The sequence below is a fragment of the Enterobacter dykesii genome, assembly GCF_008364625.2.
Taxonomy (GTDB): Bacteria; Pseudomonadota; Gammaproteobacteria; order Enterobacterales; family Enterobacteriaceae; genus Enterobacter; species Enterobacter dykesii.
Genome location: NZ_CP126604.1, coordinates 2,001,419 through 2,112,890 on the forward strand (window position 1 = coordinate 2,001,419; position 111,472 = coordinate 2,112,890).

Annotated in this window: 114 protein-coding genes and 4 pseudogenes (2 of these 118 cut by a window edge); 54 read left to right on the forward strand and 64 right to left on the reverse strand. The window is 56.8% G+C overall.

From position 1 onward, the window contains the following. The 3 genes from F0320_RS09670 to F0320_RS09680 all read right to left on the reverse strand — a co-directional run. On the reverse strand, positions 1–857 hold the 5' portion of the coding sequence (locus F0320_RS09670; protein WP_126328396.1) for an efflux RND transporter periplasmic adaptor subunit. Its footprint begins 292 nt before the window's first position; 857 of the gene's 1,149 nt are visible here — the first part of the coding sequence; its start codon is at positions 855–857; its stop codon lies off the left edge, out of view. Positions 858–935: 78 nt separating this feature from the next. Then, positions 936–2,132 (reverse strand): sensor histidine kinase, encoded by a 1,197-nt coding sequence (locus F0320_RS09675; RefSeq protein WP_126328397.1) that lies wholly within the window; start codon positions 2,130–2,132, stop codon positions 936–938. After that, positions 2,129–2,824: a response regulator gene (locus F0320_RS09680; protein WP_029739347.1), complete on the reverse strand. Its 696-nt coding sequence runs from the start codon at positions 2,822–2,824 to the stop codon at positions 2,129–2,131. Before F0320_RS09680 ends, F0320_RS09675 begins: the two co-directional genes overlap by 4 nt. A 124-nt stretch (positions 2,825–2,948) precedes the next feature. Here F0320_RS09680 and F0320_RS09685 point away from each other — a divergent pair, with 124 nt between their 5' ends. Further along, the gene (locus tag F0320_RS09685; RefSeq protein WP_126328399.1) at positions 2,949–3,734 is read left to right on the forward strand and encodes a MipA/OmpV family protein; all 786 of its coding nucleotides are present in this window, start codon (positions 2,949–2,951) and stop codon (positions 3,732–3,734) included. Between the two features lie 28 nt (positions 3,735–3,762). Here F0320_RS09685 and yajD read toward each other — a convergent pair whose 3' ends face one another. Beyond that, a complete protein-coding gene (gene yajD / locus F0320_RS09690) occupies positions 3,763–4,110 on the reverse strand; it encodes an HNH nuclease YajD (RefSeq protein ID WP_003857471.1) in 348 nt (115 codons plus the stop codon). Between the two features lie 178 nt (positions 4,111–4,288). Here yajD and F0320_RS09695 point away from each other — a divergent pair, with 178 nt between their 5' ends. Then, complete coding sequence (locus F0320_RS09695) at positions 4,289–5,314, forward strand: LLM class flavin-dependent oxidoreductase (RefSeq protein WP_126328400.1); 1,026 nt, start codon at positions 4,289–4,291, stop codon at positions 5,312–5,314. A 28-nt stretch (positions 5,315–5,342) separates the two neighbouring features. Here F0320_RS09695 and F0320_RS09700 read toward each other — a convergent pair whose 3' ends face one another. Further along, positions 5,343–6,377, reverse strand: a complete 1,035-nt coding sequence (locus F0320_RS09700) for an AI-2E family transporter (protein WP_047651326.1) — start codon at positions 6,375–6,377, stop codon at positions 5,343–5,345. Between the two features lie 133 nt (positions 6,378–6,510). Here F0320_RS09700 and F0320_RS21790 point away from each other — a divergent pair, with 133 nt between their 5' ends. The 4 genes from F0320_RS21790 to F0320_RS09715 all read left to right on the forward strand — a co-directional run bounded on the left by F0320_RS21790 (position 6,511) and on the right by F0320_RS09715 (position 9,723). Continuing rightward, on the forward strand, positions 6,511–6,681 hold the full coding sequence (locus F0320_RS21790) for a hypothetical protein (protein WP_085930315.1): 171 nt from the start codon (positions 6,511–6,513) through the stop codon (positions 6,679–6,681). A 117-nt stretch (positions 6,682–6,798) separates the two neighbouring features. Then, the gene (gene mdtJ / locus F0320_RS09705; protein WP_126328401.1) at positions 6,799–7,161 is read left to right on the forward strand and encodes a multidrug/spermidine efflux SMR transporter subunit MdtJ; all 363 of its coding nucleotides are present in this window, start codon (positions 6,799–6,801) and stop codon (positions 7,159–7,161) included. Next, positions 7,148–7,477: a multidrug/spermidine efflux SMR transporter subunit MdtI gene (gene mdtI, locus F0320_RS09710; protein WP_126328402.1), complete on the forward strand. Its 330-nt coding sequence runs from the start codon at positions 7,148–7,150 to the stop codon at positions 7,475–7,477. The genes mdtJ and mdtI overlap by 14 nt, the downstream gene beginning before the upstream one ends. An 83-nt stretch (positions 7,478–7,560) precedes the next feature. After that, on the forward strand, positions 7,561–9,723 hold the full coding sequence (locus F0320_RS09715) for a bifunctional diguanylate cyclase/phosphodiesterase (RefSeq protein WP_126328403.1): 2,163 nt from the start codon (positions 7,561–7,563) through the stop codon (positions 9,721–9,723). 1 nt (position 9,724) lies between these two features. Here F0320_RS09715 and F0320_RS09720 read toward each other — a convergent pair whose 3' ends face one another. From F0320_RS09720 to F0320_RS09750, 7 genes are all read right to left on the reverse strand, one after another. Then, on the reverse strand, positions 9,725–10,546 hold the full coding sequence (locus F0320_RS09720) for a trypsin-like serine peptidase (protein WP_126328404.1): 822 nt from the start codon (positions 10,544–10,546) through the stop codon (positions 9,725–9,727). 280 nt (positions 10,547–10,826) lie between these two features. Continuing rightward, positions 10,827–11,144, reverse strand: coding sequence for an acid resistance repetitive basic protein Asr (asr, locus tag F0320_RS09725; protein WP_048961376.1), 318 nt, complete (start codon positions 11,142–11,144; stop codon positions 10,827–10,829). Positions 11,145–11,372: 228 nt separating this feature from the next. Continuing rightward, positions 11,373–12,860, reverse strand: a complete 1,488-nt coding sequence (locus tag F0320_RS09730; RefSeq protein ID WP_126328405.1) for a carboxypeptidase M32 — start codon at positions 12,858–12,860, stop codon at positions 11,373–11,375. 101 nt (positions 12,861–12,961) lie between these two features. Further along, positions 12,962–13,291, reverse strand: coding sequence for a DUF1493 family protein (locus F0320_RS09735; protein ID WP_126328406.1), 330 nt, complete (start codon positions 13,289–13,291; stop codon positions 12,962–12,964). Continuing rightward, the gene (locus tag F0320_RS09740; protein WP_126328407.1) at positions 13,291–13,740 is read right to left on the reverse strand and encodes an STM2901 family protein; all 450 of its coding nucleotides are present in this window, start codon (positions 13,738–13,740) and stop codon (positions 13,291–13,293) included. Before F0320_RS09740 ends, F0320_RS09735 begins: the two co-directional genes overlap by 1 nt. A 13-nt stretch (positions 13,741–13,753) precedes the next feature. Then, the gene (locus tag F0320_RS09745) at positions 13,754–14,236 is read right to left on the reverse strand and encodes an Hcp family type VI secretion system effector (RefSeq protein WP_047742055.1); all 483 of its coding nucleotides are present in this window, start codon (positions 14,234–14,236) and stop codon (positions 13,754–13,756) included. Between the two features lie 173 nt (positions 14,237–14,409). Then, positions 14,410–15,663, reverse strand: coding sequence for an MFS transporter (locus F0320_RS09750; protein ID WP_126328408.1), 1,254 nt, complete (start codon positions 15,661–15,663; stop codon positions 14,410–14,412). A gap of 121 nt (positions 15,664–15,784) precedes the next feature. Between F0320_RS09750 and F0320_RS09755 the strand changes: the two genes are divergently transcribed. The 3 genes from F0320_RS09755 (at position 15,785) to bioD (ending at position 18,858) form a co-directional block, all read left to right on the forward strand. Next, complete coding sequence (locus tag F0320_RS09755; RefSeq protein ID WP_047651333.1) at positions 15,785–16,693, forward strand: LysR family transcriptional regulator; 909 nt, start codon at positions 15,785–15,787, stop codon at positions 16,691–16,693. A gap of 118 nt (positions 16,694–16,811) precedes the next feature. Further along, positions 16,812–18,032 (forward strand): sugar metabolism global transcriptional regulator Mlc, encoded by a 1,221-nt coding sequence (gene mlc / locus F0320_RS09760; protein WP_024909131.1) that lies wholly within the window; start codon positions 16,812–16,814, stop codon positions 18,030–18,032. A 130-nt stretch (positions 18,033–18,162) separates the two neighbouring features. Further along, positions 18,163–18,858, forward strand: a complete 696-nt coding sequence (gene bioD, locus F0320_RS09765; protein WP_149323832.1) for a dethiobiotin synthase — start codon at positions 18,163–18,165, stop codon at positions 18,856–18,858. On the opposite strand, the pseudogene F0320_RS09770 reads toward bioD, so the two are convergent. The 11 genes and pseudogenes from F0320_RS09770 to F0320_RS09820 form a co-directional block, all read right to left on the reverse strand. Beyond that, positions 18,793–19,257: pseudogene (locus tag F0320_RS09770) on the reverse strand (chloride channel protein); the annotation flags it as partial. The gene bioD and the pseudogene F0320_RS09770 overlap by 66 nt on opposite strands. A 46-nt stretch (positions 19,258–19,303) precedes the next feature. After that, positions 19,304–20,446, reverse strand: a complete 1,143-nt coding sequence (locus tag F0320_RS09775) for an IS481 family transposase (RefSeq protein ID WP_431605437.1) — start codon at positions 20,444–20,446, stop codon at positions 19,304–19,306. Between the two features lie 89 nt (positions 20,447–20,535). Then, a pseudogene (gene clcB, locus F0320_RS09780) lies at positions 20,536–21,393 on the reverse strand (voltage-gated ClC-type chloride channel ClcB); the annotation flags it as partial. Between the two features lie 102 nt (positions 21,394–21,495). Then, positions 21,496–22,644, reverse strand: a complete 1,149-nt coding sequence (gene osmV, locus F0320_RS09785) for an osmoprotectant ABC transporter ATP-binding protein OsmV (RefSeq protein ID WP_047651336.1) — start codon at positions 22,642–22,644, stop codon at positions 21,496–21,498. Next, a complete protein-coding gene (osmW, locus tag F0320_RS09790; RefSeq protein WP_047651337.1) occupies positions 22,644–23,291 on the reverse strand; it encodes an osmoprotectant ABC transporter permease OsmW in 648 nt (215 codons plus the stop codon). The genes osmV and osmW overlap by 1 nt, the downstream gene beginning before the upstream one ends. 8 nt (positions 23,292–23,299) lie before the next feature. After that, a complete protein-coding gene (osmX, locus tag F0320_RS09795) occupies positions 23,300–24,199 on the reverse strand; it encodes an osmoprotectant ABC transporter substrate-binding protein OsmX (RefSeq protein ID WP_126328411.1) in 900 nt (299 codons plus the stop codon). A gap of 18 nt (positions 24,200–24,217) precedes the next feature. Further along, positions 24,218–24,928: an osmoprotectant ABC transporter permease OsmY gene (gene osmY / locus F0320_RS09800; protein WP_023335513.1), complete on the reverse strand. Its 711-nt coding sequence runs from the start codon at positions 24,926–24,928 to the stop codon at positions 24,218–24,220. A 277-nt stretch (positions 24,929–25,205) separates the two neighbouring features. Then, positions 25,206–25,943: a YoaK family protein gene (locus F0320_RS09805; protein WP_149323758.1), complete on the reverse strand. Its 738-nt coding sequence runs from the start codon at positions 25,941–25,943 to the stop codon at positions 25,206–25,208. Between the two features lie 154 nt (positions 25,944–26,097). Further along, entirely contained in the window at positions 26,098–26,721 is a 624-nt protein-coding gene (locus F0320_RS09810; RefSeq protein WP_126328413.1) for a glutathione S-transferase family protein, read from the reverse strand. Positions 26,722–27,008: 287 nt separating this feature from the next. Then, positions 27,009–27,410, reverse strand: coding sequence for a YybH family protein (locus F0320_RS09815; protein ID WP_126328414.1), 402 nt, complete (start codon positions 27,408–27,410; stop codon positions 27,009–27,011). 156 nt (positions 27,411–27,566) lie between these two features. Beyond that, a complete protein-coding gene (locus F0320_RS09820; RefSeq protein WP_126328415.1) occupies positions 27,567–27,923 on the reverse strand; it encodes a DUF4440 domain-containing protein in 357 nt (118 codons plus the stop codon). 162 nt (positions 27,924–28,085) lie between these two features. Between F0320_RS09820 and F0320_RS09825 the strand changes: the two genes are divergently transcribed. Beyond that, positions 28,086–28,526: a GNAT family N-acetyltransferase gene (locus tag F0320_RS09825; RefSeq protein ID WP_126328793.1), complete on the forward strand. Its 441-nt coding sequence runs from the start codon at positions 28,086–28,088 to the stop codon at positions 28,524–28,526. A gap of 227 nt (positions 28,527–28,753) precedes the next feature. Here F0320_RS09825 and F0320_RS09830 read toward each other — a convergent pair whose 3' ends face one another. From F0320_RS09830 to F0320_RS09840, 3 genes are all read right to left on the reverse strand, one after another. Further along, positions 28,754–28,969, reverse strand: coding sequence for a DUF6500 family protein (locus F0320_RS09830; protein ID WP_126328416.1), 216 nt, complete (start codon positions 28,967–28,969; stop codon positions 28,754–28,756). 96 nt (positions 28,970–29,065) lie between these two features. After that, entirely contained in the window at positions 29,066–29,383 is a 318-nt protein-coding gene (locus F0320_RS09835; RefSeq protein WP_047174883.1) for a YebG family protein, read from the reverse strand. Between the two features lie 70 nt (positions 29,384–29,453). After that, positions 29,454–29,807, reverse strand: coding sequence for a helix-turn-helix domain-containing protein (locus tag F0320_RS09840; RefSeq protein ID WP_126328417.1), 354 nt, complete (start codon positions 29,805–29,807; stop codon positions 29,454–29,456). Positions 29,808–30,144: 337 nt separating this feature from the next. Between F0320_RS09840 and F0320_RS09845 the strand changes: the two genes are divergently transcribed. Together F0320_RS09845 and oqxB are read left to right on the forward strand one after the other, a co-directional pair. Then, entirely contained in the window at positions 30,145–31,320 is a 1,176-nt protein-coding gene (locus F0320_RS09845) for an efflux RND transporter periplasmic adaptor subunit (RefSeq protein ID WP_126328418.1), read from the forward strand. A 24-nt stretch (positions 31,321–31,344) separates the two neighbouring features. After that, a complete protein-coding gene (oqxB, locus tag F0320_RS09850) occupies positions 31,345–34,500 on the forward strand; it encodes a multidrug efflux RND transporter permease subunit OqxB (protein WP_126328419.1) in 3,156 nt (1,051 codons plus the stop codon). Positions 34,501–34,567: 67 nt separating this feature from the next. Here oqxB and F0320_RS09855 read toward each other — a convergent pair whose 3' ends face one another. The 3 genes from F0320_RS09855 to F0320_RS09865 all read right to left on the reverse strand — a co-directional run bounded on the left by F0320_RS09855 (position 34,568) and on the right by F0320_RS09865 (position 37,250). Next, on the reverse strand, positions 34,568–35,047 hold the full coding sequence (locus tag F0320_RS09855) for an RrF2 family transcriptional regulator (RefSeq protein WP_029739386.1): 480 nt from the start codon (positions 35,045–35,047) through the stop codon (positions 34,568–34,570). Positions 35,048–35,184: 137 nt separating this feature from the next. Beyond that, positions 35,185–36,573 carry a sensor histidine kinase gene (locus F0320_RS09860; protein WP_126328420.1) on the reverse strand — a complete coding sequence of 463 codons (1,389 nt, stop codon included), beginning with the start codon at positions 36,571–36,573 and terminating at the stop codon, positions 35,185–35,187. Further along, positions 36,573–37,250, reverse strand: coding sequence for a response regulator (locus tag F0320_RS09865; protein ID WP_126328421.1), 678 nt, complete (start codon positions 37,248–37,250; stop codon positions 36,573–36,575). The genes F0320_RS09860 and F0320_RS09865 overlap by 1 nt, the downstream gene beginning before the upstream one ends. Positions 37,251–37,453: 203 nt before the next feature. Here F0320_RS09865 and F0320_RS09870 point away from each other — a divergent pair, with 203 nt between their 5' ends. After that, positions 37,454–38,290 (forward strand): MipA/OmpV family protein, encoded by an 837-nt coding sequence (locus F0320_RS09870; protein ID WP_126328422.1) that lies wholly within the window; start codon positions 37,454–37,456, stop codon positions 38,288–38,290. A gap of 153 nt (positions 38,291–38,443) precedes the next feature. Further along, positions 38,444–38,730, forward strand: a pseudogene (locus F0320_RS09875) (nucleotidyltransferase family protein). Between the two features lie 153 nt (positions 38,731–38,883). Here F0320_RS09875 and F0320_RS09880 read toward each other — a convergent pair. Then, entirely contained in the window at positions 38,884–39,096 is a 213-nt protein-coding gene (locus F0320_RS09880) for a hypothetical protein (protein ID WP_126328423.1), read from the reverse strand. Between the two features lie 501 nt (positions 39,097–39,597). On the opposite strand from F0320_RS09880, the gene F0320_RS09885 reads away from it, so the two are divergent. After that, positions 39,598–41,313, forward strand: a complete 1,716-nt coding sequence (locus F0320_RS09885; RefSeq protein WP_047651349.1) for a SulP family inorganic anion transporter — start codon at positions 39,598–39,600, stop codon at positions 41,311–41,313. 40 nt (positions 41,314–41,353) lie between these two features. Here the strand turns inward: F0320_RS09885 and dmsD are convergent, their stop codons facing one another. From dmsD to F0320_RS09900, 3 genes are all read right to left on the reverse strand, one after another. Next, entirely contained in the window at positions 41,354–41,968 is a 615-nt protein-coding gene (gene dmsD, locus F0320_RS09890) for a Tat proofreading chaperone DmsD (protein ID WP_047651350.1), read from the reverse strand. 92 nt (positions 41,969–42,060) lie between these two features. Next, positions 42,061–44,499 (reverse strand): selenate/tellurate reductase subunit YnfE, encoded by a 2,439-nt coding sequence (gene ynfE / locus F0320_RS09895; protein ID WP_126328424.1) that lies wholly within the window; start codon positions 44,497–44,499, stop codon positions 42,061–42,063. Between the two features lie 130 nt (positions 44,500–44,629). Beyond that, complete coding sequence (locus F0320_RS09900; protein ID WP_029739394.1) at positions 44,630–44,896, reverse strand: DUF1161 domain-containing protein; 267 nt, start codon at positions 44,894–44,896, stop codon at positions 44,630–44,632. Positions 44,897–45,000: 104 nt separating this feature from the next. Here F0320_RS09900 and F0320_RS09905 point away from each other — a divergent pair, with 104 nt between their 5' ends. Continuing rightward, entirely contained in the window at positions 45,001–45,711 is a 711-nt protein-coding gene (locus F0320_RS09905) for a YnfC family lipoprotein (protein WP_047651352.1), read from the forward strand. A 17-nt stretch (positions 45,712–45,728) separates the two neighbouring features. On the opposite strand, the gene speG is transcribed toward F0320_RS09905, so the two are convergent. Continuing rightward, positions 45,729–46,289, reverse strand: a complete 561-nt coding sequence (gene speG, locus F0320_RS09910; RefSeq protein WP_023311549.1) for a spermidine N1-acetyltransferase — start codon at positions 46,287–46,289, stop codon at positions 45,729–45,731. After that, positions 46,289–46,627 carry a DUF1283 family protein gene (locus tag F0320_RS09915; RefSeq protein ID WP_023311550.1) on the reverse strand — a complete coding sequence of 113 codons (339 nt, stop codon included), beginning with the start codon at positions 46,625–46,627 and terminating at the stop codon, positions 46,289–46,291. Before F0320_RS09915 ends, speG begins: the two co-directional genes overlap by 1 nt. A 152-nt stretch (positions 46,628–46,779) precedes the next feature. On the opposite strand from F0320_RS09915, the pseudogene F0320_RS09920 reads away from it, so the two are divergent. The 5 genes and pseudogenes from F0320_RS09920 to F0320_RS09940 form a co-directional block, all read left to right on the forward strand. Continuing rightward, a pseudogene (locus F0320_RS09920) lies at positions 46,780–46,904 on the forward strand (YnfA family protein); the annotation flags it as partial. A gap of 111 nt (positions 46,905–47,015) precedes the next feature. Continuing rightward, positions 47,016–48,230 carry a D-mannonate dehydratase ManD gene (manD, locus tag F0320_RS09925; protein WP_032657497.1) on the forward strand — a complete coding sequence of 405 codons (1,215 nt, stop codon included), beginning with the start codon at positions 47,016–47,018 and terminating at the stop codon, positions 48,228–48,230. A 14-nt stretch (positions 48,231–48,244) separates the two neighbouring features. Then, positions 48,245–49,264: a Zn-dependent oxidoreductase gene (locus F0320_RS09930; RefSeq protein WP_126328425.1), complete on the forward strand. Its 1,020-nt coding sequence runs from the start codon at positions 48,245–48,247 to the stop codon at positions 49,262–49,264. Positions 49,265–49,337: 73 nt separating this feature from the next. Beyond that, on the forward strand, positions 49,338–50,705 hold the full coding sequence (locus F0320_RS09935; protein WP_149323759.1) for an MFS transporter: 1,368 nt from the start codon (positions 49,338–49,340) through the stop codon (positions 50,703–50,705). Positions 50,706–50,924: 219 nt separating this feature from the next. Next, a complete protein-coding gene (locus tag F0320_RS09940; RefSeq protein ID WP_126328427.1) occupies positions 50,925–52,388 on the forward strand; it encodes a mannitol dehydrogenase family protein in 1,464 nt (487 codons plus the stop codon). A 43-nt stretch (positions 52,389–52,431) separates the two neighbouring features. Here F0320_RS09940 and ydfZ read toward each other — a convergent pair whose 3' ends face one another. After that, complete coding sequence (ydfZ, locus tag F0320_RS09945; RefSeq protein WP_014883679.1) at positions 52,432–52,635, reverse strand: putative selenium delivery protein YdfZ; 204 nt, start codon at positions 52,633–52,635, stop codon at positions 52,432–52,434. A 288-nt stretch (positions 52,636–52,923) separates the two neighbouring features. Between ydfZ and F0320_RS09950 the strand changes: the two genes are divergently transcribed. Continuing rightward, on the forward strand, positions 52,924–53,355 hold the full coding sequence (locus F0320_RS09950; protein WP_033145406.1) for a universal stress protein: 432 nt from the start codon (positions 52,924–52,926) through the stop codon (positions 53,353–53,355). Between the two features lie 33 nt (positions 53,356–53,388). Here the strand turns inward: F0320_RS09950 and F0320_RS09955 are convergent, their stop codons facing one another. Next, positions 53,389–54,075 carry a GntR family transcriptional regulator gene (locus F0320_RS09955; RefSeq protein ID WP_047651360.1) on the reverse strand — a complete coding sequence of 229 codons (687 nt, stop codon included), beginning with the start codon at positions 54,073–54,075 and terminating at the stop codon, positions 53,389–53,391. A 91-nt stretch (positions 54,076–54,166) separates the two neighbouring features. After that, entirely contained in the window at positions 54,167–54,913 is a 747-nt protein-coding gene (gene ydfG / locus F0320_RS09960) for a bifunctional NADP-dependent 3-hydroxy acid dehydrogenase/3-hydroxypropionate dehydrogenase YdfG (protein ID WP_047651361.1), read from the reverse strand. Positions 54,914–55,055: 142 nt separating this feature from the next. Between ydfG and dcp the strand changes: the two genes are divergently transcribed. After that, complete coding sequence (gene dcp, locus F0320_RS09965; RefSeq protein WP_126328428.1) at positions 55,056–57,089, forward strand: peptidyl-dipeptidase Dcp; 2,034 nt, start codon at positions 55,056–55,058, stop codon at positions 57,087–57,089. Positions 57,090–57,135: 46 nt separating this feature from the next. Here the strand turns inward: dcp and uspF are convergent, their stop codons facing one another. Together uspF and F0320_RS09975 are read right to left on the reverse strand one after the other, a co-directional pair. Then, positions 57,136–57,570 (reverse strand): universal stress protein UspF, encoded by a 435-nt coding sequence (gene uspF, locus F0320_RS09970; RefSeq protein ID WP_126328429.1) that lies wholly within the window; start codon positions 57,568–57,570, stop codon positions 57,136–57,138. Positions 57,571–57,814: 244 nt separating this feature from the next. Beyond that, positions 57,815–58,486: an MgtC family protein gene (locus F0320_RS09975; protein WP_033145409.1), complete on the reverse strand. Its 672-nt coding sequence runs from the start codon at positions 58,484–58,486 to the stop codon at positions 57,815–57,817. Positions 58,487–58,941: 455 nt separating this feature from the next. On the opposite strand from F0320_RS09975, the gene F0320_RS09980 reads away from it, so the two are divergent. Continuing rightward, positions 58,942–60,150 carry an MFS transporter gene (locus F0320_RS09980; RefSeq protein WP_047651364.1) on the forward strand — a complete coding sequence of 403 codons (1,209 nt, stop codon included), beginning with the start codon at positions 58,942–58,944 and terminating at the stop codon, positions 60,148–60,150. A gap of 19 nt (positions 60,151–60,169) precedes the next feature. On the opposite strand, the gene F0320_RS09985 is transcribed toward F0320_RS09980, so the two are convergent. Beyond that, positions 60,170–61,159: a 2-hydroxyacid dehydrogenase gene (locus tag F0320_RS09985; protein ID WP_047651365.1), complete on the reverse strand. Its 990-nt coding sequence runs from the start codon at positions 61,157–61,159 to the stop codon at positions 60,170–60,172. A gap of 210 nt (positions 61,160–61,369) precedes the next feature. Between F0320_RS09985 and F0320_RS09990 the strand changes: the two genes are divergently transcribed. The 3 genes from F0320_RS09990 to F0320_RS10000 are packed head-to-tail and all read left to right on the forward strand — an operon-like array spanning position 61,370 to position 64,522. Continuing rightward, entirely contained in the window at positions 61,370–64,009 is a 2,640-nt protein-coding gene (locus F0320_RS09990; RefSeq protein WP_126328430.1) for a YdbH family protein, read from the forward strand. Beyond that, positions 64,006–64,197: a YnbE family lipoprotein gene (locus tag F0320_RS09995; protein ID WP_014169918.1), complete on the forward strand. Its 192-nt coding sequence runs from the start codon at positions 64,006–64,008 to the stop codon at positions 64,195–64,197. Before F0320_RS09990 ends, F0320_RS09995 begins: the two co-directional genes overlap by 4 nt. A 7-nt stretch (positions 64,198–64,204) precedes the next feature. Beyond that, the gene (locus F0320_RS10000; RefSeq protein ID WP_028017556.1) at positions 64,205–64,522 is read left to right on the forward strand and encodes a YdbL family protein; all 318 of its coding nucleotides are present in this window, start codon (positions 64,205–64,207) and stop codon (positions 64,520–64,522) included. On the opposite strand, the gene feaR is transcribed toward F0320_RS10000, so the two are convergent. After that, positions 64,523–65,431, reverse strand: coding sequence for a transcriptional regulator FeaR (gene feaR / locus F0320_RS10005; RefSeq protein ID WP_033145415.1), 909 nt, complete (start codon positions 65,429–65,431; stop codon positions 64,523–64,525). Positions 65,432–65,672: 241 nt separating this feature from the next. On the opposite strand from feaR, the gene F0320_RS10010 reads away from it, so the two are divergent. Then, the gene (locus F0320_RS10010) at positions 65,673–67,172 is read left to right on the forward strand and encodes an aldehyde dehydrogenase family protein (RefSeq protein ID WP_126328431.1); all 1,500 of its coding nucleotides are present in this window, start codon (positions 65,673–65,675) and stop codon (positions 67,170–67,172) included. Between the two features lie 37 nt (positions 67,173–67,209). Here F0320_RS10010 and F0320_RS10015 read toward each other — a convergent pair whose 3' ends face one another. From F0320_RS10015 to paaZ, 4 genes are all read right to left on the reverse strand, one after another. Next, positions 67,210–68,319: a GGDEF domain-containing protein gene (locus F0320_RS10015; protein WP_126328432.1), complete on the reverse strand. Its 1,110-nt coding sequence runs from the start codon at positions 68,317–68,319 to the stop codon at positions 67,210–67,212. Positions 68,320–68,391: 72 nt separating this feature from the next. Beyond that, entirely contained in the window at positions 68,392–70,365 is a 1,974-nt protein-coding gene (locus F0320_RS10020; RefSeq protein WP_126328433.1) for an alkyl/aryl-sulfatase, read from the reverse strand. A 168-nt stretch (positions 70,366–70,533) separates the two neighbouring features. Further along, the gene (tynA, locus tag F0320_RS10025) at positions 70,534–72,810 is read right to left on the reverse strand and encodes a primary-amine oxidase (RefSeq protein WP_126328434.1); all 2,277 of its coding nucleotides are present in this window, start codon (positions 72,808–72,810) and stop codon (positions 70,534–70,536) included. Between the two features lie 345 nt (positions 72,811–73,155). Continuing rightward, positions 73,156–75,198 carry a phenylacetic acid degradation bifunctional protein PaaZ gene (paaZ, locus tag F0320_RS10030; protein ID WP_126328435.1) on the reverse strand — a complete coding sequence of 681 codons (2,043 nt, stop codon included), beginning with the start codon at positions 75,196–75,198 and terminating at the stop codon, positions 73,156–73,158. Positions 75,199–75,483: 285 nt separating this feature from the next. Between paaZ and paaA the strand changes: the two genes are divergently transcribed. The 13 genes from paaA to paaY all read left to right on the forward strand — a co-directional run bounded on the left by paaA (position 75,484) and on the right by paaY (position 86,637). Then, on the forward strand, positions 75,484–76,413 hold the full coding sequence (paaA, locus tag F0320_RS10035; RefSeq protein WP_233443214.1) for a 1,2-phenylacetyl-CoA epoxidase subunit PaaA: 930 nt from the start codon (positions 75,484–75,486) through the stop codon (positions 76,411–76,413). Positions 76,414–76,426: 13 nt separating this feature from the next. Beyond that, on the forward strand, positions 76,427–76,714 hold the full coding sequence (gene paaB, locus F0320_RS10040; protein ID WP_050736745.1) for a 1,2-phenylacetyl-CoA epoxidase subunit PaaB: 288 nt from the start codon (positions 76,427–76,429) through the stop codon (positions 76,712–76,714). Positions 76,715–76,722: 8 nt separating this feature from the next. Next, positions 76,723–77,469 (forward strand): 1,2-phenylacetyl-CoA epoxidase subunit PaaC, encoded by a 747-nt coding sequence (gene paaC / locus F0320_RS10045; RefSeq protein WP_126328436.1) that lies wholly within the window; start codon positions 76,723–76,725, stop codon positions 77,467–77,469. Between the two features lie 11 nt (positions 77,470–77,480). Beyond that, positions 77,481–77,978, forward strand: coding sequence for a 1,2-phenylacetyl-CoA epoxidase subunit PaaD (paaD, locus tag F0320_RS10050; RefSeq protein WP_126328437.1), 498 nt, complete (start codon positions 77,481–77,483; stop codon positions 77,976–77,978). A gap of 7 nt (positions 77,979–77,985) precedes the next feature. Continuing rightward, entirely contained in the window at positions 77,986–79,056 is a 1,071-nt protein-coding gene (gene paaE / locus F0320_RS10055) for a 1,2-phenylacetyl-CoA epoxidase subunit PaaE (protein ID WP_126328438.1), read from the forward strand. After that, positions 79,053–79,820, forward strand: coding sequence for a 2,3-dehydroadipyl-CoA hydratase PaaF (gene paaF / locus F0320_RS10060; RefSeq protein ID WP_149323760.1), 768 nt, complete (start codon positions 79,053–79,055; stop codon positions 79,818–79,820). The genes paaE and paaF overlap by 4 nt, the downstream gene beginning before the upstream one ends. After that, on the forward strand, positions 79,820–80,608 hold the full coding sequence (paaG, locus tag F0320_RS10065; protein ID WP_126328439.1) for a 2-(1,2-epoxy-1,2-dihydrophenyl)acetyl-CoA isomerase PaaG: 789 nt from the start codon (positions 79,820–79,822) through the stop codon (positions 80,606–80,608). Before paaF ends, paaG begins: the two co-directional genes overlap by 1 nt. Before the next feature lies 1 nt (position 80,609). Next, positions 80,610–82,034 (forward strand): 3-hydroxyacyl-CoA dehydrogenase PaaH, encoded by a 1,425-nt coding sequence (paaH, locus tag F0320_RS10070; RefSeq protein WP_126328440.1) that lies wholly within the window; start codon positions 80,610–80,612, stop codon positions 82,032–82,034. Beyond that, positions 82,024–82,452, forward strand: a complete 429-nt coding sequence (gene paaI / locus F0320_RS10075) for a hydroxyphenylacetyl-CoA thioesterase PaaI (protein WP_126328441.1) — start codon at positions 82,024–82,026, stop codon at positions 82,450–82,452. Before paaH ends, paaI begins: the two co-directional genes overlap by 11 nt. Next, positions 82,445–83,650: a 3-oxoadipyl-CoA thiolase gene (gene pcaF, locus F0320_RS10080; RefSeq protein ID WP_126328442.1), complete on the forward strand. Its 1,206-nt coding sequence runs from the start codon at positions 82,445–82,447 to the stop codon at positions 83,648–83,650. Before paaI ends, pcaF begins: the two co-directional genes overlap by 8 nt. Positions 83,651–83,677: 27 nt before the next feature. Then, positions 83,678–84,994, forward strand: coding sequence for a phenylacetate--CoA ligase PaaK (paaK, locus tag F0320_RS10085; protein ID WP_126328443.1), 1,317 nt, complete (start codon positions 83,678–83,680; stop codon positions 84,992–84,994). Between the two features lie 104 nt (positions 84,995–85,098). Continuing rightward, the gene (gene paaX / locus F0320_RS10090) at positions 85,099–86,031 is read left to right on the forward strand and encodes a phenylacetic acid degradation operon negative regulatory protein PaaX (RefSeq protein ID WP_047651386.1); all 933 of its coding nucleotides are present in this window, start codon (positions 85,099–85,101) and stop codon (positions 86,029–86,031) included. Between the two features lie 9 nt (positions 86,032–86,040). Then, a complete protein-coding gene (gene paaY, locus F0320_RS10095) occupies positions 86,041–86,637 on the forward strand; it encodes a phenylacetic acid degradation protein PaaY (RefSeq protein ID WP_106105952.1) in 597 nt (198 codons plus the stop codon). On the opposite strand, the gene F0320_RS10100 is transcribed toward paaY, so the two are convergent. Continuing rightward, positions 86,546–87,817, reverse strand: coding sequence for a serine hydrolase domain-containing protein (locus F0320_RS10100; protein WP_126328444.1), 1,272 nt, complete (start codon positions 87,815–87,817; stop codon positions 86,546–86,548). The genes paaY and F0320_RS10100 overlap by 92 nt on opposite strands. Positions 87,818–87,954: 137 nt before the next feature. On the opposite strand from F0320_RS10100, the gene F0320_RS10105 reads away from it, so the two are divergent. Then, positions 87,955–88,437 (forward strand): glutathione peroxidase, encoded by a 483-nt coding sequence (locus tag F0320_RS10105; RefSeq protein ID WP_126328445.1) that lies wholly within the window; start codon positions 87,955–87,957, stop codon positions 88,435–88,437. A 157-nt stretch (positions 88,438–88,594) separates the two neighbouring features. On the opposite strand, the gene F0320_RS10110 is transcribed toward F0320_RS10105, so the two are convergent. The 4 genes from F0320_RS10110 to F0320_RS10125 form a co-directional block, all read right to left on the reverse strand. Further along, positions 88,595–88,996: an Imm63 family immunity protein gene (locus F0320_RS10110; RefSeq protein WP_126328446.1), complete on the reverse strand. Its 402-nt coding sequence runs from the start codon at positions 88,994–88,996 to the stop codon at positions 88,595–88,597. A 100-nt stretch (positions 88,997–89,096) separates the two neighbouring features. Next, positions 89,097–89,396, reverse strand: a complete 300-nt coding sequence (locus F0320_RS10115) for a hypothetical protein (RefSeq protein ID WP_126328447.1) — start codon at positions 89,394–89,396, stop codon at positions 89,097–89,099. 134 nt (positions 89,397–89,530) lie between these two features. Continuing rightward, entirely contained in the window at positions 89,531–89,968 is a 438-nt protein-coding gene (locus tag F0320_RS10120; RefSeq protein ID WP_126328448.1) for a VOC family protein, read from the reverse strand. An 82-nt stretch (positions 89,969–90,050) separates the two neighbouring features. Beyond that, positions 90,051–91,208 (reverse strand): MFS transporter, encoded by a 1,158-nt coding sequence (locus F0320_RS10125; protein WP_126328449.1) that lies wholly within the window; start codon positions 91,206–91,208, stop codon positions 90,051–90,053. A 133-nt stretch (positions 91,209–91,341) separates the two neighbouring features. On the opposite strand from F0320_RS10125, the gene F0320_RS10130 reads away from it, so the two are divergent. Together F0320_RS10130 and F0320_RS10135 are read left to right on the forward strand one after the other, a co-directional pair. After that, positions 91,342–91,878 carry a MarR family winged helix-turn-helix transcriptional regulator gene (locus F0320_RS10130; protein WP_126328450.1) on the forward strand — a complete coding sequence of 179 codons (537 nt, stop codon included), beginning with the start codon at positions 91,342–91,344 and terminating at the stop codon, positions 91,876–91,878. Between the two features lie 24 nt (positions 91,879–91,902). Beyond that, complete coding sequence (locus F0320_RS10135; RefSeq protein WP_126328451.1) at positions 91,903–92,826, forward strand: LysR substrate-binding domain-containing protein; 924 nt, start codon at positions 91,903–91,905, stop codon at positions 92,824–92,826. 47 nt (positions 92,827–92,873) lie between these two features. On the opposite strand, the gene F0320_RS10140 is transcribed toward F0320_RS10135, so the two are convergent. Then, positions 92,874–93,344 (reverse strand): hypothetical protein, encoded by a 471-nt coding sequence (locus F0320_RS10140; protein WP_126328452.1) that lies wholly within the window; start codon positions 93,342–93,344, stop codon positions 92,874–92,876. Positions 93,345–93,612: 268 nt separating this feature from the next. Here F0320_RS10140 and F0320_RS10145 point away from each other — a divergent pair, with 268 nt between their 5' ends. After that, on the forward strand, positions 93,613–94,089 hold the full coding sequence (locus F0320_RS10145) for a WbuC family cupin fold metalloprotein (RefSeq protein ID WP_126328453.1): 477 nt from the start codon (positions 93,613–93,615) through the stop codon (positions 94,087–94,089). A gap of 64 nt (positions 94,090–94,153) precedes the next feature. Here F0320_RS10145 and F0320_RS10150 read toward each other — a convergent pair whose 3' ends face one another. The 8 genes from F0320_RS10150 to F0320_RS10185 all read right to left on the reverse strand — a co-directional run bounded on the left by F0320_RS10150 (position 94,154) and on the right by F0320_RS10185 (position 102,727). Next, on the reverse strand, positions 94,154–94,696 hold the full coding sequence (locus F0320_RS10150; protein WP_126328454.1) for a cysteine hydrolase family protein: 543 nt from the start codon (positions 94,694–94,696) through the stop codon (positions 94,154–94,156). Positions 94,697–94,995: 299 nt separating this feature from the next. Further along, the gene (locus F0320_RS10155) at positions 94,996–95,595 is read right to left on the reverse strand and encodes an NAD(P)H-dependent oxidoreductase (RefSeq protein WP_126328455.1); all 600 of its coding nucleotides are present in this window, start codon (positions 95,593–95,595) and stop codon (positions 94,996–94,998) included. A gap of 73 nt (positions 95,596–95,668) precedes the next feature. Beyond that, on the reverse strand, positions 95,669–96,262 hold the full coding sequence (locus F0320_RS10160) for a TetR/AcrR family transcriptional regulator (RefSeq protein ID WP_023335591.1): 594 nt from the start codon (positions 96,260–96,262) through the stop codon (positions 95,669–95,671). A 34-nt stretch (positions 96,263–96,296) separates the two neighbouring features. Further along, entirely contained in the window at positions 96,297–99,386 is a 3,090-nt protein-coding gene (locus tag F0320_RS10165; protein ID WP_149323761.1) for an efflux RND transporter permease subunit, read from the reverse strand. After that, positions 99,383–100,492 carry an efflux RND transporter periplasmic adaptor subunit gene (locus F0320_RS10170; RefSeq protein ID WP_149323762.1) on the reverse strand — a complete coding sequence of 370 codons (1,110 nt, stop codon included), beginning with the start codon at positions 100,490–100,492 and terminating at the stop codon, positions 99,383–99,385. The genes F0320_RS10165 and F0320_RS10170 overlap by 4 nt, the downstream gene beginning before the upstream one ends. A gap of 74 nt (positions 100,493–100,566) precedes the next feature. Further along, positions 100,567–101,181 carry a TetR/AcrR family transcriptional regulator gene (locus F0320_RS10175; RefSeq protein ID WP_126328458.1) on the reverse strand — a complete coding sequence of 205 codons (615 nt, stop codon included), beginning with the start codon at positions 101,179–101,181 and terminating at the stop codon, positions 100,567–100,569. Between the two features lie 236 nt (positions 101,182–101,417). After that, complete coding sequence (locus F0320_RS10180; protein ID WP_047651206.1) at positions 101,418–101,732, reverse strand: PTS sugar transporter subunit IIB; 315 nt, start codon at positions 101,730–101,732, stop codon at positions 101,418–101,420. Between the two features lie 83 nt (positions 101,733–101,815). After that, positions 101,816–102,727, reverse strand: coding sequence for a LysR family transcriptional regulator (locus F0320_RS10185; protein ID WP_149323763.1), 912 nt, complete (start codon positions 102,725–102,727; stop codon positions 101,816–101,818). 99 nt (positions 102,728–102,826) lie between these two features. On the opposite strand from F0320_RS10185, the gene F0320_RS10190 reads away from it, so the two are divergent. After that, positions 102,827–103,939, forward strand: a complete 1,113-nt coding sequence (locus F0320_RS10190; RefSeq protein ID WP_126328460.1) for an alkene reductase — start codon at positions 102,827–102,829, stop codon at positions 103,937–103,939. A gap of 38 nt (positions 103,940–103,977) precedes the next feature. Next, positions 103,978–104,514, forward strand: coding sequence for an ester cyclase (locus F0320_RS10195; RefSeq protein WP_126328795.1), 537 nt, complete (start codon positions 103,978–103,980; stop codon positions 104,512–104,514). A gap of 39 nt (positions 104,515–104,553) precedes the next feature. Here the strand turns inward: F0320_RS10195 and F0320_RS10200 are convergent, their stop codons facing one another. Further along, complete coding sequence (locus F0320_RS10200) at positions 104,554–105,021, reverse strand: DUF1348 family protein (RefSeq protein WP_047651208.1); 468 nt, start codon at positions 105,019–105,021, stop codon at positions 104,554–104,556. Positions 105,022–105,124: 103 nt separating this feature from the next. Here F0320_RS10200 and F0320_RS10205 point away from each other — a divergent pair, with 103 nt between their 5' ends. After that, positions 105,125–105,703: a TetR/AcrR family transcriptional regulator gene (locus tag F0320_RS10205; RefSeq protein ID WP_126328461.1), complete on the forward strand. Its 579-nt coding sequence runs from the start codon at positions 105,125–105,127 to the stop codon at positions 105,701–105,703. Between the two features lie 51 nt (positions 105,704–105,754). Here the strand turns inward: F0320_RS10205 and F0320_RS10210 are convergent, their stop codons facing one another. Beyond that, positions 105,755–106,534, reverse strand: coding sequence for an SDR family oxidoreductase (locus F0320_RS10210; RefSeq protein ID WP_149323764.1), 780 nt, complete (start codon positions 106,532–106,534; stop codon positions 105,755–105,757). 90 nt (positions 106,535–106,624) lie between these two features. On the opposite strand from F0320_RS10210, the gene F0320_RS10215 reads away from it, so the two are divergent. Then, on the forward strand, positions 106,625–107,002 hold the full coding sequence (locus tag F0320_RS10215) for a winged helix-turn-helix transcriptional regulator (protein WP_126328462.1): 378 nt from the start codon (positions 106,625–106,627) through the stop codon (positions 107,000–107,002). A gap of 90 nt (positions 107,003–107,092) precedes the next feature. Here the strand turns inward: F0320_RS10215 and F0320_RS10220 are convergent, their stop codons facing one another. Both F0320_RS10220 and F0320_RS10225 read right to left on the reverse strand, forming a co-directional pair. Then, positions 107,093–107,881 (reverse strand): hypothetical protein, encoded by a 789-nt coding sequence (locus F0320_RS10220; RefSeq protein ID WP_126328463.1) that lies wholly within the window; start codon positions 107,879–107,881, stop codon positions 107,093–107,095. A 1-nt stretch (position 107,882) separates the two neighbouring features. Next, positions 107,883–108,080 carry a hypothetical protein gene (locus tag F0320_RS10225; protein ID WP_023311615.1) on the reverse strand — a complete coding sequence of 66 codons (198 nt, stop codon included), beginning with the start codon at positions 108,078–108,080 and terminating at the stop codon, positions 107,883–107,885. 257 nt (positions 108,081–108,337) lie between these two features. On the opposite strand from F0320_RS10225, the gene F0320_RS10230 reads away from it, so the two are divergent. The 5 genes in view from F0320_RS10230 to F0320_RS10250 are tightly spaced (at most 1 nt apart) and all read left to right on the forward strand, a layout consistent with a single transcriptional unit that may run on beyond the window. Beyond that, positions 108,338–108,772, forward strand: coding sequence for a nuclear transport factor 2 family protein (locus tag F0320_RS10230; RefSeq protein ID WP_126328464.1), 435 nt, complete (start codon positions 108,338–108,340; stop codon positions 108,770–108,772). Then, a complete protein-coding gene (locus tag F0320_RS10235) occupies positions 108,769–109,488 on the forward strand; it encodes an SDR family NAD(P)-dependent oxidoreductase (protein WP_047651213.1) in 720 nt (239 codons plus the stop codon). Before F0320_RS10230 ends, F0320_RS10235 begins: the two co-directional genes overlap by 4 nt. Next, the gene (locus F0320_RS10240; protein ID WP_126328465.1) at positions 109,485–110,744 is read left to right on the forward strand and encodes an NAD(P)/FAD-dependent oxidoreductase; all 1,260 of its coding nucleotides are present in this window, start codon (positions 109,485–109,487) and stop codon (positions 110,742–110,744) included. The genes F0320_RS10235 and F0320_RS10240 overlap by 4 nt, the downstream gene beginning before the upstream one ends. Before the next feature lies 1 nt (position 110,745). After that, on the forward strand, positions 110,746–111,468 hold the full coding sequence (locus F0320_RS10245) for a DUF1365 domain-containing protein (RefSeq protein ID WP_126328466.1): 723 nt from the start codon (positions 110,746–110,748) through the stop codon (positions 111,466–111,468). After that, on the forward strand, positions 111,465–111,472 hold the 5' portion of the coding sequence (locus F0320_RS10250; RefSeq protein ID WP_126328467.1) for an SAM-dependent methyltransferase. Its footprint extends 1,213 nt past the window's final position; 8 of the gene's 1,221 nt are visible here — the first part of the coding sequence; the start codon lies at positions 111,465–111,467; its stop codon lies off the right edge, out of view. The genes F0320_RS10245 and F0320_RS10250 overlap by 4 nt, the downstream gene beginning before the upstream one ends.

Here is a 111,472-nt window from a genome sequence, read left to right on the forward strand (position 1 = left end):
TTTTGCAGGGTGGCCCTGACGCGCCAGGTGCGGGTCTGAGGATCGGCCTGTGGGGTGATATCCCGCAGCGCGGCAGACGCCTGTACCGACGGGTCGCTGAGCAGGGAAACCCGCAACTCCGCCCTATCCAGAGGCGGGATCGCATCCGGAGTGGCAATATCGAACGCCACGTCGCGACCTTCTCCGGTCGCCAGCGTCAGCACGGACAGACCGTCGCTGACAACCTGTCCCGCAGAGGCGTTCACGGCCGTGATGACGCCCGCCTGCGGCGCGATCAGGCGCGTCCAGCCGAGGCTTTCGCGGGCATTTCGCCAGGCGGCCTCGCTGCTTTTTAAGCGCGCGCGGGCGACAAGCCAGTCCGCACGGGCGCTGTCGAGCTGCGTGCGGGCTATCGCGCCCGTTGGCATAAGCTTTTGCATTCGACTGACGTTAAGCGCGGCGACCTGCGCAGAGGCTTTGGCACCCTCAAAGTCGGCCTCAGCGCTGTCGAGCTGGTTTTGCCCGGTCGTATTGTCAAGCGTGGCCAGCAGCTGTCCGGCAGTGACCCGGTCGCCAATATCAACGCTGCGCGTCAGTATCCGGCCCCCGGTTCGAAAGCTCAGGGTCGTTTCATCGTGGGCATGGATCTCACCGGTTCTTTCCAGCGCGGGAAGGGTTTGGGCGGTGCCAACGACGACGTAGCGTACCGCTCGCGCGGGGTCGGGCTTATTTTCGTGTTTATCACCGCAGCCGGTCAGCGGAAAAATCGCCAGCGCAAGCAGGGCCAGGGGAAGAAAATGCAGCCAGGAAAAGGTGCGCGCCACGCCGTACAAATGATGCAGGCAGTGGCGCAGAGAGAGAAAAAATTCGTCTGACATAACGCCGCTCCATAAAGGGAATGGCGTTATTAAATGCGGGCTACGTCGAGAAAGATTCGACGTTCTGTCAAGGCTTTATCAAGAGTGAAGATTTTCATTACCGGACGGATGCCAGGGCAATAAAATGCGCACGGCGAGGCCGCCGGTTTCCGGCAATGACGCGCTAATCTCACCCCCATGCGCCTGACAAATCGCCCGGGCGATGGACAAACCGAGGCCGCTGCCGCCGGAATGCCGGGCGCGGGACTGCTCCTCGCGGCTAAAGCGTTTAAACATTTCCGGTAAGAACTGGGGCGACACGCCCGGCCCGTCATCGGTAAATTCGAGGATGTAGTGCCCGCTGGCGTAGTGCAGCGCCACCTCAAGGTGGCCGCCATCACGCCCGTAACGAAGCGCATTTTCCATGAGGATGGTAACGACCTGTCCAAGACGGAACGCATCGCCTCTGAAGGGGCTGGTACGCGGGTTGCGAAGCGTTATCCGAAAATGATGCGCGTCAGCCTCGGGCATGATCCAGGCAGCCCGCTCCTGAATCAGCTCATCCAGACTAAACGCCTGGTCCTCCAGCACGAGGTTACCCGCGTCGGCAAGCGACAGAAGGTGAAGCTCATCGGTGAGGCGGTTGAGGTGCTGGAGCTGTTTCATCACCATGCCGAGCTGCGCCGGGCTGGCGTCAAACACGCCGTCTAACATGCCCTGCAGACGCCCGATGGCGGCCGTCAGGGGCGAGCGCAGCTCGTGCGCCATCGCGACGTGCGAGGCGCGAAGCTCTTTTTCATAGCGGGCGAGTTGCCCCGTCATGGAGTTAAAGTCGGTCGCAAAGCTGACCATTTCCGCCGGCGCATCCTTGATAAGTTCCGCCTGGCGGCCAAACTGCCCGTCGGCGACGTCCTTTGCCGCATCGCGAAGGCGGCTGAACTGCAGCGCCAGCGGCCGGGCGTGTTTGAGCCCCATCACCACGATAAACGGGATCATCACCAGCACCAGCAGGGCCACCGTGGCCCAGTCGGCTGAGGCGATAGACGGCGTGGAATAGCTCAGGCCCCACCAGGTGTCCACAATCGAGTGGAAGCGGGCCGGATTGGCCTGCGGGTTCTGGCTGAGCGTCAGAAACTCCTGCCGGACCGCCGCTGGCATTTTGCCCATTATCCAGTAGTTCTGAACCGCATAGCGCAGCCACATGCAGGTGGCAATGACGATCACGCTGCCGATAGCCAGCGCCAGGATGCGCGCGCAAATCCAGCGCCACAGAGAGGAGTGCTGATTTTTAATCATGGCTGTCTGAACCTGTAACCCACGCCGCGAACGTTGATCAGCACGCCGGAGATCCCCGCCGCTTCGAGTTTTTTACGCAGGTTATAAATATGGGTGTCCACCACGCGCTCCAGCGCTTCGCTTTCCGGCAAACAGTGCTCCAGTAAATACTGACGGGAGAACGGGTGCGCCGGAGAACGCAGCAGCGTTGCCAGAAGCGAGAATTCCGTTGGCGTAAGATCGAGCATCACGGGCGCGTCGCCGCCGTTATCCACGCTCGCCACAATGGCGGCCACGTCCACCTCAAGCGTTTGCCAGCGAAGGATCGCCTCGTCCGTCTCTTTTTTACTGCTGCGCCGCAGCACCGCCTGCACCCGAGCCACCACTTCGCCCGGATGATAAGGCTTCACAACGTAATCATCGGCACCGTACCGCAGGGCGCCAATGCGGTCGGGGGTATCCCCCATGGCCGTGACCATGATCACCGGCACATCGCTTTTACGACGCAGGCCAGCCAGTACCTCGGTGCCGTTAAGCCCCGGCAGCATCACGTCCAGCAGGATGAGGTCGGGCTTCCACCGCTGCGCCATATCCAGCCCGGAATGACCGTCTCCGGTTATGGTCACGTCGTAATTTTCCCGCCGTAAATAGGCTTCGAGCACGCCGGCCGCATCGGCGTCATCTTCAATAATCAGCACTCTTCTGGATAACATCCGTTCACCTTGACCATTTCTTAACACTATCCCGACGATTCATTGATTCAGCCAAATCATACTGCGCCCACATTGTGTGGCCGCCCCCGTATCAGGAGGCGCCAGCGTCCGTATGGAGAGCAGTATGATAGCGATAAAAAAAGTCCTGTATATGTCCGTCCCGCTTCTGATGGCCGTGAACTCTGGCGCGCAGGCGGATGATGGCGCCGCGTCCGATTTCTTAACCGTCGGGCTGGGGGGACAGTATGCCCCACGTTACTCAGGCTCAGACAAGCAGGTGTGGCAGGTGGTTCCGGTGCTGCAGGGTCGTAAAGGCGCTTTCTTTATTGATGCGCAAAAAGGGGTGGGATATGACCTGCAAAACGACAGCGGCTGGTATTTCGAACACACGCTGGGCTACGACTTCGGAAGGGCTGATAAAAATTCTGGCTGGCGTGAGGGCGCAAACAATCTGAAAGGGATGGGGGACATTGATGCCACCCTGAATACCGGCCTTGCCGTCGGCTGGCAGGCCGCGCCATGGCTGAGTATGGAAGGCAAAGCGACGCTGCCGTTAACGGACAGCCAGGGGGGAAGCTATCAGGCTTCCGTTACGCTCATCCCGGTACAAAATAATCAGGACACGGTTGCCTTTCAGTCTGCGGCCCTGTTTGGCGACAGCCGTTATCTGAATACCTGGTATGGGGTCAGCGAGCAGCAGAGCCGCCGCACCGGCTATCGCCGCTATGCTGCGCCGGGAGGATTCTATGGCGTCGACACCAGCCTGACCTGGAGCCATCAGTTCGATGCCCACTGGGGAACGGTTCTGAGCGCGGACTATACCTGGCTTGGCGATCGTGCGAATAACAGCCCGATCGTGATGCGGCGCAATGAGGGGGCTGCAACCGCCGCTATCACCTGGACATTTTAAAATCGAGGAGCACGAGGGGACGAGAGGATTATTTCTTCTTATCCATCATCGCTTTTAAATCGGCAAACGGGTTAAACGTGGCGACGCCCACGTCTTTTTGCGCGTCTTCCCCGGCCACCACGGTGGTGCCGTACTGATCCGCTTCGGTGTATTTCGAGTGTTCATGATCGTGGCAAAACAGGCACAGCAGCTCCCAGTTGCTGCCGTCTTCCGGGTTGTTGGTATGGTCGTGATCGATATGGTGAACCGTGAGCTCACGCAGGTTGGAATAGACAAACTCGCGCGAGCAGCGTCCACACACCCATGGATAGATTTTTAATGCTTTTTCGCGATAGCCGCTTTCCAGCCGCGCGTAGTTTTTGGGGATCAAAGCCATTGCCGGTTTTACCTGCCATGAAAAGAGAGGGGGAGATTATATCGCATTATGGGGCGGAATGACGAACCACGCTACTCAGTCAATTTATTTGATGCTTTCCGTTAAATAAACGGCATTTATTCTTACCGGGTAATGCGTAAAGTGGACAGAACGCAATGCATTATCAGGACACATGGTTATGAAAAAGATCGGGTTTTTATCCTTTGGTCACTGGACGCCTTCACCGCAGTCCGGCACGCGCTCGGCGGCAGACACGCTGCTGCAGTCCATTGATTTAGCCGTGGCGGCTGAAGAGCTGGGGGCAGACGGCGCCTATTTCCGCGTGCACCACTTTGCCCGACAGCTGAGCTCGCCGTTCCCTCTGCTGGCGGCAATAGGCGCAAAAACGAAAACCATCGAAATCGGCACGGGCGTGATTGACATGCGCTATGAAAATCCGATGTACATGGCCGAGGATGCGGGCGCGGCGGATTTGATTTCCGGCGGTCGCCTGCAGCTTGGCATCAGCCGCGGCTCGCCGGAGCAGGTCATTGATGGCTGGCGCCATTTCGGCTATGTCCCACAGGAAGGGGAAAACGAATCGGATATGGCGCGACGTCATACCGAGGTGCTGCTTGAGGTGCTGCGCGGTGAAGGGTTTGCTAAACCGAATCCGCAGCCTATGTTCCCGAATCCGCCTGGGCTGCTGCGCCTGGAGCCGTATTCTGAAGGGCTGCGCGAGCGCATCTGGTGGGGCGCCGGTTCCAATGCGACGGCCGTATGGGCCGCAACGCTGGGAATGAACCTGCAAAGCTCAACCCTGAAGGACGATGAGACCGGCGAGCCGTTCCATATTCAGCAGGCAAAACAGATCCGCGCGTACCGTCAGGCCTGGAAAGAAGCGGGACATGTGCGTCAGCCGCGGGTGTCGGTCAGCCGCAGCATTTTTGCGCTAATGGACGACCGCGACCGGATGTATTTCGGTGCCAGCCGCAACGACAGCGATAGCGTGGGCTACCTTGATGAGAAAACGCGCGCGATCTTCGGGCGCAGCTATGCGGCGGAGCCGGACAAGCTGATCGAACAGCTGAAAAAGGACGAGGCGATTGCCGAAGCCGATACGCTCTTGCTGACCGTGCCGAACCAGCTTGGCGTGGATTACAACGCGCATGTTATTGAGTCGATCCTCAAGCATGTGGCGCCAGCAATGGGCTGGCGCGATTAACTGAACAGTGGGGTTGCTCAGCCTCTTGCTACTTATGGCTCATATCGCTCAGCAGCACGGCGATGGTTTGCCCGCCCGCCGTCTGTTCCAGGCCAATCTTGACGATAATGGTCAGCGGAACGGAAAGTAGCATGCCAACGGGGCCGAGCAGCCAACCCCAGAATATCAGGGATAAAAAGACCACCAGTGTGGAAAGGCCCAGCCCTCGTCCCATCATGCGTGGCTCAAGAATGTTACCGAACACCAGGTTGATGACCAAGTATCCGGCCAGCAGGATCAGCGCGTCATAAAGCCCGCTGAAAACCAGCACCTGAAGGATAGGGGGGATTGCCGCCAGCACGGAGCCGATGTTGGGAATGTAGTTAAGCGCAAACGCCAGTAACCCCCAGACAAACGCAAAGCGAACGTCCAGCGCCAGAAGCATCGCCCAGACGACACCGCCCGTGACCAGGCTAATCGCCGTTTTCAGCACCAGATAGCGGGAGACGCTGTCCAGCGCGCGTTGAATCGCTCCCATTCCTTCAACCGGACGGACCATCATCTGCTGCAGCTTTGCCGGCAGCTGCGGCACCTCCAGCAGCATAAACACCACCGTTAAAAACAGCAGGAAAATGGAGGTCATGGCATTGGAAAGCTGAGCCAGCAGGCTGGTGACGATCGTCATGGCCGCGTTGGGGTCGATATATTTCAGGAGTTCCTCAACCGAGACTTCGATACCCGCGCGCTGCAGCCAGGGTTCCAGCTGCAGCAGCGGTATCGCCAGCGAAGAACGGTATTTCGGCAGCGTTCGCGCCAGTTCGTTGAGCGAGGTCCCCAGATACGCCACCAGCAAGACCATCGCCACAATAATGATGCTGATAAGCAGCGTAATCGCCAGCACGCGCGGGATGCGTAGCCGCGTCATGCGCTGTACCAGCGGGTTGAGGATCACTGCAACAAACAGGGCCAGAATAAAGGGCACAATAATGTCGGCGGCAAAACGAACGCCCGTCAGTATGATCACCAGCATGCCCAGCATGATGACAATTTTTAACCCGTTCAGGGTAATAATGGGTTTAGCCATGGTGACTCCGAATTTTTCTTTATATTTATAATAAAGGTGAAAGGCGTTGCAATAAACTAACCAAAATCAAACGGTATGGGTAAAGAATTGCAAAGACTTTGAGTAAAATCCTGGCTTATGGTACAAATCTGGTGTGTTTAACTACCGAGGACAATTTTCATCCGCAAAGACGAGAAGCAACAACGCGGATAATTGTAATTTTATGGACAATATGTTCAGGACGTACTCTTCAAACAATACCGCTGTCTACTCCACTTCTTTCTGCCTGCTTTCTGGTGAGCAACACTGGCGCACCGCACTATAGTCACTTCTTCTGCCTGAGCTGGCGCTAAGCGCTTAGCTGTCTGATTTCAATTTGTATTTTTGGGTTTGCTGTTCGCAGCGGGCCACGATGGATTATATTCTCAAGCAGGAGAAAAACATGTTTTACTGGATCCTATTAGCGCTGGCTATCATCGCTGAAATTACCGGCACGCTGTCTATGAAATGGGCAAGCATCAGCGATGGCAACACCGGTTTTATTTTGATGCTGGTGATGATTTCGCTTTCTTATATTTTCCTCTCGTTTGCGGTGAAAAAAATTGCGCTGGGCGTCGCGTATGCACTGTGGGAAGGGATCGGTATTTTGTTGATTACGCTGTTCAGCGTGCTGATATTTGACGAAACATTAACAACAATGAAGATCGCCGGGTTAACGACGCTGGTCGCGGGTATTGTGCTGATTAAATCGGGTACCCGTAAACCGGGTAAACAGCAGAAGGAGCAGAACCATGCAACAGTTTGAGTGGGTTCATGCGGCCTGGCTTGGCTTCGCCATCGTGCTGGAGATCGTGGCGAACGTTCTGCTGAAATTCTCCGATGGTTTTCGCCGTAAACTCTATGGCCTGATGTCGATTGCCGCGGTGCTGGGAGCGTTCAGCGCGCTGTCTCAGGCGGTAAAAGGGATCGATCTGTCGGTGGCCTATGCGCTGTGGGGCGGTTTTGGTATCGCCGCTACCCTGGCCGCAGGCTGGGTACTCTTCGGCCAGCGCTTAAACAACAAGGGCTGGATGGGACTCATCTTGCTGCTTGCCGGCATGATCATGATAAAACTCGCCTGACAGACCTCTCGCCATGATTTACAGGCAGCGAAATTCGCTGCCTGTATTACGCTTAGAAAAGCAAAACATGAAGAGGGTGGCTGATGTATCGCACATTAAGCTGGCGCAATATTCCCAATGCGAGAACGTTGTTTGCCATGGTCTTCATGGCGGGGATCGGCTTAATCATCTCCATCGTCGCACTGCTCTATCTTTCCCTGCATCTTATCAGCACGAAAACCAATGAAATTGATGAACACCGCACGGTGCTTTCCGTGCAGGGGGCCATTCAGACATCGGTTAACCGCGTCTCCTCTCTGGTGCTGGATAACGCCGTCTGGGACGATGCGGTGCGGGAGGTCTACCGTCCTGCGCTCGATACCGACTGGCTGTACAACACCTGGGGTGCCGGTTTTAAAATCAACAACCTCTACGACGGCACCTTCGTGCTGGATGAACATTTCAACGTCCTCTGGGGCTCCTTTCAAAGCCGTCCCTTTAACGAAAAAAACCTCGACTTCTTTGGCAAGGGGCTCAAAGCGCTTATCGACCGGCACGGGCGAGCGCTCGTGGGTGAAAAAAATATCTATGCCGGGATCAGCAAAACGCGAAGCGGCGTCGCCTTTGTGGGTATTGGGTTGATTCGCCCGATGGTCGGAAGATTACAGGTTACCGACGGAACGCGCCGCTATCTGGTGATTACCCGCCATCTGAACGCCAGAATATTATCCGACCTGGGGGCGACCTTTCAGATCGATCGCCTCAACTATACCCCCGAAAAAATCAACGATCGCAGCATGCCGCTGCACAGCGCGGCGGGGGAGTTAGTCGGATATCTGAACTGGCAGGCGCGGCTTCCAGGCGCACAGGCCGCCCGGGCGGCATCGTCTGATATCAGGCAGATTGTGGTGCTGGCCTCGGGGCTGATCCTGCTTTTCATTCTGGTGAGCAGCGTTGGGCTGTACAAACTCGCGCGCGGTGAAAGCCAGGCGCGTCTGGTCGCAAGAACGGACTGGCTAAGCCATCTGCCAAACCGGCGTGCGCTCATCGAAGCGCTGGACCACGTGAGTTTACGCGGTGATATTGACGTCAAAAGCGTGGTGTTTATCGATCTGGACGGTTTTAAAGATGTGAATGACATCTACGGCCACAGCGTGGGAGACGATCTCATCGTGGCGATAGCGAAAACGCTGAGTGAACGCGTGCCGACGGGTGGAATGCTCGCGCGCATGGGCGGGGATGAGTTTGCCATGACCATCGGCGGAGATGATGCAGAGGCGCAGGCCACCGCCTTTGCCGCTTCGGTGCTGGATTTTTTCACCACCCCGGTTCAACTGGGGGAACGCACCATCCATATCGGGGCCAGCATCGGTATCGCCAGCGGAACTCTGATTGAATGCACCAGCTCAGAACTGTTTCGCCGCGCTGATATTGCCATGTATCACGCCAAATTGAGCGGGAAAGGGCGTATCAGCCACTATGACGCGGAGCTCAACAGCGTCCGGGAACGCAAGCTGGCGATTGAAAATCAGATTCGTGACGGTCTGGAACGCGATGAGTTTGATGTCTGGTATCAGCCGATTATTGACGCCCACAGCCAGACAATGAGCAGCGTCGAGGCGCTAGTCCGCTGGCCGCGTCGCCCGGAGGGGCCGCTTGGGCCGGATATTTTTATCACCATTGCGGAGACCAGCGGTCTGATTTACAAGCTGGGCCAGTTTGTGTTGCAGCGGGCCTGCCAGGATCTGCAGCCTTACGGCGACTTAAAGCTCTCCGTGAATATCTCCCCCGCGCAATTTCGCGATCCTGCATTCGAAGAAAAAGTGGCCAGCGTGCTGGAAAACACCCGTTTCCCGGCCCACCGACTGCAGCTTGAGGTTACGGAGTCGTATGTACTGGAAAACCCGGAGCGTGCCCGCATGGCGATAGCCAATCTTAAAGCGCTGGGTACCGCGGTGGCGCTGGATGACTTTGGCACCGGCTATTCCAGCATTGGCTATTTGCGGCGTTTCAACTTCGACACCATCAAGATCGATAAATCCCTGGCCGGGCTGGTGGACCACGATGAGCAGGCGGCTGCGCTGGTAAGCGGCACGGTGCGGATCGCCAATGCGCTGGGTATGGCGGTGGTGGCAGAAGGGGTGGAAACCGAGAAGCAGATGAAACTGCTGCGGCTGGCTGGCTGCGATCAACTGCAGGGTTTTTGGTTCAGCCAGCCGATGCCGATTGAGTCAATAAGAGCGTTACGTAAGGTCAGACGCTGCTGATTTACTGCTGCGCCAGCGCTTCCAGCTTGTCGCGAAAGCCGGTCACGGACAAGGCCCTGTTATCTGCGCGCCAGCGATCTTTCGCCGCCGGTGCAGAGCTCTGCACACCGATCAACTGCCAGCCGTTATCTGTTTTCAGCATCAGCGGTGAACCACTGTCGCCCGGCAACGTATCGCACTGGTGCGAGAGTACGCTGGTTTGCGCCCAGCCCGTCACAATACAGTCGGTATGCGTATAAAGCGTATCCAGATGATCGACAGGATAGCCTGACTGCGTCACCTTTCGGTCGGCGGCCTTCAGCGCGGCGGTGAGTGCGGCCTTGTCGCCGTCAAATAACGGCAGCGGCGTAATGCCCGAAGGCGGGTAGCGTAAAACGATCAGGCCAAAATCCCATGAGGCGGCCGCCGGCGGCACGATCCAGCCGTCGCCATCCGGCTTCAGGCGTTTGCCGAGAGACGGATCAACCCGTCCCTCAATGCCGTGGATTTCATAGCGCCAGGTCCCTTTTTGCGACACAAACCGCAAGGCAACCGCTTTATCCGGCTTGCCGTTTGGCGGCGTTAACAAACAGTGGCCTGCCGTCAGGGCAAGCTGTGGGGTGATCAGCGTCGCGGTGCACAAGTTACCGCTGGCGGTTTCCAGTTGACCTATAGCATCCCAGGGCGCCTGGGTGGGATCGGCGACGCGCGTACGATCGTCATGACCGAAAAAAAGCGTCTTTAGCTCTTTTGCGCTAATGGTGTCATCACCGCCATCATCCGCATGTGAGAATCCAGAAAAAAGACCAAACGTTCCCAGTAACAACACAACAGATTTACGCATATCACACTCTGGTGGGGGTAATTATGATTATTAAAAGTGAACCCTATGAAAATACTATAGACGGGACAGCGCTAAAGTGGGAGTAAAATCAGCGTGCTACAATCAGGAAAGATAAAAATGGCTGGCGATGAGCGCGCATAAAATAAGCAGGATAAGAATCAGCTCAAACCGATAGCGTCGCAGCATACGCCCTCCGGAAATAAAAAAACGGCGCGGAACCTGTTCCGGTTCAGCGCCGGTTTACCAACGTGCCCCGAAGGGCACGGTTAAGCTTGTACTCTTACGCAGCTGGCTGTGCAGCTGGTTTAGCAGCTTCGTGTTTTACTGCTTTTTTGTGATGCTTTTTAGCAGCCTGAGCTTTCTGTTCTACAGCCGGTTTAGCGGCTTTTTTGTGGTGCTTTTTAGCAGCCTGCGCTTTTTGCTCTGCAGCCGGTTTAGCCGCTTTATGGTGTTTCTTGTGATGTACAGTTTTTGCTGGCGCAGCGGTGGTCGTTGCAGCAGGTGCCGCAGCAGCCGGTGCAGCAGTGGTTTCAGCAGCAAACGCAGCAGAAGACAGACCCATAGCAGCGGCAACAACCAGAGCTAATACTTTTTTCATGTTCATACCCTCGAATTTGGTTTTTCATTTAACCCCACTGCGGGGCCGTTGAAAGAACTATATCCCTGTAAATTCGAGGTTTCCGTGAGTGATTGGTATCGGCTTGTAACCATATGTACATTGCCGGGGTCCTGCACAGACGGCCCCCTCTCCCTTGAGGGAGAGGGGTGGGATGAGGGGGAATATACGGCTTCTTTACCTGAGGTCCCTCACCCCTGGCCAAACAGATTACAAATAGCGCGAGGTCAGATGTTCGCGGAAGTAACGGATATTCAGATCTTCACCCGTCGCCTGGGTGATTAATTGCGACGTGCTGAAGCGGCTGCCGTGCTGCCAGATGTTCTGACGCAGCCACTCAAAGAGTGCGGAAAAATCGCCCTCAGCGATGGAGGCCTGCAGACCCGGCAGTGCGGTTCTGGCGGCATGGAACAGCTGCGCGGCGTACATGGCGCCAAGCGTGTATGACGGGAAGTATCCAAAACCGCCGTCGGTCCAGTGGATGTCCTGCATACAGCCGTTGCGGTAGTTATCTTTGGTGGATAACCCGAGCCAGGCCTGCATTTTCTCATCCCACAGGGCGGGAATATCGTCCACCTCGATCTCGCCGTTAATCAGCGCCCGTTCAATTTCATAGCGCAGCACCACGTGTGCCGGGTAGCTCACTTCGTCCGCATCGACGCGGATATAGCCAGGTTTGACGCGCTGGTTCCAGGCAATAAAGTTCTCTTCGCTAAACGCCGCCTGGCTGCCAAAGCGGGCATGTACCGCAGGCAGGAGATGCCTGAGGAAGGCTTCACTGCGCCCCAGCTGCATTTCAAAGAACAGGCTCTGCGACTCATGGATTGCGGTTGAGCGCGCCAGGGCAATCGGCTGTCCTGACCACGCGCGCGGCAGGTTTTGTTCGTAGCGGGCGTGTCCTGTTTCGTGGATCACGCCAAACAGCGCGCTGAGCAGCTCATCCTCGTCATAGCGCGTGGTGATACGCACGTCTTCCGGGACGCCGCCGCAGAACGGGTGCGCGCTCACGTCCAGGCGACCGCCGTTAAAATCGAAGCCAAGCATCTTCATGGCTTCCAGGCCCAGCTCACGCTGTGTTGCCGTCGGGAAGGGGCCTTGCGGAGGAATAAACGACCGTTGAGCCTGTTTTTCGACCACGTTTGCCAGCAGATCCGGGAGCCAGGACTTCATATCGCCGAACAGAACGTCCAGACGCGCGCTGGTCATGTCGGGTTCAAAAATGTCCAGCAGCGCGTCGTACGGCGTACAGCCTTTGGCTTCGGCCCGCAGGCAAGCCTCTTCGCGGCTGAGTTTGACCACCTCTTTCAGGTTGGCGGAAAAACCCTGCCAGTCGTTGGCGGGTCGCTGAGTACGCCAGGCGTGTTCACACTTGCTGCCTGCCAGGGATTTCGCTTCCACCAGCGATTCCGGCAGCAGGGTAGCCTGCTGGTAGTGGCGCGTCATTTCGCGCAGGTTGGCCTGTTCGACATCATTCAGATCCTCACCTGCCGCCGCCGCTAACAGGTCGCCGACTTTTTTATCGGTCAGGATCTGATGTTGCAGGACGCTCATCTCCGCCAGCGCCTCGCCGCGCGCGGCGCTGCCGCCCGGCGGCATCATCGTGAACATATCCCAGCTGGCGATAGAGGAGAGGTGAGAGAAGCGGGAGAGACGCTGGAAGGTGCGGGTGAGTGCCTGATAAGCCGATGATTTTTCCATTCTTGTTCTTCCTTATCGTTTTGGGAGTATTGAGGGAGTGTATCGTGAATTATGGAGGATTAGTGCACTTTTGATGCAAGGGGCGCGAAGCCCCTTATTAGTCAGTCGTAGAGCCACTTTCCTGCTTTTGCCGACTCTGCAAACATTCTTACGGTCAACGGTATGCGGGTTGATTCAATTTCTTCCCGCTTCAGTCTGAACCAGCGCTTTAACAAGGGCGTATTCTGCCAGGGAAAATAGCGAGACCAATCCACACCAGACAAATCGACGTTGAACTCTTTCTCGTATCGGGTTAATGCATCGTGTAGGTCATCGCCCGGTGAATCGAATAAATCAGAATCCAGTTCCAGAGGAACTTCTTGCCAGTCGTTATCCAGATAACCAGGAATTTCATCCCGAAACATAAATAACACGTCGTCTACGATGCTCATTAGAAAGATGTCCACGCTATGCGGTCTTTTGGTCGTGCAATCAAATTGTATTTCTCTCGTGTGCGCGTTGAAACTCGATGAAGAGTCAGTGCAAGTGAGGCCCATCCAAGCCAGGGGATATAGCGACCGATTACCGCTGCGAGTTTGTTAGTTGGCTGCATCCTGACTCCCACGGGAGTGGGAATTTTAATCCCGAAAGGAAGACGAGCGTCCCGTAAAATTATTCGCGCGTACTTTGAAACAACGCTTGTCCCCAGGGTGGCGCCTTCAGGTTTTGCCCGAGTACGTAGCCACGGTTGTCCGCCCAAAATAGCCGCCCCTGAAACGGCATCTATCCTCAACTCCATACAAAACTCCTCAAGAAAAATGATCTCAAGTAACTCGCCCGGAGTGACGTTTGAATGACCTCTGTAGAAGTAGGTTCCGTTAATCTCTTCCGTAGTATCCATACCAGTACCCCAGTTACGCTGTCGCCCGTTCATTCCATGCGTCAGAGAAAATGATATTGCCGTCGTTATGTTTCCACGTAATTTTCTCATAGCGCAATTCAACCGTTTCGAGGTGGTTGTTATTATTGTCGCCCGGCGCAGCCATTGCAGGTGATACTGAAACAATCCGCACGCCTTCCAGAAGAATATTGAAATACTCCGCTTCAAGACCTGCGTCATTAATCTTGTAGAATTTAAGTTCGGCTTTTTGCAGAGCCTGGCCTGTCGCGACCGCTTTATAGAGATAGGGTGATGAGTAATCAAATTCCTTTACGATCATCATTGGGGAGTGGATGCGTTTACCCGTAGGTTTACCCGTCAGGTTATCGGTCGGCGTCGAAAGATTGTGGTGAAATCCTTTGAACTCAATGCTGTATTCCCTGTGCTGCACATCACAACCGCCTTTGATAAGCGCACCACCGTCATCGAACAACCACATATTGCCTGGAATGGCCATTTTAAAATCCCTCTTTTCATACGATGAAGTCGATGAGCTTACAGAGAGAGGGAAGAGAGCTGAATGCACAAAGTGGTTATAATGAATTCGTTTTACTTAATACTGAATTAAGTTTAGCTAACATGAGAAACGCTCCCCCGTACATTAGCTGATATGCGGGGGATAGCGTTTGTTTATTTCAAACGCTGATGCAGGCTTCTCCCCACCATCAGCGCCGCGCACAGCATCAGCGCGATAAACCCGCCCACGCCGTTCCAGCCGTAGTGATGCCAGAACACGCCGCCGAGCGTCCCGGCGATGCTGGAACCCAGGTAATAGCTAAACAGATACAGCGACGATGCCTGTCCTTTGGCGCGACGCGCGCGCGGGCCAATCCAGCTGCTGGCGACCGAGTGCGCGGCAAAGAACCCCGCAGAGAAGAGCAGCATGCCGGCAAAGATGAACCACAGCGAGGAAAAGAGCGTCAGCAGCAGGCCGAGTAACATCACGCCCGTGAAGACCAGCAGGACGGGCCCGCGTCCATAGCGTGCGGTCATCGCCCCGGCTTTCGGCGAACTCCAGGTGCCGGTGAGATAGGCCACAGAAAGCAAGCCGACAACGGCCTGATTCAGATGCCACGGGGAGAGCATCAGGCGATAGCCAATATAGTTAAACAGCGTGACGAAGGCACCCATCAGCAGAAAGCCGATCAGAAACAGGCGCGGAAGCCCTTTGTCGCGCCAGTGCAGGCGGAAGTTGATAAACAGCGTTTTCGGGCGCAGCGATGTCGGGCGGAAATGACGCGATTCCGGCAGAATTTTCCAGAACATCAGGGCGGATGCCAGCGCAAAACATCCGATGACCGCCAACGCAATACGCCAGTTAAAGAAGTCCGTAAAGACCCCGCTCAGCAGGCGGCCGCTCATTCCGCCAATCGAGTTCCCGCTGATGTAAAGCCCCATAGAGAAAGCAACAAAGCTCGGGTGGATCTCCTCGCTGAGGTAGGTCATTCCGACCGCCGCCACGCCGCTGAGCGAGAGCCCAATCAGCGCGCGCATCACCAGAATACCGTGCCAGCTGGTCATCATGGTCGAGAGTAACGTACAGACCGAGGCCAGCATCAGCGCGGTCACCATCACCGGCTTACGGCCAATGGCGTCGGACAGCGGTCCGGTAAAGAGCAGGCCAATCGCCAGCATGCCGGTAGATATAGAGAGCGAAACGCTGCTGCTGGCAGGCGATACGCCAAACTCATGAGAGAGAACGGGCAGGATCGGCTGAACGCAATAGAGCAGGGCGAAGGTGGCAAGTCCGGCGGAAAAGAGCGCCAGCGTGACGCGCATAAATTGGGGGGTACCACGTTTAATGAACTGGACCGGCTGCAGTGCTGCGGGTAAATCATTGATATCTTTTGCCGGATCGATATCAATAGTCGTTGTACGGCTCACACAGTTTCCTTGCTTAAACATTCCCGTGATTTCTGGTGACGGGTATGACCACCTGTTCAGGGTAGGAAAATGTAAATATTCTGTCTAATATATTAATAATCTCAAATGATACTTTAAAAATATGAATATCGAGCTGCGCCATCTTCGCTACTTTGTCGCCGTCGCCGAGGAGCTGCATTTTGGCCGCGCGGCGGCACGCCTGAATATCTCTCAGCCACCGTTAAGCCAGCAGATTCAGATCCTTGAGCAGCAGGTCGGGGCGCGCCTTCTGGCCCGCACCAACCGCAGCGTGAGCCTGACGGCGGCGGGCAAGCAATTTCTCATCGACAGCCGACAAATTCTGAGCATGGTCGATGACGCCGCCGCCCGTGCAGAACGGCTCTATCTCGGCGAAGCCGGAGAGCTGCGCATCGGGTTTACCTCTTCCGCGCCGTTTATCAGCGCCGTCTCGGAAACCCTGTCGTCATTCCGTCGTCACTTTCCGGATGTTCACATTCAGACGCGCGAAATCAACACCCGCGAGCAGATTGCGCCGCTGAATGAAGGTTCGCTGGATTTGGGCCTGATGCGTAACACCCAACTGCCGGACACGCTGGCGTGGGAGGTGATCCTGCGCGAGCCGCTGATGGCTATGATCCCGCACGATCACCCGCTGGCGTCGCGTCCGGCGGTTTCGCTGGCAGAGCTGGCAAAAGAGCCGTTTGTCTTTTTTGACCCGCAGGTCGGGACGGGCCTGTATGACGATATCCTGGGGCTGATGCGCCGATACGATCTTGCCCCGGTCATCACTCAGGAGGTAGGGGAAGCGATGACCATTATTGGCCTGGTCGCGGCCGGGCTGGGCGTGTCTATTCTTCCGGCCTCCTTTAAACGGGTACAACTGCGCGAAATGCGCTGGGTGACCATTGCCGAAGAGGATGCCGTTTCCGAAATGTGGCTGGTCTGGTCAAAACACCGTGAACAGAGCCATGCCGCACAGCGCTTCAAACAGCAGCTAATGAGCGCCTCTGCCGGGCGGCATTTTCAGTGAAAATAGGGCAAAAATGTGCGGTAAATCACATGGCTAAGTAAATATTTGACGGCAGCCATACAAGTGCTTCACCATAGCCAACAGTTTATTTCGAAGCTCGAAAATAAGGGAGTACGAGGTGGTTGCTGATAGTCAGCCAGGGCATATCGATCAGATTAAGCAGACCAACGCTGGCGCGGTATATCGCCTGATTGATCAGCTTGGTCCGGTTTCGCGTATCGATCTTTCGCGCCTGGCACAACTGGCACCTGCCAGTATCACCAAGATTGTCCGCGAGATGCTGGAAGCGCACCTGGTTCAGGAGACGGAAATTCAGGAGCCGGGCAGCCGTGGACGTCCGGCAGTCGGGCTGGTGGTGGAGACGGAAGCGTGGCACTACCTGTCGCTGCGCATCAGCCGGGGTGAGATCTTCCTTGCGCTGCGCGACCTCAGCAGCAAGCTGGTGGTAGAGGACCGGCTTGAACTGCCGCTCAACGCGGAGGAACCGCTCCTCGACGCGATTGTCTCACATATCGATCGCTTCTTTATCCGCCATCAGCAGCGGCTGGAACGCTTAACGGCGATTGCCATCACCATGCCGGGCATTATTGATACCGAAAATGGCATCGTCCACCGCATGCCGTTTTACGACGATGTCAAAGAGATGCCGCTGGGCGAGGTGCTGAAAAACCATACCGGCGTGCCGGTCTATATTCAGCATGACATCAGCGCCTGGACAATGGCGGAAGCGCTGTTTGGCGCGTCGCGCGGTGCGCGGGACGTGATTCAGGTGGTTATCGACCATAACGTCGGGGCGGGCGTGATTACCGACGGTCGTCTTCTCCACGCCGGAAGCAGCAGTCTGGTGGAAATCGGTCATACCCAGGTCGACCCGTACGGTAAGCGCTGCTACTGCGGAAACCACGGCTGTCTGGAGACCATTGCCAGCGTGGAAAGCGTGCTGGAGCTGGCGCAGGTTCGGCTCAGCCAGTCCATGAGCTCCTCGCTGCACGGACAACCCCTAACGGTGGATTCGCTCTGCGCCGCCGCGCGCCAGGGCGATCTGCTGGCGAAGGACATTATTACCGGGGTGGGGAATAACGTTGGCCGCATTCTGGCCATTATGGTGAATCTCTTCAACCCGCAAAAAATCCTCATTGGCTCACCGCTGAGCCAGGCGGCGGAGATCCTTTTCCCGGCGATTACGGCCTGTATTCAGCAGCAGTCGCTTCCCGCCTACAGCCGGAATATTGCGGTAGAAAGCACCCAGTTTTCCAACCAGGGAACCATGGCCGGCGCGGCGCTGGTCAAAGATGCCATGTATAACGGCTCGCTGTTGATCCGCCTGTTACAGGGTTAACTCTTTTCCGCAGATGTAAGAAAAATTGCGCTATCTCAAGCCGGGTAGGGCACGCATCCCGTAGACTTCCTCCACTGAATTATTTACCTGGTTTATATTTTCGAAGCATACCCAAGAGGTGGAGTGAGTCATGCTTAAGCGTTTCTTTGTTACTGGTACAGATACCTCTGTCGGCAAGACCGTCGTATCCCGCGCATTGCTGCAGGCGCTGGCAGCAAGCGGTAAACGCGTGGCAGGGTACAAACCGGTCGCAAAAGGCAGTAAAGAGACGCAAGAGGGATTGCGTAATAAAGACGCCCTGGTGCTGCAAAGCGTCTCGTCGCTGGAACTGCCTTATCACGCGGTCAATCCCATTGCCTTAAGCGAAGAGGAGAGCAGCGTAGCGCACAGCGGTCTGATTAATTATCCCCTGTTGTCCGACGGCCTGGCGAACCTGAGCGAACAGGTGGACCACGTGGTGGTAGAAGGGACGGGCGGCTGGCGCAGCCTGATGAACGACCTGCGCCCGCTGTCTGAATGGGTTGTGCAGGAGCAGCTTCCGGTGGTAATGGTGGTGGGTATCCAGGAAGGGTGCATCAACCATGCGCTGTTGACGGCGCAGGCGATTGCTAATGACGGCCTGCCGCTGGTTGGCTGGGTGGCAAACCGCATCAACCCGGGCCTGGCGCACTACGCGGAGATTATCGACGTGCTGAGCACCAAACTCCCCGGACCGCTGGTGGGTGAACTGCCTTATCTGCCACGCGCCGAGCAGCGCGAGCTAGCGCAGTACATCGATCTCTCTGCCCTCGGTGGCGTGCTGGCCGTAGATCGAGTCGTGGCGTAACGTCCGCGACAATACGGACGCCACCACGCAGGCGACCAGCAGGCCGGGCAGTAAAAAATACTGCCCGGTCATTTCACAGACCATCAGCGCCGACATAATGGGCGCGTGCGTGGTCGCGGCAAGTAGCGTTGCCATCCCCGCCAGCCCCAGCAAAATTGCCGTCTCAGAGCCCGGCAGCCACAGTGCAAAAAGCTGCGCGAACAGCATTCCCGTCGCCATACCGACAAACAGCGTAGGCGTAAAAACCCCTCCGGGCGCGCCCGATCCGCTGCTCGCCAGTACCGCCAGCAGTTTACAGATGAACACCCCGGCAATCACCGAAAGCAGCGGCGGGGCGAGCAGAAAAGCCTGAACCACGCTGTAGCCATTCCCCCACACCTTCGGCGTGAGGATGTACAGTCCGGGGACATGGTAGACAGGTGTTCGGGGACATGGTGAACACTTTTTAACATCCTTTACCCATGGTGATCGACTTTTTCTTCAGGTCGATCACCCCCACTTTCGTGCTGTACCACCACACCTCATAGCTGCCGTCTTCCTGCATTTCCTTCAGCCCGACCCGTTCTCCCCTGAACGCCTTGCCTGCGCTCAGACTTACCCCTTTCACGCTCAGCTTTCCGCTGATATCCACTTTCCTTACCATCACGCCCTCGTCGTATTCCGGGGGCGTTGTGTTGCCGCTGTACTGCCGCGCTGACGGCTGATACCGCGAGCCCGGTACCGCCATATCCAGCGCCTCGTGCGGGCGTTCAAGGTTGTACACCGTCCGCCAGTGGTCGAAGGCACGCTGCAGTTCGCCCTCGTTCGCGAACCACTTCCCCTGCAGCACTTCCGCCTTCAGGCTGCGGTGAAAACGCTCCAGCTTGCCCTGCGTCTGCGGATGATAAGGCCGGGAATGGCCCACCCGGATACCGTGGCGCATCAGCCACAGCTCCAGCGCCGTCCAGGTACCGGTGGTGTCGCCCCACGGTGAGCCGTTGTCCATTGTCATCCGGTCCGGCAGGCCGTAACGTTCAAACACGCTGACCAGCTGCTGCTGCACGGTCTCGCGCCGTTCATCGGTACAGGGCGCCAGGCACAGGGAAAAACGGGAGTGGTCGTCCAGCAGGGTGAGCGGATGGCAGCGGCCGCCGCCAAAGGGAAAGTGGCCCTTAAAATCCATCTGCCAGAGGCGGTTCGGCGCGTCGTGTTCGAACCGTCCCGTGGCGGGTATGCCCGGTGAAGCGCCCGGCAGCAGACCATGGCGGGCCATCAGGCTATGGACGGTGCTGAAGGCGGGCATGCGGTGCCCCTGGTCTTCGAGCCAGCGCTTAATCTTGCGGGCTCCCCAGCGTTCATGGCGGTCATGGGCCATGCGCAGCAGGGCAGTGATGTCGTCAGATGAGCGGTTCGGGGAATGGTGGGGTATGCGGGGCCGGTCCTGAAGGCCGGACGGGCCTTCCTGAGCCCAGCGCTGAAGCCACTTGTAGCCGGTGGCAGGTGAAATGCCGAAGCGACGGCAGAGGGAACGGATGTTCGCCCCGTCCTGCGAGGCGAACAAAACAAACTCAGTACGTAATGACATGGTATCTCTCGCATCCCAGGGCATAAGCGACTCCATAAACGGGTTCTTATGCCTTAGTTGTAAGTGTCTACCATGTTCCCGAACAAGTGTTCACTATGTCCCCGGACCGTACAGAGGAGAGACAGCAGCCCGACGATCGCACCGCCCAGCGCCAGCTGCCACGGCGGCGAAAGCTTGAGGCGCAGGAAAAGCCCGTGGCTGACGTCCATCAGCCACATCAGCAGCGGTCCGCAGAGGCCCGCCACCAGCCCCATCGCGACGAGAAGAGCATAATCGGCCGCGGTAAGGATGCCGCTCAGATGGACCGCGTAGAGCGTACCCGCGCCCGGAGCCAGGAGCTGCGTCGTAAGCAGCGCCACCACCGCCGCAATCACCACGGGGCCGAGCGAGGCCAGCATCAGCGTGCCAAACAGAATTTCCGCGATGAACAGGCTTCCGGCAAGGGGGGCGTGATAGGCGCTGGCCATCCCGGCGGAGGCACCGCAGGCTATCCATAATTTCCATTCGGATTTGGGCGTAAAGCGCCGGGCGAAAAGGGAGGCGGCGAGGGCGGCAAGCAGGATCATCGCCCCTTCACGCCCGATGGCGCTTCCGCTGGCCACGACCAGCAGCGAGGCAAGGGATTTCACAAGGCTGGCGCCGTAGTCAAACTGGCCTTCTCCGGTCTCCAGCGCCTCCATGTAATCGGTAGGGGCATGAGGCCGCTGCGCGGTCAGACGCTGCCATCCCCAGAGCAGCAGCCCGGCAGCCAGCCCGCCCAGCGCGGGCGTCAGCGCGCGCCGCCAGGGCGAGAGCGACGCGGCGGCATTCACCAGGCTGCCGCTATCGTTGCTGAGAAGCAGCCACTCCAGCAGGTACATGCTGTGGCGGAATACCGCCACGGCGAGCGCGGCCAGCACGCCGGTGACGGTGGCAATCAGCAGGCGACGAAACATCGCGCGGATGTCGGGGTAGGTATGAAGACGTTGCATGGGTCGCGTTTTAACGGGGACGATACGATATTGTGGCGGGAAATCGCGGGGTTAGCAAAAGGTCTGCGTGCGAAAAAGCCGGGCGATGCCCGGCCAGAAAGGTTAGCTGTCGCTATGAATATTCAACGCCCGGCGCGTACGCCCGGAGCTCAGGTACTCAGCAATATAGTCCTGCGAAATCTCGCCGTTGTAGCGCCCGTCCTCATCCACGATCGGCATCCAGCTGGTGTTGCTCTCATACAGACGTGAAAGCACCACGCGCAGGTTGTCTTCCGCCTTGCCGGTCATGCGGAACGTATGCAGGATGTCGGCGCAGGTACCGCTGGCGTTACGCGCTTCGCGACGCTTCACAAAGCCCAGCGGCTTGCCGTGCTCGTCAACCACGGTAATCGCGCGAATATCGTTATCATCCATGGTCGCAAAGGCTTCAGGGAGGGGAGTAGAGCCCCGCACCGTAATGGTCGGCTGCTGGTCTGTGACGTCGCCCGCCGATACCAGCAGCAGACGCTTCAGGGTGCGGTCCTGACCGACAAACGAGCCGACAAACTCGTTCGCTGGTTTCGCCAGCAGCTCATCCGGGCTGGCGCACTGCACGATTTTCCCCTGACGGAATACCGCAATACGGTCGCCGAGCTTCAGGGCTTCGTCGATATCGTGGCTGACCAGCATGACGGTTTTTTTCAGCTTGCGCTGCATCTCCAGGAACTGGTTCTGGATCACCTCGCGGTTGATCGGATCCACCGCGCCGAAGGGTTCATCCATCAGCAGTACCGGAGGATCTGCCGCAAGGGCGCGGATCACGCCGATACGCTGCTGCTGGCCGCCGGACATCTCGCGCGGGTAGCGGTTGAGGAACTTATGCGGATCCATCGCCACCATATCCATCAGCTCTTCGGCGCGGGTTTTGCAGCGCGCTTTATCCCAGCCCAGCATGCGCGGCACGACGGTGATGTTCTCTTCGATGGTCATGTTCGGGAACAGGCCAATCTGCTGGATCACGTAACCGATGTTGCGGCGCAGGGTGACGGTGTCCATCCCGCTGGTGTCCTCGCCGTTGATCAGGATCGTCCCGCTGCTTGGGGTAATGAGGCGGTTAATCATCTTCAGGGTGGTGGTCTTCCCGCAGCCGGACGGGCCGAGCAGGACGCACATTTCCCCTTCGGGCACGGTCAGGTTGACGTTGTCGACGGCCTTAAAGGTCTGGCCGTGCTTCTGTGAAAATTGTTTGGTGAGGTTTTCCAGTTTTATCATTATCGAATCCCCTTTGGAGTCAGAACCACCTGCAGACGGTGCAGCAGCCAGTCAAGCACAATTGCTAAAAGACAAATCATCAGCGCGCCCGCAATCAACATGCGAATATCGCTTCCGCCGATGCCGTTGAGCAGCAGCAGGCCCAGGCCGCCCGCGCCAATCACCGCGGCAATCGCCATCACGCCGATATTCATCACCACGGCGGTGCGGATCCCGCCGAAAATCACCGGCAGCGCCATCGGGATCTCGACCCAGCGCAGACGCTGCCAGAAGGTCATGCCGATGCCGCGTCCGGCTTCGCGTAGGCCCGGCGGCAGGCTGTCGAGCGCCGTATGGGTGTTACGCACAATCGGCAGCAGCGAGTAGAGAAACACTGCCGTAATCGCGGGCAGGGCGCCAATCCCCTGACCGATCAGCGAAAACAGCGGGATCATCAGGCCAAACAGCGCAATGGACGGAATGGTCAGCACAATGGTGGCAATGCCCAGCACCGGCGTTGCCAGCCACCTGTGGCGGACAATCAGAATGCCCAGCGGTACGCCGATGATGATGGCTAAACCTACGGCCAGTGCCACCAGCCACAGGTGCTGAAGGGTGAGGGTTAAGAGGTAATCCCAGTTGTCCAGAATGTAGTGAATCGTATCCATAGCGCCTCCTACAGCAGCTGTTTGCTACGCAGGAAATCGCGGGCGACCTGCTGCGGTGACTGATGGTCGATATCCACCTTTTTGTTCAGCTCGGTGATAACGTCGTTGTTGAGCTGGGCTGAGAGGGTGTTGAGTGCCTCTTCCAGACCGGGGTTGGCCTCCAGCGTGTCCTTACGCACCACCGGCGTCACCGCGTAGCTCGGGAAGAAGCCTTTATCGTCTTCCAGCACCTTGAGATCGAAGCCTTTTACGCGCCCGTCGGTGGTGTAAATCAGGCCGGCGTCAACGAAGCCGTCGCGTACCGCGTTATAGACCAGACCAGGGTCCATCTGACGGATTTGCGGACGGTCCAGATCCATCTGGTAGGCCGCCTGAAGCGGCTTCATGCCGTCGCTGCGCCCGGCAAATTCCAGGTCCAGGCCCAGCAGCCAGTTTTTGTCCGGGTTGGTTTTACGGATCTGCTCAATTTTCGCCACCATCTCCGACATGGTGTTGATATGTTCCGCCTCGGCGCGCTTGCGCTGCATGGCAAAAGCATAGGTGTTGTTCATATCGGCGGGCTTGAGCCAGACCAGACCGTGCTTCGCGTCCAGGCGTTTCACCGTCTCGTACGACTCCTCTGGCGACATGCGCTTGTTGATGTGGTTAAAGATGATCAGCGACGTGCCGGTGTACTCCCAGGTCATATCAATCTGCTTGTTGATCATCGCGTTACGGGAAATCACCGTGGCGATATTGGTTTGCGGCTGAACCTGAAATCCTTTGTTCTGCAGGTACTGCACGGTCATCGCCGAGAGAATGTGCTGTTCGGTAAAACTCTTGGTCGCCAGAATCAGCGGAGCCGCCATCGCCTGGCTGGTGAACAGCGCCGCGGCACACATCGCCGTCAGGCCGGATATCAGTCTCATAAAAGCTCCTTGTTATTGTTATCGAGCGAGATGGGGACTCATCACGCGACCCAGCGCCGCCAGCAGGGTATCGAGGATCAGGGCGAACAGGGCGGTGGCCGCCGCGCCGAGGATCAGGGTCGGGAAATCGTTCAGGTAAATGCCGGGGAAAATCAGCTCGCCGTAGCTGCTGGCGCCAATCAGGAACGCCAGCGGTGCGGTACCGACGTTAATGGCGGTGGCGATGCGGATCCCCGAGAGCATGACCGGCCAGGCGGCAGGCAGCTCAACCTGACGCAGACGCTGCCATTTGGTCATCCCGATGCCGTTTGCCGCTTCCAGCAGCGACGGCGGGACCGAGCACAGCCCGGCGTAGGTATTGCGCACGATCGGCAGCAGCGAGGCGAGGAACAGGGCGATGATGGCGGGCGTATCGCCAATGCCAATCACCACCATCGCCAGCGCCAGAACGGCCAACGGCGGCAGCGTATTGCCGACGTTGAAGATTTGCATCACATATTCGGCGATACCCCGCGCGGCCGGGCGGCTCAGCAGAATACCGGCTGGAATACCCACCAGCAGGGCAAAAAACATCGATGAGAAAACCAGAATCATGTGCTGTTGCCCGAGATAGACCAGGTCAACCTGGCGCGCCCTGATCGTTTCCAGCCCAATGCCCCAGACGAGGAGGGCGAGAACCACGATAATGGCGCCGACAAACAGCAGCGAACGTTTGAGTAATGGGTGCATTGCGGTGTGTCTCCCTGTGCGCATGCGTTATAGCAACCACCGGTTGCCTGTTGTTATGCCATGTTTCGGCAGGGGTATTTCACCTATAGCAAGCGTTTGGGAAGGGTTCCAGCGAAGGGGTAAAATCAGTAACCCTATGAAAATAGTGACAACCTTGTGTTAGGCCTTATGGCATAAGGGCTGATTGAGGGTCAGGCAGAATAGTCCTAAAGCGAATTTTTAGATGTGACGGTGTCACATCTAAAGGGCTATTACGATCGAATATCGAACATTATCTTCACAGAGAGGCACGAACCCGTCGAACCCGCGTCGAGACGGTGATAATGGAAACGATAGCGACCACGGCGAGCATCAACCCGAGCGCCAGCATGGCGTTAAACCCAATCCACCTGAACAGCAGCAGCCCCGCGATACCGCCCGTAATAAACGAAAACAGGGTGGTTAAGTGGGTTTTCAGCTGACTTTTTTGTGCCGCCGTATCTTTGGAGTAATCCCTGCGCAGCATCGCCACCATTACGGAGGCGAGGGAAATTCCCGCGTCCGTCAGCGTGCCGGTAATGTGCGTCGATCTCACCCGCCCGCCGGAAAGCTGCGTGGAGGTGGAGTTATGAATACCCATCAGAAAACAGAGAAAAAGAATAATCTCGCGGTTGCTGGTGAGCGCATGAAAATACATTTCGTAGAAGGAAACGCCGGTCAGTAATATCCCCTCTACAAAAAGGATCTGACAAAAAACCAACCTGACGTTATGGATAATGCCCCATATCACTATCGTGCGGGCAAGAATGGCGCCTGCGACAAAGGAGAGAATAATCGAGCCGAAGAAAATAATATCGCTGAGGTCGGTGGAAGAGACTTCGCTGGATAACTGTGAGGTGTTGCCGGTCATGTGTGAGGGGAAAAAACCAAATGCCCCGAGAGCGATGGCATTCAGCAAACCTGCCGAAGTCGCCAGCCAGAGAGCAAGCCGGCGATCCTCCTTATGCGTTCGTTCTTTCTTGAGTCTAATCAGCAAGAATACCTCCGGGTTGAGCTTTGCCTGAATAGTCAGGCTAGCAAAGCGGTGCAACGGGCTGTCCAGGATATGGCTTAATTATTATTCCCTCTGACGCGTTTAAGGGTTTAGTAATTAAATAAAATATCCTTGCTCAACATGGGGCGTAAATACTTTATATCATGCCGTTATTGCCGTGGCGCAAAAACGCTGGTCGCTGGTTAAGACGTTCAAACCAGGCCTCAATCGCCGGCACGTCAGGCTTATCAAACGGCGTCATTTTCCAGCGATTCACCGACAGCCCAAGCACCACGTCCGCGAGGGTAAAGGTTTCGCCCGCCGCAAAAGCCCCGGTGCGCTGCAGCTGGTTTTCCAGAATGGTGATGCAGTGGTTCCACTCCTTGATTCCTGCCGCAATGCGCTCAGGGTCGTTAAAGTCCGGATTTTTACGCCCCAGGGCCGGGAAGACATAGCGCCATGCGTTGTTAAATTCAGTGGCCTGCCAGTCCATCCAGCGCTCAACGTTGGCGCAGGCCTGTGGTTCTGCGGGCAGCAGATCGTGACGCTCGGCCTTGCGCGCCAGATAGCGGCAGATGGAATTGGACTCCCACAGCACGAAATCGCCATCCATCAGCACCGGCACCATGGCGTTGGGGTTCAGGGCGCGGAAGGCGTCCGTTTCCGTCGAGGCGAAACCGCTGCCGTAATCTTCCTGTTGATACTCGATGCCTGCTTCTTCGCAGGTCCAGAGTACTTTACGCACGTTGATGGAGGTGGTTTTGCCGAGGATGGTGATCATTGCGCAGGTGTCCCTTAGAGGAATGAGTTGTTTAGGAACAATACACCAGTTGCACGGAGGAGGTTGGAGCAAAATTTAGTGGGGCGTGCTCTGTCTGGCCCCGGTGAACGTTTCTGGAAGGCGCCTCGCAAACCGCAAAGTAACCTTATGAAAAAAGAGCTGACAGGTCTGCTGCACGATATGGTGTGGCTGCTGGCTGAGTTTGTGAAGGAGCCGCGCATCACTACACATTAAGGGCGCAGGCGTGGAGGGGCGGCAGCGCCCCTTTGTAACCGTGATTAACGCGCTCAGTTCCCGGTATCAAGCAGCGACGTACCGTAGGAGTTGTCGATGGTACAAAGCCAGCGTCCGTCGCTTTCCAGCCGAAAAACATAGGTAGCGCGGCGCGACATTTCCGTTATTCCACCCTGACCATCAGGAAAACGGAGAACGGTTTCCATGATAACGAGGGCATTGCCGCCACCTTCGATCACCTGCATCTCTCCTTGTTCCACAATCAATTGGTTCTGGAAATAATCCGAAATGGCAATAAACGCGCTGCGAATGTTCTCTTTGCCTTTAACCGTCATGCCGGGCTTGACCACCAGAGCCGCGTCTTCGGCGTAGTACTCCATCAGCGCGTCATAGTTTTTGGTGGTGATGGCGTGGTCACAGGATTCGATGATCTGGTGCAGCGGGTGTGGGGTCATGCAAGATTCCTCGTTAAGGGGTAAAGAGGTATTAACGTAACAGCCTGGCGCGTTTGTATAGCTACCAGGTTTTATGGCGGGGGAGTTGGGGGGAAGTTGAGAGGGGAGATAACGTTAGGTCTGGAAAGAGCGAGCAGCGGACGTTGAATTTGACGACTACATGCTCTCTGCCTCAGGTGTTCCCTGATGGAACACTAATTTCCATTGCCCATCCTCAGAGATTTCCCAGCATGAAGAACGAAGGGATGCATTACTGCCATCTGGATTGACAGTTCTGTAGTGCAAAATTGCGAAATTATCTCCAACGATGGTAAGCCGGAAATCACTACTAAGACTAGCTGGAACGCTATCTTCCCCCGAAAGGGCTTCAATAGTCTGTGCACGATTAACAAATACTCCTGAGCGCGTTATTTCGCTAAATCTCTCATGGAGTATTTGTTCAAGCCATATCCGATCTTTCCGCCTACTGCCATGAAGAAAACATTCGAGTCTTTTTAACGTATCCAGTAGCATAGTATTTGCCCTTATCACAATCGAACATTAACTATTAAGGTGATAATCGCTGGAATGCAACGTCCGTCCCCGGCACAGATCTAATGTGAAATGCAGCGCTGTGGATCTGCTATGAGCGGGTTAATCATCAAAATAACACTGTATCATGACTGGAATAATACGATGAATATAAGGACAAGATTAGCTCTATCCTCTGATATAGAGGGTATTTATGACGTCAGGACTTCGGTTAAAGAAAATCATCTCAGTCGAGAAGAAATGGAGCGGATGGGAATTACCGAGAGCGTTGTCACCGATATGATTGAAAAAAGTCGTTGCGCATGGGTTGCTGAGGATGATGGGAAAGTGATTGGTTTTTCAATGATTTTGCCTGATGAAGCATGCCTTTTTGCGGCATTTGTTCTACCTAAATATGAAGGCCGAGGTTTAGGTCGCAGACTTGTTAGACTCGCAGAACAGGAATTATTCAAACATCATGAGGTTGCATGGCTTGAAACCGACAAAAACAGTCGTGCGGCAGAATTTTATAGGCGGCAGGGCTGGATTGAGAAAGAAAATGTAAGCGAATCCGATATTATATTAGAGAAACGTCGCTGCATTTGAGCAAAGACCTCTTTCGTAAACGTCCGCTCCTGGCACAAAACTGACTGCACTAGGAACAAAAATTACCCTGTTAGCGCCAACGTCAAAGAAACACGGATGCTGCACAACACGCGATAAGAAGCATGCTTACGTGTGCAGAGACGATTGGCAGAATGGTCTCAGAGGAGTTATGCGACAGTCAGAGCGATGAAATCCCGCAATGCTACCGGCCATCCCGCTTTAGCGTGTTACAGGGCTGAAACGAGGTTCCTGATCTTTTCAGCCTTTTCAAAATGGTCCAGTTTCATCTCCATAATCCACCAGTGCGCCACTTCCATAAGCAGTTCCGGATCGTCGTTTTTATTAGCAATAAAAGCATAAAACGAAAGCCCAACATCGCTTCCCTTAGAGGCGATTTTTGAATCACAGATCCTGATGATCTTTTCCATCATTCCTTGCCGCACGCCATCTCCTTTACTCTTTTCATCTTCGGGCTAAAAAAAAGCCGCAAGCAGAAGTCTGCTTACGGCTACAGGATCGTTAATATTGTTTTCTGGCAATCAGGCCGCCTTCACAGCCCTGATTTTTTTCGTGTCAGCCGCATCGGATTCTGTTTTATCCGCTGCAGCTGGGGCAGTGAGATCGGGAAGCTTGCTGGTACGCAGAATATGCTGCACGGTCTCTTTCTGCTCGGCGAGATACAGGCCAAGATTTTCAGCCTGCGTTTCATCCATTTGCATTCCGCTTTGCAACAGCCAGTCGGTGAACGCGTCTGCCATATCGAGCAGCTTGTCGTGAGCGTCAGCCTCTTTCTTACTGGCAAATGTCATTTTCTCTTCACCTTTTCTTACGACAACAAATTTTGTTTCAACAGCCATCGTGCACCTCGCTATACTGTGTTTATGTACAGTATATCAGCAACAGATCGATGTTGCAGCAAAATATGCATTACTGGCGAAGCTGCTGCGTTTCCGGGCCACCTATACTGCGCCGCCATGCCCCAGGCGCCTGACCATACTGACGCTTAAAGCTGCGGTTGAAGGACTGCTGGGAGTCAAAGCCCAGCGCGATCGCCACGTTCAGAATCGGCTCGTCGCTGTGGGTTAACCGCTCAACCGATTTTTGCAGCTTTTGCGCGCGAATATACCCGGCGAGGGGATAGCCCGTATGTTCTTTGAACAGGCGCTGGAGGTGCCATTTCGAGTAGCCGGAACGCCTGGCGACGGACTCAATGTCCAGACGGCTGTCCAGGTTGTTGTCGATCCAGTCGAGTAAATCATGCATAAATGCGCCAGTGTTCATCTGGTTACCCCCACGCAGCGGATGAAAAAGTATCTTTGTCTGTTGCATTTAAAGGTGGCGCGTTTTTGTATTAATTGCAAGTTTTATTGTTGCATTTAAATCCCTGAGCGAAACGGGTCTTTTCACATCCGCTCAAATAGCACATAAAGTGCAACAATTATTCTTGCACTTAGTTAAGCGCCTTCCTACAATCGCCGCGAATAGTGTATTCGCAACTGTTACAGTTTTGTGGCGATGAACGACACAAATGGCCTTAAGACAGCCCCCGGACAAAGGAAGTGGCGCGGTGCCTCCTGCTGCGTCTTGCCCGGCGGCGACAATTATCGGAATAAAAATAATGAGCCTGCAAAAAACCTGGGGTAATTCTCATCTGAGCGCGCTGGGAGCAATGTTGCTCTCCGTGCTGCTCGTCGGATGCGACAACAGCGTCGCGCAAAACGCCGCGCCGCCTGCGCCCGCCGTCAGCGCTGCTGACGTGGTGGTGAAATCCATTAGCCAGTGGGATAGTTTTAACGGCCGGATTGAAGCGGTGGAGAGCGTTCAGCTGCGCCCGCGCGTGTCCGGCTACATTGATAAGGTGAATTACACCGACGGCCAGGAAGTGAAGAAGGGTGAGGTGCTGTTCACGATTGATGACCGAACCTATCGCGCGGCGCTGGAACAGGCGCAGGCGAACCTGGCAAGAGCCAAAACGCAGGCCAGCCTCGCGCAAAGTGAAGCTAACCGTACCGATAAGCTGGTCAATACCAACGTTGTCTCCCGTGAAGAGTGGGAGCAGCGTCGTTCGGCCGCCACTCAGGCGCAGGCCGATATTCGTGCCGCGCAGGCGGCGGTTGACGCTGCCCAGCTCAACCTGGACTTCACCAAAGTCACCGCGCCTATCGACGGTCGCGCCAGCCGGGCGCTGATCACCAGCGGCAACCTGGTGACAGCGGGCGACACCGCCAGCGTTCTCACCACGCTGGTCTCGCAGAAGACGGTTTACGTCTACTTTGACGTGGACGAGTCAACCTACCTTCACTATCAAAACCTGGCCCGCAGCGGGCAGGGGGCGTCCAGCAACCACACGGCGCTTCCGGTAGAGATTGGCCTGACGGGCGAGGAGGGCTATCCCCATCAGGGCAAAGTGGACTTCCTTGATAACCAGCTCACGCCGAGTACCGGCACCATCCGCATGCGCGCGCTGCTGGATAACGCGCAGCGTCAGTTCACGCCGGGACTTTTTGCCCGCGTACGCCTGCCGGGCAGCGCCGAGTTTAAAGCCACGCTTATCGACGACAAGGCGGTGCTGACCGATCAGGATCGTAAGTACGTCTATATCGTCGATAAAGAGGGGAAAGCGCAGCGCCGCGACATTACGCCGGGTCGTCTGGCAGATGGTTTACGCATCGTGCGGCAGGGGCTGAATCCTGGCGATAAAGTCATCGTCGAGGGTTTACAAAAAGTGTTTATGCCGGGTATGCCGGTTAACGCCAAAACCGTTGCCATGACCGCCACCAGCGCCCTCAACTGATCCCTTGACCTGAGAATCCTACCCATGGACTTTTCCCGCTTTTTCATCGACAGGCCGATTTTTGCCGCGGTGCTGTCGATTCTGATTTTTATCACAGGGTTAATCGCCATCCCGCTGCTGCCGGTGAGCGAATATCCTGACGTCGTGCCGCCAAGCGTGCAGGTGCGCGCGGAGTACCCGGGGGCCAACCCGAAAGTGATTGCCGAGACGGTGGCGACGCCGCTGGAAGAGGCGATCAACGGCGTTGAGAACATGATGTACATGAAGTCCGTTGCGGGCTCCGATGGCGTGCTGGTCACCACCGTCACCTTCCGTCCGGGTACCGATCCGGACCAGGCGCAGGTGCAGGTGCAAAACCGCGTCGCGCAGGCCGAAGCGCGTCTGCCGGAAGACGTGCGGCGCCTGGGCATTACCACCCAGAAACAGTCCCCGACGCTGACGCTGGTGGTGCATCTGTTTTCGCCCAACGGTAAGTACGACTCCCTGTATATGCGTAACTACGCCACGCTGAAGGTGAAGGACGAGCTGGCGCGTCTGCCCGGCGTCGGCCAGATCCAGATTTTCGGCTCGGGTGAGTACGCGATGCGCGTCTGGCTGGATCCAAATAAAGTGGCGGCTCGCGGACTGACCGCTTCGGACGTGGTCACGGCAATGCAGGAACAAAACGTACAGGTTTCCGCCGGGCAGCTTGGCGCCGAGCCGCTGCCGAAAGAGAGCGATTTCCTGATCTCCATTAACGCTCAGGGCCGCCTGCATACCGAAGAAGAGTTTGGCAATATTGTCCTGAAAACAACGCAGGACGGTACGGTCGTCCGCCTGCGCGACGTGGCGCGTATCGAAATGGGGTCCGGCAGCTATGCGCTGCGTTCCCAGCTGAACAATAAAGACGCGGTCGGGATTGGTATCTTCCAGTCGCCGGGGGCGAACGCCATTGATTTGTCTAACGCGGTGCGCGCAAAAATGGACGAACTGTCCACGCGCTTCCCGGCGGACATGAAGTGGGCGGCACCTTACGATCCGACCGTTTTCGTGCGCGACTCCATCCGTGCGGTCGTGCAAACGCTGCTGGAAGCGGTGGTGCTGGTCGTGCTGGTGGTGATCCTGTTCCTGCAAACCTGGCGCGCGTCGATCATTCCGCTGATCGCGGTGCCGGTTTCGGTGGTGGGTACCTTCAGCATTCTCTACCTGCTCGGCTTCTCGCTCAATACCCTGAGTTTGTTCGGGCTGGTGCTGGCCATCGGTATCGTGGTGGACGACGCCATCGTGGTGGTGGAAAACGTCGAGCGAAACATAGAAGAGGGGCTTGCGCCGCTTGCGGCGGCGCATCAGGCGATGCGCGAAGTGTCCGGGCCGATCATCGCGATTGCGCTGGTGCTGTGCGCGGTGTTTGTGCCAATGGCGTTCCTCTCAGGCGTGACCGGGCAGTTCTACAAGCAGTTTGCGGTGACGATCGCGATTTCCACGGTCATCTCCGCCATTAACTCGCTGACGCTCTCTCCGGCGCTGGCGGCACTGCTGTTAAAACCCCACGGCGCGCCGAAAGATTTCCCGACCCGGCTTATCGATCGTCTGTTCGGCTGGATTTTCCGTCCGTTTAACCGCTTTTTCCACCGCAGCTCGAACGGCTATCAGGGGCTGGTGGGCAAAACGCTGGGAAGACGCGGCTCGGTATTTGTGGTGTATCTGCTGCTGCTCTGTGCCGCAGGCGTCATGTTTAAAGCGGTGCCCGGCGGGTTTATTCCGACGCAGGACAAGCTGTACCTGATTGGCGGCGTGAAAATGCCGGAAGGTTCGTCGCTGGCGCGCACCGACGCGGTGATCCGCAAAATGAGCGAAATCGGGATGAATACCGAAGGCGTGGACTACGCGGTGGCGTTCCCGGGGCTGAATGCGCTGCAGTTCACCAACACGCCGAACACCGGGACGGTCTTCTTCGGCCTGAAACCGTTCGACCAGCGTAAGCATACTGCGGCGGAAATAAACGCTGAGATCAACGCGAAAATCGCGCAAATTCAGGAAGGCTTTGGCTTCTCCATTCTGCCGCCGCCGATTTTAGGGCTGGGGCAGGGGTCGGGCTATTCTCTGTATATTCAGGATCGCGGCGGTCTGGGGTATGGCGCGCTGCAAAACGCGGTGAACACCATGTCCGGTGCGATTATGCAGACGCCGGGAATGCACTTCCCGATCTCAACCTACCAGGCTAACGTGCCGCAGCTGGACGTGCAGGTTGACCGCGATAAGGCGAAAGCGCAGGGCGTGTCGCTAACCGATCTTTTCGGGACGCTGCAAACCTATCTGGGCTCGTCGTACGTCAATGACTTCAACCAGTTCGGACGTACCTGGCGCGTGATGGCGCAGGCCGACGGGCCGTTCCGCGACAGCGTGGAAGATATTGCGAATCTGCGCACCCGCAACAGCCAGGGCGAAATGGTGCCGATTGGCAGTATGGTGAAAATCACGACCACCTACGGGCCGGATCCGGTGATCCGTTACAACGGCTACCCGGCGGCGGACCTGATTGGCGATGCCGATCCGCGCGTGCTTTCGTCCGCACAGGCGATGACGCAGCTGGACGCGATGTCTAAGCAGATCCTGCCTAACGGGATGAACATTGAATGGACGGATCTGAGCTTCCAGCAGGCCACCCAGGGCAACACGGCGCTGATCGTCTTCCCGGTCGCGGTGCTGCTGGCGTTCCTGGTCCTGGCGGCACTGTATGAAAGCTGGACGCTGCCGCTGGCGGTGATCCTCATCGTGCCGATGACCATGCTGTCCGCACTGTTTGGCGTCTGGCTGACCGGGGGCGATAACAACGTCTTCGTGCAGGTGGGGCTGGTGGTACTGATGGGGCTGGCGTGTAAAAACGCGATTCTTATCGTGGAGTTTGCCCGCGAGCTGGAAATTCAGGGCAAAGGCATTATGGAAGCCGCGCTGGAGGCCTGCCGCCTGCGTTTACGTCCGATTGTGATGACCTCCATCGCCTTTATTGCCGGGACTATTCCGCTGATCCTCGGCCACGGGGCAGGCGCAGAAGTGCGCGGCGTCACCGGGATCACGGTGTTCTCCGGGATGCTGGGCGTGACGCTGTTTGGTCTGTTCCTGACGCCGGTGTTTTACGTGACGCTGCGTAAGTTCGTGACGCGCGGGAAAAAAGAGGAAAGGGACGTTCTGCCCGCGTAGGAAAGCTGCAGATAATAAAAAACCGCCTTTATTGTGAAGGCGGTTTTTTTTCGCATCAGATAAAACGTTACGACGTTTTTTGATACTGGGCAATAAGGTCCGGGAGGGGATCCCATCCGCTGCTGTCGGCGTTTTTCACCGCTTCCAGGGCGCTTGCCACGGTATGGCGGGCCAGTACCGCTAACGAAGCCTCTTCTGCCTCTTCGGAAATCGATTTGAAGTACCAGCAGGCGTTAGCGCTGACCACGCAGCGGGCCGGCACGTCAGGGCGCGACGCCCACAGCTTTTTATCTTCGATGACCGAAAGGTAGATGTCGCGCAGGGTGATCTCTTCCGGCGGGCGACCAAGGTGAATTGAGCCGTTACGGCCAAGCGTTGAGACGATAATGCCGTCACGCGTGAGCGGAACCATCAATTTTCTGATGAAGCTCGGGTTCGCTTCCAGGCCGTAGGCCAGAATCGCACTCGTGGAACGTTCACCCAATTGCTCCGCCATCGCTACGCTGAGAACCATCTGCAAAGCTGTCGGGAAGCGGTAATCTAACATTTCTCTGTCCTGGGTTGCGGTGAATCTTGTTCTTTTTGGCACCGCAGAGGTGAATAAGCAATAAACAACAATATAACAAATACGGTAATTATTTTGAAGCAATCTGCGGCATTTGCGATCGAACTCCCTGTTCTGATTTAGCAAAACGTGCGGTTCGGGAAGTCAACCGTCACCATCAGGCCACCTTCAGCGGAAGTACTCAGGTTTACGCTGCTGTTGTGTTGCTGCGCCACCGCTTTGACGATGGCAAGCCCCAGCCCGCTCCCGCTTTGCACCTGATTGGGGTCGCGGAAAAACCGGTCAAACACGCGCTCGCGCAGTTCAACCGGAATACCGGGCCCTGCATCTGAAACGCGAAGCCGCGCGAAGCCATCCGCTATGCTGACATCGACCTGAATCCGCCCGCCCTCGGGACTGTACTTCACGGCGTTCTCAATGAGGTTGTCAATAAGCGATACCAGGCGTTCCCTGACGCCGGGGATCCAGATGTCATCCTCGGCGAAGAATTCCAGCTCAATTCTGCGCGCGGACGCCAGCGGTTCCAGTTCGGCCATTCGTTCCTGAATGAGCGTGGTCAGCGGAACGGTTTCCATGTCCGTATCAATGCGCGCTTCGCTGTGCATCATCAGCAGCAGCTGGTTGACGAGACGCGCTGCCCGGCTGTTGCTGCGAATCACCCCTGCAAGCAGCTCCTGCTGGCTCTCGCTAAAGACCCAGGACTGCAGCGCTTCCACGTTGATGCGCATCGCCGCGAGGGGCGTACGCAGTTCGTGCGCCGCATCCGCAATGAAAACCCGCTCCCTTTCCGCGCTTTCGCGCACCCTGGCAAGGAAGTCGTTGATCGCGTCCACCATCTGGCGAAGCTCCCGGTGCTTCGGTACGGCTTTTAACGGGGAAAGATCGTCCGGCGTGCGTAGCGAAATTTCATTGACCACCTTGTTCCAGGGGCGCATCGCAATGCGGATTGAGAGCCACGCGGGAAACAGCAGAAAAGGGAAGCAAACCAGCAGCGGCAGGATGTAGTACCCGCGCGAGTTCAAATAGATAAAGAAGTTCCAGCCGCTGGCTGGGGTGAAAAGGGTAACCTCCACGTCGGAATGAGGGGATTTGAGGGTGCGGCTAGTCCAGACGCGACCTTCACTCTGTACGTGCTCCATTTGCCCCGGTCGGGTGTTTTTCACCCCCGCGGGTGCTCCTTGTGACGAAAATATCACGGCATTATTCTCGCGAACGATGAGGTTAATCGACAGCGCGGGATCGTCACCGCCGCCATAGCCCTCACGCAGCGCCTTGCTGAAGGCTTCCAGCACGGCGGTGCGATCCTGCGGGCGTCCGTCCATCCTTTCAACCAGGGTAAAAAGGGTTTCATACGTCTTATTGCCCGTGAGGATGGGAGGGCTGCGCAGGTCATCCCACAGAATGAAGGTTAAAAAAAGACTCCACAGCAGGGTAAGCAGCACGATCTGGGCGATGATAATTCGCCGTACCAGCGTCGGTCGTCTCAGGTGATACCAGACGTTTCGCATTAACCGGTCACCTTCTGGACTGAGACGGTATCAATGACATACCCGACGCCCCGCACCGTTCGCACATAGCCGTCGCCGATTTTTCGCCGCAAATTTCCCATATGCACGTCGAGCGCATTGCTGAGGTTCTCTTTGTTGCCGAATATCCGCTCTTCCAGAAACCGTCGCGTTATCACGCGGTCAGCGCGCAGCATCAATGTTTCCAGCAGCGCATATTCACTGGCGGTCAGGTCTATGTGGCGCGCGCTTACCTTCACGCGACGCGTCGGAACATGAAGCGATAAGCCTCGAATTTCTATCGCTGCATTCTCAAAACCGTAGCTGCGTCGCGCAAGGGCTCGTACTCGCGCCAGCAGTTCGGCGAGAACAAAGGGTTTGACGAGATAGTCGTCCGCGCCGGCATCCAGCCCGCACAGCCGGTCCTGCAGCGTGCCGCGCGCCGTCAGGATGATGACCGGGATCCCCTTAAGCTGCTGACGCAAACGCGTCATCAGGCTCATGCCGTCACCGTCGGGCAGCCCCAGGTCGAGCAAAATAAGTTCAGGCACGCAGACGTCCAGCTGATGCAGCGCATCCTCTTTGCGGCGTACCCATATGACGTCAAATCCCTGATCGGAGAGGGCGATACGTACGCCGTTGCCGAGATCCAGGTCGTCTTCGATTAGTAGAATTTTCACACTGGTAACTGTATCAACCGTGAATGAAGAACATCTTAAGAAAAAAACGGTATCAGGAAACCTGCACGGTTTACAGCACCGGCTCGCGCTTCAGTGTTTCTTCATGTTGGGCTCATAAGAACCTTAGGGTCGGTATTCAAAATGGGCGTTCAGGCGGTTAACCGCATGCATCGTCATCATTTGAATCCAAAAGGGCTTCTTTAATGAGAAACATCGAACTGCGTCATACGTTCCCCCATTTACTTCCGGGCCGCAGCCTGAAAAACCTCGTGCCGGGCGTCGTTCTGGCGTTGCTGGTCACGCCTGTTGTGGCGGCCGAACAGAGCCAGGGTAACGTCTTAACCCTGGGAGGCGGCGTGGACGTCGCGCCGCGCTACTCAGGTTCCGATAAAACCCGCGTCAGTGCGGCTCAGGTGGTGGATTACGCCATGGCAAACGGCTTCTTTATCGGCACCACGCGAGGGATCGGTTACGGCAATAACATCGGCAACCTGGATTACAGCGCGGCGCTGAGCTATCGGGTTGGTCGTAAAGATAAAGACGTGAGCAGCGATTCGATCAGCTCCGGCAGCGACGAGCTGCGGGGAATGGGCGAGATAAAAGGCTCGGCAATCGTTGTGCCTGGGCTGGAGTACAGGGTGACCGACTGGCTTCACCTGCAGCTGCAGGCTGAGGTACCGGTTTCTGAAAGAGACAACGGTGAAGCGGTCCATTTCGGCATTTCCAGCCCGTTTTATACCTCACAAAAAAATGAGGTGGCGCTGGCGCTGACCGGCAGCTGGGGATCCGACAAGTACATGCAGACCTACTACGGGGTCAGTGCCGCACAGTCGAGCACATCGGGATTTGCCCGACATGACGCCGGGGCCGGGATTTATGCCTGGTCGATGAATCTTGACTGGACCCACAGGCTCACCTCGCGCTGGAGCGTCCTTGCCTCAGCGGGTGTGACGCAGCTGACGGGGGATGCGGGCGATAGCCCGATTGTGCATCGTAAAACGTCGCCGACGGGGAGTTTGAAGGTGACATACAGTTTTTAATTGTTGGCTGCGACAGCTTGCGGTTTTGAGCGCACACTAACGATGTAGATAAGCCGCTCCGGTTAATATGCGGGGCGGTGCTGTTTGATAACGGGAATAATGGTGGACTATCTAAATTCATTGCAGAGAATATTGTCGGTTGATCCTTCACGAATGCGGGTGCTTTACGCGGTCCGCGATTTGCAACTTCGTGATTGCTGGATTGGCGCGGGTATTGTCAGGAATGCCGTATGGGATCATCTGCATGTTGATTGGCATCGTTCCTTATCTGGCGATGTTGACGTGGTCTGGTTCGATCGCGAATGTTGTACTCCGACGACGAACGTCATCTGGAAGAAAAACTTAAACAACAGATGCCCGCTTTTGACTGGTCTGTAAAGAATCAAGCCAGAATGCATCTGCGTAATGGTGATTGTACTTACCCCATTATCTTCTTATAATATTTTGGATAAGAAATTTGACAAGCAAGAAATATCTTTTTTGATTATTTTGATTTCTTAGGTGATTATATTCCGCGTAAGGATATTTGACTGGAATATGATTCCTCTTCTGTCTGTAAAGATAAGAAGAGGAATGTATAAATTATTGATGCATCAGTAACCTGCAGCCTTATTAGCCGATTTTATACGCTGATTCCTTGCGTCTTTTTCTTGTTGGTCTTTAGCTTGCATTATCCCACTTGCAGCATCCACCCAATCATTTGCGGTACAGCCTGACAATACCATACTCAATGTTAGTACAAATACATATTTCAATTTAGTTCCACAATCTAATCGTTGTACAAATAACGCCAGCATAATACTCATTGTATTTGCCACTTATGTGGTTAATGTAACAAAAAATAACATTACGGGCAAGGGGTTATTTCTAGCCTCGTTTAGGCAACTGGTGAGTCATAATCATTAGCTTAAAAAATTGAGTTGCAGGGTTGCAAATAGAACAGCAGCTAATAAAACGATATATCATATTAAATGAACCATTTTCCTTGTGTACTTCAACCACACATGGCTGATTTAAAAGGCTGTTCGTTACACCGCCAATATCGATGGTGCGATGGTCTGCTCTTGGCATTATGACTGTCGGCCATCCATCCCTCACCAGCGTGCAGCGCTGCAGCATCCAGCAAGGCCTACTCCGGCTAAGCGGTAGTTTTTGCACTATGTTTAACACCAGTCAGAATAATAAAATGGTTAACGTTTTATTAGGTTCCGAGCAGTGGCGGCCTCAGTCCGGAGCATTTCAAAGCCAGAACCTCACTGAGAAGTGTGCCAGCATGACGTGGCTAATATCCCTATCCGGAGAACAACGTGTTCGGAAAACTATTGTTAAACTACATGCCAGGTTTACAAAATTTGTTAGCCTACGATAAAAGCTGGCTAAAACAGGATGTTAAAGCTGGGTTATCCGTTGCGGCTGTCGCGCTACCGGTGGCTATTGCTTATGCTGAATTGGCTGGTGTTGGGGCAATAGTGGGGCTGTATTCCTGCGTTTTACCGATGATAGCGTATGCACTCTTTGGATCTTCACGTCAGCTTATTGTGGGCCCTGATGCCACGACCTGCGCGGTGATTGCGGCCGTCGTGTTTCCTCTTTCTGCAGGTAATCCCGAACTGCACTGGCAGCTGACCATCATCATGACGTTGATGATGGGCGGGTGGTGCCTGCTTGCCAGTAAATTTCGCCTGGGCGCGCTTGCCGATTTGCTTTCTCATCCCATTCTCACGGGTTTGCTTAATGGCGTAGCCGTGACGATTATTGTCGGGCAATTAGGCAAGGTGCTGGGGATAAAACTCGATGAAGCGCAGGTTATTGAGAAAATAATGGCCTTGCCAGGCCGACTTTCCGACAGTCATTTATTAACCATTGGGATATCGTTTTTAACGTTAATTATTTTAATGGCGATCAAAACGTATCGCAGCCACTGGCCAGCTCCGTTGATTGCCATTGTGATGACAACGCTACTGGTATGGGCGACATCTGCGCAACAGTATGGTATTGCCACTATTGGAGGGGAAGGCTTCCAGCCTGGTTTACCCGTGGTCAACTGGGGCGCGTTTCAGCCCGGTCCGATGCGTGATTTAGTGATCCCGGCGCTGAACCTGGCGTTGGTCAGTTTTGTCAGCCTGATGCTGACCGCCCGCAGTTTCGCTGCGAAAAATGGCTATGAAATTAATGCTGATGCAGAGTTCCGGGCGCTGGGTATTGCGAACATTATGTCGGGGTTATCTCAGGGGTTTGCAATCAGTGGAGCCGATTCCCGGACCGCAGTTAATGATTCAGTGGGTGGGAAAAGTCAGCTGGTTTCCATCGTCGCAGCCTTACTCATCGGTATTGTAGTAGTGTTTTTCACTCAGCCATTACAATTTATTCCGGTATCTGCGTTAGGTATTGTTTTAATGTATGCATCATGGTCATTAATTGATTTACGTGGACTATGGAACCTGAGACGCAGAAATAAACAGGCATTTCGCCTGGCCTTTTTCACGTTTGGCTGTGTGTTAATTATCGGCGTTATCCAGGGGATCGGCCTTGCGGTGTTGCTTGGCCTGTTACAGTTCCTGCGTACGGTGTTTCGTCCCTCTGAGCACTTACTGGGCACTGACGAAAATGGAATGATTCACTCATTAGGTAATACAACCGATATTAAAATGGTCCCGGGCGTGCTGATGTATCGATTTAACTCCCCGTTGACCTATTTTAACGTGGCTTATTTTAAACGTCGGGTATTGAACCTGGTTGATGGTGCAGCAGTACAGCCTAAATGGGTGGTTATTGATGCCGTAGCCTGCTTCACCTATTCAGACATCAGCGTTCTGGCAACCATTAATGAGTTAAAGCGCGATCTGAAAGGTCGACAGATTACGTTAATCCTTGCGGGCAGAAAAACGGAATTAACGCGCTGGTTTAAAGATAGCCGGCCAACGATGAATGATGATGACATGATTCTGGCACCAGACCTCTATCTGGCACTTCGGTTCATTCAAAGCAAAGAGAGTGCGAGTGAATCAGGTGGCGAGGTATAAGCTAAAGGCTTGCCCGCCAACCGCGAGCAAGCCACATCCCTTAGCGATACAGCGTCTTTTCCGCAACCGGAATAAGTAACCCGGATCGCCAGTCCGCGAGCGTCAGCTGTGCAAGCCTGCCCAGCGCGGTATAAAACGGATGCCCGGCGTTGTCGACAAACACCGACAGGAAGCGGGTGCTCCACGGCAGCAGGTGCCACGCCAGAAGCTGATCGCACTCCGACTCGCGACCATTCTCGGCCAGCCACGCCGCCAGCAGCAGCAAAGTACCGAAATGATCTTCCGGCTCATTCTGCTGCATTTCAAATGCGATAGTGTTCTCACGCATCCACTGGCGCAGCGCGAGGGTCGAGTCGCCAAACAATACGGATTCACGGTCCAGCCAGACGGAACCCCACGGCGGAGCGGGCAGGGCATACGGACCAATAAACAGCCGTTGCCAGGCGTCCGCCAGCGGCTCATCGGAAGATGAGGCAAACGTATCGGCAACCGGCTGCAGCGTTTCCGAAGGCAGGGGCCAGTCCTGAACCCATTCGCCAGCGGTGAGCGCTTTCACCAGCGGCGCGGCCTGCTCGCTGTCCGGCGAGAAATAAAACAGCGCGCCCAGCACCCGGGCGCTGAACGCGAACGATTCACGATGTGAGACGTCTTTCATTAAACCTTCCTTGCTCGCGCGGATGACGCCCGCGCGACTGTGTTAACCGATAATAGTGACCACAGAATAAACCAGGGTCTCGTGTTTCACCTCTACACCTTCTCGATCTGCACCAGATTGGTGTGCTGGGGGTTGCCTTTTGCCAGCGGAGAGGGTCGATGGGTCGTCAGCGTGTTGATGCAGGAGCCGTGGTCGATACGATCGCCATTCATATTGGCATCATGCCACGCTCCCTGGCCCATGGCGCTCACGCCGGGCATGATGCGTGGCGTGACCTTCGCTTCAATTCGCACCTCGCCGCGGCTATTAAATACGCGCACCGTATCGCCGTTCTTAATGCCGCGTTTTGCAGCATCGACAGGGTTAAGCCACACCTCCTGGCGACAGGCCGCTTTCAGAACGTCGACGTTACCGTAGCTCGAGTGGGTACGGGCTTTGAAGTGGAAGCCGAACAGCTGCAGCGGGAACTGCGCGCGCTCGGGCGCGTCCCAGCCGTCAAAGGTCGATGCGTAGACGGGCAGAGGGCTGATGGTCTCATCTTTTTCCAGCTCCCAGGTGGCCGCAATCTCCGCCAGCTTGCTGGAATAAATTTCAATCTTACCCGATGGCGTTTTCAGCGGATTGGCTTCCGGGCTCTCGCGGAATTTTTTATAGGCCACAAAGTGTCCGTTCGGATCCTTGCGCTTATAAATGCCCATTTTTTTCAGCTCGTCATAGGACGGCAGTTGAGGGTCTTTTTCGAGCATTTTGGCATACAGAAACTGCAGCCACTGTTCCTGCGTGCGTCCTTCTGTGAATTTCTGATGAATATCCGGCCCGAGGCGTTTCGCCACTTCGCTCATGATCCAGTAGATAGGCTTACGCTCAAACTTCGGCGCGGTCACGGGCTGGAGGAAAATGAGGTAGCCCATATTACCCGCATAATCGTTCGGAATGATGTCTTCCTGCTCGACGGTCATCAGGTCCGGCAAAATAATATCGGCGTACTTCGCTGACGACGTCATGAAATTGTCGATGACGACAATCATTTCGCACTTGCTTTCATCCTGCAGGATATCGTGGGTTTTATTGATATCGGAGTGCTGGTTGATGATGGTATTGCCCGCGTAGTTCCAGATGAACTTAATCGGCACGTCCAGCTTATCCTTCCCACGCACGCCGTCGCGCAGGGCGGTCATCTCCGGCCCGCGGGCGATGGCGTCCGTCCAGCTGAAGCAGGAGATTTGCGTTTTGACCGGGTTATCCGGTATCGGCATACGTTCGATGGTAATGGTGTAGGTCGACTCGCGCGCGCCGCTATTACCGCCGTTGATGCCGACGTTTCCGGTAAGAATTGGCAGCATGGCGATGGCGCGGGACGTTAGCTCGCCGTTCGCCTGGCGCTGCGGTCCCCAGCCCTGGCAGATATAGGGCGGTTTCGCGGAGCCGATTTCCCGGGCAAGCTTGATGATGCGATCCGCGGGAATGCCGGTGATGCGTGAGGCCCACTCCGGCGTTTTCGCCGTGCGGTCATCGCCCTGGCCGAGAATGTACGCTTTGTAGTGGCCGTTAGCGGGCGCGCCTTCCGGCAGCGTTTTTTCATCGTAGCCAACGCAGTATTTATCGAGAAAAGGCTGGTCGACCAGGTTTTCGTCGATCAATACCCAGGCAATGCCCGCCACCAGCGCGGCATCGGTACCCGGACGGATAGGGATCCACTCATCTTCGCGTCCGGCTGCCGTATCGGTATAGCGCGGGTCGATAACGATCATTCGCGCGTTGGACCGCTCGCGGGCCTGCTCCAGATAATAGGTAATCCCGCCGCCGCTCATGCGCGTTTCCGCCGGGTTATTGCCGAACATCACCACCAGTCTGGTGTTTTCGATATCAGATGTGCTGTTGCCTTCGTTGCTGCCGTAAGTGTAAGGCATCGCGCAGGCGATTTGCGCCGTGCTGTAGGTGCCGTAGTGGCTCAGGAAACCGCCGTAGCAGTTCATCAGGCGCGCCACCAGCGAAGCGTAAGGGGAGGAGCGGGTGATATTGCCGCCGACAATCCCGGAGGAGTAGTTAATATACACCGCTTCGTTGCCGTATTTGCTGACCACCTCTTTCAGGCTGGCGGTGATGGCGTCCAGCGCCTCATCCCATGTGATGCGCTCGAACTTGCCTTCACCGCGTTTACCCACGCGTTTCATCGGATAGTTGAGACGATCGGGGTGATTGATGCGACGGCGAATAGAACGCCCGCGCAGGCAGGCGCGCACCTGATGGTTACCGTAATTATCCTCACCGGTATTATCCGTTTCGACCCAGTACACTTCGTCGTCATGGACGTGCAGACGCAGCGCGCAGCGGCTGCCGCAGTTGACCGAGCAGGCGCCCCATACCACTTTATCTTCAGCAGGCTGGACGGCGTTCTTCACCGCCGCGGCGGCCCTCTTTAAGCCGAAAGGAAGCGAGATCCCGCCGGCGGCAAGCGCCAGAGACCCTATTGCCGTAGATTTCACGAGAGTTCGACGGCTAATTCCGCCGTGATGTTCAGTATCGGACATGGCTCACCCCATCATTAAATTGCGTATAATTTTTCCCGAAATGATGACCGGGCTAATGATGGGGTGAGTGTTACTGATTTGGGGGTATTAGATCTTAATCCTCATCAAATCAAAGGGGATTGAGGGTAAATTACTGCGCTTCAGCAGCCCCGTTGCCTGTACGGGTGTACAAAATTTTAAAAGTGTCGTTGGCGCAGTGGCCTACCACCTGCGTGCCCGCCTGGTCAGCCTGATCGTTCGGCACAATGCTCAGCGTAAAACCTGATTCAGGCACGCCGTTGTTGATAATTTTCTGCTGAATGTCGCTTTTCACGCGCTCGCAGGAATCCGGTGCCGCCAGCGCGGCCGTTGAGGCACTCATTAACAGCAGGGCGGTAATCCAGGGTAACCGTTTCATCTGTAGCTCCTTTTCTCTGTGTAGAGATTAATTTTAGCAGGCTTCGTGTAAACAACTGTATTTGCTAATATGATTGGGAATAATCTCCCTGTACGGTAATAAATGTGAAGAAATACGCAGCGATAACGCTACTGGCAGCAACACTGGTGGGGTGTGATAACAGCTCCGCGCCGCTGTCGTTTACGCCCGAGATGGCGAGTTTCTCGAATGAATTTGATTTTGATCCGCTGCGCGGCCCGGTGAAAGACTTCACCCAGACGCTGCTCAACGAGAAGGGCGAAGTGTCCAAACGGGTGACCGGCACCGTGTCGGCGGAAGGGTGTTTCGATACCCTGGAACTGCACGACCTGGAGGCCAATACCGGCGTGGCGCTGGTGCTGGATGCCAATTACTATCTTGATGCGGAAACCCAGCAGCGAAAAGTGAAGCTGCAGGGGAAATGCCAGCTGGCCGAACTGCCGTCAGCCGGGATAACGTGGGATACCGACGACAATGGTTTTGTGGTGGCGGCGCACGGCAAAGAGATGGAAGTGAAGTATCGCTACGATGCGGATGGCTACCCGCTGGGCAAAACCACCGTCTCCGGCGATCAGCATCTGTCCGTCCAGTCGACGCCGTCTAAAGACGTTCGCAAAAGAATGGATTACTCGGCAGTGAGCATGTTGAATGATAAGCCGCTGGGTAACGTGAAGCAGAGCTGCGACTACGACAGGCACAATAATCCGGTGAGCTGCGACCTGACGATCACCGACGACAGCGTCAAACCTGCCGTTGAGCGCAAATACACCATCAAAAACACGATTGAATACTACTGAGAATAAAACCGCGCAGGTTACTGCGCGGTCGGTTTCAGCAGGCTGGCGCCTGACGGTTTATGACCGGCGAGGTGCTGATGCTGGAAGATGCACATGCGAATGGTATTGCGGTATTCGCCGTTGATAAAGAACTCGTGAATCAGCTCGCCTTCCACCATAAAGCCCAGCTTCCGGTAGATATGGATCGCTTTCTCGTTCTCTTTGTCCACAATCAGGTAAAGCTTGTAGAGATTCAGAACGTTGAATCCGTAATCCATTGCTAGCTTCGCTGCCCGTGAGGCAAGGCCTTTTCCCTGATGCTCAGGGGAGATAATGATCTGAAACTCCGCCCGACGGTGAACGTGGTTGATTTCAACCAGCTCCACAAGACCGGCTTTTTCGCCTTCACACTCCACCACAAAACGACGTTCACTCTGATCGTGAATGTGCTTATCGTAGAGATCGGACAGCTCAACAAAGGCCTCGTACGGCTCTTCGAACCAGTAGCGCATTACGCTAGCGTTATTGTCGAGCTGGTGGACGAAGCGCAGGTCTTCACGCTCCAGCGGACGAAGCTTAACGTCGCAGGGCGCCGACATTACGGGGCTACCGTGCGGCCAGTGCGGCGATCCAGGCAGCGCAGGGTGTTTGGCTCCCAGTATGCGTTGACGTTTGCACTTTGCTGACACTTATCGCGCGCGTCAAAAGCGACATCTTCTTTGTCCCACTCTTTTTCAGCACGTTTGTTAACCTTGTGGCGAAGGCTGCGGGTGTCATTCCATTGTTCTTTGTCCATAGCGGCGTTCTGGCGGCTTTGCGCGCTGTCACCAGACTCAATAATGAGCTTGCTGGTTTCCGCTGTCGCAGAGGCGGCAAAGGCGAACGAAGACAGCGCCAGCAGGGCTGTCAGACAAAGGCGTTTGCTTAATGTGGTCATAGCGTTTCCTTTTAAACGGGTGCAGATAATCAAGTTACCCTGAACAGATTCTACACCAAAGCGAAAATACGTCATACCCGCGGTGCAAGTATGGAAAGGTAAAGGATATCATCAGGTATGATGTCTAAATAAATCCTCACCTGACGTGAAATATGCTCAAAACGACGCTGCTTTTTTTTGCTACCGCGCTATGCGAAATCATCGGCTGCTTCCTGCCCTGCGCTTGCTGAAGAAGGGGGGATCCGTATTGCTGCTCATCCCGGCAAGCGTCGCGCTAATCGCCCGGTTTTGTGATCGTTAGCCGATTTTATGATCATCATACTTGTATGGTAGTAGGGTTGATGGGTAAATTTCAAGCATCACAACGAATGATGTAAGGAAAGGAATTATGAAGATTGTCGCGGCTGACGTGTTTGTTACCTGCCCGGGGCGGAACTTTGTCACCCTTAAAATCACCACCGACGAGGGGATTGTCGGCCTCGGTGACGCTACGCTGAACGGGCGTGAACTCTCCGTTGCTTCCTACCTGAAAGACCATCTCTGCCCGCAGCTGATTGGCCGCGATGCGCACCGCATCGAAGATATCTGGCAGTTTTTCTATAAGGGTGCCTACTGGCGTCGCGGCCCGGTCACCATGTCGGCCATCTCCGCCGTGGATATGGCGCTGTGGGACATCAAGGCCAAAGCGGCCAACATGCCGCTCTACCAGCTGTTGGGCGGCGCATCCCGTGAAGGGGTGATGGTTTACTGCCACACGACCGGTCACACCATTGACGACGTGCTGGAAGATTACGCCCGCCATAAAGAGATGGGCTTCAAGGCGATCCGCGTGCAGTGCGGCGTGCCGGGCATGAAAACCACCTACGGCATGGCTAAAGGGAAGGGGCTGGCCTACGAACCTGCGACCAAAGGCGACTGGCCGGAAGAGCAGCTCTGGTCCACCGAAAAATACCTCGATTTCACGCCAAAGCTGTTCGACGCGGTGCGCAGTAAATTCGGCTTCAATGAACATCTTCTGCACGACATGCACCACCGCCTGACGCCAATCGAAGCGGCGCGCTTCGGCAAGAGCATTGAAGAATTCCGCATGTTCTGGATGGAAGATCCAACGCCTGCGGAAAACCAGGCCTGCTTCCGCCTCATTCGCCAGCACACCGTCACGCCAATAGCCGTGGGCGAAGTATTTAATAGCATCTGGGACTGCAAGCAGCTCATCGAAGAGCAGCTCATCGACTATATCCGCACCACCATTACCCACGCGGGCGGGATCACCGGGATGCGTCGCATCGCGGACTTCGCCTCGCTCTACCAGGTACGCACCGGCTCGCACGGCCCGTCGGATCTCTCGCCGGTATGCCACGCCGCCGCGCTGCATTTCGACCTGTGGGTGCCAAACTTTGGCGTCCAGGAATATATGGGCTATTCCGAACAGATGCTGGAGGTCTTCCCGCACAGCTGGCGCTTTGATAACGGCTATATGCATCCGGGCGACAGGCCGGGCCTGGGCATCGAATTTGATGAAAAACTGGCAGCGAAGTATCCGTACGATCCGGCCTATCTGCCGGTGGCCCGTCTTGAGGACGGCACGCTGTGGAACTGGTAAACGAGGAGCGAACGATGAAAAGCGTAGTGATTCAACAGCCGAACCAACTGGTGATTGAAGAGCGGCCACTCCCGGCGCCAGGCCCGGGTGAAGTTCGCGTCAAAATCACGCTGGCGGGGATCTGCGGTTCGGATAGCCACATCTATCGCGGCCATAACCCGTTTGCGAAATATCCACGCACGATCGGCCACGAGTTTTTTGGCGTGATTGACGCCGTAGGCGAGGGTGTCGACAGTGCCCGTCTGGGCCAGCGCGTCTCGGTCGATCCGGTGATCAGCTGCGGACACTGCTATCCGTGTTCCGTCGGAAAGCCGAACGTCTGCACCTCGCTGGTGGTGCTGGGCGTACATCGCGACGGGGGCTTCAGCGAATACGCGGCGGTACCCGCTAAAAATGCCTGGCCTATCCCCGATGACATTCCGGATAGACACGCCGTCATGGTGGAGCCTTTCACCATCGCCGCCAACGTGACGGGGCAGGCCAGCCCCACCGGGCAGGACGTCGCGCTGATTTACGGCGCAGGGCCGATGGGGCTGGTCACCGTGCAGGCGCTGAAAGGCGTCTATAAGGTGAAGCAGGTTATCGTGGTTGATCGCATCGACGAACGCCTGAAAATGGCCCAGCGCAGCGGCGCGGACTGGGTGTTGAATAACGGCGAGCAGTCGCTGCAGGCCGCGCTGGACGAACGGGGCATCAAACCGACGTTAATCATTGATGCCGCCTGTCATCCGGCGATTTTGCAGGAGGCGATTACCCTGGCCTCTCCGGCGGCGCGCATCGTGCTGATGGGCTTCTCCAGCGAGCCGAGCCAGATTGTCCAACAGGGCATCACCGGCAAAGAGCTGGCGATCTTCTCCTCGCGCCTCAATGCCAATAAATTCCCGGTCGTCATCGACTGGCTGAAAAAAGGGCTGATCGACCCGGAAAAACTGATCACTCATGCCTTTGACTATCACCATGTAACAGACGCCATTGAACTGTTTGAGAAAGACCAGCGGCAGTGCTGCAAAGTCTTGCTCACGTTCGGGAAATAAACCTTTACGCGGTTAAGAGCCTGCGCAGACAGGCTCTATGTGGTACGCATCTTACCCTTCAGAGATAGTCATTATGACGCAAGCACAACCTCAAAGAACCACCTCCGATCTGGTGAAAGCCGCCGTTTCCGGCTGGCTGGGCACCGCCCTGGAGTTTATGGACTTTCAGCTTTACTCGCTGGGGGCTGCCCTGGTCTTTCACGAGATCTTCTTCCCTGAACAGTCAGCCGCGATGGCGCTAATCCTCGCGATGGGAACCTACGGCGCAGGCTATATCGCACGCATTGTCGGTGCCTTTATCTTTGGAAGGATGGGCGACAGCATCGGTCGTAAGAAGGTGCTGTTTATCACCATCACCATGATGGGGATCTGCACCACGCTGATTGGCGTCCTGCCGACCTACGCGCAGATCGGGATTTTTGCTCCCGTTCTGCTGGTGACGCTGCGCATCATTCAGGGCCTGGGCGCCGGGGCTGAGATCTCGGGGGCCGGGACCATGCTGGCGGAGTACGCGCCAAAAGGGAAACGCGGCATCATCTCTTCGCTGGTGGCGATGGGCACAAACTGCGGGACGCTGAGCGCCACGGCGATCTGGGCGGTGATGTTCTTTGCCCTCGACCGTGAAGAGCTGATTGCCTGGGGTTGGCGCGTGCCGTTCCTCGCCAGCGTGGTGGTGATGATTTTCGCCATCTGGCTGCGTATGAACCTCAAGGAGAGCCCGGTCTTTGAGAAAGTGAACGATGCCCAAACCGTACAGCCGGACACCTCGCTCGGTTCAATGGTGAAAAGTAAATCCTTCTGGCTGGCGACCGGCCTGCGGTTTGGTCAGGCAGGCAACTCGGGTTTGATCCAGACGTTCCTCGCGGGGTATCTGGTCCAGACGCTGCTGTTCGATAAAGCCATCCCTACCGATGCGCTGATGATAAGCTCCATTCTCGGTTTTATCTCCATTCCGCTGCTGGGCTGGCTTTCCGATAAAGTAGGGCGCCGTCTGCCGTACATTATCCTCAATGTCTCCGCCATTCTTCTCGCGTACCCGATGCTGTCGATTATCGTCGATAAGAGCTATGCGCCGGGGACAATTATGCTCTCTATCATCGTTATTCATAACTTCGCCGTGCTGGGGCTGTTTGCGCTGGAAAATATCACCATGGCGGAGATGTTTGGCTCGCGAAATCGCTTTACCCGTATGGCTATCTCGAAAGAGGCGGGCGGCCTGGTGGCGGTGGGCTTTGGTCCGGTGCTGGCGGGGATCTTCTGCAATATGACCGGCTCCTGGTGGCCGATTGTCGCCATGCTGGTGGCTTATTCCGCGATTGGGCTGGTCTCGGCTGTCCTGATGCCGGAAGTGCGCGACCGTGATTTGAGCGCGGCGCACGACGCAGCGGAGTCCGCGCCGGAAGAGAGCGTGGGTTACGGCGCGCTGTCATCGCGACGCTAATGGTTCATAACTTAAGTGACCTGTCACATAACTTTATCTTTATGTCAGACCACATGAGCAAAAGTTAATATAAATCAAAATCTCAAACGGCAGTATCAGTATGGTTGATGGCAGTTATTTTTTACCCCAACTGCCATTCTAGTTGGTGTAGTCAGCGGGCGCTGTCGCTTCTGAAGAAGTGGCAGCGATCCACGGCTTTCTAATTAACGAGTCTTAATCATGGAAAACACCTTATTACAGGCCAACGCGACGCTGCCTCAGTACGATCGCGACAGCCTTAAAGCACGCATTGTACATTTAGGCTTCGGCGCATTTCACCGCGCGCATCAGGCGGTGTATGCCGACATTCTCGCGGCTGAGCACGGCAGCGACTGGGGCTACTGTGAGGTTAACCTGATTGGCGGCGAGCAGCAGATCGCCGATCTGAACGCGCAGGATAACCTCTACACCGTGGCGGAGATGTCTGCCGACGCATGGACATCCCGCGTGGTTGGTGTGGTCAAAAAAGCGCTGCATGCGCAGGTGGACGGGCTGGAGAGCGTGCTGGCGGCGATGTGCGAACCGCAGGTGGCGATTGTCTCGCTGACCATCACCGAGAAAGGGTACTGCCACTCACCGGCGACCGGCCAACTGATGCTCGATCACCCTTTTATCGTCGCCGACCTGCAAAACCCGCACCAGCCGAAATCCGCGCCAGGCGTGGTGGTGGAAGCGTTGGCGCGTCGCAAAGCGGCGGGTCTGCCGGCGTTTAGCGTGATGTCCTGCGACAACATGCCGGAGAACGGCCACGTGATGCGCAATGTGGCCTGCGCGTACGCCCGGGCGGTAGACGGCGAGCTGGCGGACTGGATCGAGGCCAACGTCACCTTCCCGTCAACCATGGTGGACCGCATCGTGCCGGCGGTTACGCCTGATACGCTGGATAAAATTGAACGGCTGACCGGCGTGCGTGACCCGGCGGCGGTCGCCTGTGAACCGTTCCGCCAGTGGGTGATCGAAGACAACTTTGTGGCAGGACGTCCCGAGTGGGAAAAAGCCGGAGCCGAGCTTGTGTCAGACGTGATCCCGTTTGAAGAGATGAAGCTGCGCATGCTCAACGGCAGCCACTCGTTCCTGGCGTACCTGGGCTACCTGGCCGGATACCAGCATATCAACGACTGTATGGAAGATGAGAACTACCGCCTCGCCGCGCACGCGCTGATGCTTAACGAGCAGGCGCCCACGCTGAAAGTGAAGGGCGTTGATTTAGCTCGGTATGCCGATCTCCTGATTGCCCGCTACGGCAACCCGGCTCTGCGCCACAGGACATGGCAAATCGCGATGGACGGCAGCCAGAAGCTCCCGCAGCGTATGCTGGACTCCGTGCGCTGGCACCTGGTCCACCAGAAACCTTTCCCACTGCTGGCGCTGGGTGTGGCAGGGTGGATGCGCTATGTCGGCGGCGTGGATGAGAAGGGTAACGCCATCGACGTGAGCGATCCGCAGCTGGCGGTGATTCAGGCGGCGGTGAACGGAAGTGCGGAAGGGGAAAGCCGGGTCAACGCGCTGCTCGGCATTGAGGCCATATTTGGTAAAGAGTTACCGCAGGAGCCGCGCTTTGTGGCTGCGGTGATGGCCGCGTACCGGTCGTTGCTGCAACAGGGGGCGAAAGCGACCGTCGCGCATTACGCGTCTCAACGGTAATTCAGCACATGCCGCCGTGCGCGGCGGCATGTCTGCGCACAGCTTAGTGCATCCCCAGGCGAATCAGCTCAATCGGCTCGAACTTACCTTCGCATCCTTCCACTTCAACCGTTTTGCTGCGGCGTACCTGCGCGGCATCCAGCCCGTCGCTGTGGATCGCTTTAATCACGCCAGTTTTACCCGTGCCGCTAATCATGACGCGGCTGCCGGTGGTGATTGCATTGCGGTTACGGTCGTATGTCATCATGGTATATTCTCCTCTCTAACCTGTTCGTTACGGCGCTATTTCGGGTTTTGCCGTTCACGGGGCATATAAATACGCCTGTCCGCGCTTCATGTTTTTGTTTTTGATCAAACTCACACTTTTTTCTTTATTTCGTCGGGCGCTGACGGTTCAGGACGGTAATTTACAAAGGGGACCATTATTTTCATTAATTGATAGTTTCGACAGGGAAGCGTTGAGGGTTGGTTTATATTCCCGATGTCATCCTGTGTGCAGGAAATAACCCTTTCATCGGAATAAGGAGTCAGGCTTATGTATAAGAACATTTTGATGCCTGTAGACGTGTTTGAAATGGATTTGAGCGACAAAGCGGTTCGCCACGCGGCAAGCCTTGCGAAAGCTGAGGGCGCGTCGATCACCCTGGTCAATATTCTGCCTGCCAGCAGCCGGTCTCTGCTGCGCGGTTTCAACGCCGATATTAAAAAGTTTGAAGAGTATATGACTGCGGAATCCGGGAAGAAAATGAACGAGTTAAAAAGACTGTTCGATATCGCCCCTGAGAATATTCACAGCATGGTGCGTTTTGGCAACGTCCGCGATGAAATTATCAAGCTAAGCAAGGAGGGGAAATATGATGCGATTGTCATCGGGTCGAAAAATCCAAGCATCTCCACCCATCTGCTGGGTTCAAATGCGGAATCTATTCTGCGCTACGCCACGATCCCGGTGTTAGTCGTTCGCTAATCACGCCGCCGCACCCGAAAGGGGCGGCGAATATTACTCTTCGCTAAACCACTCGCTATTTTCCTGACGAATAAGCTGCACGGATTCGCTGATTTCCTGCAGATGCAGCGTCATCGCTTTTTCCACGCCGTCCGCATCGCGTTTTTCCAGCGCGCTGAAAATATCATGATGCTGTCGGAGCAGCATTTCCGGCGGGGAGACGTGATCGAGGCTCATGTAGCGCACGCGGTCAATGGTGGCCTTGATGTTCTCGATGGTGTCCCAGGCCAGTTGGCAATCCGCGATCTGCGCCAGCTTCTGGTGGAATTCATCGTCAAGCTGGAAGAAATCATTGAGCTGCTTGCGGTCAATCGCAATACGCTGCTGGTGCAGGTTTTGCTCAAGCTGGTAACACTGGTTGTCGTTGATAAGCGTTGCGGCACGGCGCGCCACCGCGCACTCAATGGCCTGGCGAACGAAACAGCCGTTGCGTACCTGAGAGAGTGAAATTTTGTTCACGTAGCTGCCGCGCTGCGGGCGGATCTGAATCAGTCCGTTCTCGGCAAGCTTAATAAACGCTTCACGCACCGGCTGACGGGAAACGTCAAAACGCACGGAGACCTCTTTTTCAGAAAGCGGCGTTCCCGGTGGGATCAGGCAATGGACAATATCACGTCGCAAAATGCGATAGATTTGCTGGTTAACGGGCTGGGTGGGATTGAGTTGCGATTCAGCGGCCATGAGTTGTCATTTCTCAGAGAGTTAGCCTGAACATACTACCATTCTTTTATAACCCGAAACAGACCCGGCCCGCAGGCCGGGAAGGGCAGATTTAGCCTCGATGGACGCTAAGTCCGGCATAACTCTGGCTGACTGGCATCATTTCCACGGTATTGATGTTGACGTGTTTTGGCAGCGTCGCCACCCACCAGACCGTTTCGGTCACATCTTCCGGCGTCAGCGCGTTCGCATTTTCGTAGGTTTTGCCCGCTTTCGCGTCATCGCCTTTGAAGCGCACGTTGGAAAACTCGGTGCCGCCCACCAGGCCCGGCTCGATATCGGTGACGCGAATGGCGGTGCCGTGCAGGTCGGTACGCAGGTTAAGGCTGAACTGGCGTACAAACGCTTTCGTTGCGCCATAAACGTTGCCGCCCGCGTAAGGCCAGCTTCCGGCGGTGGAGCCGATGTTGATAATGTGGCCGCGGTTGCGCTCGACCATGCCCGGCAGCACCGCGCGGGTCATATAGACCAGCCCTTTGTTATTGGTGTCGATCATGTTTTCCCAGTCTTCAACGCTGGCTTTGTGGGCGGGCTCCATGCCCAGCGCCAGACCGGCATTGTTGACCAGCACGTCGATGGCTCGCCACTCGGCGGGCAGGTTGGCAATCATCTCTTCGATAGCCGCGCGGTTACGCACGTCCAGCTGCGCGGTCAGGATGCTGTCGCCTAATTCGTCCTTCAGCTCCTGCAGGCGCTCCTGACGACGGCCCGTGGCAATAACCTTGTGCCCGTTGGCGACGAAGCGACGCGTGATGCTTTCACCAAAACCTGCCGTTGCCCCGGTAACTAAAATAATCATCTCACTGTTCCTCAACGCTTTTTGTGTTGTACTAACATAGCACGGCCGCAGAGGGTGCGTTAAGGCAACATTTGTATGACGGCGTTGCAGGGGATGACGGCCTGGCCTACTCTGGGAGGATACCCGTACTCAGGAGTGAAAGATGACGGCCACGAATCCCTTTTTTGACATCAGCCTGTTGCCTTACCAGGCCCCCCATTTTGATGAAATCAACGATGGTCACTATCGCCCGGCCTTCGATGAAGCGCTTCGCCAGAAGCGGGCAGACATTGACGCCATTGTGTCCCAAACCGCTGCGCCGGACTTCACCAACACCGTGCTGGCGCTGGAGAAAAGCGGCGCCATGCTTTCGCGCGTCAGCAGCGTATTCTTCGCCATGACCTCCGCACACACCAATGCGTACCTGCAGGAGCTTGAGGAGCAGTTTTCCACCGAGCTTGCCGCGCTGGCAAACGACATCTGGCTGAATGACACACTTTTCGCCCGCGTGGAGAGCGTCTGGCAGGACCGTGCCGCGCTGGACGACGAATCCCGTCGGCTGGTCGAGGAGACGTATCAGCGGTTTATTCTGGCCGGGGCGCGTCTCAATGAAACGGAAAAAGCCGAGCTGAAGGCGCTGAATACCGAGGCGGCGACCCTGACCAGCCAGTTCAATCAGCGTCTGCTGGCTGCCGATAAGACGGGTGGGCTGGTGGTGGATTACGCGCACCAGCTTGATGGGCTCAGCGCCAGCGAGATCGCCGATGCGGCGCAGGCTGCCGCGGAGCGAGGGCTAAAAGATCGCTGGCTGATCCCGCTTCTGAACACGACCCAGCAGCCGGCGCTTTCCGCGCTGCGCAATCGTCAGACCCGCGAAAACCTGTTCAAAGCAGGCTGGACGCGCACCCAGAAAGGGGATGAAAACGACACTCGCGCGCTGATCCTCCGCCTAACGGCGCTGCGCGCCCGGCAGGCCCGCCTGCTGGGCTTTGACGATTACGCCAGCTGGAGTATCGCCGACCAGATGGCGAAAACCCCGGACGCCGCGCTGGAATTCATGCGCGGCATTGTGCCCGCCGCCCGCGCCCGGGCAGAGCGCGAGCAGGCCGATATTCAGAAAGTCATTGATGACGAGCAGGGCGGTTTCACCGTGCAGGCCTGGGACTGGGCCTTTTATGCCGAGCGCGTGCGTCAGGCAAAATATGCCCTCGATGAATCGCAAATCAAACCCTATTTTGCGCTCAATACCGTTTTGCACGATGGCGTATTCTGGGCCGCAAGCCAGCTGTTTGGCATTCGCTTTGTGGAGCGCTTCGATATCCCGGTGTATCACCCGGACGTCCGCGTCTGGGAAATTTTCGACCACACCGGTGAGGGCATGGCGCTATTTTACGGCGACTTCTTTGCCCGCGATTCCAAGCAGGGCGGGGCCTGGATGGGGAATTTCGTCGAGCAATCCTTCGAGCTTGCTGCCCGTCCGGTGATCTACAACGTCTGTAACTACCAAAAACCGGCTAACGGCGGCGTCGCGCTTCTCTCCTGGGATGACGTGATAACCCTGTTCCACGAGTTCGGCCATACGCTGCACGGTCTCTTTGCCAGCCAGCGTTTCGCCACCCTTTCCGGCACCAATACGCCGCGTGATTTCGTTGAGTTCCCGTCGCAAATCAACGAGCACTGGGCCAGCCATCCACAGGTGTTTACCCATTATGCGCGCCATTACGAAACCGGTGAACCGATGCCGGACGCGCTGCGGGAAAGCATGCTCAACGCGACCCATTTCAACAAGGGTTATGACATGACGGAGCTGCTGGCTGCCGCGCTGCTGGACATCAACTGGCACGGGATCAGCGAAGCCGTTTCGAGCGTGGACGCGTTTGAAACGGCAGCACTGAAAAAAGAGGGGCTGGATCTGCCCGCCGTACCGCCGCGCTATCGCAGCAGCTATTTTGCCCATATTTTCGGCGGCGGCTACGCGGCGGGATATTACGCCTACCTGTGGACGCAAATGCTGGCGGACGATGGCTATCAGTGGTTTGTCGAACAGGGCGGCCTGACTCGTGAAAACGGGCAAAAATTCCGCGAGGCGATTTTGTCCCGTGGTAACAGCACGGATCTGGCTGAACTTTATCGCAGCTGGCGCGGGCACGATCCGAAAATCGAACCGATGCTGGAAAATCGCGGATTGAGCGAATAGAGCCCTTTGGGCAGAAAACAGAACCGGGCGTGAAGCCCGGTTTTTTTTATCTTACAACCAGCACAGGGCATTTCGCATGCCGCACCACTGCCGCAGCGTTCGAACCCAACAGATACGTCGATATGTCAGGTTTGTGGGAAGCGATGATAATGAGGTCGGCATCGATCGTGTCAGCGAGCTTAAGGATTTCATCTTTTGGAGCTCCCGTCACGGCGTGAGTCTGTATCTTGTCGGGAGGAATTTTGAATTGCTTAACGATTTCATCCAGCTTCGCTAAGGCCGCGTGCTGGAATTCTTTCAGCTTCGGCATTTCTACCGGGTAGGCCAAACCTAATGATGAATAATACGGAAGTGATGGAATGACAGTAAGAAAGTGAACTTTAGCTGTGTTAAGTGCTGTATGTGCCTGAACGAAGGGGATAACCATGTGCGTCAGGCTATCCTCCGAAATGTCAATTGGAACCAAAATTGAGTTATACATTTGTCCCTCCTGAGTGTTTTTCACACAATTCAGGGTAGACCGTTAATTTCAGGAAAACAGAGAGCAAGCTGTCATAACGGGGACAAATTTCGGTTATGTGATAGGCGTACAGTCGAACCGGCCTGCGAACTCGTCAACGTGGCGTGACAACGAACAGGGGGATTCGGGGATGAATCTCTCCGCGTCACGGTCCGTTTTCTGCAAAAGCCAAAGCCTCAACCGGGCGCAAGGCCCGGTACCTTGTTCATATTGCGTGGCAGCTGACGGACGCGATAATTTTATTTCCGCCCATATTACCCATAATCAGATCGAGTAATTTTCGGTATTCCTCCCGGGTCATCACCTCCGCGCGAATTTCAGTTTTACCTTCAGCTTGCGCCGTTGCCGAATAAATCGCTTTCAGACTTAACGTCAATTCTTTCGCCATATTTACGACGCTCTGCCGCACCGCATCTTCATGCTCATCATTGCAGGTGATTTTAAGTACATAGCATTTTTCGCCTTCATGGAGCACGGGCAGCTGATTAATTCGCTGCGCGGCTTCGCGAAGCAATATGTTGGCGCAGAGAATAATTAGGCTGGCCATCGCGGCATTCCAGAATTGGCCTAATCCGCAGAGCACGCCAATTCCGGCCGAGCACCACAGCGTCGCGGCGGTGTTCAGACCTCGAATATTCATTCCTTCACGCATAATGACGCCTGCGCCAAGAAAGCCTATGCCGGAGACGATCTGCGCTGCGATACGCCCCGGGCTATCAGGAGAAGTCGATACCGAACTTAAAATGAACACTGCCGCACCCGTGGCAACCAGTGCATTGGTACGAAGTCCGGCCATACGCTGGCGCCACTGTCTTTCCGCGCCAATAATTGCGCCCAGCAGCATCGCTGCGAGCAGATGAGAGATATAAGGGAACATCAGCCTGTCGCCTGTTAACGTTATAAATAATAAGCGTCAGTGCTTTGCTAAGCACATCATAACGCCGTTTAAATGCTAAACGTGTCAGGACGACGGTGGCGGAAAGAGTGAATGTGTAAACATGAACATGCGATGCCCCACAAATTGAGTGGTTTTACTATTTCGGGATACAATCGCTTACAGAGGATTGCTGCCCACCGTTTCAGGTAAGCAGCGAGAAAATCGCGCTAGCTTACCTTCGTATCGACTATAAAATAACTTTCCAACGAAGGACTCCTGTGAAAATTTATTGCCAGTATAGTCAGGGTCGATAATGAGTAAAGCGAAAAAACAGCCTCCGTTATGAATTGTTTAAGTACGGGAGACATATTTTTTAAGACGTCATCTGATTTTCAAAAATACCCGCTATACTACATTTCCTTTTTTACTGGCGATAACAGACAAAGGCAGGAAGTATGTCTCTTCGTTCGCTGCGGGCATTGTGCCTGACAAGTTTTTTCATCGCGGATGTCCGCGATGGCCTCGGTCCTTTTCTCGGTATTTTTCTGACCGAGCGCCACTGGGCTCCCGATGATATCGGCATCCTGATGACGGCCGGTGGGCTGGCGGGATTACTGGCCACGCTGCCGGCGGGATTCATCACCGACACCTCGCGCAGCAAGCGGACCGTGCTGGCGCTGGTGTGCCTGCTCATCACTCTTAGCACGCTCCTGCTCTGGTTTAGCCAGCAGAGCGCTGTTGTCGCCGTTTCGCAAATTGTCTCCGGTATCTGCGCGGCGTTTGTCGGTCCGCTGATCGCCGGAATTACCCTGGGGCTGACCGGCCAGAGCGGATTCAGCGCGCAGATGGGCAAAAATGAGGCGTTCAATCACGGCGGCAACTTTGTTACCGCACTGATTGCAGGTGGCATTGCCTGGTACTGGGGCGTCGGCGGGATTTTCCTGCTGATGACCTGTACGACGCTGTTAACGCTCTGCGCGCTGCTTGCCATCCGCAACGAGGATATCGATAACGACGCGGCGAGGGGGCTCTCTTCCTCAGCGAGCCTGCCGGTTCCCGGCTTTGCCGTGCTGATTAAAAACCGGGCGCTGTTTGTGACCGGACTGACGCTGCTGCTGTTTCACCTGGCGAACGCCGCGCTGTTGCCGATGCTGAGCATGAGGGTGGCCGCTGCGCCCGCCTCGATCAACCCCGGTTTGTACGCGGCGGGCACCGTTATCATCTCTCAGGCCGTGATGATCCCCGTCGCCATCTGGGTCGCCCACCGAATAGACCGCTACGGCTACTGGCGCTTGATTATGCTGGCGCTGCTGGTGATGCCGGTGCGCGCCGCGCTGGCGGCGTCTACGGACGCGCCGCTCATGATGATCCCGGTACAAATCCTCGACGGGCTGGCCGCAGGGATCCTGGGGGTTGTGGTTCCATCGTTTATCGTGGTGCTGTTGCGCGGGAGCGGGCACGTCAATGCCGGGCAGAGCGTGGTGATGCTGATGCAGGGGATTGGGGCATCCATGAGCCCGGCGTTAACCGGCACGATTGCGGGTCATTACTCATTTGCCACGGCATTCAGTGTCCTGAGCGCGATTGCGCTGGTGGCCGTCCTGCTCTGGTGGTGCTTTGCGCACCGGAGCTGGGAAACAGACAGTACGCCGGGTGGGGCATAGCCGCCACCCGGCGTCACGCTTACGCCAGTTCGTTAGGGCACGCTTCGCCCTTTTCCAGCTGCTGCAGGTTACCCAGCGTGGTTTCTGAAATGCTGATCAGCGCTTCGGCAGTCAGAAACGCCTGGTGTCCGGTAAACAGCACGTTATGACAGGCAGACAGGCGGCGGAACACGTCGTCCTGGATCACATCATTCGACTTGTCCTCAAAGAACAGATCGCGTTCGTTCTCGTACACGTCCATCCCCAGCGCGCCAATTTTCTGAGTTTTCAGCGCTTCGATAGCGGCCTGAGAGTCAACCAGCCCGCCGCGGCTGGTGTTGATGATCATCACGCCATCTTTCATCTGGTCAAACGCCGCCTGGTTAAGCAGGTGGTAGTTTTCCGGCGTCAGCGGGCAGTGCAGGGAGATCACGTCAGACTCGGCGAACAGGGTCGGCAGGTCGACGTATTCCACGCCCAGCTCCAGCGCAGCGGCGCTCGGGTATGGATCGAACGCCAGCAGACGCATGCCGAAGCCTTTCAGAATGCGCAGGGCGGCGACGCCGATTTTACCGGTGCCGATCACGCCCGCGGTTTTGCCGTACATGGTAAAGCCGGTCAGCCCTTCCAGGGAGAAGTTGGCATCACGGGTGCGCTGATAAGCGCGATGAATACGACGGTTGAGCGACATCATCATGCCAATCGCATGTTCCGCGACCGCTTCCGGGGAGTACGCCGGGACGCGCACCACCCTCAGACCCAGCTCTTTCGCCGCGTCGAGGTCCACGTTATTAAAGCCCGCGCAGCGCAGGGCGATATACTTCACGCCCTGTTTTTTCAACTCTTCCAGCACCGGACGACTGCCGTCGTCGTTAACAAAAATGCAGACGCCTTCACAGCCGTGCGCCGTTTTGGCGGTTTTTTCGGACAGCAGAAAGTCGAAAAATTCAAGCTCAAACCCGTAAGCCTCGTTAACATGTTGCAGATACTTTTTGTCGTACTGCTTTGTGCTATATACCGCGAGTTTCATAAGACTTTCTCCAGTGATTTTGCATTCACGTTAGCATGATTAAAATTATCTTACAATTTCTAAAATATTATTGAATTCAATAAGTTCTATCAATTATTCTAGAGCATCTATCCTTAAAAATGGCATTCCCTTCTACTGACTGGCTAAACATGCGACAATGATCGGCACTGCCGGCTTAATTCTTTCGCTAAATCAGGATATTAACTGCCCATGAAGGGTAAATACAAAGCCGCTCTTGCGCTTTTACTGCTGTTCATACTGTTGCCGCTGACGCTGCTGATGACGCTCGCTCAGTGGGTACCGACTCTCGCCGGGATCTGGCTGCCCGTCGGGACGCGCATCGCTTTCGAAGAGAGTCCGAAACTTACCCGCCACGCGCTGGTGATCCCCGATCTTCGCTATCTGGTTGAAGACTGCGAAATTGCCCGCATCGATAGCGTGACGCTGTCACATCCAAGCCGCTGGAAGCTGGATATCGGCGCGCTGGATCTTAACTCCGTCTGCCTGAGCAAAATTCCCCAGTCTGCGCCCTCAACGGTCGCCCCCAAAACGCTGGCGCAGTGGCAGGCGGTGTTACCCAATACCTGGATCACGGTTCACCGTCTGACGCTGTCGCCCTGGCAGCAGTGGCAGGGCGAGCTGCATGCGTCGCTGACGCCGTCCATTCAGGAGCTCGCCTATAAAGGCGAGCAGGTCAGCATTAAAGGCACGCTTCGCGGTCAGACGCTCTCGGTCAGCCAGTTCGATGTCCAGCTCCAGGACCAGCCGCAGCCGATTAAGCTGGTGGGCGAGTTTACCTTGCCGCTGGTGCCGGACGGCGTGCCGGTGAAAGGCCACGCGGTGGCGACCTTTAACGTGCCACAGTTGACGTCTCTGGTCGATGCCGATCTGGACTGGGAAGACAATCAGGGACAGCTGGTGGTGATGGCGCGGGACAATCCCGATCCGCTGCTCGACCTGCCGTGGCAGATCACCGCGGAACAGCTCAACATCAGCGACGGACGCTGGAACTGGGATCTCTCGGGGATGCCGCTGAGCGGGCGGGTATCCCTTCGCGCCGACAACTGGCAGCAGGGGCTGGATAACACCACCCTGACCGGACGGCTGAATGTGCTTACCCAGGGTGATGCGGGGAAAGGCAACGCGGTACTGAATATCGGGCCCGGCAGGCTCAGCATGGAAAACAGCGACATGCCCCTGCATCTGAGCGGTGAAGCGAAGCAAAACGATCTCATTCTTTACGCAAAATTGCCCGCCACGCTGACCGGCAGCCTGTATGAACCGCAGCTGGCCTTTGAGCCGGGCGCGCTGCTCCGCTCGCGCGGGCGCATCATTGACTCACTCGATATCGATGAAATCCGCTGGCCGCTGGCGGGCGTGAAGCTGACGCAGAAGGGCGTGGACGGTCGATTACAGGCGATTCTGCGCGCCCATGAAAACCAGATGGGGGATTTTGAACTCCACCTGGACGGCCAGGCCAACGACTTTTTACCTGATAACGGCCTGTGGCAGTGGCGCTACTGGGGGAAAGGCGGTTTTACGCCGATGCATGCCCGCTGGGATGTCGCCGGGAAAGGCGAGTGGCGCGACAATCTTATTGAGCTGACGGCGCTCTCCACCGGTTTTGACAAGCTCCAGTACGGCACGATGGAGGTCAGCAAGCCGCGCCTGGTGCTGGATCAACCGGTGCGCTGGCTGCGTGACCCTGAAAAACCGGCCTTCAGCGGCGCGCTGTCGCTCAACGCCGGGCAAACCCGTTTCTCCGGCGGCAGCACGTTGCCGCCCTCGGTCCTGACCTTCAGCGTCGACGGCACCGACCCGACTATTTTTCAGTTTAAGGGTGACCTCCATGCGGACGAAATCGGCCCGGTACAGGTGAACGGACGCTGGGATGGCGTGCGCCTTCGCGGGCAGGCCTGGTGGCCAAAACAGTCCCTTACCGTCTTCCAGCCGTTGATCCCGCCGGACTGGAAAATGACGCTGCGCGACGGGGAGCTTTACGCGCAGGTCGCCTTCTCGGCAGCGGCCGATCAGGGCTTTGAGGCCGGTGGGCACGGCGTGCTGAAATCCGGCAGCGCCTGGATGCCGGATAACCAGATTAACGGCGTCGATTTTGTGCTGCCTTTCCGCTTCAGCGAGGGTACCTGGTCCCTCGGCACGCGCGGTCCGGTCACGTTGCGCATTGGCGAAGTGGAAAACCTGGTGACCGCGCGCAACATTACCGCCGATTTACAGGGGGACTATCCCTGGACGGAGGACAATCCGCTGCTCCTCACCAACGTGAAGGTGGAAACCCTCGGCGGGAAGATCACCATGCAGCAGCTGCGGATGCCTCAGCACGACCCGGCCCTGCTGCGCGTGGACAATATCTCTTCGAGCGAGCTGATCAGCGCCGTTAATCCGAAACAGTTTGCCATGTCGGGGCCGGTGAGCGGGGCGCTGCCGTTCTGGCTGGACAATGAAAAATGGATCATTAAAGATGGCTGGCTGACCAACCCGGGGCCAATGACCCTACGCATCGACAAAGATACGGCAGACGCCATCGTGAAGGATAATATGGTGGCGGGCGCGGCGATTAACTGGCTCCGCTATATGGAAATTTCGCGTTCGTGGACGAGAATCAATTTAGATAATCTGGGTGAATTAACCATGCAGGCGACCATCAAGGGGACCAGCCGCGTCGATGGCAAAAGCAGCTCCGTCAACCTGAACTATACCCATGATGAGAATGTCTTTACCCTCTGGCGCAGCCTGCGCTTTGGAGACAACCTGCAAACCTGGTTTGAGCAACATGCGGCGATACCTGCTCCCCGCAGTTTGACTGGCAAGGAAAGTGAGGAACAACAATGAAAAAGATGGCTGGTGTGCTCACCGTTGCCGTTGCCGCGCTACTGACCGGCTGTACGCCGCGCATTGAAGTCGCGGCGCCAAAGGAGCCGATTACCATCAATATGAATGTCAAAATCGAACATGAGATCCATATTAAGGTCGATAAAGACGTTGAAACCCTGCTGAAATCGCGCAGCGATCTGTTCTGAGGATGCCATGAAACGATTAGCTCTGATTTTGCTGGCGCTGGGGATGAACGTGCAGGCGGCTGCGCTGACCTTAAACGATGCCCGGGCGCAGGGGCGCGTAGGGGAAACCCTAAGCGGCTATCTTGCCCCGATTCAACAGGACGCGGAAACGCTGGCGCTGGTCAATCGTATCAATGCGGCGCGCACGGAAAACTACCAGAAGCTGGCCGACAGCAATAATTTGCCGGTTGATGAAGTGGCCAAAATGGCCGGTCAGAAACTGGTTGCCCGCGCGCAGCCGGGCGAATACGTGAAGGGCATTAACGGAAAATGGCTCAAAAAATAGTTAGCGGTAGCGCCTGCGGTATTCACCCGGCGAGACGCCAAAACGCTGCTTAAACGCCGTAGAAAAATGGCTATGGTCGGTGAACCCCCAGCTGTAGCCAATGCCCGCCAGCTTTTCATCATCACCGGTAGATTGCAGCGCCTGCGCGCAGAGGTCCAGACGACGGTTTTTGATGTACTGCGCCACCACCAGCCCCTTCTCGGCAAACATGCGGTAGAGGCTGCGCACGGACATACCGCTCTCGGCGGCAATCCATTCCGGGCGCAGCGATTCAGACTGAATATGGTCGTCAATCAGCGCCACTACGTGCTGGAACTGGCGCTCCTTGCGCGGCTGAATGATTTCACGCTGCTGGAATGCGGGGCGCAGCAGGCAGATCATCGCTTCGAGCGCCGCTTCGCTCTCCCGATCACTCAGGTCGGCATTGCTCATGCTCTCCATCAGCAGGCGATGGCTCAGCTGTACAGTGGGCAAGGTGCGGGAAAGGGCGGTCGCGCAGCTTATCTCCTGGAAGCGACACTGCTGCTCAATAATCTGACGGGGAACCAGCAGCGAAATCTGGCGGGATTTTTCCCGCCAGTTGATCGAGCAGGGACGCGACGCGTCAATCAGCGTGATATCACCGGTTCTGAGCAGCGCGCGACGGTCATCCTGCTCAATTTCCGCGCTGCCTTCGAGCTGGAACACGGTATAGAACCAGGCATCATTACTCTGAGCGATCTCCTGACGGGAGCGGAACAGGTTTACGCCCCCTGCGGTCACGGTGCTGAGCTTCAGGCTGCGCGCATAGCTGGTCTCCAGCTCGCCGAAGAATTTCCCCCCGGTGGGCTGCGCGTTAAAACGCCCGCAAACCTGGTTAATTTGCGCCAGCCACTGCTGATACTGTTCCTGCTCGCTTGCACACGCCATCGTTTCTCTCACTGCACCGTCAACGTTTTCGCATTGTTGCATTTGTGTTGCATTTTGTCAGAGCTATGAGGCTGACTATAGGAAAGAACACTCACCGGTAACAGCGATATAAGCGGCAATTATCGCGATTTGCGGAGCCTGTCACAGGTGGCAAAGCGAATGTCACAGAGACAAAAGCGAGAACGCAAAACCCCACTTAGACTGGATGAACACCCTGCGAAGAATAACGAAGGAGTATCCTATGTCTGAATCACAGGTGGCCATTCAGCCTGCCGTGCAACAATTTTTAGACCGACAGCATGGCCTGTGGATTGAAGGGCGTCAGGCCGCGTCGGACAGTGAAAAGCGGCTGAGTGTCTTCAACCCGGCCACGGGCGAGGTCATTGCCTCGACTGCCGATGCCAGCGTCGATGACGTTGACCGTGCCGTCATGTCCGGCTGGCGCGCGTTTGTCGCCCGCAGCTGGGCCGGAAAACTGCCGGCGGAGCGCGAGCGGATCCTGCTTCATTTCGCCGATCTGGTTGAACAGCACAGCGAGGAGCTGGCCCAGCTTGAAACGCTGGAGCAGGGCAAATCGATTAACATTTCCCGCATGTTTGAAGTCAGCTGCACCCTGAACTGGATGCGCTATACCGCCGGGTTGACCACCAAAATTACGGGTAAGACCCTCGACCTTTCCATCCCGCTGCCGCAGGGCGCCCGCTATCAGGCGTGGACGCGTAAGGAGCCGGTTGGCGTGGTGGCCGGGATTGTGCCCTGGAACTTCCCGCTGATGATCGGGATGTGGAAAGTGATGCCTGCGCTGGCCGCGGGCTGCTCTATTGTCATCAAGCCGTCGGAGACCACGCCGCTGACCATGCTGCGCGTGGCGGAACTGGCAAGCGAAGCGGGCATTCCGGACGGGGTGTTCAACGTGGTGACCGGGAGCGGCGCGGTGTGCGGCGCAGCGCTGACCTCGCATCCGCATATTGCAAAGGTGAGCTTTACCGGCTCAACGGCGACGGGTAAGCAAATTGCCCGCGCGGCGGCGGATACGCTAACCGGGGTGACTCTGGAACTGGGCGGGAAAAACCCGGCCATCGTATTAAAAGACGCAGACCCGGCGTGGGTGATCGAAGGCCTGATGACCGGCAGCTTCCTGAACCAGGGGCAGGTGTGCGCGGCGAGTTCGCGCATCTACATTGAAGCGCCGCTGTTTGACACGCTGGTCAGCGGGTTTGAGCAGGCGGTGAAATCCCTGAGCGTCGGGCCGGGCATGTCGCCGGAGGCGTTTATCAACCCGCTGGTGTCGCGCGCGCACTGCGACAAGGTGCAGACCTTCCTTGATGAAGCAAAGTCGCGCAGCGCGGAGCTGATCGTCGGTAACCGGGGGCCGGAAGGCAAAGGCTATTACGTTTCGCCTACGCTGGTGGTGAACCCGGATGCCTCACTGCGCCTGACGCGTGAAGAGGTGTTTGGCCCGGTGGTCAACGTGGTACGCGTCGCCGACGGGGAAGAGGCGCTCCAGCTGGCAAACGACAGCGAGTATGGCCTGACGGCCAGCGTCTGGACGCAGAACATCAGCAAGGCGCTGGAGTATACCGACCGGCTGCAGGCGGGCACCGTCTGGGTGAACAGCCATACGCTGATTGACGCCAACCTGCCGTTCGGCGGCATGAAGCAGTCCGGCACCGGACGTGACTTTGGTCCGGACTGGCTGGACGGCTGGTGTGAAACCAAGTCGGTTTGCGTGCGGTATTAAAAAAAAGCCGGGTAAGCGCAGCGCCACCCGGCTTTATTTACAGCGACCACCGATCCCGCCCGGCCTCCTTTGCCCGATACAGCGCCGCATCGGCGCGGGCGATGATTTCGGTGCCCGCTAACCCTTCCGCCATGCTCGCAATCCCCATGCTCACGGTGACACGATCGCTAACGGTTGACGCGCTGTGCGGTATGGACTCCGCGCGAAGGCCGTCCTGAATGCGTAAGGCCACCTTTTCTGCGATGTTTTCCGGACAGTTAAACAGGATCACCACAAACTCCTCGCCGCCGTAGCGTGACACCACATCGTCAGGCGTGCGCACCGACTGCTTCAGCACCCTCGCCACGCGGGTAAGGCAATCGTCACCCGCCTGGTGCCCGTAGGTGTCGTTGTAGCGTTTGAAATAGTCGATATCCAGCATAATCACCGAGAAAGTTTTTTTCTGCTCAACCGCGTTCTCCAGCACCACTTCCATTTTCCGGCGATTGGCGGTTTTGGTTAACGGATCCTGATGCGCCAGCGCGTTCAGCCGTGAAATCAGCAGCTGATTTTGCTGGTTACGTCGCCAGGCCTCGTCAAACCAGCTCAACAGGATAAAACGCCCGCAGACCAGGATCAGCGTAAAGACGCTCCAGATAACGACAAAGTGAAGGTTGAAGCCCCTATTGAGTATCCAGCTCGCGACCAGCAGGGTGATCCAGAGTGGGAACACAAAGGCGAGTAGCCCTGCAGGATAGAAATAGAGGGCGGTTAATCCGGCGAGTAATAGAATCACGCACAGCGGCCAGACGTGGGGCAGCATTAAATGGGTGATAAACCAGTAACAGGATATCGACCAGATGACGCTACAGATAAACAGCACCACGCTGATACCGGCGATGCGCCGCCACGCCATCAGGATCAGCGCAGCAGAAAGGAGAATAATGCCGAGCATCGATGCATCGACCATTTTCGTCAGATGCGGGGACTGGTGGGGATAGAGGGAATCATTGGTTTTAAGCAGGACGTGCCGGAGCAGAATCATCACCGCGAAGCTGATATTGACAAAGGCCAGCCACGGCAGGTTCATCGCCAGCCCGTGCATGACCATAGCATGGCGCGTTGGCCAGGTTGCCCGTTCAAGTGTCGGTTTTTTTCTTTTTTCCATTGACGCTTTTACCCTGTCTGGCTAACACGTGAAGCAGGAAAGGGCGGACGAACCGCCCTTATGCGTGCACCGTTACGGTGTCACAATGTTAAACCAGAAATCAAACTTGTCCATATAGCTAAGCATGGCATCAAGTTTCGCGCTGTCGCCAGTAATTTTAATATTTCCGCCGTCCTGAGCCTGTTTCAGCGTCACCTCCTTGAGGATGATTTTATTCAGGGTGTCACGGTTAAGCGTCAGCGTAGCATCCGCATCTTTTGCTTCCGCGTTCGCCGTGTGGTTCAGCACGCCGTTTTCCAGCTCGAGTTTGTACTTCCCGCCATCGCTGCCCAGATCGATGTTAAACACCGATTTGGCGTCACCCGCTTTTTGTCCGTTGATATGAACAGCCAGATAGTCAAAGAACATCTCTGGCGTCATCGCGCGCACCGTGTCCGGGCTGGCGGTATTCGGCGTTGGCCCTTTCACCACGCCGTTACGTAGCTCCTGCGCACCGGTCAGGTAGAAGTTACGCCACGGACCGGATTCAGCCTGGTAGCCAAGCTGTTCCAACGCATCCGCTTCCAGATTACGTGCCGCCTGGTTGTTCGGATCGGCAAAGACCACTTTGCTCACCACCTGCGCCACCCAGCGGTAGTTCCCCTGGTCGAAGTCGGTTTTTGCCTTGCTCAGGATGGCATCCGCGCCGCCCATATACTCCACGAATTTCTTCGCGCCTTCTTCAGGCGGCAGTTCATCCAGCGTCGCCGGGTTGCCGTCAAACCAGCCCAGATACAGCACATAGGTGGCTTTTACGTCATGGCTCACCGAACCGTAATAGCCGCGGTTGGCCCAGGTATGCGCCAGTGAATTCGGGAGCTTGAAGTTAGCGGCGATTTCGTCGCGCGTCAGCCCTTCGTTCGCCATACGCAGCGTCTGGTCGTTGATGTAACGATAGAGGTCACGCTGGCTTTTCAGCAGCTTGACGACGTTTTCGTTGCCCCAGGTCGGCCAGTGGTGCTGCGCCATGATGATTTCAGCTTTGTCACCCCAGCGCACAATCGCCTGGTTGATGTACTTCGACCACGGCAGCGGCTCGCGGATTTTGGCCCCGCGCAGCGAGTAGGTGTTGTGCAAGGTATGGGTGACGTCCTCAGCTGATTCAATCAGTTTTTTCTCTTCGATATACCAGAGCATTTCCGATGGCGCTTCGGATCCCGGTGCGAGCATAAAATCATAGGTCAGGCCGTCGATAACCTCTTTCTGCCCGTCTTTCTCAATGATGTTCGTCGGGGCAATCAGCGTGACCGTCCCGGCGGAGGTCGTTGTCCCAAGACCGGCACCTACCTGACCTTTGGCATCGGGCTTCAGCAGGTTGCCGTACATATAGCTGGCGCGGCGGCTCATCACGTTGCCCGCCATGATATTCTCGGCAACGGCCGCTTCCATAAACCCGGCTGGCGCGTAGACCTTCACTTTGCCGGACTTCACGTCGGCTTCATCCACCACGCCGCGCACGCCGCCATAGTGGTCAACGTGGCTGTGGGTATAAATAATGGCGACGACAGGCTTCTTGCCGCGATTTTTAAAATAGAGATCCATCCCGACCTTCGCCGTTTCTGCCGACACCAGCGGGTCAACCACGGTAATACCTTCTTTCCCTTCAATGATGGTTATATTTGACAGATCAAGATTTCGGATCTGATATACGCCGTCGGTCACTTCAAACAGGCCGCTAATATTAATCAGCTGAGATTGACGCCATAAGCTGGGATTAACGGAGTCCGGTGATTTATCGCCTTCTTTAATAAACGAATATTGCTGTGGATCCCAGATGATATTCCCTTGTTCCCCTTTGATAATTTCCTGAGGAATCGGCGCAATAAAGCCTTTGTGAGCGTTCGTAAAATCGGTGTTGTCGGAGAAAGGCAGCTGATTAAAGAGGGCATTATTGGCTTGTTGCGTTGCTGCCGTGGCATCCTTCGGGGCTTCTGCGGCATACGCGGAACTGACGGAAATAACAAGTCCAGCCAGAGCAAGACTCCTGACGATCAAATTGAATTTCATCCTAAACCTCTCAGTGATGTATTACGTCGCTTGTGGAAAATTCGCGTCCTGGCTGAAAGTGGTTCAAGAAATGCAATAGGAATAAACGAGGTAGAAATAACTATAATCGGGGAGAGGTATTCAGCAAGAAAATAGATGAAAAACCGGGCATTGCGCCCGGTACGTTATTTATTTCTGTTCGTCTTTCTTCTTCCCGAGCGTTGGCGTCTCGTCGAAGAAGTTCCACGGCTTAAGCAGGGTATGCACCCATTCCGTCGGCATAATCGGCCACTCTTCCGCACGGGCGACGTGGGTGGTGCCGGTGGTCATCCAGACCACGTCGTCCTGATCGTTCAGCGACTCGTTATCCTTGCTGTACTGTCCCAGGCCCGTGTCGTGGATGGAGCGATTCGGGAATTTCCCTTCCGGGTAGAGCTCATCCGGATGGTAACGGGTCACCCACAGCTGTTTGTCCATAAAGCTCAGGCGATGATAAATCCACTCGTCCGGGGCAAATTTCGCGCCGGTCGCCACCGGGTGCGTACCGCCCGCGTAAGGGATAATCTGGTACGAAACCGGGTTGCCCATGCGGTTCTCTTTACTGGTGTTGCTCAGCAGCCGAATGGTGCCCGGGTCGAACTTCTGCGCCGCCTGCTGCTCGGTATCAATATCGTACTGATTGATTTGCATGGTGCTGGTGCGCGGGCCCCCGGCGGTATTCGGCTTCACTTCCGGGTCCATCGCCACCAGCTTGTTGTTGATGCCGTCCACGTCCATATCAAGACGGAAGTTGTAGATGTGCTGGTGCGTGGTGCCCACGATGTTATGGTCGATCAGCGTGCCGTATTTGGTGTCGTCTTTGGCGGTGGCGTCGTGCATGGTTTTCGCCTGCACGCCTTTCACCGCTTCGATACCCGTTGCACCGGCATCAATGCCGATGGTGCCATTTTCATGGAACACCCAGTCGAAGATGTAATCGTAGTTGCCCACGGTACTCACCCAGCGCACCACCAGTTCGCGGCGCTCGGTGCTGACGTTTGGCTGACCCATCTCCTGATGTTTGTATTCCGGCCCGGCGTAGCGTTCGAAAATGGCGATCGCGCGCGGGATCTCCATCGGCGCGCCGGTGTAATCCGGTATTGTTTCATTGAGCATCACCGCATTGGACGGCACGTCTTTACCGCGCACCAGCGGTGAGGTCAGGGTGCCCATACCGTAGTCGCCGGAGTCGAGATAGGCTTTAAAGTACCAGCCCACGTCCGGATCGCCGTAAGGGACGATCATGCCGCCGAGTGACCCCTGATACATCACCTGGCGCTTTTTGCCGTTATCGTTATAGGTGACGGTTGAAATCATCGGACCGACGCGGGAGTCCAGGCTCAGGTGGAAATCCCAGTTCTGCCAGTGCACCATATCCCCGGTGATGGTGTAGTTCTTGCCTTCTGGTTCAATGATGTCGAGCGGTTTTTTCGCCGTCTCTACGCGGTCGCGGCCATCATAGGGACGCGGGGTCATGGGAACCGGAACAACGGCGCCTTCTTCAATCTTCTGGATCTTTTTCTGCTCAAGATCGACAACCGCGACCAGGTTTTCAATCGGGTGCGCCCAGTAGTTGCCGTCGCCCACGTCCAGATAGCTCACCACCTTCAGCAGGCGATCTTCCTGCTTCAGGCCGTCTTTACCGTCGAAATAGCCGACGGTCAGCGGCGTGGTAATCACTTTTTTCGGGTCGGTGATGCCGTGTTTTTTAAGCACCTCGGCGAACTCTGAACTCTCGTTGATAATCTGCTGCACCGCGGTGAAGTCATCCAGCAGTACCATGCCGTGCGCATCTTTTACCGGCTCCCAGCGCAGGATTTTTTTATCCTTCAGGTCGACCACGCTTTCGATAACGTGCTTGCCATCGAGCATGACGATCTTCGCCTGACGCGGGGCATCCACCGCCGTACCGTTGAGCACAAAGTCCCACACTTTGGCTTTTTCCGGCTCTGCCAGGGCGATCTGGGTGAAGCGGGTATTCGGCTTAAAATCCGCCGAGTCTTTCACAATCTCAACGGCCTGCTTAATTTCGTCCGCCGTCAGCGCGTTTAACGGGTGAGGGCGTTTTTCAACCTGGAAGGTCTGGTCAAGGCCGGACTGGAAAACATCGTTGATGAAGCTCTCAGAGATAAAGGCTTTCTTGCCTTTCATCACCACCGGCACCTCAAGCTTGAGGGTTTTACCGTTGACGATGGCGGTTTTTGCGCCCGGTTTGACCTTCACAAAGGCGCCGTCTTTCGCAATGGTGAACATCTGTGCGTAATCATCCCACTGAACGTCCGCGCCAAAGTCCTGCAGCGTTTTGTCCATTGGGACCATATGCGCCTCACTGCCGTGGGCGAAAACAGGGGATTGCCAGGCGCAACACAGCGCAACGGCCATGGCCAGCGCCGTTCTACGGGCAGAAAAAGAAGAATTGGTTCCCATCGTAGACCTCATCTTGTTGTGATTATTGTGTTGTGACAGCCTTATCCTGACAGGCCCATGAGAAAAGCGTTTGCCTGCATCTGCCAGATTATTTGTCAGCCTTGCCAGGTTAAAAAAAGAGCGGGGATAAATCACATGCCGGGCCATTTCCTCTCCCCACAAATGATGTCAGCACAGACGACCCCTCTCCCTTGAGGGAGAGGGCTGGGGTGAGGGGGAACATACGGCTGTGGCAGTTATTCCGTTCACTTTATGTTGAGGGCCTTGCTGAAGGCCCCCAGTGAATCTGTAAGCAGCGTAAAATTACCGGGAGCCACCAGCCATTGTGGTAAAGGGAAAGGGACGTTAGCTGAAATCGCCCTGCTGGCGCGCCACCAACGTCAGGATGGAGTAGAGCGCCACGGCCTGCTGGTGCTGGTTGAAGATCTCAACCGCCCATTCCACCACGCCGGTCGGTTTTTCCTCGGCGGTACGCTGTTTCTTCAGCGTTTTACGCTTGCAGGTCAGGCGCACCTGAATGGTATCGCCCGGTTTAACCGGCTCGATAAAGCGCAGGTTCTCCATGCCGTAGTTAGCAATAACCGGCCCGACGCCCGCGTCAACAAACAGTCCCGCCGCGGCGGAGATCAGGAAGTAGCCGTGCACCACACGCTCGCCGAAGATCGACTCTGCCGCGCCGATCTTGTCCATATGGGCGTAGAAGTGATCCCCGCTCAGGCAGGCAAAGTTCACAATGTCCGCTTCCGTGAGGGTGCGGCGCGGCGTCAGCAGGCTGTCGCCCGGCTGCAGCTCCTCAAAGTATTTGCGGAACGGATGCACGCGGTCTTCCTGCACCGCTGCGCCACGCACCCACTGCTTGCCAATGGCCGCCAGCATCGTCGGACTGCCCTGGATCGCGGTGCGTTGCAGGTAGTGCTTCACCGCACGCAGGCCGCCCAGCTCTTCGCCGCCGCCCGCGCGGCCCGGGCCGCCGTGTACCAGCTGCGGCAGCGGGGAGCCGTGGCCGGTAGACTCTTTTGATGATTCCTCGTTAAGGATCTGAATACGCCCGTGAGCGCGCGCCGCGCCGATAATAAACTGGCGGGCAATGGCCTGGTCTGCGGTGACCAGCGTGCCCGCCAGGCTGCCGCCGCCCGCGCGGGCTAGCTGCATTGCGTGGCGCGCGTCGCGATACGGCATCAGCGTCGCAACCGGGCCAAAGGCTTCGGTTGAGTGCACCGCCGGGGTTTCATCCGGCTGCGGGCAGAACAGCAGGGTCGGTGGGAAGAACGCCCCCGCGGCCTGCAAATCCGCTTTGCCGCCCAGACGGATCTGGCAGCCAGCGGCGATCAGCTGCTCCACTTTCTCCTGCACGTCCGCGCGCTGTTCGGCGTTGACCAGCGCCCCCATCTTCACCCCTTCCTGCGCCGGGTCGCCCACCACCACTTTTTCCAGGCGGGCAATCAGCGCCTGGCTCACCGCGTCAATCTGGATTTGCGGGACGATAATCCGGCGAATGGCCGTACATTTTTGCCCGGCTTTAGCGGTCATCTCGCGGACCACTTCCCGGACGAACAGGGCAAACTCCGGCTGGTCTGGCGTAACGTCTTCCCCCAGTACGCAGCAGTTCAGGGAGTCGGCCTCCATGGTGAACGGAATCGAATTCGCCACGATATTCGGGTGCACGCGCAGGCTTTGCCCGGTGCTGGCGGAGCCGGTAAAGGTCACGACGTCCTGGCTGTCGAGCTGGTCGAGCAGATCCCCCGCGCCGCCGCAGATCAGGCTGATGGCACCTTCCGGCACCAGCCCGCTGTCGACGATGGATTTCACCATCGCCTGCGTCACCTGTGCGGTCGCGGTAGCGGGTTTGATGATGGCGGGCATGCCGGCAAGCCAGGTCGGCGCCAGCTTTTCCAGCATCCCCCAGCAGGGGAAGTTAAAGGCGTTTATGTGCACCGCTACCCCGGATTTGGAGGTCAGGACGTGGCGCGCGGCAAAGCCGCCTTCTTTTGACAGCGGGATTAACTCATCTTCCGGCCACAGGGTGTCATCCGGCAGCTCGCGGCTGCCCAGGCTGGCGTAAGTGAAGAGGGTGCCGATCCCCCCTTCAATATCCACCCAGCTGTCCGCCTTCGTCGCCCCGGTCTGGGCGGACAGGGCATAAAACGTCTCTTTCTCGCTAAGCAGGTGCTTTGCCACCGCCTTCAGCATGGCAGCACGTTCGATAAAGGTCATCTCGTGAAGCGCTTCCCGGCCGCGCTCAATCGCATAGCGACGGGCGGCCGCCATGTCCAGCCCTTCGCTGGTCACGCTCCACAGGGCTTCGCCACTGATGGCGTGATGAATAGTGCGCTCGCGGCCCCGGCCAGACTGCCAGGTACCGGATAAGAAGCTGGCTAACTGCTGCATCGCTTATCTCCAAATGTTACGTGATTTACTCATTAATAGTTTGATAGTGAATCATAAAAATCAAGCTTGGTTTTTAATGAATTGTTAACATTGTGATCTGGTTGGATGAATCTCATCGCGTAAAGGCGCTTTCTGAAAGGCCTGGCGCAAAAGTCTTGCGAGCGGCATCACAAAACCAGGAAACAATTCTTGGGGTTATATTTAACCTGTGTGTAACTTTTAAAAAACAAAGTGATTCAACATTACGCCTTAATTTGCAAAATAACGAATCATAAAGGTGATGACGTGACGCAAGAACAACGGTTTGAGCAGTGCATAGCGCAGGAGACGGCGATTGAGCCTCAGGACTGGATGCCTGACGCCTACCGTAAGACGTTGATCCGTCAGATTGGTCAGCATGCGCACTCCGAAATTGTCGGCATGCTGCCGGAGGGGAACTGGATCGCCCGCGCGCCGACGCTGCGCCGAAAAGCGATCCTGCTGGCGAAGGTGCAGGACGAAGCCGGACATGGGCTTTACCTCTACAGCGCGGCGGAAACGCTGGGCTGCGCGCGGGAGGACATCTACCAGAAGATGCTCGACGGCAGGATGAAATACTCCTCCATCTTCAACTATCCGACCCTGAGCTGGGCCGATATCGGCGTGATTGGCTGGCTGGTGGACGGCGCCGCTATCGTCAACCAGGTGGCGCTGTGCCGGACCTCCTACGGTCCGTATGCCCGCGCGATGGTGAAAATCTGTAAAGAAGAGAGCTTTCACCAGCGTCAGGGCTTTGAGGCCTGCATGGCGCTGGCGCAGGGCAGTGAGGCCCAGCGTCAGATGCTGCAGGACGCCATCAACCGCTTCTGGTGGCCGGCGCTGATGATGTTCGGGCCGAACGACGATAACTCGCCGAACAGCGCCCGGAGCCTGGCGTGGAAAATCAAACGCTTCGGCAACGACGAACTTCGCCAGCGCTTTGTCGACAACACGGTGCCGCAGGTGGAGATGCTGGGCATGACGGTGCCGGATCCCGACCTGCGATTTGATGAAGAGAGCGGTCATTATCGCTTCGGCGAGATCGACTGGCATGAGTTTGACGAGGTCATTAGCGGGCGCGGCATCTGCAACCACGAGCGCCTGGCCGCCAAACGTAAAGCCTGGGAAGAGGGGGCGTGGGTGCGCGAAGCCGCACTGGCACACGCGGAAAAACAGCGCGCCCGTCAGGCCGCATAAAGAGGAAATAACCATGAGCAACGTCTACTGGCCGCTCTATGAAGTGTTCGTACGCAGCAAACAGGGGTTATCCCACCGTCACGTGGGCAGTCTGCATGCCGCCGACGATCGCATGGCGCTGGAAAATGCGCGTGATGCCTACACCCGCCGCAGCGAAGGGTGTTCTATCTGGGTGGTTAAGGCGAGCGAGATTGTCGCCTCCCAGCCAGAAGATAGCGGTGAGTTCTTCGACCCGGCGGAAAGCAAGGTTTACCGCCACCCGACGTTCTACACCATCCCCGACGGCATCGAGCATATGTGAGGCAAAGAATGAATTCAGTGACTGCCTATGCCCTGCGTCTGGGCGACAACGGTCTGGTGCTTTCCCAGCGTCTCGGCGCCTGGTGCGGCCACGCGCCGGAGCTGGAAATCGACCTCGCGCTCGCCAATATCGGTCTCGACCTGCTGGGCCAGGCGCGCAATTTCCTGACCTATGCCGCGGAGCGGGAAGGCCAGGGCGATGAAGACACGCTGGCGTTTGGCCGCGACGAGCGCCAGTTCCGCAACGTCCTGCTGGTGGAGCAGCCGAACGGCAGCTTCGCCGACACCCTTGCCCGCCAGTACCTGATGGATGCCTGGAACGTGGCGCTGTACGAACGCCTGACCCACAGCCGCGACGGCCAGCTTGCCGCCATCGCCGCCAAAGCGATTAAAGAGGCGCGCTACCACCTGCGCTTCAGCCGCGGCTGGCTGGTGCGTCTGGGCGACGGGACCGAAACGTCCGCGCAAAAAATGCAGCAGGCCATCGACAGCCTGTGGCGCTTTACGGCCGAGCTGTTTGAAGCTGATGACGTCGAACGGGAGCTGATTGAGTCCGGCGTGGCGGTTGACCCGCGCCTCCTGCGCCAGCCGTGGGAAAGTGAAGTGTATGCCGGTCTGAATGAAGCCTGCCTGCAGGTGCCCGCAGAGGTGGCGTACCGCACCGGGGGCAAGCAGGGGCTGCATACCGAACATCTGGGCCCGATGCTGGCGGAAATGCAGTATCTCCAGCGCGCGTATCCCGGTCAGCAGTGGTAAAGGAGAACGCTATGCAACGCCTCGTCGACATCGCGCCCGCGCAAATCCCGCAGATCTGGTCGCTGCTAAGCCAGATCCCGGACCCGGAAGTGCCGGTGTTAACCATCACCGATTTAGGCATGGTGCGCAGCGTGAAGGTGCAGGGGGAAGGTTGGGTCATTGGCTTCACGCCAACCTACTCGGGCTGCCCGGCAACGGAACACCTGCTGGGGGCGATCCGCGACGCGATGACAGCCCACGGCTTCACCCCGGTGCACATTGTGCTCCAGCTTGAACCCGCCTGGACCACCGACTGGATGACCGCCGACGCGCGCGAGCGCCTGCGGGCGTACGGCATCAGCCCGCCCGTGGGGCATAGCTGCCACGCGCACGCGCCTGTGGAGGTGAGCTGCCCGCGCTGCGCCAGCACCGACACCTCGCTTATCAGTGAATTTGGTTCGACGGCCTGCAAAGCGCTCTACCGCTGCAACACCTGCCGCGAGCCCTTCGACTATTTCAAATGTATTTGAGGCTGCCATGACAACGTTTCATTCATTAACAGTGGCAAAAGTGGAACCCGAAACCCGCGACGCGGTGACGATTACCTTCGCCGTGCCAAACGATTTGCAGGACGCCTACCGCTTCCGCCCCGGCCAGCACCTGACGTTAAAAACGAAGCTCGACGGGGACGAGCTGCGCCGCTGCTACTCCATCTGCCGGAGTATCGCCCCGGGCGAAATCAGCGTGGCGGTCAAAGCCATCGACGGAGGGCGCTTTTCCCGCTATGCGCGGGATGAGATCAAAGCGGGCATGGCTCTGGAGGTGATGGTGCCTCAGGGGCAGTTTGGCTACCAGCCGCGGGCAGAGCGCGAGGGGCACTATCTGGCGATTGCGGCAGGCTCCGGGATCACCCCGATGCTGGCGATTATCTCCGCGACGCTTGCGACCGAACCCAACAGCCATTTCACCCTAATTTACGGCAACCGCAGCAGCCAGAGCATGATGTTCCGCCAGGCGCTGGCGGACCTGAAGGACAAATATCCGCAGCGGCTGCAGCTGGTCTCCATCTTCAGCCAGGAGCGGCTGGACAGCGATCTGCTTTATGGCCGCATCGACGGAGAAAAGCTGCAGGCGCTGGCGAAAACCCTGATCAACTTCCGCCAGTACGACGAGGCGTTTATCTGCGGCCCGTCGGCGATGATGGACGACGCCGAAGCGACGCTGAAGGCGCTGGGGATGCCGGACAAATCCATTCACCTTGAGCGCTTTAACACCCCGGGGACCACCGCTAAACGCGCGGTGCACGTCCAGGCGGAAGGACAGAAAGTGACCGTGCGCCAGGACGGGCGCGACCGCGAAATCACCCTGACGGCGGACGACGAAAGCATCCTGGATGCCGCCCTGCGTCAGGGGGCGGATCTTCCGTATGCCTGCAAGGGCGGCGTGTGCGCCACCTGTAAATGCAAAGTGCTGCGCGGGAAGGTGGACATGGCGACGAACTACAGCCTGGAGCCGGACGAGCTGGCCGCCGGATACGTGCTGAGCTGCCAGTCGCTGCCGTTAACCGCCGACGTGATCGTCGACTTCGACGCGAAGGGGATGGCATGAGCGAACTGATTGTTACCCGTCATGGCCGCGTGCTGCAGCTGACGCTGAACCGTCCGGCGGCGCGCAACGCCCTCAATAACGCGCTGTTAACCCAGATTGCCGAGCAGCTTGAGGCCGCCGCCGTGGATGCCGACATCGCCGTCTGCGTGATTTACGGCAGCGAGCGCTGCTTTGCCGCCGGGGCCGATCTCAGTGAAATGGCGGAGAAAGACCTGCCTGCCACCCTGAACGATATTCGCCCGCGGCTGTGGGCGCGGATTAACGCGTTTCCTAAACCGCTGATTGCCGCCGTGAACGGCTTCGCGCTGGGCGCAGGCTGCGAGCTGGCGCTGCTGTGCGACGTGGTGATTGCCGGTGACAACGCCCGCTTTGGCCTGCCGGAAATTACGCTGGGCATTATGCCCGGCGCGGGCGGCACCCAGCGCCTTATCCGCAGCGTCGGGAAATCGCTGGCCAGCAAAATGGTGCTGACCGGCGAGAGCATTTCCGCCGCGCAGGCGCTGAGCGCCGGGCTGGTAAGCGACGTTTTCCCGCCAGCGCTGACGCTGGAGTATGCCCTGAAGCAGGCGGCGCTGATGGCGCGCCACTCTCCGCTGGCGCTGCAGGCGGCGAAACAGGCGCTGCGTCAGTCTCAGGAGGTGCCGCTCCAGGCCGGACTCGCCCAGGAGCGCCAGCTGTTTACGCTGCTTTCTGCCACAGAGGATCGCCGGGAGGGCATCGACGCCTTCTTACAAAAACGCACCCCCGACTTTAAAGGATGCTAATTGTGGAATTTATTCTCAGTCATGTTGAGCAGGGCGTAATGACCATTACGCTGAACCGTCCGGAGCGTCTGAACAGCTTTAACGACGTGATGCACCAGCAGCTTGCCGAGTGCCTGAAACAGGCCGAGCGCGATGACACTATCCGCTGCCTGCTGATCACCGGGGCAGGACGCGGATTTTGCGCCGGTCAGGATCTGAACGACCGCAACGTCGACCCCAACGGCCCGGCGCCGGATCTGGGGATGTCCGTTGAAACCTTCTATAACCCGCTGGTGCGCCGCCTGGCAAAGCTGCCGAAGCCGGTGATTTGTGCGGTTAACGGCGTAGCGGCCGGCGCGGGGGCCACGCTGGCGCTCGGCTGCGACATGGTCATTGCCGCCCGTTCCGCCAGCTTCGTGATGGCCTTCAGCAAGCTCGGCCTGGTGCCGGACTGCGGCGGCACCTGGCTGCTGCCGCGCGTGGCCGGACGCGCCCGCGCCATGGGGCTGGCGCTGCTCGGCGATAAGCTCAGCGCCGAACAGGCGCAGGCGTGGGGGATGATCTGGCAGGTGGTGGATGACGAACAGCTCTCCACTACCGCGCAGCAGATGGCGCTGCACTTTGCGTCTCAACCGACCTTCGGGCTGGGGCTGATCAAGAAGGCGATCAATGCCGCAGAAACCAACACCCTGGACGCCCAGCTCGATCTGGAGCGCGACTACCAGCGCCTGGCCGGGCGCAGCGACGATTACCGCGAGGGCGTCAGCGCCTTCCTGGCGAAGCGCGCGCCGAACTTTACGGGGAAATAAGATGCTGAACATACGGACTGTCGCCGTGATCGGCAGCGGCACGATGGGCGCCGGTATTGCCGAAGTCGCCGCCAGCCATGGTCATCAGGTGCTGATCTACGATATCGCCAGCGATGCGATATCGCGCGCCATCGACGGGATCCGCCAGCGTCTGGCCTCCCGGGTGACGCGCGGAAAACTCTCCGCCGATGCCGGGAGCCAGATCCTCGGCCGGCTGGTTCCGGTCACCGATATCGAGGCGCTTTCCGCGGCCGATCTGGTCATAGAAGCGGCCTCTGAGCGTCTGGAGGTGAAGAAGGCGCTGTTTGCACAGCTGGCAGAGATCTGCCCGCCGCAGACGGTGCTGACCAGCAATACCTCATCCATCTCCGTTACGGCGATTGCAGCCGACGTCCACCACCCGGAGCGGGTCGCCGGGCTGCATTTCTTCAACCCGGCGCCGGTGATGAAGCTGGTGGAGGTGGTCAGCGGGCTGGCGACCTCTCCGGAAGTGGCAGACGCGCTGTGCGAGCTGGCGCTGAACTGGGGCAAACAGCCCGTGCGCTGCCAGTCAACACCGGGATTTATCGTCAACCGCGTCGCGCGTCCGTTTTATTCCGAAGCCTGGCGCGCGCTGGAAGAACAGGTCGCCCCGCCGGAAGTCATCGACGCCGCCCTGCGCGAAGGCGGCGGTTTCCCGATGGGGCCGCTGGAGCTGACCGACATGATTGGGCAGGACGTGAATTTCGCGGTGACCTGCTCGGTATTTAACGCCTTCTGGCAGGAGCGTCGTTTTCTGCCTTCGCTGGTGCAGCAGGAGCTGGTGCTGGCGGGAAGGCTGGGCAAAAAGAGCGGGAAGGGCGTCTACGACTGGCAGGGTGACAAACCAGACGTGCAGTGGGTTGAGTCGGTGGAAGACAGCTACAGCCCGATGCGCGTGGAAAGAAGACGTGACGGTGTCACAGAAATTGATGATGTGTACCTGATTGAAACGCAGGGCGAAACCGCTCAGGCGCTGGCGCTGCGGCTCAACGGCCCGGTGGTGGTGGTGGACCGCATTGAGCGTGACGTGGCGGTGATTGCGGCGGCCGCCAGCAACCCGCACACCGCGACGCAAAAGGTCATCCGCTACCTGCAACAGCAGGGGCATCGGGTAGTGCAAATTGCCGATTATCCCGGCCTGCTGGTCTGGCGCACGCTGGCGATGATTGCCAACGAGTCGCTGGATGCCCTGCAAAAAGGGGTCGCCAGCGAGAAGGACATCGATACCGCCATGCGCCTGGGCGTTAACTACCCGAGTGGGCCGATCGCCTGGGGCGAGCGGCTGGGCTGGCAGCGCCTGCTGACGCTGCTGGAGAACCTGCAGCGCTATTACGGCGAAGAGCGCTATCGCCCCTGTTCACTGCTGCGCCAGCGTGCGCTTCTGGAGAGTAGCTATGAGTCATAACGCTTGGCATAACGCCCGCGCGATGTACGAACGGGACGCCTGCGCGCAGGCGATGGGGATGGACATTGTCGAGATGGACGAGGGCTACGCGGTGGTGTCCATGACCATCACCGCGCAGATGCTGAACGGCCACCAAACCTGCCATGGCGGACAGCTTTTTTCGCTGGCAGACACCGCCTTTGCCTACGCCTGCAACAGCCAGGGGCTGGCGGCGGTAGCCTCAGGCTGCTCGATTGATTTTCTGCGTCCGGGCTTTGCCGGGGACACGCTCACCGCCACCGCGCGGGTGATGCACCAGGGCAAGCTGACCGGCGTGTACGACATTGAAATCCAGAATCAACAACAGAAAACCGTCGCCCTTTTTCGCGGGAAATCTCACCGCATCGGCGGCAGCGTGACAGGAGAGGCAGATGCGTGACGCATTTATTTGTGATGGCGTTCGAACCCCGGTGGGTCGCTACGGCGGCGCGCTTTCCGCAGTCCGAACCGACGATCTCGGTGCCGTGCCGCTGCGCGCGCTGCTGGCCCGCTATCCCCAACTCGACCTCGAGCGAATCGACGACGTGATTTTCGGCTGCGCCAACCAGGCGGGGGAAGATAACCGCAACGTAGCGCGCATGTCGTCCCTGCTCGCCGGGCTGCCGCAGACGGTGTCCGGAACCACCATTAACCGCCTGTGCGGCTCGGGGCTGGACGCGATTGGTTTTGCGGCGCGCGCCATTAAGGCGGGCGATGGCGAGCTGCTGATCGCGGGCGGCGTGGAGTCGATGTCGCGCGCGCCGTTTGTGATGGGCAAAGCCACCGCCGCGTTTCAGCGTCAGGCGGAGATCTTTGATACCACCATCGGCTGGCGATTTGTGAATCCGCTCATGCATCAGCAATTCGGAACTGACAGCATGCCGGAAACGGCAGAGAATGTAGCTGAATTGTTAAATATCAGCCGTGCCGATCAGGACGCATTCGCTCTGCGCAGCCAGCAGCGTACCGCGCAGGCGCAGCAGAACGGCATTCTGGCGCAGGAGATCGTGCCGGTGCAGGTGCCGGGAAAAAAAGGGGCGGTCACGGAGTTCTGCGTGGATGAACATCCGCGCGCGGACACCACGCTCGAACAGCTCGCCGGGCTAAAAACGCCGTTTCGTAAGAACGGGGTGGTCACGGCGGGGAATGCCTCCGGCGTCAACGACGGCGCTGCGGCGCTGATCGTCGCCAGCGAGAAGATGGCGCAGGCGCAGGGGTTAGTCCCGCGTACGCGGATCGTGGCGATGGCGACGGCAGGCGTGGAGCCACGTCTGATGGGGCTTGGCCCGGTCCCGGCGACCCGCAAGGTGCTGGAGCGCGCCGGACTCAGCATTAACGATATGGACGTTGTCGAGCTTAACGAAGCTTTCGCCTCGCAGGCGCTGGGCGTGCTGCGTCAGCTGGGCCTGCCGGATGATGCCGCGCACGTCAACCCGAACGGTGGCGCGATCGCGCTGGGCCACCCGCTGGGCATGAGCGGCGCCAGGCTGGTGCTGGCCGCGAGCAATGAACTGCACCGACGCGGCGGGCGCTATGCGCTGTGTACGATGTGCATCGGTGTGGGTCAGGGCATTGCCATGATCCTTGAGCGTGTTTGAGCATAAAAACAATGTGAGTACCCTACAATGACAAATACAACAAAGCTTGATCCGATTGAAACGGCCTCCCTCGACGAGTTACAGGCGCTGCAGACCGCGCGTCTGAAATGGACGCTGCATCACGCCTACAGCAACGTGCCGATGTACAAACGCAAGTTTGACGCCGCGGGCGTTCACCCTGACGATTTCAACGAGCTGGCGGATATCCGCAAATTCCCGTGCACCACCAAGCAGGACCTGCGGGATAACTATCCGTTCGATACCTTTGCCGTGCCGATGGAGCAGGTGGTGCGTATTCACGCCTCATCCGGCACCACCGGCAAACCGACCGTTGTCGGCTATACGCAGGGCGACATCGACAACTGGGCAAATCTGGTGGCCCGCTCCCTGCGCGCCGCGGGCGGCAGCGCGAAGGACAAAATTCACGTGGCGTATGGCTACGGCCTGTTTACCGGCGGGCTGGGGGCGCACTACGGCGCCGAGCGTTTAGGCGCGACGGTGATCCCGATGTCCGGCGGCCAGACGGAGAAACAGGCGCAGCTGATCCGTGATTTCCAGCCGGATATGATCATGGTGACGCCGTCCTACTGCCTCAACCTGATTGAGGAGCTGGAGCGCCAGATGGGCGGCGATGCCAGCGGCTGTTCCCTGCGCGTGGGCGTCTTCGGCGCCGAGCCGTGGACGCAGGCCATGCGGCGCGAAATTGAAAAACGCTTAGGGATTACGGCACTGGACATTTATGGCCTCTCCGAGGTGATGGGCCCGGGCGTGGCGATGGAGTGTATCGAAACCGTCGACGGCCCGACCATCTGGGAAGATCACTTCTACCCGGAGATCGTCAACCCGAACGACGGCACGCCGCTGGATGACGGTCAGCAGGGCGAGCTGCTGTTCACCACGCTGACCAAAGAGGCGCTGCCGGTGATCCGCTACCGCACCCGCGACCTGACCCGTTTGCTGCCGGGTACTGCCCGCACCATGCGCCGCATGGACCGGATCAGCGGCCGCAGTGACGATATGCTGATCATCCGCGGCGTCAACGTCTTCCCGTCGCAGCTGGAGGAGGAGATCGTGAAGTTCGAGCACCTTTCTCCGCACTACCAGCTGGAGGTGAACCGTCGCGGCCATCTTGATTCACTTTCCGTGAAGGTGGAGCTAAAAGAGAGCAGCCTCACGCTGACCCACGAGCAGCGTTGCCAGGTGTGCCACCAGCTGCGCCACCGCATTAAGTCAATGGTGGGAATCTCCACTGACGTAATGATTGTTAACTGCGGCAGCATCCCGCGCTCGGAGGGGAAAGCCTGCCGGGTGTTTGATTTGCGTAAAGCGGCGGCCAACGGCTAAGTTTTCCCTCACCCCGGACCGTACACCCAAAGGGAGAGGGTTAGGGTGAGGGTACACCTCATAATCCTATGCTATGATTCATCCAGGACAAAAATTACAACAGAATGAATCACATGAAACTCGACGCCTTTATCCAGCACGCGGTCAGCTCCGTTCCCGTCAGCGGGACCTCGCTTATCTCCTCGTTATACGGTGACGCGCTTTCCCATCGCGGCGGTGAGATTTGGCTCGGCAGCCTGGCCGCCTTACTGGAAGGGATGGGGTTTGGCGAGCGCTTCGTGCGTACCGCGCTGTTTCGCCTCAACAAAGAGGGCTGGCTGGACGTTTCCCGCATCGGGCGTCGCAGCTTTTACCGCCTGAGCGATAAGGGGCTACGCCTGACGCGTCGCGCGGAAAATAAGATCTACCGTGCGGAACTGCCCGCCTGGGACGGTAAATGGCTGCTGCTGCTCTCCGAGGGGCTGGACAAAAACACCCTTGCAGACGTCAAAAAACAGCTGATCTGGCAGGGGTTTGGCACGCTGGCACCGAGCCTGATGGCCTCGCCGTCGCAGCATCTGGCGGACGTGCAGTCTCTGCTTCACGATGCCGGCGTGGCGGAAAACGTGATTTTTTTTGAAGCCCACTCGCCGCTGGCGCTCTCCCGCGCCGCGCTGCGTTCGCGGGTGGAGGAGTGCTGGCAGTTAACCGAGCAAAACGCGATGTACGAGTCCTTTATCAACTCGTTCCGGCCGCTGCTGCCGCTGCTGAAAGAGGCCACGCCGGAGGAATTGACGCCGGAACGCTGTTTCCAGATCCAGCTGCTGCTGATTCATTTTTATCGTCGCGTGGTGCTGAAGGATCCGCTGCTGCCGGAAGAGTTACTGCCCGCGCACTGGGCGGGGCAAAGCGCCCGACAGCTCTGCATAAATATCTATCAGCGTGTCGCGCCGGGGGCGCTGGCGTTTGTCAGCGAGAAGGGCGAAACCTCCGTGGGTGAACTGCCCGTGCCCGGCACGCTTTACTATCAACGCTTTGGTGGTCTTACAAGCGCATAAGGAGCGAAGATGCCAGTTTATCAAATTGACGGTCTGACGCCGGTCGTGCCTGACGAGAGCTACGTTCATCCGACGGCGGTGCTGATCGGGGACGTGATTCTGGGTAAAGGCGTTTACGTCGGTCCTAACGCCAGCCTGCGCGGTGATTTTGGCCGCATCGTGGTGAAAGACGGTGCCAACATTCAGGATAACTGCGTGATGCATGGCTTCCCGGAGCAGGACACGGTGGTGGAAGAGGACGGGCATATCGGCCACAGCGCCATTCTGCACGGCTGCGTGATCCGCCGCAATGCGCTGGTGGGCATGAACGCGGTGGTGATGGACGGCGCGGTCATCGGTGAAAACAGCATCGTCGGCGCGGCGGCGTTCGTGAAGGCGAAAGCGGAGATGCCCGCCAACCATTTGATTATCGGCAGCCCGGCCAAAGCGATTCGCGAGTTGAGCGAGCAGGAGCTGGCGTGGAAACGGCAGGGCACGCGGGAGTATCAGGTTTTGGTGGAACGCTGCAAGCTCACTATGCACCAGGTCGAGCCGCTGCGCGAGGCTGAGCCTGACCGGAAACGACTGACGTTTGATGAGAATTTAAGGCCGAAGTCGGCGGTGTAGGGCTCTGACCGTCTTTTTTCGCCATATCCATCAACAGCGCGATGCCAATGTAATTACTCCAGTTAAAGGTATTTTGCAACACCACCACCGCATTGCCTTTTTCTTTGTCATAACCGATAAAGCTGGAGTAGCCGCCGATATAGCCGACCTGATAGGTGATTTTTTCCAGACCGATAAAGTCGGTGGTCCAGGCAATACCCTGTACTCCGTTGGGGCGTTGAATATCGGTGTTTCTCACTTCGGCAAAGACGCTGTCCAGCAAGGGATTGTGCGTCGTCGATACGTGATAGCGGGCATAGGCCGCCAGATCTTCGGCGTTACTGTATAAGCTCGCTGCCGCCACCATGTTGTTGGAAAAATGCCAGTCCGGCGTGAGCTGCCCGCGCGGGATAAATTTCGGCTGATCGCCCGCGTGGCCGAGCGCCCGCTGTGGGTAGCCTTTGAGCTGCAGGGGTATAAAGCTGCTGTTAACCATGTGCAGCGGACGGAATATATAGCGCGAGGCTAAACTCTGGATACCTTCGCCGGTTTTGTGTTTCAGGATATAGCCGATCAGGGCGTAGCCGGTATTGGAGTATTGCGGCACTTTATTCTCTGGCGCCCGCCAGTCGGCGAGGTAACGCAGCACGTTATCGCTATCCAGCTCGCCGTAGAAATTATCGCCCGTGCTCAAATAGGTGATGAATTTTCCAAGCATCGGAACATCCATATTCTGACGCGGCAGGCCGGAGGTGTGTGTTACCAGTTCAAGCAGGGTGATTTTTTGTGCATCCGCGCTAAGCGGCGTACCCGGCGGAAGCAATGTTGCCAGGCTATCGTTCCAGTTCAGTTGCCCTTCATTGACCAGGCACGCCACCACTTCCGCCGTGATCCCTTTGCTGAGCGAACCGAGCGCAAACAGGGTGTCGGGCCTGACCGGATAGCGATTGACCGCATCGGTTACGCCCCAGGTGTAAAACTGCGGCGAGCCGTGATTATGGATCACCGCGACCGTCATCCCAGGAACGGATTTTTGCGCCATATAGTGACGCACCACGCTGTCCACGTCGCCATCCAGCGAATCATGGGTGAGAAGTTCCTGAGTACCTTCCGGGGAAGACATTTGCGAGAGCGTGCCACAACCGCTGAGGAGTGGGAGAGTAAGCAGAAGCCAGCGAGTTTTTTTTGTTATGTTCTGCATACCTGATAGCGAGTGTGGTGGTCATTGACGCGCCAGGAATGTATCACAAATAGCCTGCCTGAATGTAAACTTTCTAAACGGCGGCGGCCCTGTTGATGGTCACCGTGACTTTTCGGCCAGCCTTGAGGGATTTCAGTATGACTCGCTTTTATCAAATTTCCGCCACCCGCCTGGATGGCCGCCTTATCTCAATGGCCGACTATGCGGGAAAGGTGGTTTTGGTCGTCAATACCGCCAGCCAGTGCGGCTTCACGCCGCAATATGCGGGTCTTGAAGCGCTATACAAAAAATACGCCGATCGAGGATTAGTGGTGCTGGGCTTCCCCTGCAACCAGTTCGGCAAACAGGAACCCGGCGGCGCCGACGAAATCTCGAAGACCTGTTATATCAACTACGGCGTGAGCTTCCCGATGTTTGAGAAGGTTGAGGTCAACGGCAATGCGGCGCACCCGGTGTTTCGTTACCTGAAAAACGAATTACCCGGTGTGCTGGGGGAGCGGATCAAGTGGAACTTTACTAAGTTTCTGATTGGCCGCGACGGCAAACCACTGAAGCGTTTTGCACCGATGACCACGCCAGAGAAAATGGAGGGGGCGATTGTGGAAGCTTTGGGGAGGTGAGAGTTTTGGTGAATAGAATTAACCATGAGTCGGGCACTTCCGGAATACCTAATATCCGCTTTGTGCCAGAAGCGGACGTTGGATGCTGAGTTGTGGGAGCAGTGATGCTTGAATCAAACTGATGATCACGACGTTTCTGAGAAATTCTGTGACTTTTTTAAACCTGTCCACTAAGGATTTCTGTAAATTCTCTGTGCTTCCTTGTTGCCCATTCAGGTTTGATAGAGAGCATTAAACTATATTGTTTACGAAAATAAACATACCTGAATTCCATTTCAGGTGAGCTATTCATGGCTGAATACTCTGTAGCCAGACCTGCCACACCACACTCAACAAACCAATAAAGAATCTCATCATCACTAAGGGTTACTTTACGCGCTATTTCGGCACCTCTTTCATTGACAATGAAATGATATTCTTTGCTATGAATTTCCAGGTATGGAGTCGCCATACCGTCAAGTCTATCAGAGATGGTGAAGTAATAATTGGGTCTTATTCCACCTCCAATTCTTTCACCGATTTTGAGAAGTTCTGCGCGTAACTCTTCGATATTTTTCATGATTTATTGTTTTTAAGCGTTAACTGTTCGTTCCAGACCGCATTTCGCTCACAGCAGGCTATAAGAGTTGATGGTGTGTTGCACTGTGAGACCAATACATTCAGGCATCTTCCCACAGCGGCATCCATCCAACGGGTAACTGTTCCTTATCAAATCCCTCAAACCAGTAAACTGTACCTTTTGGCCCAACAATCGGCACTTCTCCCCAACCCTGATGAAACAATGCGCGACTCCAGTCCGGCTTGAGACGACCACGCCGTTTAAGGCGCTCACCATTACAAGCCGTTGCTCGTATAGAGGGAAAATTAATAAAGAAACTTAACGGCATTTCCTCTTTTTGCGCACGTTGCAATTGTCTTGATATCCAGTCTTGATTACGTTTGCGAAGTTTTTGTTTCATTGGCTACTGTTCTGATTCGACTCACTTATAAATCAATGATCTCACTGTAATCCGACACAATGCTTTGTTCAAGAATGTCCGCTTCTCGCTCAAAGCAGGCGTTACCCACTACCAGGCTGCTTTCCAAAACCCCTTTACCCCCGCAGCCACGGCGTAATCGTCAGCCCGGTAAGCAAGCCTTCCGGGCTGAGCAGGCGAGTGACGGTTTGCCCCCACGGTTCCGTACGGTTAGCCACCAGCAGCCGATAGCCTTTTTCGCTCAGAACGCGGGTAGCCGAGTCCAGATCCTTTACCTCGTACTCAATCCATCCCTGTGGTATCGGGTGCTCCGTGGGCCACTGTTCCTCTCCAAAACAGGATGCAGCCGCCTGTGCGAGCGGCCAGACGGCGAAATGCTTCACGCCTTCCAGCTGGCCCTCTTCAGTGAGCAGATAATCGGTATTCCCCTCCATCGGCTTCAGCGGAAGGCCGAGTGTCTGGACATAAAACGCGGCGCTGGACTCCGTATCCCGCGAAATGGGCCCGAACCCGGCGACAAATAAGACATCAATTTCTGGTAGCGTCTGCGGCATATCCACTCCTGAATGAGGTGAAATTCACCCTGAATTTATCTTACGATCGGCGGAAATACGACTCTCAAATCTGGTATCGCATTCATCGTGCCTGCACGTCCACGACGGGTTTAAAATTCAGCGCGATGACGATCAGCAGCACGACTCCCGCACTCATGATCAGCCATGCGCTGGTCAGCGAGACCGAACTGTCGCGAACGATCCCTGCAATTAACGGCATAAGCGCGGCGATCGTGTATCCGCCTCCCTGAACTTTAGACAGCAACTTCCCGGCCTGCGCGGGCGTTCGCGCATGATCGAACGTGACGATGAGCGACAGCGGGAAGAGGGCGCCGATCCCGGTGCCAAGCAGCAGCGTGGATAAAACAGGCGTCGTACCCGGCGCAAAGACCAGACACAGTAATCCTGCCAGCAGCAACAGCAATACGGCGATCAGCGGCACGCGGCGGTCGGGGAATTTACCGATCAGCGCGGAGACGGCAAACCCGGCGACAACCTCGGTTAACGTCAGCCAGGCCAGCATGTAGCCACCGCTGCGTGCGGACCATCCAGCCTGAATATAGAGCGGGGGCAACCAAGCCAGTACCAGCGTGTAGGCTCCCGTTCCCACGCCGAAAAAGATCGCCAGTAGTACTGTCCGGGAGGACGAGAGCGTCACGTTTTCGTGTGCTGTTTTTTCCCCTTGAGGATGCTTAACCAGCGTTAACCACAGTATCAGCGCCAGCAGCGCTAACAGCCCGGCCATGGCCAGCGCGGGCTTGAGCGCGAGCCATGAGAACAACGGCTCGGCGCTGGCGGCGGCGACTGCCGCACCGGCCATGATGCCCGTGCTGAAGAGCGACATCACCGTACTGGCCGTTTGCGTATATTCCTTTTTTATCAGGGCAGGCATTAACGCCTGGATCGTGCCGATGCTGGCCCCGCCCAGTAACGCGGTGCCCATAAGACTCTCCGGTGAGGCGCTAAAACCGCGTAATAAGCAGGCCACAAGCAGGATGAAGAGCCCGAGCATAATGCCTCGTACGGCGCCGACTATGGCTAAAAGCCAGGGCCCACACAGGGCGGCCAGCCCCATCATCGCGACCGGTAGGGTAGTCAGCAGGCTGAATTGCGTGGCGGTCAGTCCCGCTTCGCGCTGCAGCACGGAAAACAGCGGTCCGACAGAAGCCAGAATAGGGCGCAGGTTCAGCCCGACGATAAATGCGATAACGGCGAAGAGTAAAGGCGACGTGCGTTTCAACGTGGAATCCTTTTCGGTTGTGAATGGCCCGGGCAAATCGGCACGAGCATTTATCTTAACGTTAAGATAAAATATGTTTTTGCGTAAGATGTACCGCACAACAGGATAAATACCCACGCCATCAGGGGTGAAAATGCAAGACCATGTAGACTTCGTTGTCGGCCAGTGGAGCCGCGCCATGCCGGAGCTGGACGCCTCGTCGATGAAAATTTTTGGCCGAATGCTCCGGCTGATGAAGCATCTCGGAAAAGAACGGGCGCAGGCGATGGCGCAGTTTGGTTTTCGCGAGGGCGAGTTTGACGTGCTCGCCACGCTGCGCCGAGCCGGTGAGCCGTACTGTCTTTCCCCCACGCAGCTGTATAAATCGCTGCTGATCACCTCGGGGGCGATGACGAACCGGCTCAGCCATCTCGAACAGCAAGGGCTTATCAGGCGAATTGCCGATCCGGATGACAAGCGCAGCACCCTCGTAAGCCTGACGCCGCACGGGCAGGAGCGTATCGAACAGGCGCTGATCGTGCATACACAAACCCAAAATGCGCTGCTGAGCAGCTTATCTGACGCGCAGCGCGCGCAGCTTGAGTCCCTGCTCAGGGAGCTGCTGCTGACGTTCTCATCTGAGGACCTGGGCGACAGGTCACCGAGTGCCGATAATACGAACACTGCATAGCTAAACCTCACAGTAAGGGAATGTATGTCTTTACCGCCACTGTATGCGCTTCGCGCTTTTGAAGTCGCCGCGCGGCTGAACTCCTTCAGCAAAGCGGCCGAAGCACTGAATATCACGCCGGGCGCGGTCAGCAGGCATGTCCGGACGCTTGAAATGTGGTTCGACTGTGAACTGTTTAAACGACAGGGGCCACGAGTGGAGGTCAGTGATGCCGGGCGTATTCTGGCCGGACAGCTCAGCGAAAGTTTCTCGAATATTGAGTGGGCCTGTCGCGCATTCAGAAGCGAAAACCACCTTCTGCGCCTCAAAGCCCCCAGCACCCTGACGATGCGATGGCTTCTGAATGTGCTTAAATCCTTTCGCGAGAACCACGCGAAGCCAAAAATTGAAATTGCCAGCGTCTGGATGGACTTCGACACCGTTGACTTCAGCCGTGAGCCCTACGATTGTGCGATCCTCCTCGGTAATGGCTATTTCGGCGAGTCAACGGAAAGCAGGCTGCTCTTCAGTGAATGGCTCATTCCGGTTTGTACCCCGTCGCTGCTTGATTCAGCCCGGCAACAGCTTGCGCAGTGCGATCTTATCCATCCCTCTCCGGACAGGCGGGACTGGAAGCGCTGGCTGAAAAGAACCGGGTTATTCCCCGGGCTCGACGTGAGTCGTGGAATCGTGTTCGACACCCTGGAGCAGGGAAGCCTGGCCGCCATGCACGGTCACGGCGTGGCGATGGCCGATCTCCGCCTCACGCTTGACGCGCTGAAAAGCGGCCTGCTCGCGCTGCCCTTCAGGGAGGCGATAGCAACAGGAGATGGCTACTACCTCGTCTGGCCGAAAAATTCGCTCAGAAGACAGAGTATTGAACAGTTGCTGGCGTGGTTTAACCTTAATGCGCCGGTGCTGCCTTCGTTGGATATCGTCTGTCTTGATTACAACGAAAAGCGGGTTTAGTAAATAGCGGAATATTTATTGAAGGATATTCCGCAGATGGAACGTATTTATGCGTAGGGAATATTTGCCATATTTTTATATCTTTCCGGCAGGGCGCTGTTCAGATTAAGTAATTTATCCAGAATATAAAGCGCAGGCGTCCCTTTTGCGCGTTCAGCGTCGATCAGCGCAGCGCGTAACATATTGGCAGCCGACGTCATTTCACGGAAATAATCCTCTGATTCACGCGTCTGAGCTTCGCCCGACGCGGCGTAACGCACCTTTGGCCACTCCGCAAAGTCCAGCAGCGGAAGTATCCCATCCTCTTTTGGTAAATGCGCTGAGAGCAGCTCTTCGGCGTTACCCGGATTGCTTTGGGCGAAAGAGAGAAGGTGCAGTCGATGGATGAAAGGCGATAACGCTTCTGAGCTTTCCTTTTCTGCTGACAGTAACGTTATCAGCTCATGCACATTTGCATCGGGGCTATATTTATGAGGTGAGATAATACTCATTAAATGGAATAAAACATCGAGTGTCATAGGTGCTCCATACAGGCTTGGTAATATTTATTTTTATCTATCCCAGGGATGAATGGATGTTATTTCAGGGCCGTCGCTTTTGAAAAACGATAAATAGTGGGAATCAATGTGAGTTTTACTCAACGTTGCGCTTTGGGGGGCGATCACACGCATCCTCACGCTGCAGCGTTTTGTTTCACAAACGCCATAGCTCATCGGCTTTTCAGGATGGTATAACGTCCTGCGGCAACCGGGTTGCCGCAGACAGCCCACATACCTAAAGGTGTATATGAAACAAATTACTTTCAGTGACCTGCAGCAGCAAAGCGAGCAGGCTGCCAATTCTCCTCGCTTACGCGCGCACCGCAATTTACATCCCGAGCTGAGCGACCCGGTGCAGCGCCTGGCTATCGCGATGGAGCCCGGCACCTATGTTCGCCCTCATCGCCACCCGCACACGTTTGAACTGCTGACGGCGCTGAGCGGTCGCTTTCTGGTGCTGAATTTTGACGACAGCGGAAACGTGACCCGGCGGGTGGTGTTAGGCGAAGAGTGTAAAGTTCTGGAGATGGATGCCGGTACCTGGCATGCCGTGCTGTCGCTGGATAAAGGCGGCGTCATTTTTGAGGTAAAACACGGCGGCTACCAGCCCGTTCCTGAGCACGATACTGCCTCCTGGTCACCGGCTGAGAACGCGCCCGGTACCGCGGAGCTGATGAAATGGTACGCTCAGGTGCAGGTGGGGGACGGAGGTTTTACCCTGTAATTTTCTCTACTTTTCCCGACGCGCAGAAAGGCGCGACGGGATAGAGAGAGACGATCCCGCCAACTCAACTGACCGTATTAAAATGCCAGTCGCCGGCAGTCGACAGCGTCACAAACGGGCCTGCCAGCATGCTGTTGTGATGGGCGATAATATCGCTGGCGGATAAATGGGCATTATCCATTGTGGTATGCGCATCTGAAATCAATACCGTCCTGAAACCCAGCTCCGGTGCGGCCCGGCAGGTGGTGTCGACACAAAATTCTGTTTTCATCCCGGCAATGACCAGCTGTTTGATGCCTCTCTGATTAAGTTCTCGCAGCAGTTCGGTATCCCGAAAACAGCTGGGATAGCGCTTGGTGAAAACCACATCCTGCTCCTGGACGTCCAACTCGGGTATCAGCTGTGTTAACGGCCCCTTCTCCGAGAAGGGGGAGTCGTCCAGTCCAATATGGCGGGCAAAAAAGACGGGTACCTGCGCGTCTCGGGCGTTGGCGATTAACAAGCGGATATTGGCCAGAACGGCATCGGCGGAGCGAGGGGAAACCGGGCCCCGAAAGAGGCCCTGCTGCATGTCGATAATCAAGAGAGCATTGTCAGATGAAACCATTTTCTTTCTCCATTCATAGGGTGGTGAACGGAGAGAGATTTCCCCGTCCTGGCCGGCGGGGAGTGAGGTTCTGTTTGTCAGTCGTTTGCTACAGATACTCTCGTACCGCCGAAGGTTCCGGTGGTGGTGAGGGTGGTTGTTGGCTGAACTGACTTAACCATGTAGTGACCTTTGTTTTTATTTCGCGATTGGCGAAAAAGTACGTTCAGTTATAGCGCAGGTGAAATATGCGCTTCAACACACCAACTTAAGTAGGTGCGCCGTAAGCGTTGCACATTTTTTAGGATAGAAGACTTTGATTATTCAAGGTTCTCGAGCCCCTGCAGAAAATCCTCAACCTGCTCAGGCGTCGCCGTGTCTGCCTGGTAAAGGATATCGAGCTTAACGTTCTTCAACCCGCAGAAGCCAAACACGCCTTCGATTATCTGCGTCTGAATCGCCGTCGAATAGCCGTGTTTGTCGAATCCGGTGAGATCGCTGCCGCCGGTGGCGATCAGGCGGACGGGAACATCCCGTAAGCTGCCCACAATCCTGCCGTCGTCAGCTACCTTATACGCCCAGTTAAGGGTTAACACGCGATCGAACCAGCCTTTCAACAGCGCGGGAACCGACCACCAGTACACGGGGAAGACAAACACCAGCATATCCGCTAGCTCGACGCGCTGCTGCTCGCGCAGAATATCGTCGGGAAGGGCGGTCGGATCGCCGTGATACAAATCGAGATCGGCGCGGGTCATCGCCGGATTAAACCCTTCAGCATGCAGATCGGCAATTTCAACCTGCGTACCTTGCTCGCGTAATTTCCCGGCAATACGGGCTGCCAGCGAATTGGATAACGAATTGTCGACAGGATGAGCCGTCACGATCAGTGCGTTATTAATGGCATTTGTAGCAGACATAGCGACCTCGAATGAGTGAGAACTGACTCATATATTACTATTGGTAACTTAGGTGTCAATCCGTCCCCAGCGATCATTTTGTGCTATTCACGTAGGTCTCCAGCACGCCGGTCATGGCGCCGCTGAGCGTATCTTCCGCCACGTTCCGGGCGAGCACTCCGTTGCCCGCGGCGGTGCTGAGCGCGTCCGCCGCGCCAATGATGGCCGTCAGTACCGCTTCTCCCTGAACGCCTTTGAGCGCGACGAACGGGGAAAGCGCGGTACGCAGGCAGTCGGCGCATTCGGCCACGCATGCCTCACGAAACGTCTGCAGCGCGTGGGATCCGGACAGCGCCGCGGCGATTGGGCCGGTCTCTGGCCCGGCACTAATGGCGCAGTCGATATAGGCGGCGCTGAAAAAGCGGATCGTCTTCTCCAGCGTTTTGCTGTCGACCGCCAGCGTCTCGCGGAATTTCGCCAGCTGCCGGTCGCTATAATCCTGGTACAGCGCCATCAGCAACCCTTCACGATCGCCAAAGTGGTCGTAGGGGATAGGTTTGGTCACGTTGGCCCGCTCGGCCAGATAGCCAAGCGTCAACGCCTCCGTACCTTGCTGACGAACGATTCCGCGCGCAACCTCCAGCAGCTGCACGCGGCGGTCCTCTTTTCTTAAGCGCTTAACAACCATGCTTTCCTCAGAAGTATTATCTACTCATGGTAGTTTACACGTTTTCTGCAGGGTGCTGCACGCGTTGTTCCGCCGGGCGGATCCGGAACCAGATCGCATACATCGCGGGCAGGAAGACGAGCGTAATAATCGTCCCGCCCAGCGTTCCGCCGATCAGCGTGTAAGCCAGCGTGCCCCAGAATACCGAATGCGTCAGGGGAATGAACGCCAGCACGGCCGCCATAGCGGTCAGTAAGACCGGGCGCGCGCGCTGGACCGTCGCCTCAACCACCGCCTGGAACGGCTGGAGGCCGTCCTTCTGGTTATGATCGATTTGACCGATCAGGATTAGCGTATTGCGCATCAGAATGCCGGAAAGGGCGATCAAACCGACCAGCGCGTTGATGCCAAACGGCTGATTGAAAATCAACAGCACGGGCACTACGCCAATCAGCCCCAGCGGCGCGGTTAAGAACACCATCACCATCGCTGAGATTGAGCGCACCTGCAAAATGATGATCAGCAGCGTCAGGGCAATCATGATCGGGAACAGAGGGATCATTGCCTGCGTGGCTTTGCCCGATTCCTCAATCGAACCCGCCATGTCGATACGGTACCCGGCCGGCAGCGCATCAACAATCGGCTGAAGCTGCTTCATGATGGCGACCGACACATCCGGTGGCTGAAGATTGTCGGCAATATCGCCCCGTACGGTAATCGTCGGGGTGCGATCGCGACGACGCAGGATCGGATCTTCCATACCGATCTCAATCTTGCCGATTTGAGACAGCGGAACGCGCTGTCCCGCATTGCCGACAAGGGTGAAACCCTCGATTTTGGCCGGGTCAAGACGGATATCTCCCGCCGCGCGGCCAATGACCTCAACCGAGCGAATATCTTCCCGCACGGAGGTAACGGGCACGCCTGAGAGCAGAAACTGAAGCTGATCGGCAACGGCACTGGAGGTTAAGCCGGTCGCCTGCAGACGGTTTTGATCGAGGGTGAAATGCAATACGGGAACGCGCGACCCCCAGTCAGTGTTGACGGTTCTCATCATCGGGCTTGCCTGAAGCACGGCTTTCACCCTGTCAGCGATGTCATGCACCTGTACGACATCCGGCCCCGACACGCGCCAGGCAACCGGAAAGGGCGAGTACGGGCCAAACACCAGCTGCGTCACCCGCACGCGCGCTTCGGGGGCAAGGCCGTTGGCGACAGCTTCCCTCAGCCGGAGCTTGAGCGCCTCGCGTGACGTCTCGCTGTCCGTCAGGATCACGATTTTCGCAAAAGACGGGTCGGGCAGTTCTGGCGCCATCGCCAGATAAAAACGGGGTGAACCCTGACCAATATAGGCCGTGACAATTTTGGCTTCGGGCTGCTGGCCCAGCCACGCTTCTATTTTTGCGGTAGCGGCGCTGGTTTGCTCAATCGAGGTACCGCAGGGCATCTGCACCTCAATCAGTACTTCCGGGCGATCGGAGGTCGGGAAGAATTGTTTTTTAACCAGCCCCATGCCGAGCACGGCCATGATGAAAATGGCGACCACCGACCCGGCCACCCACCATTTTCTGGCGATAACGCGGACAAGCAGCTGGCGAAAACGGTTATAGCGAGGCGTGTTATAGATGGCGGCATGACCCCCTTCTACTTTAGGGATCGCCGGCAGGATCTTCACCCCAAGATAGGGCGTGAACACCACCGCGACAAACCACGAGGCAATCAGGGCGAGGCCGACAATCCAGAACATATTGCTGGTGTATTCCCCGGCGGTCGACTGCGCAAAGCCATTCGGCATAAAGCCAATGGCCGTCACCAGGGTACCGGCCAGCATGGGCGCGGCGGTGTGGCTCCAGGCGTAGGCCGAGGCTTTGATTCTGTCGTAACCTTCCTCCATCTTCACCACCATCATTTCGATGGCGATAATGGCATCATCAACCAGCAGGCCGAGGGCGAGGATCAGGGAGCCCAGCGTCACGCGGTCGAAGTTTATCCCCGCGGCTTCCATCACCACGAAGACGACCGCCAGCGTCAGCGGGACCGCCGCCGCAACGACCACCCCCACGCGCCAGCCCATGCTGACAAAACAGACCACCATGACCACAAGCAGGGCGACGAAGAATTTAATCATGAACTCATCGACCGACGAGCGAATATTCACGGACTGATCGGTGACCTTAGTCAGGGACATGCCCAGCGGCAGGCTATCATTTATTTTCGCCGTTTCCGTATCCAGCGCTTTACCCAGCGCCAGACCATTCCAGCCTTCACGCATCACGATGCCCAGCAGAAGGGCGGGTTCATGCTGATTACGTATCAGCATCGTCGGGGGATCTTCGTAGCCTCGCTCAACCGTTGCCACATCGGACAGCTTGAGCGTTTTGCCCTGAGCTACAAAAGGGGTATCGCGGATTTTCTGCAGTTCATCAAACGCGCCGTCCAGGCGGATAAAAATCTGCGCGCCTCGGGTCTCAATGGAACCCGCCGCGGCTAGCGCGTTCTGGCCGTTGAGGGCGTTGAAAATGTCCTGGGGTGAGAGCCCTATCGTCGCCAGACGGTCGTGGGAGAAGGAGATGTAAATCCGCTCGGCCTGTTCGCCGATAATGTTCACTTTCTTCACGCCGGGAACGTGCAGAAGCTGCTGGCGCAGGCCTTCGGCATCGCGCACCAGCTGTCGCTGCGGTTCGCCTTTCGCTTTCAGGGCAAAGAGGGCAAAGGTGACATCCGAGAATTCGTCATTGATCATCGGGCCGATGACGCCCGCCGGAAGTCGCTGAGATTCATCTCCAAGCTTCTTACGCGCCTGATAGAACTCCTCCTGCACTTCGGCTGGCGGGGTCTTGTCCTGCAATGACAACGTGATAAACGCCATGCCGGGACGGGTATAGGTTTCGGTACGGTCATACCATTTGAGTTCCTGCAGGCGCTTTTCCAGCGGCTCGGCGACCTGATCCTGAATTTCCTGCGCGGTGGCGCCCGGCCAGACGGTAATCACCGTCATCTGCTTAACCGTGAAGGGGGGATCTTCCGCGCGTCCCAGCCCAAAGAAGGCGTAAATTCCGGCAATCGTGACCAGAACGATCAGAAACAGCGTGACGGAACGTTCGCGGACGGCCAGCGCCGAAAGGTTAAAGCGGCTTCCGCTCATGGTGTGTTCTCCGCCAGGGCGGCATTGCGTTGCTCAGCAAGCCTGACGACCTCACCTTCGTGCAGAAGATGGGCGCCTAACGCAACGATCTTCTCACCGGGCTTCACGCCGCCCGTGACCTGCGCCGCATCTTCACCCACGCTCAGCACCCTGACGGGCGTCCATGCGACCTTTGCCGGCCGGGAGGAAATGCGCCAGACGCCGGGACCTTTTCCTGCATCATAGAGCGAAGCCAGCGGGACCTGCATGACCTGACCTTCCGCTTTATTGTCCTGAATGTTCAGCGTGACGGTTGCCCCCAGCGGCGCGTTCGCCAGCAGGCCATCCAGCACGTAGCGGGCTTCATACGTGCGGGTCGCGGCATCGGCCGAGTCAGACAGCAGGCGCAGCGTTGCGGTGACCGGATGTTTTTCATTGCCATACAGCGTGGCCTGCGCTTCGCTGCCGACGGCAGGACGCAGCGTTTCCGGAAGCTGGACGAGCGCTTCACGCTGCCCCGCTCTGGCGAGCCTGATCGCCACCTGTCCGGCGCTGACGACCTGACCCGGCTCGGCGAGCGTCTCCATGACCACGCCGTCCGAATCCGCCAGCAGCACGGCATAGCCCGTGGCGTTTTGCGCCACGCTGGACTGCGCCCGGGCGGCGCTGAGATCGGCCCTGGCCGTATCGGCCGCCGCTTTGATCTGGTCATACTCCGAGGCAGACACCGCGCCGGATGCCACAAGTCCACGATAGCGCGCCTCATCGCTGGAGGCTTTTCGCGCGCGCGCCTGAGCCGCATCCACCGCGCGCTGCTGCGCCTGAGCCTGTAACTTCAGGTCAACCGGATCCAGGCGCAGCAGGGGCTGGCCCTGTTTGACGGTCTGCCCCGTATCAACCAGCCGCTCAAGGATTTTTCCCTGAACTCTGAAACCTAAATCGCTTTGCGTTCTTGCGACCACCACGCCCGTGAAGGCGCGGACGCTGTTGTTCGCAAGCTCGACGGATGCGGATCGGACAAGCGGTGGCTTGGTGCGCGGATCGTCACTCGCGGAAATATCGCCGCACGCCACCAGGGCAAACGGCAGGAGACAAACGGCAACGCGGGCTGAAGTAAGCCTGAGCATGGGAAACCTTTTCGACGTAACAGGACGGTTTCCGCATTTTCTGACCAGTGACCAAAAAAGTCAATGGTCACAAATCAGGGGGCAAGGCTTCTTAAAATGAGTGAAGAGAGAAGCACCGCCGCGGTGGGAGCCATTTCGAGGTTGTACTGTAGCTGTACGGGATTGATAAAAGGACACATCACCATGTGGATAGCCTGAGTGACCTCATCCAGCGGCGTTTTTCTTTCAAACTCGCCGGCCTGCCTGCCTTCGATAATGATGCTCTCAATCAGCTTCATCAGGCTTTCTGCATACCGTTCTGTCGACGGCCACTGCTCGCGCGCGGCGACGGCGGCGATGTCGTAAAGCTTACGGTCGTGGAAAAACAGCTCGCTTCCCGCCTCGGTGAGCGCTTTGAAAAGGCGGCGGAGTTTTTCGCTTGCTGACGGCGCATCCTCAATGGCGGAAAGCACCGCCGCCATGATCAGCTCCAGGCGATTAGCGCAGATCACCTCGCCGATAGCCTGTTTAGAATCGAAAAACTTATAAATGTAGGACTTTGAAAAACCGATGGATTTCGCCAGTTCTGCGACGGTGGTTTTTTCATAGCCGTAGTGGCCGAAGTGCTCAAAAGCCGCTTCGACGATTTGCTCTCTGACAGCGTGGTCAAGGGGGCCGCGTGATGATGGGGGGTTCATATTTTTAGTCATTATTTAAGCTTAGCGTGACAGGCTACGATTAACAACGAGTGACCATTTTGTAATTTGGTTACCGATATTACCATGCGCCGTTCAGACGGGACGATCAACCATGTGCGGTAAGTGTATCACCGTTTTTCTTGCACTACGGCATCTATCTGTCTGATAAAAGCGAGGGTTTCAGCGCAGTTCCCTTGCACTGAACATAACCGTTTGAGGAGGCCGCAAAACCGATGCGGCCTTATCTGTCAGGCAGCCAGTTCAGGCATCTGTTCCTTCACGAAATCCAATACTTTCCTCGCGTCGAGAGAGGCATAGGGCAGGCTCTCAATAATGGCGATTGAGCGCGTATTACCCACCGTTTCTTTTATCTCATCGAGTTTGTACTGAATGTGCGGCGCGACGAGGAAACCATCGAAAGCGGGTGCGACGCTGGCGAAGTTATCCAGCCCAACAGCGCTAATCATCAGCGGATAGCCTTCGCGTTCTGCCAGAGACTGCATCTTTTTGGCGAGAGAGTTTGCGGTATTACCAAACAAACAACAGATCAGAAGCTTTTTCATGTTTTGTTCCTCCTGAAAACCGCACACAGAGTAGTCCTGAGGGTGTCAGCGAAATGCGCGCTATCTCTTATTTTGGCGACAAATTAATGTTCTTTTAGCCAGTCGAGAAAAAACTGGCTAAAAGCCGTAACCTGAAGCGGCTGCAGCTTTCGCTGGGGGTAAACAAGCTGCAGCCCGACATCTTTGCGATCGTATCGGCTAAAGCCGGTGAAGCTGTCGGCAAACAGTACCGTGAGCCGTCCGGTTTCAACATCGTCTTTGACGTCCCACCACGATTTCCCCGCAATGCCAGCCCCGCTGAGAGCCCACTGACGAAGCAAAGCCCCGTCGTCGCACACCATGGCTGGCTCTACGCGAACGACGCTTTCCTGGCCATCTTTTTCAAAGCGCCATTCGTTCATCACTACGCCCTGAGACTCAAGCGCCAGGCACCGGTGCTGGGCTAAATCAGCAAACGTGGCGGGGATGCCGCGTCCGTTAAGATACGCCCCGGAAGCGACCAGCACCCGATGGTTCGGGCGGATGTTTCTGACGACAAGGCTGCTGTCCGGCAGGTTGCCAAAACGCACGCTCATATCCAGCCGGTTAGCGACCAGGTCCTCAACGTGTTCTCTTAGCGAGATGAAAAAATTAACGTCGGAATGGCGTCGGGAGAATTCTACGACGGCGGGGCTAAGATACTTTCTGCCAAAGTCCGAGGGTGCAGAAAGGCGAATGTTGCCGCTGAGCACGCCTTCCTTTTGCGTCAGTAACGACTCGGCGTGATGCACCTCCTCCAGCACGCGCAGCGCGGCATGGTAAAACTCTTCCCCGGCGCGGGTCAGCGTGATGGATCGCGTTGAGCGGTGAAACAGGCGCGTCTGGTAACGCTCCTCAATCGCCTTCAGCCTGGCCGTCATGGTAGCGGGGGAAAGCGACAGGCGTCGCCCGGCGGCAGAAAGACCACCGGCCTCGGCAACTTCCACCAGTAACGCCATGTCTTCGAGTTTACCCATTATTCATATTTTCCGAAAAGTGCATCTGATTTTAGCGTAATTATCAAAATCAGATGCCGACTGTAAAGTGATTTCATCCAAACCATAAGGGATGAAAACATGCAACGTACCTCACTTTTTGAACGCTACAGGCTGGGTCAGCAAGACCTGAAAAACCGTATCGTCATGGCGCCGATGACCCGCGCGCGCTCAATTCAGCCGGGAAATATTCCCTCAGCGCTGATGGCGGAGTATTACCGGCAGCGGGCCAGCGCCGGATTAATCATCACGGAAGCCACCCAGATTTCGCCTCAGGGTCAGGGATACTCATGGACGCCCGGCATCCATTCGCCTGAGCAGGTTTCAGGATGGCAACTCACGACGGGCGCCGTGCATCAGGCGGGCGGGGTGATTTTTTCGCAGCTCTGGCACGTCGGGCGAATGTCGCACGCCAGCTTTCATCAGGATGGTCTGCCCGTCGCCCCGTCAGCACTGGCGCCGGACGCGCAGGTGTGGGTGGTGAATGAACAGGGCGAAGGCCAGATGGTTGACTGCCCGCGGCCGAGAACCCTTTCGCGCAAGGATATTCACAGCATCATCGCGGACTATCGTCAGGCGGCACTGAATGCCGTTCAGGCCGGGTTTGACGGCGTGGAGGTTCACGGCGGAAACGGCTATCTGATCGACCAGTTTCTGCGGCAAACCTCAAACAAACGCACGGACGAGTACGGCGGCACGCTGGTGAACCGTATCCGTTTTGCCCAGGAGGTGCTAAGCGCCATTGCCGAGGCCATTGGCCGCGAGCGTACGGGCATCCGCCTTTCACCGTTTATTACCCAGCGCGGGATGAACGATCCGCAGGTGACGGAAGCCATACTCGCTCTCGCGGCCTGGTGTGAACAAGAGGGGATTGCGTTCATCCACCTGGCGGAAGCCGACTGGGACGATGCGCCGCAGGTGCCAGAGCAGTTCCGACAATCGCTACGCGAGACGTTTAGCGGAACCCTTATCGTCGCGGGGAACTATAACCTTGAAAAAGCGGAAAAGATCCTTGCTGCCGGCTATGCCGACTTGATTGCCTTCGGACGGCTGTTTATTGCCAACCCGGATTTACCCCACCGGCTGGCGCACCAGCTGCCTCTCGCCCAGGTGCGCGACCCCGCCACGCTGTTTGGCGGCACCGCCACGGGATATACCGATTACCCAACGTACACTCTGCAGGAGGAAACATGATGAACCATAAAACCTTTATTATCGGCGGTATCTCCGGCATGAGGTCAACATATTTACGTCCCGTTCTTGCGGCGCTTTTTTTTATTGGGTTGTCGGGCGCCGCATATTCGGCCCAGGCAGAATGGGTGAAGCCAAAGCAGCTTATTGCAGACACCAGCTTGCCACAGGCTCAATTAAAGGCGAATGAAGCCGTCGCCAGAGAATATGCCTCGTTCTGGAATACCGGTAATGAAACACTGGCGCGTGATGCCCTGGCGGCTGGATTTATTGATAAAACGCCTCCGGAAGGGCGTAAGCAGGGGCCGGAAGGCGCTATTTTAGCTTCCCGTGCGTTTCGTACAGCCGTGCCAGATTTGCGTTGTGACGTTGAGCAAATGATTATTTCAGGCGATCGCGTGGTTTCGCATTTACATTTTTACGGCACATTTACCGGAACATTTGGCAAGCTGAAAGGAAAGGGGCAGAAAATAGATTTTATCGCCACGGATATTTATGAGATTGGTGACGGTAAGATCGTGGCTAACTGGCATATTGAGGACAACCTGACGCTGATGAAACAGCTGGGCGCGCTGTAAACTCATCACTCCGGGGGGGCCCGGAGTGATGCGAAAATCCTATAAGCCAAGATCGCTCAGCGAAGGGTGATCGTCCGGGCGTCTGCCCAGCGGCCAGTGGAACAGGCGTTCGGATTCTTTTATCGGCATATCGTTTACGCAGGCAAAGCGGCGCTTCATCAGTCCGTCCGGCTCAAACTCCCAGTTTTCATTGCCGTATGAACGGAACCAGTTGCCGGAATCATCATGCCATTCATAGGCATAACGCACCGCGATCCGGTTCTCCGTAAATGCCCAGAGCTCTTTAATCAGACGATAGTCCAGCTCTTTTTTCCATTTCCGCGCCAGAAACGCCTGGGCTTCTTCACGGTTGGTGGCGAACTCTGCGCGGTTACGCCATTGGGTATCCAGCGTATAGGCAAGCGCGACTTTCGCCGGGTCGCGGCTGTTCCAGCCGTCTTCTGCCAGCCTGACTTTTTCGATGGCGCTTTCACGAGTGAAGGGCGGTAAAGGAGGACGTGTGTTCATTGCGATTACCTCAGCGTTATATTATGTAGACAGATCTGTCTACTTGCGGTAATCTATGCCTGTAAAATAACGCTGTCAACATTCTTTTTGAGGCTAGCCAAAAGTGAAAACAGAACCCGCAGGCAACGATACAAAAATCAGCGTCAGAGATAAAATATTACTCACGGCGCACGATCTGTTTTATTCTACGGGCTTCAGGGCGACGGGGGTGGATACGCTGATTAAAGCGTCTAAAGTGACCAAGGTGACTTTTTATCGCCATTTCCCGAGTAAGAGCTTGCTTATTCTTGCCTATTTGCACTATCGGCATGAAATATGGATTAACTGGTTTGAGACCACGCTGCGTCGACATCTCGATGAAGGCGAAATACCTGCTGATGCGATATCTGCAACGCTTTATGAATGGTTTATTTCGCCCGAGTTCCACGGCTGCGCGTTTATTAACGCCAGCGCAGAGGCGAAATCGGAAGATATTGAAAGCGAAATAAAAGCGATATGCCGCAGTCATAAGTCAGAAACAAAGAAAATTATTGCCTTGCTGACGAAGAATGCTGATGAGCGCGTCGTCAATGAAATCATGCTGCTCATTGACGGCGCAATTATTCATGCACAAATGGGCATGGATTCAGAAACGGTAAGACATGCGTTAAAAAAGGGCCTGGAGAAACTGTCCGAACAGTGATATTCCCCGGTGCTTAATCAACTCTCGCACCGAGCCGATTAAGCACCCGCGTTATACTGTCGGAATGGTGCCGCCATCAATCACAAATTCAGTACCGGTGATACTCGCAGCATGCGATGAAGCGAGGAAGACGATGAGGTTGGCCACCTCAATCGGTCTGGCAGGGCGTCCGAGCGGTATTCCACCTAACGCCTTCATAATAATCTGCTTGCCGCCTTCGTAGTCTGTTCCTGCCTGCTTTGCCAGCCTCTCCGCCAGTGCAACTGCCGCTTCAGTTTCGATCCAGCCGGGCGCAACGCGCACCACCCGAACGCCCTTTGGTGAGACTTCCTTTGAAAGGCTTTTACTGTATGTTGAGAGGGCTGCTTTAGCCGCCGCATAACCCGTTGTTGATTCCGGTAACGGCAGTTCGCGCTGAATAGACGTCACGTGAATAATCACCCCATTTCCCTGCGCGAGCATTCCGGGAAGCAGGGCGCGATCTAAGCGTACTGCAGGCAACAAATTAAGATTGAGCTCCTGCTGCCACTCTTCTTCGCCAAGCGCAGCAAAACCGCCACCGGGTGAGGTTGAACCGCCCGCAACATGGATAATCACGTCGACGCCTCCCATCTGTTCCTGAACCGCAGATGCGACAGCGGCACATCCAGCGACCGTCGTAAGGTCAGCGGCGACGAAAGTATCTGCGACATCTACGTCCGGCTCGTGCCGCGCAGTGGTGAATACCGTTGCACCGAGCTGTTTTAAAAGCCCGACGACCGCTTTTCCGAGCCCTTTCGTGCCAGCGCTAACAAGCACGCGTTTGCCTTTAAAATCAATATCTAATGACATAACCTTGCACTCCCGTTATTTACAGTACAGGTATATTCAACATAGACTGAGAAATTGACAAGTACGCACAAAAAAGTGAGCTACTGAATTATGAGTAAGTTATATAGTCCGGAATCTGCCGCGAGCGGCGTGGAGCAAGTGTTACGGCTGCTGGAAGGCCGCTGGAAATTAATTATTCTTTTTCATCTTTTCGACGGAAAAGTGCAGCGCTACTCTGATTTCGAAAAACTGATCCCCGGTATTTCCCAGAAGATGCTGGCGCAGCAGCTCAGGCAACTTGAATCCGATGGTATCGTTTCGCGGATGGTCTACCCGCAAGTGCCACCGAAAGTGGAGTATCGCCTCACCGATTGGGGTCAGGCATTATGTCCGGCGCTTGATGCCATGCTGAAATGGGCAGAAAAGCGTGAGGATTACGCGAGCCAGGCAACCGATGGAAGTGCTCTCAACATTCCCAACGGGGAATGACACCTTAAACTGTTGTCATTCGCCTTTCGTTAACGCGGTTTTTTAGCACGGAGAGCGTCCATGACCCCTTGCAGCAGAGCATACTCAGGATTATGGGGATGTCTCTTTAGGGCGAGAGCTCTCGTCGCGCTGTGCCAGCGATAGCGCGCTGGCGCTGGCGGGATCGAACAGCGAGAGGCTCTCAATCTGATTGAGTAAAATCACCTTGCGGAATGACATGGCGCTGCGGGGCTCGGAGTCGAGCGTGATGTCATGCTCCGCATACCACCTGCTGTAGTTATTCTCGATGCGAAAGTTCATCGTCTTCGCATCTCTGTACCCGCTTAACATCGGGATCAGCACGATATTGGCCGTTTTTTCATATTCCAGCGTCGCGGTGTGGATCATGCCGACGTAAATCCGCCTCGACCGGAGCGTGACCTGCGCCAGTTCCCCTTGCTCCATACACTGATACAGCAGCTGTTCAATACCGCTCGACTGCGCCAGACGTTTGTAGAGCTTTTTCCGGCTTTCGCCGTCCAGCCTGGCGCTGCCTGCCCAGTTAGAGCGGTAGAGGCAAAACAGGATGGCAAACGCCAGCATCACCACCACCGGCGCCTGAATGCCTAAAAAACTCCAGTTCATAAAGTCGATTTGCCAGTCGGTATATTTCGGCGAGGCAAAGTGAAAAGCGTTATTGGCGGCGGAAAGGGCGAGCAGGAGCAGCCAGAGCAGACCGGTGGCAATCACCCCCTGCAGAACGAAAATACAGCCGTACAGCGCCACAAGAAAATAGACGTCCCAGCCAAAGGAGCGCTTGATTTTAAAGCGGGTCGACAGGTCGCGGCTGGTGTACCAGTACCCGCATACCATCAGCACCATAAAAATCGCCGTTCCCATATCAGGCCCTCTTCAGCATGTTGACGTGACGCAGAAAATCCTGCCGCACCTCGTTGCTTTTGTAGTTCACGGAGGCGTTCCCGTCCTGGTCGATAATGATGCGATCGCCATCTTCGACGGCTTCAATGATTTCCTGCTGGCTCATCACCTGCAGTAAGGATTCCGGGCTGGAGAAAAGGGAGAGAAAGAAACGTTTCATGTCAGGCATCCGTATGAATTAAAAAGGATAAGCCTGGAAGAAGACCGGCGAATTTGCCTTAAGGAAATCCTGAAAGTTAAAGCCGGGTGGCGGCCACGCCTTACCCGGCCTAAAAATCCACTCTTTTGCCTTCCTTTAAATGATTGATATGTATTCAAAATAAAAAATAGATCGACACAAACTTGGACAAATGACAGTAATTGTGTAAGTTTTAATTATGCGATTACGCCACGTTGTTTACAGCCAGGATGTGACCCATGAGTACGCTGCCCTCTGTCGTGAGTCGGTTTATTGAGTACTACGCCGCACTGGATAGCCAGCCGCCGACCGCGCTGGTCGGGCTTTACCATTCGAATGCCACCCTTATCGATCCGTTTGGCGAACATGACGGGATTTTCGCGCTTCAGCGCTATTTCACCCATCTGCTGGCCAACGTCGAGCATTGCCGTTTTACCATCGATACGCCGCTGTGCAGCGAGAACCGGTTTGCTGTGACCTGGGTCATGCACTGGTCGCATCCGCGCATTGCCGGAGGCGAGCCGCTCGAACTGCCGGGATGTTCGGTGGTGGAGACGGAAAACGATCTCATCACCCACCAGCGCGACTACTACGATGCGGGAGAGATGATCTACGAACATCTTCCTCTGCTTGGCTGGGCGGTACGCGGCGTGAAGCGGAGGGTCAAATCATGAAAACGGTGCTGATCACCGGCGCAAGCTCGGGTATTGGCGCCGGGCTGGCGAAATCCTTTGCCGCAGACGGCTACCACGTGATTGCCTGCGGACGCGATCCGGCGCGCCTCGACGCGCTGCATCAGACCTGCCCCAATCTCACCGTTCGCCTGTTCGATATGACCGACAGGGACGCCTGCCGCCAGGCGCTGACCGGCAGCTACGCCGATCTGATAATTCTCTGCGCCGGTACCTGCGAATATCTCGATGGAGGCGTGGTGGACGCGGCGCTGGTGGAGCGGGTTATGGCGACAAATTTCCTTGGCCCGGTGAACTGTCTTGACGCGCTGCAGCCGCAGCTGACGGCTGGCAACCGCGTGGTGCTGGTAAGTTCTATGGCCCACTGGCTGCCATTCCCACGGGCAGAGGCCTACGGCGCGTCCAAAGCGGCCCTGAGCTGGTTTGCCGAGAGTTTGCGCCTGGACTGGGAGCCAAAAGGAATTGCAGTCACGGTGGTCTCGCCGGGCTTTGTTGATACGCCGCTGACGCGCAAAAACGACTTTGCCATGCCTGGCAGGGTGAGCGTTGACGAGGCGGTCAAGGCGATCCGTACCGGGCTGGCGGCAGGGAAAATGCATATTGCGTTCCCCACCGGGTTCGGCTTTATTTTGCGTGCGCTCTCCGGGTTACCGGCATTTCTTCAGCGCGCGCTGCTGCGCAGGATGGTGCGTTCATGAATATTGCAATTATCGGCAGCGGCATCGCCGGGCTGACCTGCGCCTGGCGCCTGGCCGGGCACCATCAGGTGACCCTGTTTGAAGCGGGCACCACGCCCGGCGGCCATACCGCAACGGTTGACGTCTCGACGCCACAGGGCACCTACGCGATCGATACCGGGTTTATCGTCTACAACGATCGGACCTATCCGCGCTTTATGGGCCTCCTCAGCGAGCTGGGTATCAGCGGGCAAAAAACGCAGATGAGCTTTTCGGTGCACAATCCCGAAACGGGGCTGGAGTACAACGGCCATACCCTGACGTCGCTGTTTGCCCAGCGCCGAAACCTGGTGAATCCTGCATTCTGGCGGCTGCTCGGGGAGATCGTCCGCTTCAATCGTCTGGCAAAGCAGGCGCTGGACGGGGAGGTGGACCCGAACGCCACGCTGCAAACGTTTCTGGAACAGCACGGCTTCACGCCGTTTTTTGCGCGCCACTACATTCTGCCGATGGGGGCCGCCATCTGGTCCTCGTCGCTGCAGGAGATGAAGCGTTTCCCGCTGCCGCTTTTCTTACGTTTCTTCCAGAACCACGGGCTGCTGGATATCACCCAGCGCCCGCAGTGGTACGTCGTGCCGGGCGGCTCGCGGGAGTATATCCGCGCCATGCTCGACAAGCTGGGCGACCGTCTGAATCTGCATCTCAATTCACCGGTGCAGCGGGTGAACCGCCACGAGCACGGGGTTACGCTTCAGCTTGAAAACGGCAGCCATACCTTCGATCGGGTGATTTTTGCCTGCCACTCCGCCAGCGCTCTGGCGATGCTTGATGACCCGACGCCCGCAGAGCGCGAGGTGCTGGGCGATATCGGCTGGCAGCGCAACGAGGTCATTTTACACAGCGACCCGCGCTGGCTGCCGGAGCGGCGGCGCGCGTGGGCCAGCTGGAACTACCGCCTGAGCGCGCAGGAGCAGACCAGCGCCTGCGTCACCTACAACATGAACATCCTGCAGGGGCTGCCTGAGGATAGTCCGCTGTTCTGCGTCACCCTCAACCCGGACGCGCCGGTAGATGAACGCTTCGTTCTGCAACGCTTTGTCTATGAACACCCGCTGTTTAACCCGCAAAGCTGGCGGGCGCAGGCGCGGCGCGGCGAGATCAACGGTCATAACCGGAGCTGGTACTGCGGGGCCTACTGGTACAACGGTTTTCATGAAGACGGCGTGCGCAGCGCGCTGGACGTGGTCAACGCGATAGCGGTCGGAGAGGGGAACTGAGATGAACAGCTGCCTCTACCACGGCGTATTACGCCACCGCCGCCTTCAGCCGAAAACCCATGAATTCAGCTACAGCGTCTTTATGGCCTGGCTGGATCTCGATGAACTGCCGCTGCTGCCGTCCGTCGGCGTGCGGCGCAATCGCTTTGCCGCGGCCTCGTTCCACGACGCGGACTATCCGCTCGGCACGCCGCTCAAAGAGAACGTGCTGAGCAGGCTGGAGAGCCTGACCGGAGAACGCCCGGACGGGCGGGTGATGCTCCTGACGCAGCTGCGCTATTTCGGCTTTCATTTCAATCCGGTCAACTTTTACTACTGCTACGACGGGAAGGGGACGCTGCGCTGGGTGCTGGCGGAGGTTCGCAACACGCCGTGGAATGAACGCCATTATTATGCCGTCAACGGACAGGATGCGCAGCCGACGGAAAAAGCGTTTCACGTTTCCCCCTTCAACCCGATGGACATGATCTACCACTGGCGCTTTAACGACCCGGATAACACGCTGCATATGCACATTGAAAATCATCAGGAAGCGAAGGTTTTTGACGCCACGCTGGCGCTGCGCCGGGAGCCTGTGACGCGCCCCGCGCTGCGCTCGCTGTTGCTGCGCATTCCGCTCATGACTCTGAAAACCGTCTTTGCCATTTACTGGCAGGCGCTGCGCCTGTGGCTCAAGCGCGTGCCGCTGTATAACCATCCCGTCAGCAGGAGTGAACGCTCATGACCGA

What these genes read in the sequence shown, in the direction of transcription:
- F0320_RS09820 (WP_126328415.1), bottom strand. Translation starts at nt 27,923, where the DNA reads ATGCTACTGGATACGTTAAAAAGACTCGAATGTTTTCTTCATGGCAGT.
- paaC (WP_126328436.1), top strand. Translation starts at nt 76,723, where the DNA reads ATGAATTCAGTGACTGCCTATGCCCTGCGTCTGGGCGACAACGGTCTG.
- F0320_RS09980 (WP_047651364.1), top strand. Translation starts at nt 58,942, where the DNA reads ATGTCTCTTCGTTCGCTGCGGGCATTGTGCCTGACAAGTTTTTTCATC.
- osmW (WP_047651337.1), bottom strand. Translation starts at nt 23,291, where the DNA reads ATGGATACGATTCACTACATTCTGGACAACTGGGATTACCTCTTAACC.
- F0320_RS10110 (WP_126328446.1), bottom strand. Translation starts at nt 88,996, where the DNA reads ATGAAAAATATCGAAGAGTTACGCGCAGAACTTCTCAAAATCGGTGAA.
- feaR (WP_033145415.1), bottom strand. Translation starts at nt 65,431, where the DNA reads ATGGCGTGTGCAAGCGAGCAGGAACAGTATCAGCAGTGGCTGGCGCAA.
- paaX (WP_047651386.1), top strand. Translation starts at nt 85,099, where the DNA reads ATGAATCACATGAAACTCGACGCCTTTATCCAGCACGCGGTCAGCTCC.
- F0320_RS10155 (WP_126328455.1), bottom strand. Translation starts at nt 95,595, where the DNA reads ATGTCTGCTACAAATGCCATTAATAACGCACTGATCGTGACGGCTCAT.
- osmX (WP_126328411.1), bottom strand. Translation starts at nt 24,199, where the DNA reads ATGAGACTGATATCCGGCCTGACGGCGATGTGTGCCGCGGCGCTGTTC.
- F0320_RS09735 (WP_126328406.1), bottom strand. Translation starts at nt 13,291, where the DNA reads ATGAGCATCGTAGACGACGTGTTATTTATGTTTCGGGATGAAATTCCT.
- F0320_RS09860 (WP_126328420.1), bottom strand. Translation starts at nt 36,573, where the DNA reads ATGCGAAACGTCTGGTATCACCTGAGACGACCGACGCTGGTACGGCGA.
- F0320_RS10165 (WP_149323761.1), bottom strand. Translation starts at nt 99,386, where the DNA reads ATGAGCGGAAGCCGCTTTAACCTTTCGGCGCTGGCCGTCCGCGAACGT.
- F0320_RS09715 (WP_126328403.1), top strand. Translation starts at nt 7,561, where the DNA reads ATGTATCGCACATTAAGCTGGCGCAATATTCCCAATGCGAGAACGTTG.
- F0320_RS09950 (WP_033145406.1), top strand. Translation starts at nt 52,924, where the DNA reads ATGTATAAGAACATTTTGATGCCTGTAGACGTGTTTGAAATGGATTTG.
- F0320_RS09700 (WP_047651326.1), bottom strand. Translation starts at nt 6,377, where the DNA reads ATGGCTAAACCCATTATTACCCTGAACGGGTTAAAAATTGTCATCATG.
- F0320_RS09985 (WP_047651365.1), bottom strand. Translation starts at nt 61,159, where the DNA reads ATGAAACTCGCGGTATATAGCACAAAGCAGTACGACAAAAAGTATCTG.
- F0320_RS09695 (WP_126328400.1), top strand. Translation starts at nt 4,289, where the DNA reads ATGAAAAAGATCGGGTTTTTATCCTTTGGTCACTGGACGCCTTCACCG.
- paaK (WP_126328443.1), top strand. Translation starts at nt 83,678, where the DNA reads ATGACAAATACAACAAAGCTTGATCCGATTGAAACGGCCTCCCTCGAC.
- F0320_RS10130 (WP_126328450.1), top strand. Translation starts at nt 91,342, where the DNA reads ATGCAAGACCATGTAGACTTCGTTGTCGGCCAGTGGAGCCGCGCCATG.
- F0320_RS09995 (WP_014169918.1), top strand. Translation starts at nt 64,006, where the DNA reads ATGAAAAAGATGGCTGGTGTGCTCACCGTTGCCGTTGCCGCGCTACTG.
- F0320_RS09935 (WP_149323759.1), top strand. Translation starts at nt 49,338, where the DNA reads ATGACGCAAGCACAACCTCAAAGAACCACCTCCGATCTGGTGAAAGCC.
- F0320_RS09915 (WP_023311550.1), bottom strand. Translation starts at nt 46,627, where the DNA reads ATGACCACATTAAGCAAACGCCTTTGTCTGACAGCCCTGCTGGCGCTG.
- osmY (WP_023335513.1), bottom strand. Translation starts at nt 24,928, where the DNA reads ATGCACCCATTACTCAAACGTTCGCTGCTGTTTGTCGGCGCCATTATC.
- speG (WP_023311549.1), bottom strand. Translation starts at nt 46,289, where the DNA reads ATGTCGGCGCCCTGCGACGTTAAGCTTCGTCCGCTGGAGCGTGAAGAC.
- F0320_RS09740 (WP_126328407.1), bottom strand. Translation starts at nt 13,740, where the DNA reads ATGGATACTACGGAAGAGATTAACGGAACCTACTTCTACAGAGGTCAT.
- mdtI (WP_126328402.1), top strand. Translation starts at nt 7,148, where the DNA reads ATGCAACAGTTTGAGTGGGTTCATGCGGCCTGGCTTGGCTTCGCCATC.
- ydfG (WP_047651361.1), bottom strand. Translation starts at nt 54,913, where the DNA reads ATGATTATTTTAGTTACCGGGGCAACGGCAGGTTTTGGTGAAAGCATC.
- mdtJ (WP_126328401.1), top strand. Translation starts at nt 6,799, where the DNA reads ATGTTTTACTGGATCCTATTAGCGCTGGCTATCATCGCTGAAATTACC.
- paaH (WP_126328440.1), top strand. Translation starts at nt 80,610, where the DNA reads ATGCTGAACATACGGACTGTCGCCGTGATCGGCAGCGGCACGATGGGC.
- ydfZ (WP_014883679.1), bottom strand. Translation starts at nt 52,635, where the DNA reads ATGATGACATACGACCGTAACCGCAATGCAATCACCACCGGCAGCCGC.
- paaD (WP_126328437.1), top strand. Translation starts at nt 77,481, where the DNA reads ATGCAACGCCTCGTCGACATCGCGCCCGCGCAAATCCCGCAGATCTGG.
- F0320_RS09900 (WP_029739394.1), bottom strand. Translation starts at nt 44,896, where the DNA reads ATGAAACGGTTACCCTGGATTACCGCCCTGCTGTTAATGAGTGCCTCA.
- asr (WP_048961376.1), bottom strand. Translation starts at nt 11,144, where the DNA reads ATGAAAAAAGTATTAGCTCTGGTTGTTGCCGCTGCTATGGGTCTGTCT.
- paaY (WP_106105952.1), top strand. Translation starts at nt 86,041, where the DNA reads ATGCCAGTTTATCAAATTGACGGTCTGACGCCGGTCGTGCCTGACGAG.
- F0320_RS09940 (WP_126328427.1), top strand. Translation starts at nt 50,925, where the DNA reads ATGGAAAACACCTTATTACAGGCCAACGCGACGCTGCCTCAGTACGAT.
- F0320_RS10190 (WP_126328460.1), top strand. Translation starts at nt 102,827, where the DNA reads ATGCAACGTACCTCACTTTTTGAACGCTACAGGCTGGGTCAGCAAGAC.
- bioD (WP_149323832.1), top strand. Translation starts at nt 18,163, where the DNA reads ATGCTTAAGCGTTTCTTTGTTACTGGTACAGATACCTCTGTCGGCAAG.
- paaE (WP_126328438.1), top strand. Translation starts at nt 77,986, where the DNA reads ATGACAACGTTTCATTCATTAACAGTGGCAAAAGTGGAACCCGAAACC.
- F0320_RS09810 (WP_126328413.1), bottom strand. Translation starts at nt 26,721, where the DNA reads ATGATCACCATCCTCGGCAAAACCACCTCCATCAACGTGCGTAAAGTA.
- F0320_RS09745 (WP_047742055.1), bottom strand. Translation starts at nt 14,236, where the DNA reads ATGGCCATTCCAGGCAATATGTGGTTGTTCGATGACGGTGGTGCGCTT.
- F0320_RS09845 (WP_126328418.1), top strand. Translation starts at nt 30,145, where the DNA reads ATGAGCCTGCAAAAAACCTGGGGTAATTCTCATCTGAGCGCGCTGGGA.
- F0320_RS10115 (WP_126328447.1), bottom strand. Translation starts at nt 89,396, where the DNA reads ATGAAACAAAAACTTCGCAAACGTAATCAAGACTGGATATCAAGACAA.
- F0320_RS10215 (WP_126328462.1), top strand. Translation starts at nt 106,625, where the DNA reads ATGAGTAAGTTATATAGTCCGGAATCTGCCGCGAGCGGCGTGGAGCAA.
- uspF (WP_126328429.1), bottom strand. Translation starts at nt 57,570, where the DNA reads ATGTATAACTCAATTTTGGTTCCAATTGACATTTCGGAGGATAGCCTG.
- paaZ (WP_126328435.1), bottom strand. Translation starts at nt 75,198, where the DNA reads ATGCAGCAGTTAGCCAGCTTCTTATCCGGTACCTGGCAGTCTGGCCGG.
- F0320_RS09825 (WP_126328793.1), top strand. Translation starts at nt 28,086, where the DNA reads ATGAATATAAGGACAAGATTAGCTCTATCCTCTGATATAGAGGGTATT.
- F0320_RS10180 (WP_047651206.1), bottom strand. Translation starts at nt 101,732, where the DNA reads ATGAAAAAGCTTCTGATCTGTTGTTTGTTTGGTAATACCGCAAACTCT.
- F0320_RS09675 (WP_126328397.1), bottom strand. Translation starts at nt 2,132, where the DNA reads ATGATTAAAAATCAGCACTCCTCTCTGTGGCGCTGGATTTGCGCGCGC.
- manD (WP_032657497.1), top strand. Translation starts at nt 47,016, where the DNA reads ATGAAGATTGTCGCGGCTGACGTGTTTGTTACCTGCCCGGGGCGGAAC.
- F0320_RS10185 (WP_149323763.1), bottom strand. Translation starts at nt 102,727, where the DNA reads ATGGGTAAACTCGAAGACATGGCGTTACTGGTGGAAGTTGCCGAGGCC.
- F0320_RS09720 (WP_126328404.1), bottom strand. Translation starts at nt 10,546, where the DNA reads ATGCGTAAATCTGTTGTGTTGTTACTGGGAACGTTTGGTCTTTTTTCT.
- F0320_RS10100 (WP_126328444.1), bottom strand. Translation starts at nt 87,817, where the DNA reads ATGCAGAACATAACAAAAAAAACTCGCTGGCTTCTGCTTACTCTCCCA.
- F0320_RS09855 (WP_029739386.1), bottom strand. Translation starts at nt 35,047, where the DNA reads ATGTTAGATTACCGCTTCCCGACAGCTTTGCAGATGGTTCTCAGCGTA.
- dmsD (WP_047651350.1), bottom strand. Translation starts at nt 41,968, where the DNA reads ATGAAAGACGTCTCACATCGTGAATCGTTCGCGTTCAGCGCCCGGGTG.
- F0320_RS09835 (WP_047174883.1), bottom strand. Translation starts at nt 29,383, where the DNA reads ATGGCTGTTGAAACAAAATTTGTTGTCGTAAGAAAAGGTGAAGAGAAA.
- paaB (WP_050736745.1), top strand. Translation starts at nt 76,427, where the DNA reads ATGAGCAACGTCTACTGGCCGCTCTATGAAGTGTTCGTACGCAGCAAA.
- F0320_RS10240 (WP_126328465.1), top strand. Translation starts at nt 109,485, where the DNA reads ATGAATATTGCAATTATCGGCAGCGGCATCGCCGGGCTGACCTGCGCC.
- F0320_RS10220 (WP_126328463.1), bottom strand. Translation starts at nt 107,881, where the DNA reads ATGGGAACGGCGATTTTTATGGTGCTGATGGTATGCGGGTACTGGTAC.
- F0320_RS10230 (WP_126328464.1), top strand. Translation starts at nt 108,338, where the DNA reads ATGAGTACGCTGCCCTCTGTCGTGAGTCGGTTTATTGAGTACTACGCC.
- F0320_RS10150 (WP_126328454.1), bottom strand. Translation starts at nt 94,696, where the DNA reads ATGGTTTCATCTGACAATGCTCTCTTGATTATCGACATGCAGCAGGGC.
- F0320_RS09680 (WP_029739347.1), bottom strand. Translation starts at nt 2,824, where the DNA reads ATGTTATCCAGAAGAGTGCTGATTATTGAAGATGACGCCGATGCGGCC.
- F0320_RS10015 (WP_126328432.1), bottom strand. Translation starts at nt 68,319, where the DNA reads ATGGAAAAAAGAAAAAAACCGACACTTGAACGGGCAACCTGGCCAACG.
- F0320_RS10170 (WP_149323762.1), bottom strand. Translation starts at nt 100,492, where the DNA reads ATGCTCAGGCTTACTTCAGCCCGCGTTGCCGTTTGTCTCCTGCCGTTT.
- F0320_RS10235 (WP_047651213.1), top strand. Translation starts at nt 108,769, where the DNA reads ATGAAAACGGTGCTGATCACCGGCGCAAGCTCGGGTATTGGCGCCGGG.
- F0320_RS10195 (WP_126328795.1), top strand. Translation starts at nt 103,978, where the DNA reads ATGAGGTCAACATATTTACGTCCCGTTCTTGCGGCGCTTTTTTTTATT.
- F0320_RS10140 (WP_126328452.1), bottom strand. Translation starts at nt 93,344, where the DNA reads ATGACACTCGATGTTTTATTCCATTTAATGAGTATTATCTCACCTCAT.
- F0320_RS09880 (WP_126328423.1), bottom strand. Translation starts at nt 39,096, where the DNA reads ATGAGTATTATGCTGGCGTTATTTGTACAACGATTAGATTGTGGAACT.
- dcp (WP_126328428.1), top strand. Translation starts at nt 55,056, where the DNA reads ATGACGGCCACGAATCCCTTTTTTGACATCAGCCTGTTGCCTTACCAG.
- oqxB (WP_126328419.1), top strand. Translation starts at nt 31,345, where the DNA reads ATGGACTTTTCCCGCTTTTTCATCGACAGGCCGATTTTTGCCGCGGTG.
- F0320_RS10225 (WP_023311615.1), bottom strand. Translation starts at nt 108,080, where the DNA reads ATGAAACGTTTCTTTCTCTCCCTTTTCTCCAGCCCGGAATCCTTACTG.
- osmV (WP_047651336.1), bottom strand. Translation starts at nt 22,644, where the DNA reads ATGATAAAACTGGAAAACCTCACCAAACAATTTTCACAGAAGCACGGC.
- F0320_RS09685 (WP_126328399.1), top strand. Translation starts at nt 2,949, where the DNA reads ATGATAGCGATAAAAAAAGTCCTGTATATGTCCGTCCCGCTTCTGATG.
- F0320_RS10245 (WP_126328466.1), top strand. Translation starts at nt 110,746, where the DNA reads ATGAACAGCTGCCTCTACCACGGCGTATTACGCCACCGCCGCCTTCAG.
- paaF (WP_149323760.1), top strand. Translation starts at nt 79,053, where the DNA reads ATGAGCGAACTGATTGTTACCCGTCATGGCCGCGTGCTGCAGCTGACG.
- F0320_RS10020 (WP_126328433.1), bottom strand. Translation starts at nt 70,365, where the DNA reads ATGAAATTCAATTTGATCGTCAGGAGTCTTGCTCTGGCTGGACTTGTT.
- F0320_RS10000 (WP_028017556.1), top strand. Translation starts at nt 64,205, where the DNA reads ATGAAACGATTAGCTCTGATTTTGCTGGCGCTGGGGATGAACGTGCAG.
- F0320_RS10135 (WP_126328451.1), top strand. Translation starts at nt 91,903, where the DNA reads ATGTCTTTACCGCCACTGTATGCGCTTCGCGCTTTTGAAGTCGCCGCG.
- F0320_RS10175 (WP_126328458.1), bottom strand. Translation starts at nt 101,181, where the DNA reads ATGACTAAAAATATGAACCCCCCATCATCACGCGGCCCCCTTGACCAC.
- F0320_RS10010 (WP_126328431.1), top strand. Translation starts at nt 65,673, where the DNA reads ATGTCTGAATCACAGGTGGCCATTCAGCCTGCCGTGCAACAATTTTTA.
- F0320_RS09730 (WP_126328405.1), bottom strand. Translation starts at nt 12,860, where the DNA reads ATGGAAAAATCATCGGCTTATCAGGCACTCACCCGCACCTTCCAGCGT.
- F0320_RS09755 (WP_047651333.1), top strand. Translation starts at nt 15,785, where the DNA reads ATGAATATCGAGCTGCGCCATCTTCGCTACTTTGTCGCCGTCGCCGAG.
- F0320_RS10160 (WP_023335591.1), bottom strand. Translation starts at nt 96,262, where the DNA reads ATGGTTGTTAAGCGCTTAAGAAAAGAGGACCGCCGCGTGCAGCTGCTG.
- F0320_RS10105 (WP_126328445.1), top strand. Translation starts at nt 87,955, where the DNA reads ATGACTCGCTTTTATCAAATTTCCGCCACCCGCCTGGATGGCCGCCTT.
- F0320_RS10200 (WP_047651208.1), bottom strand. Translation starts at nt 105,021, where the DNA reads ATGAACACACGTCCTCCTTTACCGCCCTTCACTCGTGAAAGCGCCATC.
- F0320_RS10120 (WP_126328448.1), bottom strand. Translation starts at nt 89,968, where the DNA reads ATGCCGCAGACGCTACCAGAAATTGATGTCTTATTTGTCGCCGGGTTC.
- paaI (WP_126328441.1), top strand. Translation starts at nt 82,024, where the DNA reads ATGAGTCATAACGCTTGGCATAACGCCCGCGCGATGTACGAACGGGAC.
- pcaF (WP_126328442.1), top strand. Translation starts at nt 82,445, where the DNA reads ATGCGTGACGCATTTATTTGTGATGGCGTTCGAACCCCGGTGGGTCGC.
- F0320_RS10145 (WP_126328453.1), top strand. Translation starts at nt 93,613, where the DNA reads ATGAAACAAATTACTTTCAGTGACCTGCAGCAGCAAAGCGAGCAGGCT.
- F0320_RS10210 (WP_149323764.1), bottom strand. Translation starts at nt 106,534, where the DNA reads ATGTCATTAGATATTGATTTTAAAGGCAAACGCGTGCTTGTTAGCGCT.
- yajD (WP_003857471.1), bottom strand. Translation starts at nt 4,110, where the DNA reads ATGGCTTTGATCCCCAAAAACTACGCGCGGCTGGAAAGCGGCTATCGC.
- F0320_RS09775 (WP_431605437.1), bottom strand. Translation starts at nt 20,446, where the DNA reads ATGCCCTGGGATGCGAGAGATACCATGTCATTACGTACTGAGTTTGTT.
- F0320_RS09975 (WP_033145409.1), bottom strand. Translation starts at nt 58,486, where the DNA reads ATGTTCCCTTATATCTCTCATCTGCTCGCAGCGATGCTGCTGGGCGCA.
- F0320_RS09870 (WP_126328422.1), top strand. Translation starts at nt 37,454, where the DNA reads ATGAGAAACATCGAACTGCGTCATACGTTCCCCCATTTACTTCCGGGC.
- F0320_RS09815 (WP_126328414.1), bottom strand. Translation starts at nt 27,410, where the DNA reads ATGACCCCACACCCGCTGCACCAGATCATCGAATCCTGTGACCACGCC.
- F0320_RS09990 (WP_126328430.1), top strand. Translation starts at nt 61,370, where the DNA reads ATGAAGGGTAAATACAAAGCCGCTCTTGCGCTTTTACTGCTGTTCATA.
- F0320_RS09840 (WP_126328417.1), bottom strand. Translation starts at nt 29,807, where the DNA reads ATGAACACTGGCGCATTTATGCATGATTTACTCGACTGGATCGACAAC.
- F0320_RS09955 (WP_047651360.1), bottom strand. Translation starts at nt 54,075, where the DNA reads ATGGCCGCTGAATCGCAACTCAATCCCACCCAGCCCGTTAACCAGCAA.
- ynfE (WP_126328424.1), bottom strand. Translation starts at nt 44,499, where the DNA reads ATGTCCGATACTGAACATCACGGCGGAATTAGCCGTCGAACTCTCGTG.
- F0320_RS09930 (WP_126328425.1), top strand. Translation starts at nt 48,245, where the DNA reads ATGAAAAGCGTAGTGATTCAACAGCCGAACCAACTGGTGATTGAAGAG.
- tynA (WP_126328434.1), bottom strand. Translation starts at nt 72,810, where the DNA reads ATGGGAACCAATTCTTCTTTTTCTGCCCGTAGAACGGCGCTGGCCATG.